General features: G+C 66.6%; 106 protein-coding genes, 6 tRNA genes and 3 pseudogenes (1 of these 115 only partly in view). 35 read left to right on the top strand and 80 right to left on the bottom strand.

The features are described from left to right. A protein-coding gene (gspD, locus tag ASE75_RS11475) for a type II secretion system secretin GspD (protein WP_055933624.1) crosses the window boundary here: on the bottom strand, positions 1–1,958 show its 5' portion. It extends 256 nt beyond the left edge of the window; only the first 1,958 of its 2,214 coding nucleotides appear in the window; the start codon lies at positions 1,956–1,958; its stop codon lies off the left edge, out of view. Next, entirely contained in the window at positions 1,955–2,737 is a 783-nt protein-coding gene (locus ASE75_RS11470; RefSeq protein ID WP_327196316.1) for a type II secretion system protein N, read from the bottom strand. The genes gspD and ASE75_RS11470 overlap by 4 nt, the downstream gene beginning before the upstream one ends. Positions 2,738–2,875: 138 nt before the next feature. Between ASE75_RS11470 and ASE75_RS11465 the strand changes: the two genes are divergently transcribed. Beyond that, positions 2,876–3,550: a prolyl hydroxylase family protein gene (locus ASE75_RS11465; protein WP_082463940.1), complete on the top strand. Its 675-nt coding sequence runs from the start codon at positions 2,876–2,878 to the stop codon at positions 3,548–3,550. Between the two features lie 160 nt (positions 3,551–3,710). Here the strand turns inward: ASE75_RS11465 and ASE75_RS11460 are convergent, their stop codons facing one another. From ASE75_RS11460 to lon, 6 genes are all read right to left on the bottom strand, one after another. Then, positions 3,711–6,407, bottom strand: coding sequence for a TonB-dependent receptor domain-containing protein (locus ASE75_RS11460; protein ID WP_055933619.1), 2,697 nt, complete (start codon positions 6,405–6,407; stop codon positions 3,711–3,713). Positions 6,408–6,493: 86 nt separating this feature from the next. Beyond that, positions 6,494–8,098 carry a hypothetical protein gene (locus ASE75_RS11455; RefSeq protein ID WP_055933616.1) on the bottom strand — a complete coding sequence of 535 codons (1,605 nt, stop codon included), beginning with the start codon at positions 8,096–8,098 and terminating at the stop codon, positions 6,494–6,496. Positions 8,099–8,642: 544 nt separating this feature from the next. Further along, positions 8,643–9,056, bottom strand: coding sequence for a hypothetical protein (locus ASE75_RS11450; RefSeq protein WP_162233729.1), 414 nt, complete (start codon positions 9,054–9,056; stop codon positions 8,643–8,645). Positions 9,057–9,246: 190 nt separating this feature from the next. Then, positions 9,247–9,321, bottom strand: a tRNA-Val gene (locus ASE75_RS11445). 67 nt (positions 9,322–9,388) lie between these two features. Further along, positions 9,389–9,661 (bottom strand): HU family DNA-binding protein, encoded by a 273-nt coding sequence (locus ASE75_RS11440; RefSeq protein ID WP_055933610.1) that lies wholly within the window; start codon positions 9,659–9,661, stop codon positions 9,389–9,391. Positions 9,662–9,806: 145 nt separating this feature from the next. Beyond that, complete coding sequence (gene lon, locus ASE75_RS11435) at positions 9,807–12,203, bottom strand: endopeptidase La (protein ID WP_055933608.1); 2,397 nt, start codon at positions 12,201–12,203, stop codon at positions 9,807–9,809. A gap of 163 nt (positions 12,204–12,366) precedes the next feature. Between lon and ASE75_RS11430 the strand changes: the two genes are divergently transcribed. The 3 genes from ASE75_RS11430 (at position 12,367) to ASE75_RS15515 (ending at position 14,661) form a co-directional block, all read left to right on the top strand. Beyond that, complete coding sequence (locus ASE75_RS11430; RefSeq protein WP_055933605.1) at positions 12,367–14,088, top strand: M1 family metallopeptidase; 1,722 nt, start codon at positions 12,367–12,369, stop codon at positions 14,086–14,088. Next, positions 14,085–14,354: a hypothetical protein gene (locus ASE75_RS11425; RefSeq protein ID WP_055933602.1), complete on the top strand. Its 270-nt coding sequence runs from the start codon at positions 14,085–14,087 to the stop codon at positions 14,352–14,354. Before ASE75_RS11430 ends, ASE75_RS11425 begins: the two co-directional genes overlap by 4 nt. Before the next feature lie 160 nt (positions 14,355–14,514). Then, positions 14,515–14,661, top strand: coding sequence for a hypothetical protein (locus ASE75_RS15515; RefSeq protein ID WP_156340417.1), 147 nt, complete (start codon positions 14,515–14,517; stop codon positions 14,659–14,661). 547 nt (positions 14,662–15,208) lie between these two features. Here ASE75_RS15515 and trxB read toward each other — a convergent pair. Continuing rightward, positions 15,209–16,177, bottom strand: coding sequence for a thioredoxin-disulfide reductase (trxB, locus tag ASE75_RS11420; protein WP_055933600.1), 969 nt, complete (start codon positions 16,175–16,177; stop codon positions 15,209–15,211). A 240-nt stretch (positions 16,178–16,417) separates the two neighbouring features. Here trxB and mobA point away from each other — a divergent pair, with 240 nt between their 5' ends. Both mobA and fdhD read left to right on the top strand, forming a co-directional pair. Next, positions 16,418–16,963 carry a molybdenum cofactor guanylyltransferase gene (gene mobA, locus ASE75_RS11415; protein WP_055933597.1) on the top strand — a complete coding sequence of 182 codons (546 nt, stop codon included), beginning with the start codon at positions 16,418–16,420 and terminating at the stop codon, positions 16,961–16,963. Next, positions 16,960–17,772, top strand: a complete 813-nt coding sequence (fdhD, locus tag ASE75_RS11410; protein ID WP_235512688.1) for a formate dehydrogenase accessory sulfurtransferase FdhD — start codon at positions 16,960–16,962, stop codon at positions 17,770–17,772. The genes mobA and fdhD overlap by 4 nt, the downstream gene beginning before the upstream one ends. Before the next feature lie 51 nt (positions 17,773–17,823). On the opposite strand, the gene ASE75_RS11405 is transcribed toward fdhD, so the two are convergent. From ASE75_RS11405 to ASE75_RS11385, 5 genes are all read right to left on the bottom strand, one after another. Continuing rightward, positions 17,824–21,312: an autotransporter domain-containing protein gene (locus tag ASE75_RS11405; protein WP_082463939.1), complete on the bottom strand. Its 3,489-nt coding sequence runs from the start codon at positions 21,310–21,312 to the stop codon at positions 17,824–17,826. 224 nt (positions 21,313–21,536) lie between these two features. Then, positions 21,537–21,613 (bottom strand) — tRNA-Met (locus ASE75_RS11400). 55 nt (positions 21,614–21,668) lie between these two features. Then, positions 21,669–22,205: a 2'-5' RNA ligase family protein gene (locus ASE75_RS11395; RefSeq protein ID WP_055933595.1), complete on the bottom strand. Its 537-nt coding sequence runs from the start codon at positions 22,203–22,205 to the stop codon at positions 21,669–21,671. A gap of 4 nt (positions 22,206–22,209) precedes the next feature. After that, positions 22,210–24,129: a potassium transporter Kup gene (locus ASE75_RS11390; RefSeq protein ID WP_235512705.1), complete on the bottom strand. Its 1,920-nt coding sequence runs from the start codon at positions 24,127–24,129 to the stop codon at positions 22,210–22,212. A gap of 152 nt (positions 24,130–24,281) precedes the next feature. After that, on the bottom strand, positions 24,282–24,725 hold the full coding sequence (locus tag ASE75_RS11385) for an Lrp/AsnC family transcriptional regulator (RefSeq protein ID WP_055933591.1): 444 nt from the start codon (positions 24,723–24,725) through the stop codon (positions 24,282–24,284). A gap of 127 nt (positions 24,726–24,852) precedes the next feature. Here ASE75_RS11385 and ald point away from each other — a divergent pair, with 127 nt between their 5' ends. Together ald and ASE75_RS11375 are read left to right on the top strand one after the other, a co-directional pair. Next, positions 24,853–25,959: an alanine dehydrogenase gene (gene ald / locus ASE75_RS11380; RefSeq protein WP_055933888.1), complete on the top strand. Its 1,107-nt coding sequence runs from the start codon at positions 24,853–24,855 to the stop codon at positions 25,957–25,959. Positions 25,960–26,014: 55 nt separating this feature from the next. Further along, on the top strand, positions 26,015–26,233 hold the full coding sequence (locus ASE75_RS11375; RefSeq protein WP_055933588.1) for a DUF3072 domain-containing protein: 219 nt from the start codon (positions 26,015–26,017) through the stop codon (positions 26,231–26,233). A gap of 84 nt (positions 26,234–26,317) precedes the next feature. Here ASE75_RS11375 and ASE75_RS11370 read toward each other — a convergent pair whose 3' ends face one another. The 6 genes from ASE75_RS11370 to ccmC form a co-directional block, all read right to left on the bottom strand. Beyond that, complete coding sequence (locus tag ASE75_RS11370; RefSeq protein WP_055933886.1) at positions 26,318–26,947, bottom strand: tetratricopeptide repeat protein; 630 nt, start codon at positions 26,945–26,947, stop codon at positions 26,318–26,320. Beyond that, positions 26,947–27,363 carry a cytochrome c-type biogenesis protein gene (locus ASE75_RS11365; protein ID WP_055933884.1) on the bottom strand — a complete coding sequence of 139 codons (417 nt, stop codon included), beginning with the start codon at positions 27,361–27,363 and terminating at the stop codon, positions 26,947–26,949. The genes ASE75_RS11370 and ASE75_RS11365 overlap by 1 nt, the downstream gene beginning before the upstream one ends. Then, positions 27,360–27,887, bottom strand: a complete 528-nt coding sequence (locus ASE75_RS11360; RefSeq protein ID WP_055933585.1) for a redoxin family protein — start codon at positions 27,885–27,887, stop codon at positions 27,360–27,362. The genes ASE75_RS11365 and ASE75_RS11360 overlap by 4 nt, the downstream gene beginning before the upstream one ends. After that, entirely contained in the window at positions 27,884–29,797 is a 1,914-nt protein-coding gene (locus tag ASE75_RS11355; protein WP_055933583.1) for a heme lyase CcmF/NrfE family subunit, read from the bottom strand. The genes ASE75_RS11360 and ASE75_RS11355 overlap by 4 nt, the downstream gene beginning before the upstream one ends. A gap of 147 nt (positions 29,798–29,944) precedes the next feature. Next, on the bottom strand, positions 29,945–30,379 hold the full coding sequence (gene ccmE / locus ASE75_RS11350; protein ID WP_055933580.1) for a cytochrome c maturation protein CcmE: 435 nt from the start codon (positions 30,377–30,379) through the stop codon (positions 29,945–29,947). A 111-nt stretch (positions 30,380–30,490) separates the two neighbouring features. Continuing rightward, on the bottom strand, positions 30,491–31,216 hold the full coding sequence (gene ccmC, locus ASE75_RS11345; protein WP_055933577.1) for a heme ABC transporter permease CcmC: 726 nt from the start codon (positions 31,214–31,216) through the stop codon (positions 30,491–30,493). Positions 31,217–31,473: 257 nt separating this feature from the next. Here ccmC and ASE75_RS11340 point away from each other — a divergent pair, with 257 nt between their 5' ends. From ASE75_RS11340 to ASE75_RS11335, 3 genes and pseudogenes are all read left to right on the top strand, one after another. After that, the gene (locus tag ASE75_RS11340) at positions 31,474–31,938 is read left to right on the top strand and encodes a nuclear transport factor 2 family protein (protein ID WP_055933575.1); all 465 of its coding nucleotides are present in this window, start codon (positions 31,474–31,476) and stop codon (positions 31,936–31,938) included. Beyond that, positions 31,935–32,102, top strand: a pseudogene (locus tag ASE75_RS16050) (TetR/AcrR family transcriptional regulator); the annotation flags it as partial. The gene ASE75_RS11340 and the pseudogene ASE75_RS16050, both read left to right, overlap by 4 nt. Further along, positions 32,103–32,519: an LmrA/YxaF family transcription factor gene (locus ASE75_RS11335; RefSeq protein WP_235512681.1), complete on the top strand. Its 417-nt coding sequence runs from the start codon at positions 32,103–32,105 to the stop codon at positions 32,517–32,519. It abuts the pseudogene before it with no gap. 85 nt (positions 32,520–32,604) lie between these two features. On the opposite strand, the gene ASE75_RS15185 is transcribed toward ASE75_RS11335, so the two are convergent. From ASE75_RS15185 to ASE75_RS11300, 8 genes are all read right to left on the bottom strand, one after another. Next, entirely contained in the window at positions 32,605–32,991 is a 387-nt protein-coding gene (locus tag ASE75_RS15185; protein ID WP_082463938.1) for an Imm39 family immunity protein, read from the bottom strand. A gap of 355 nt (positions 32,992–33,346) precedes the next feature. Further along, positions 33,347–34,396 carry a Leu/Phe/Val dehydrogenase gene (locus ASE75_RS11330; RefSeq protein ID WP_055933569.1) on the bottom strand — a complete coding sequence of 350 codons (1,050 nt, stop codon included), beginning with the start codon at positions 34,394–34,396 and terminating at the stop codon, positions 33,347–33,349. Between the two features lie 108 nt (positions 34,397–34,504). Then, a tRNA-His gene (locus tag ASE75_RS11325) sits at positions 34,505–34,581 on the bottom strand. Between the two features lie 264 nt (positions 34,582–34,845). Then, complete coding sequence (gene clpX, locus ASE75_RS11320) at positions 34,846–36,111, bottom strand: ATP-dependent Clp protease ATP-binding subunit ClpX (protein WP_055933566.1); 1,266 nt, start codon at positions 36,109–36,111, stop codon at positions 34,846–34,848. 109 nt (positions 36,112–36,220) lie between these two features. After that, on the bottom strand, positions 36,221–36,910 hold the full coding sequence (gene clpP / locus ASE75_RS11315; protein WP_055933563.1) for an ATP-dependent Clp endopeptidase proteolytic subunit ClpP: 690 nt from the start codon (positions 36,908–36,910) through the stop codon (positions 36,221–36,223). 55 nt (positions 36,911–36,965) lie between these two features. Next, entirely contained in the window at positions 36,966–37,898 is a 933-nt protein-coding gene (locus ASE75_RS11310; RefSeq protein ID WP_055933560.1) for a glycosyltransferase family 2 protein, read from the bottom strand. A 114-nt stretch (positions 37,899–38,012) separates the two neighbouring features. Continuing rightward, a complete protein-coding gene (gene tig / locus ASE75_RS11305; protein WP_055933557.1) occupies positions 38,013–39,821 on the bottom strand; it encodes a trigger factor in 1,809 nt (602 codons plus the stop codon). A 73-nt stretch (positions 39,822–39,894) separates the two neighbouring features. Next, positions 39,895–39,979: transfer RNA gene (locus ASE75_RS11300), tRNA-Leu, on the bottom strand. Positions 39,980–40,091: 112 nt separating this feature from the next. On the opposite strand from ASE75_RS11300, the gene ASE75_RS15770 reads away from it, so the two are divergent. Together ASE75_RS15770 and ASE75_RS11295 are read left to right on the top strand one after the other, a co-directional pair. Beyond that, positions 40,092–40,250, top strand: coding sequence for a hypothetical protein (locus tag ASE75_RS15770; protein WP_200922355.1), 159 nt, complete (start codon positions 40,092–40,094; stop codon positions 40,248–40,250). 10 nt (positions 40,251–40,260) lie between these two features. Continuing rightward, complete coding sequence (locus tag ASE75_RS11295; RefSeq protein ID WP_235512679.1) at positions 40,261–40,509, top strand: hypothetical protein; 249 nt, start codon at positions 40,261–40,263, stop codon at positions 40,507–40,509. 67 nt (positions 40,510–40,576) lie between these two features. On the opposite strand, the gene gatB is transcribed toward ASE75_RS11295, so the two are convergent. The 5 genes from gatB to gatC all read right to left on the bottom strand — a co-directional run bounded on the left by gatB (position 40,577) and on the right by gatC (position 44,845). Beyond that, the gene (gatB, locus tag ASE75_RS11290) at positions 40,577–42,043 is read right to left on the bottom strand and encodes an Asp-tRNA(Asn)/Glu-tRNA(Gln) amidotransferase subunit GatB (protein ID WP_055933552.1); all 1,467 of its coding nucleotides are present in this window, start codon (positions 42,041–42,043) and stop codon (positions 40,577–40,579) included. Continuing rightward, positions 42,036–42,452 carry a hypothetical protein gene (locus ASE75_RS15510; protein ID WP_162233728.1) on the bottom strand — a complete coding sequence of 139 codons (417 nt, stop codon included), beginning with the start codon at positions 42,450–42,452 and terminating at the stop codon, positions 42,036–42,038. The genes gatB and ASE75_RS15510 overlap by 8 nt, the downstream gene beginning before the upstream one ends. Before the next feature lie 127 nt (positions 42,453–42,579). Further along, a complete protein-coding gene (locus ASE75_RS11285) occupies positions 42,580–42,804 on the bottom strand; it encodes an AbrB family transcriptional regulator (RefSeq protein ID WP_235512677.1) in 225 nt (74 codons plus the stop codon). A 272-nt stretch (positions 42,805–43,076) separates the two neighbouring features. Further along, entirely contained in the window at positions 43,077–44,561 is a 1,485-nt protein-coding gene (gene gatA / locus ASE75_RS11280) for an Asp-tRNA(Asn)/Glu-tRNA(Gln) amidotransferase subunit GatA (RefSeq protein WP_055933548.1), read from the bottom strand. Next, complete coding sequence (gatC, locus tag ASE75_RS11275) at positions 44,558–44,845, bottom strand: Asp-tRNA(Asn)/Glu-tRNA(Gln) amidotransferase subunit GatC (protein WP_055933546.1); 288 nt, start codon at positions 44,843–44,845, stop codon at positions 44,558–44,560. Before gatC ends, gatA begins: the two co-directional genes overlap by 4 nt. 112 nt (positions 44,846–44,957) lie before the next feature. On the opposite strand from gatC, the gene ASE75_RS11270 reads away from it, so the two are divergent. The 4 genes from ASE75_RS11270 to ASE75_RS11255 all read left to right on the top strand — a co-directional run bounded on the left by ASE75_RS11270 (position 44,958) and on the right by ASE75_RS11255 (position 49,101). Beyond that, positions 44,958–46,067 carry a DUF3089 domain-containing protein gene (locus tag ASE75_RS11270; protein ID WP_055933543.1) on the top strand — a complete coding sequence of 370 codons (1,110 nt, stop codon included), beginning with the start codon at positions 44,958–44,960 and terminating at the stop codon, positions 46,065–46,067. Then, on the top strand, positions 46,064–46,525 hold the full coding sequence (gene ruvX, locus ASE75_RS11265) for a Holliday junction resolvase RuvX (protein WP_055933541.1): 462 nt from the start codon (positions 46,064–46,066) through the stop codon (positions 46,523–46,525). The genes ASE75_RS11270 and ruvX overlap by 4 nt, the downstream gene beginning before the upstream one ends. A 372-nt stretch (positions 46,526–46,897) precedes the next feature. Beyond that, positions 46,898–47,884 (top strand): aspartate carbamoyltransferase catalytic subunit, encoded by a 987-nt coding sequence (locus tag ASE75_RS11260; RefSeq protein WP_055933538.1) that lies wholly within the window; start codon positions 46,898–46,900, stop codon positions 47,882–47,884. After that, positions 47,881–49,101 carry a dihydroorotase gene (locus tag ASE75_RS11255; RefSeq protein WP_055933535.1) on the top strand — a complete coding sequence of 407 codons (1,221 nt, stop codon included), beginning with the start codon at positions 47,881–47,883 and terminating at the stop codon, positions 49,099–49,101. Before ASE75_RS11260 ends, ASE75_RS11255 begins: the two co-directional genes overlap by 4 nt. A gap of 3 nt (positions 49,102–49,104) precedes the next feature. On the opposite strand, the gene ASE75_RS11250 is transcribed toward ASE75_RS11255, so the two are convergent. After that, the gene (locus ASE75_RS11250) at positions 49,105–50,391 is read right to left on the bottom strand and encodes an SPOR domain-containing protein (RefSeq protein ID WP_055933532.1); all 1,287 of its coding nucleotides are present in this window, start codon (positions 50,389–50,391) and stop codon (positions 49,105–49,107) included. 257 nt (positions 50,392–50,648) lie between these two features. Between ASE75_RS11250 and ASE75_RS11245 the strand changes: the two genes are divergently transcribed. Beyond that, positions 50,649–51,689 (top strand): SPOR domain-containing protein, encoded by a 1,041-nt coding sequence (locus tag ASE75_RS11245; RefSeq protein ID WP_055933530.1) that lies wholly within the window; start codon positions 50,649–50,651, stop codon positions 51,687–51,689. A gap of 25 nt (positions 51,690–51,714) precedes the next feature. Here ASE75_RS11245 and serB read toward each other — a convergent pair whose 3' ends face one another. Next, on the bottom strand, positions 51,715–52,596 hold the full coding sequence (gene serB, locus ASE75_RS11240) for a phosphoserine phosphatase SerB (protein WP_055933527.1): 882 nt from the start codon (positions 52,594–52,596) through the stop codon (positions 51,715–51,717). Here serB and miaA point away from each other — a divergent pair. The 5 genes from miaA (at position 52,589) to ASE75_RS11215 (ending at position 57,931) form a co-directional block, all read left to right on the top strand. Further along, positions 52,589–53,515 (top strand): tRNA (adenosine(37)-N6)-dimethylallyltransferase MiaA, encoded by a 927-nt coding sequence (gene miaA / locus ASE75_RS11235; RefSeq protein WP_055933525.1) that lies wholly within the window; start codon positions 52,589–52,591, stop codon positions 53,513–53,515. The two genes, serB and miaA, sit on opposite strands and share 8 nt — an antisense overlap. 88 nt (positions 53,516–53,603) lie before the next feature. Beyond that, positions 53,604–55,349 carry a biosynthetic-type acetolactate synthase large subunit gene (gene ilvB, locus ASE75_RS11230; RefSeq protein WP_055933522.1) on the top strand — a complete coding sequence of 582 codons (1,746 nt, stop codon included), beginning with the start codon at positions 53,604–53,606 and terminating at the stop codon, positions 55,347–55,349. 118 nt (positions 55,350–55,467) lie between these two features. Beyond that, positions 55,468–55,983, top strand: a complete 516-nt coding sequence (gene ilvN, locus ASE75_RS11225; RefSeq protein ID WP_055933518.1) for an acetolactate synthase small subunit — start codon at positions 55,468–55,470, stop codon at positions 55,981–55,983. Between the two features lie 49 nt (positions 55,984–56,032). Further along, positions 56,033–57,052, top strand: a complete 1,020-nt coding sequence (gene ilvC / locus ASE75_RS11220; protein ID WP_055933515.1) for a ketol-acid reductoisomerase — start codon at positions 56,033–56,035, stop codon at positions 57,050–57,052. Positions 57,053–57,310: 258 nt separating this feature from the next. Then, complete coding sequence (locus ASE75_RS11215; protein WP_055933511.1) at positions 57,311–57,931, top strand: YceI family protein; 621 nt, start codon at positions 57,311–57,313, stop codon at positions 57,929–57,931. 18 nt (positions 57,932–57,949) lie between these two features. Here the strand turns inward: ASE75_RS11215 and ASE75_RS11210 are convergent, their stop codons facing one another. Beyond that, positions 57,950–58,354, bottom strand: a complete 405-nt coding sequence (locus tag ASE75_RS11210) for a BLUF domain-containing protein (protein WP_055933508.1) — start codon at positions 58,352–58,354, stop codon at positions 57,950–57,952. A 283-nt stretch (positions 58,355–58,637) separates the two neighbouring features. Between ASE75_RS11210 and leuA the strand changes: the two genes are divergently transcribed. Beyond that, on the top strand, positions 58,638–60,296 hold the full coding sequence (gene leuA, locus ASE75_RS11205) for a 2-isopropylmalate synthase (RefSeq protein WP_055933505.1): 1,659 nt from the start codon (positions 58,638–58,640) through the stop codon (positions 60,294–60,296). 111 nt (positions 60,297–60,407) lie between these two features. On the opposite strand, the gene ASE75_RS11200 is transcribed toward leuA, so the two are convergent. The 3 genes from ASE75_RS11200 to folE are packed head-to-tail and all read right to left on the bottom strand — an operon-like array spanning position 60,408 to position 62,105. Then, positions 60,408–60,758 carry a dihydroneopterin aldolase gene (locus ASE75_RS11200; RefSeq protein WP_156340413.1) on the bottom strand — a complete coding sequence of 117 codons (351 nt, stop codon included), beginning with the start codon at positions 60,756–60,758 and terminating at the stop codon, positions 60,408–60,410. After that, positions 60,751–61,503: an SDR family oxidoreductase gene (locus ASE75_RS11195; RefSeq protein WP_055933502.1), complete on the bottom strand. Its 753-nt coding sequence runs from the start codon at positions 61,501–61,503 to the stop codon at positions 60,751–60,753. The genes ASE75_RS11200 and ASE75_RS11195 overlap by 8 nt, the downstream gene beginning before the upstream one ends. After that, positions 61,500–62,105 carry a GTP cyclohydrolase I FolE gene (gene folE, locus ASE75_RS11190; protein WP_443025342.1) on the bottom strand — a complete coding sequence of 202 codons (606 nt, stop codon included), beginning with the start codon at positions 62,103–62,105 and terminating at the stop codon, positions 61,500–61,502. Before folE ends, ASE75_RS11195 begins: the two co-directional genes overlap by 4 nt. Before the next feature lie 304 nt (positions 62,106–62,409). On the opposite strand from folE, the gene ASE75_RS15765 reads away from it, so the two are divergent. Continuing rightward, a complete protein-coding gene (locus ASE75_RS15765; RefSeq protein WP_055933878.1) occupies positions 62,410–62,613 on the top strand; it encodes a DUF2945 domain-containing protein in 204 nt (67 codons plus the stop codon). Between the two features lie 42 nt (positions 62,614–62,655). Next, positions 62,656–62,916 carry an SWIB/MDM2 domain-containing protein gene (locus ASE75_RS15760; protein ID WP_055933499.1) on the top strand — a complete coding sequence of 87 codons (261 nt, stop codon included), beginning with the start codon at positions 62,656–62,658 and terminating at the stop codon, positions 62,914–62,916. A gap of 137 nt (positions 62,917–63,053) precedes the next feature. Here the strand turns inward: ASE75_RS15760 and ASE75_RS11175 are convergent. From ASE75_RS11175 to ASE75_RS11155, 5 genes are all read right to left on the bottom strand, one after another. Then, positions 63,054–63,130, bottom strand: a tRNA-Arg gene (locus ASE75_RS11175). Positions 63,131–63,213: 83 nt separating this feature from the next. After that, positions 63,214–63,645 carry a DUF1178 family protein gene (locus ASE75_RS11170; RefSeq protein ID WP_055933496.1) on the bottom strand — a complete coding sequence of 144 codons (432 nt, stop codon included), beginning with the start codon at positions 63,643–63,645 and terminating at the stop codon, positions 63,214–63,216. Further along, positions 63,642–64,469 (bottom strand): carbon-nitrogen hydrolase family protein, encoded by an 828-nt coding sequence (locus ASE75_RS11165; protein ID WP_082463937.1) that lies wholly within the window; start codon positions 64,467–64,469, stop codon positions 63,642–63,644. The genes ASE75_RS11170 and ASE75_RS11165 overlap by 4 nt, the downstream gene beginning before the upstream one ends. After that, positions 64,466–64,720 carry a glutaredoxin 3 gene (gene grxC, locus ASE75_RS11160; protein WP_055933493.1) on the bottom strand — a complete coding sequence of 85 codons (255 nt, stop codon included), beginning with the start codon at positions 64,718–64,720 and terminating at the stop codon, positions 64,466–64,468. Before grxC ends, ASE75_RS11165 begins: the two co-directional genes overlap by 4 nt. A 31-nt stretch (positions 64,721–64,751) precedes the next feature. Further along, positions 64,752–65,453, bottom strand: a complete 702-nt coding sequence (locus ASE75_RS11155; RefSeq protein WP_443025341.1) for a ComF family protein — start codon at positions 65,451–65,453, stop codon at positions 64,752–64,754. 76 nt (positions 65,454–65,529) lie between these two features. On the opposite strand from ASE75_RS11155, the gene ASE75_RS11150 reads away from it, so the two are divergent. After that, positions 65,530–66,369 carry a methyltransferase domain-containing protein gene (locus tag ASE75_RS11150; protein WP_156340411.1) on the top strand — a complete coding sequence of 280 codons (840 nt, stop codon included), beginning with the start codon at positions 65,530–65,532 and terminating at the stop codon, positions 66,367–66,369. 18 nt (positions 66,370–66,387) lie between these two features. Here the strand turns inward: ASE75_RS11150 and ASE75_RS11145 are convergent, their stop codons facing one another. The 14 genes and pseudogenes from ASE75_RS11145 to ASE75_RS11085 all read right to left on the bottom strand — a co-directional run bounded on the left by ASE75_RS11145 (position 66,388) and on the right by ASE75_RS11085 (position 86,436). Beyond that, a complete protein-coding gene (locus ASE75_RS11145) occupies positions 66,388–66,780 on the bottom strand; it encodes a response regulator (protein ID WP_055933484.1) in 393 nt (130 codons plus the stop codon). Positions 66,781–66,845: 65 nt separating this feature from the next. Beyond that, positions 66,846–68,288, bottom strand: a complete 1,443-nt coding sequence (locus ASE75_RS15935; protein ID WP_235512703.1) for a sensor histidine kinase — start codon at positions 68,286–68,288, stop codon at positions 66,846–66,848. Between the two features lie 240 nt (positions 68,289–68,528). Next, positions 68,529–69,032, bottom strand: a pseudogene (locus ASE75_RS16115) (tetratricopeptide repeat protein); the annotation flags it as partial. Between the two features lie 276 nt (positions 69,033–69,308). Next, positions 69,309–70,649, bottom strand: a complete 1,341-nt coding sequence (locus tag ASE75_RS15175; RefSeq protein ID WP_082463936.1) for an EAL domain-containing protein — start codon at positions 70,647–70,649, stop codon at positions 69,309–69,311. Between the two features lie 308 nt (positions 70,650–70,957). Further along, positions 70,958–72,118 carry an acetylornithine deacetylase gene (argE, locus tag ASE75_RS11130; protein ID WP_055933478.1) on the bottom strand — a complete coding sequence of 387 codons (1,161 nt, stop codon included), beginning with the start codon at positions 72,116–72,118 and terminating at the stop codon, positions 70,958–70,960. Positions 72,119–72,170: 52 nt separating this feature from the next. Then, positions 72,171–73,661, bottom strand: a complete 1,491-nt coding sequence (locus ASE75_RS11125) for an efflux transporter outer membrane subunit (protein WP_235512674.1) — start codon at positions 73,659–73,661, stop codon at positions 72,171–72,173. After that, positions 73,661–75,289, bottom strand: coding sequence for a DHA2 family efflux MFS transporter permease subunit (locus ASE75_RS11120; RefSeq protein WP_055933475.1), 1,629 nt, complete (start codon positions 75,287–75,289; stop codon positions 73,661–73,663). Before ASE75_RS11120 ends, ASE75_RS11125 begins: the two co-directional genes overlap by 1 nt. Position 75,290: 1 nt before the next feature. Then, the gene (locus tag ASE75_RS11115) at positions 75,291–76,412 is read right to left on the bottom strand and encodes an HlyD family secretion protein (protein ID WP_082463935.1); all 1,122 of its coding nucleotides are present in this window, start codon (positions 76,410–76,412) and stop codon (positions 75,291–75,293) included. Further along, positions 76,409–77,047: a CerR family C-terminal domain-containing protein gene (locus ASE75_RS11110; RefSeq protein WP_055933472.1), complete on the bottom strand. Its 639-nt coding sequence runs from the start codon at positions 77,045–77,047 to the stop codon at positions 76,409–76,411. The genes ASE75_RS11115 and ASE75_RS11110 overlap by 4 nt, the downstream gene beginning before the upstream one ends. 77 nt (positions 77,048–77,124) lie before the next feature. Then, complete coding sequence (locus ASE75_RS11105; RefSeq protein ID WP_200922354.1) at positions 77,125–78,603, bottom strand: flavin-containing monooxygenase; 1,479 nt, start codon at positions 78,601–78,603, stop codon at positions 77,125–77,127. 63 nt (positions 78,604–78,666) lie between these two features. Continuing rightward, on the bottom strand, positions 78,667–82,908 hold the full coding sequence (locus ASE75_RS11100) for a translocation/assembly module TamB domain-containing protein (protein WP_055933468.1): 4,242 nt from the start codon (positions 82,906–82,908) through the stop codon (positions 78,667–78,669). Then, complete coding sequence (locus ASE75_RS11095; protein ID WP_443025337.1) at positions 82,908–85,067, bottom strand: BamA/TamA family outer membrane protein; 2,160 nt, start codon at positions 85,065–85,067, stop codon at positions 82,908–82,910. Before ASE75_RS11095 ends, ASE75_RS11100 begins: the two co-directional genes overlap by 1 nt. Before the next feature lie 176 nt (positions 85,068–85,243). Next, complete coding sequence (locus tag ASE75_RS11090; protein WP_055933462.1) at positions 85,244–85,672, bottom strand: hypothetical protein; 429 nt, start codon at positions 85,670–85,672, stop codon at positions 85,244–85,246. Beyond that, positions 85,669–86,436: a prepilin peptidase gene (locus ASE75_RS11085; protein WP_055933459.1), complete on the bottom strand. Its 768-nt coding sequence runs from the start codon at positions 86,434–86,436 to the stop codon at positions 85,669–85,671. The genes ASE75_RS11090 and ASE75_RS11085 overlap by 4 nt, the downstream gene beginning before the upstream one ends. Before the next feature lie 143 nt (positions 86,437–86,579). Between ASE75_RS11085 and ASE75_RS11080 the strand changes: the two genes are divergently transcribed. Then, positions 86,580–87,767, top strand: a complete 1,188-nt coding sequence (locus ASE75_RS11080) for a thiolase family protein (RefSeq protein WP_055933456.1) — start codon at positions 86,580–86,582, stop codon at positions 87,765–87,767. A gap of 96 nt (positions 87,768–87,863) precedes the next feature. On the opposite strand, the gene ASE75_RS11075 is transcribed toward ASE75_RS11080, so the two are convergent. Continuing rightward, complete coding sequence (locus ASE75_RS11075; RefSeq protein ID WP_055933453.1) at positions 87,864–88,355, bottom strand: SH3 domain-containing protein; 492 nt, start codon at positions 88,353–88,355, stop codon at positions 87,864–87,866. 117 nt (positions 88,356–88,472) lie between these two features. Between ASE75_RS11075 and ASE75_RS11070 the strand changes: the two genes are divergently transcribed. Further along, the gene (locus tag ASE75_RS11070; protein WP_055933451.1) at positions 88,473–89,486 is read left to right on the top strand and encodes a 2-hydroxyacid dehydrogenase; all 1,014 of its coding nucleotides are present in this window, start codon (positions 88,473–88,475) and stop codon (positions 89,484–89,486) included. Then, positions 89,477–89,755 (top strand): hypothetical protein, encoded by a 279-nt coding sequence (locus tag ASE75_RS11065; RefSeq protein ID WP_235512672.1) that lies wholly within the window; start codon positions 89,477–89,479, stop codon positions 89,753–89,755. Before ASE75_RS11070 ends, ASE75_RS11065 begins: the two co-directional genes overlap by 10 nt. 105 nt (positions 89,756–89,860) lie before the next feature. Here the strand turns inward: ASE75_RS11065 and ASE75_RS11060 are convergent, their stop codons facing one another. From ASE75_RS11060 to ASE75_RS11035, 6 genes are all read right to left on the bottom strand, one after another. Further along, positions 89,861–91,264, bottom strand: a complete 1,404-nt coding sequence (locus ASE75_RS11060) for an NAD(P)H-dependent flavin oxidoreductase (RefSeq protein ID WP_055933866.1) — start codon at positions 91,262–91,264, stop codon at positions 89,861–89,863. A gap of 86 nt (positions 91,265–91,350) precedes the next feature. Then, a complete protein-coding gene (locus ASE75_RS11055; RefSeq protein ID WP_055933449.1) occupies positions 91,351–92,487 on the bottom strand; it encodes a glycosyltransferase in 1,137 nt (378 codons plus the stop codon). Positions 92,488–92,520: 33 nt separating this feature from the next. After that, positions 92,521–95,862, bottom strand: a complete 3,342-nt coding sequence (locus tag ASE75_RS11050) for a glycosyltransferase (protein WP_055933445.1) — start codon at positions 95,860–95,862, stop codon at positions 92,521–92,523. 105 nt (positions 95,863–95,967) lie between these two features. Beyond that, positions 95,968–98,772 carry a DUF3857 domain-containing protein gene (locus ASE75_RS11045; RefSeq protein WP_055933443.1) on the bottom strand — a complete coding sequence of 935 codons (2,805 nt, stop codon included), beginning with the start codon at positions 98,770–98,772 and terminating at the stop codon, positions 95,968–95,970. A gap of 140 nt (positions 98,773–98,912) precedes the next feature. After that, a tRNA-Gln gene (locus ASE75_RS11040) sits at positions 98,913–98,987 on the bottom strand. A gap of 69 nt (positions 98,988–99,056) precedes the next feature. Further along, a complete protein-coding gene (locus tag ASE75_RS11035; protein WP_055933440.1) occupies positions 99,057–100,163 on the bottom strand; it encodes a branched-chain amino acid aminotransferase in 1,107 nt (368 codons plus the stop codon). A 60-nt stretch (positions 100,164–100,223) separates the two neighbouring features. Here ASE75_RS11035 and ASE75_RS11030 point away from each other — a divergent pair, with 60 nt between their 5' ends. Beyond that, a complete protein-coding gene (locus ASE75_RS11030) occupies positions 100,224–100,730 on the top strand; it encodes a MarR family transcriptional regulator (RefSeq protein ID WP_162233727.1) in 507 nt (168 codons plus the stop codon). Positions 100,731–100,769: 39 nt separating this feature from the next. Here the strand turns inward: ASE75_RS11030 and ASE75_RS15505 are convergent, their stop codons facing one another. The 8 genes from ASE75_RS15505 to dnaK all read right to left on the bottom strand — a co-directional run bounded on the left by ASE75_RS15505 (position 100,770) and on the right by dnaK (position 107,861). Then, positions 100,770–101,411, bottom strand: coding sequence for a hypothetical protein (locus ASE75_RS15505; protein WP_156340407.1), 642 nt, complete (start codon positions 101,409–101,411; stop codon positions 100,770–100,772). A 97-nt stretch (positions 101,412–101,508) separates the two neighbouring features. Beyond that, positions 101,509–102,312 (bottom strand): pyrroline-5-carboxylate reductase, encoded by an 804-nt coding sequence (proC, locus tag ASE75_RS11025; RefSeq protein ID WP_082463932.1) that lies wholly within the window; start codon positions 102,310–102,312, stop codon positions 101,509–101,511. 5 nt (positions 102,313–102,317) lie between these two features. After that, complete coding sequence (locus tag ASE75_RS11020) at positions 102,318–102,824, bottom strand: YbjN domain-containing protein (RefSeq protein ID WP_055933435.1); 507 nt, start codon at positions 102,822–102,824, stop codon at positions 102,318–102,320. A 105-nt stretch (positions 102,825–102,929) separates the two neighbouring features. Then, positions 102,930–103,250 (bottom strand): accessory factor UbiK family protein, encoded by a 321-nt coding sequence (locus ASE75_RS11015; RefSeq protein ID WP_082463931.1) that lies wholly within the window; start codon positions 103,248–103,250, stop codon positions 102,930–102,932. Positions 103,251–103,280: 30 nt separating this feature from the next. Beyond that, on the bottom strand, positions 103,281–103,835 hold the full coding sequence (locus ASE75_RS11010; RefSeq protein WP_235512671.1) for a TspO/MBR family protein: 555 nt from the start codon (positions 103,833–103,835) through the stop codon (positions 103,281–103,283). 150 nt (positions 103,836–103,985) lie between these two features. Further along, on the bottom strand, positions 103,986–104,726 hold the full coding sequence (locus tag ASE75_RS11005) for a TlyA family RNA methyltransferase (RefSeq protein WP_200922361.1): 741 nt from the start codon (positions 104,724–104,726) through the stop codon (positions 103,986–103,988). 15 nt (positions 104,727–104,741) lie between these two features. Next, positions 104,742–105,872, bottom strand: a complete 1,131-nt coding sequence (dnaJ, locus tag ASE75_RS11000) for a molecular chaperone DnaJ (RefSeq protein WP_055933429.1) — start codon at positions 105,870–105,872, stop codon at positions 104,742–104,744. Positions 105,873–105,956: 84 nt separating this feature from the next. After that, positions 105,957–107,861: a molecular chaperone DnaK gene (gene dnaK / locus ASE75_RS10995; RefSeq protein WP_055933426.1), complete on the bottom strand. Its 1,905-nt coding sequence runs from the start codon at positions 107,859–107,861 to the stop codon at positions 105,957–105,959. Positions 107,862–108,018: 157 nt separating this feature from the next. Between dnaK and ASE75_RS10990 the strand changes: the two genes are divergently transcribed. Next, a complete protein-coding gene (locus tag ASE75_RS10990; protein WP_235512669.1) occupies positions 108,019–108,462 on the top strand; it encodes a copper chaperone PCu(A)C in 444 nt (147 codons plus the stop codon). Further along, positions 108,459–108,929, top strand: coding sequence for a hypothetical protein (locus ASE75_RS10985; RefSeq protein ID WP_055933424.1), 471 nt, complete (start codon positions 108,459–108,461; stop codon positions 108,927–108,929). Before ASE75_RS10990 ends, ASE75_RS10985 begins: the two co-directional genes overlap by 4 nt. Positions 108,930–108,957: 28 nt before the next feature. On the opposite strand, the gene ASE75_RS10980 is transcribed toward ASE75_RS10985, so the two are convergent. The 6 genes from ASE75_RS10980 to ASE75_RS10960 all read right to left on the bottom strand — a co-directional run bounded on the left by ASE75_RS10980 (position 108,958) and on the right by ASE75_RS10960 (position 113,340). Further along, positions 108,958–109,410, bottom strand: a complete 453-nt coding sequence (locus ASE75_RS10980) for a hypothetical protein (protein WP_055933421.1) — start codon at positions 109,408–109,410, stop codon at positions 108,958–108,960. Positions 109,411–109,466: 56 nt separating this feature from the next. Next, entirely contained in the window at positions 109,467–109,604 is a 138-nt protein-coding gene (locus tag ASE75_RS15500; RefSeq protein WP_156340405.1) for a hypothetical protein, read from the bottom strand. Between the two features lie 168 nt (positions 109,605–109,772). Then, a complete protein-coding gene (locus tag ASE75_RS10975) occupies positions 109,773–110,996 on the bottom strand; it encodes a threonine synthase (RefSeq protein ID WP_055933418.1) in 1,224 nt (407 codons plus the stop codon). 182 nt (positions 110,997–111,178) lie between these two features. Continuing rightward, complete coding sequence (locus tag ASE75_RS10970; protein ID WP_055933415.1) at positions 111,179–111,739, bottom strand: nucleotide exchange factor GrpE; 561 nt, start codon at positions 111,737–111,739, stop codon at positions 111,179–111,181. Between the two features lie 16 nt (positions 111,740–111,755). Beyond that, positions 111,756–112,799 carry a heat-inducible transcriptional repressor HrcA gene (gene hrcA / locus ASE75_RS10965; RefSeq protein WP_055933412.1) on the bottom strand — a complete coding sequence of 348 codons (1,044 nt, stop codon included), beginning with the start codon at positions 112,797–112,799 and terminating at the stop codon, positions 111,756–111,758. A 31-nt stretch (positions 112,800–112,830) separates the two neighbouring features. Next, a complete protein-coding gene (locus ASE75_RS10960; RefSeq protein WP_156340403.1) occupies positions 112,831–113,340 on the bottom strand; it encodes a DUF6438 domain-containing protein in 510 nt (169 codons plus the stop codon). 89 nt (positions 113,341–113,429) lie between these two features. Between ASE75_RS10960 and rph the strand changes: the two genes are divergently transcribed. Continuing rightward, positions 113,430–114,146 carry a ribonuclease PH gene (gene rph, locus ASE75_RS10955; RefSeq protein ID WP_055933406.1) on the top strand — a complete coding sequence of 239 codons (717 nt, stop codon included), beginning with the start codon at positions 113,430–113,432 and terminating at the stop codon, positions 114,144–114,146. Further along, the gene (gene rdgB / locus ASE75_RS10950; protein ID WP_055933404.1) at positions 114,143–114,772 is read left to right on the top strand and encodes an RdgB/HAM1 family non-canonical purine NTP pyrophosphatase; all 630 of its coding nucleotides are present in this window, start codon (positions 114,143–114,145) and stop codon (positions 114,770–114,772) included. The genes rph and rdgB overlap by 4 nt, the downstream gene beginning before the upstream one ends. Positions 114,773–114,951: 179 nt before the next feature. Here the strand turns inward: rdgB and ASE75_RS15495 are convergent. Then, a pseudogene (locus ASE75_RS15495) lies at positions 114,952–115,041 on the bottom strand (IS5 family transposase); the annotation flags it as partial.

Raw genomic sequence — 115,041 nt, 5'->3', positions numbered from 1 at the left:
ATCAGGTTGGTCTTGGTCCGCGACTTCGCCTTGGAGCGGAACAGCGCGCCGATCCCGGGCAGGTCGCCGAGCAACGGGATCTTCTCGATCGTCCGCCGTTCGTTATCGTCGAGCAATCCGGCGATGACCGCGATCTGACCGTCGTCGACGATCGTCGTCGTCTCCGCCTCCCGCTTGTTCAGGATCAGGTCGCTGTTGTCGCTCGACACCGGCCCGGCGATCGAGCTGACCTGCTGGTGGACGAACAGTTTGACCGAGCCGGACGAATTGATCTGCGGCGTCACGTCCAGCTGGATGCCGACATTCTCGCGCTGCACGGTGCGGAATGCGTTGTCGAAGTTCTGGCTGAGCGTCTGACCCGTAGTGATCGGAATCTCCTGACCGACCAGGATATGTGCTTCCTTGTTGTCCAGCGTGGTGATCGACGGCACCTGCAACAGGTTGGACGTCGTGTCGCTTTTCACCGCGTTGATGATCGACCCGAAGATCGCCTGGCTGCCGATCGTCGTCGCCATGCCGCCGAAACCGCCGCCCGCCGACAGGATCGACTGGATCGCCGATTGCGCCAGCGAGTCCCCGGCGGCGCTGTTGGTCGCGGTGACCGTCGTCGTGCCGTTGGTCGTGACCGTCGTCTGCCCCAGCTGGCGCGCGCCGATCGCGCCGGCGATGGTCAGCAGGTTGGGCGCGGAGTTCTGGAACGACGTGCTCAGGAACGGAATACCGCTGCCCGGCAACCCTGCGAGCAGGAACTGCACGCCCAGCCGGCTGGCAGTGGTGTCGGACACTTCGGCGACGATCGCCTCGACCCGCACCTGCGCGCGGCGGGTGTCGAGCTGGCGGATCACGTCGGACAATTGCCGCTGCACTTCGGCGGGTGCCGCAATGACGATCGCGTTGGCACCGGCAAAGCGCGTGATGACCGCCGCCGTCCGTCCGCCCTGCGTCGTGATCGCGGCCTCGCCACTGCCCGACCCGCCGGACGTCGCGGGCTGCGGCGACTGGATCTGCTGCTGCGGCAACGGCACCGACCCGGTGCTCGTGCCGCTGGAATTGTTGCGGCTCTGGCCAAAGGTCGAATTGCGCTGGGTCGGCTGGGTCGGGGTCTGGCCGACCAGTTCCTGCAATACCGGCAGCAATTCCTCGGCGTCGGCATTCTCCAGGAACACGACCTTGATCTCGGTGCCGCTGCGCGCCTTCTGGTCCAGGTCGATCGCGACCTGCGCCAGCCGCGCGACGGCCGACGCCTCCCCGCGCAGTGCAACCGAGTTGGAGCTTTCGACCGCGACCACCGACACGCCGCCACCGGACGAGGCCGTCGCGCCCGCCTGCCCGGCCGGAGCAGCGCCGCCGCCCGACAGGCTTTGCAGCGCGGTCGCGATCTCGCGCGCGCCGGCGTTTTTCAGCGCGACGACCCGCGTGGTCGCACGATCGGTATCGAACTGGCGCACGACTTCGCGGATACGGCGGACGTTATCGGCGAAATCGACGACGACCAGGCTGTTGCCGCCGCGATTGGCCGTCACCGACCCCTGCGCACTGACCAGCGGCCGCACCGTCTCCACCGCCGATGTCGCGTCGACCGATCGCAGGCGGATGATCTCTGTCACATAAGCGTTGCGGTTGGCCCCGGCCGACCCGATCCGGCTCGGTTGGGAGGCCGCATTGTCGACCGGCTGGACCCGGAACGCGCCGCCGGCGGTCGGCACCGCGACCAGCCCGTTGGCGCGCAGGGTCGACAGGAACACCTCGAAATATTCCGAGCGGCTAAGCGGGCGGTCGGTCACCACCGTCACCTTGCCGTTCACCCGCGCGTCGATGATGAACGTCCGGCCCGTCACCTTGGCCGCGTCCGCGATGAACGCACGGATATCGGCGTCGCGGACGTTCAGCGTCGTCTGCGCAGAAACCGGTGTGGCGAGCGCGACAAGGGCGGCCGGGACTAGATACAAAGACTTCATGGTGCAGCGATCGTGATGGCGAGGGGCAGCGTCTGGCCGCCACGCTCGACGGTGATGGGAATATTGCCGCCGCCGGCAAAATCGGCGGAAACGCGTTCGAGATCGTTCGGACCAGTGACAGGGCGGCCGCCGATCGCGGTCACCACATCGCCGTCCTGAAGCCCGGCCTGGCGAAAGGCCGCGCCGGTGCCCGCCGACCGGACGACCAGCCCGCTCAGGCGACCATTGTCGATCCGGGGTATGAAGCCGATCTCGCTTTTCAGCTGGCCGATCGGAATGCCCGCGCCGGCTGCGCCACCGGCGGGTAAACCGCCCGTAACGACCGGTGCCGCGCCAGTGCCGCCCGACTGATCGAGGAACAGATCCTCGTCCACCCCGCCACGGTCGATGACGACATGGTCGAACGCCACGGCCTTCAACCGGACGCCGGGCAGGATTTCATCACCGACCGACCAGCTGTTCTGCACCTTGTCCGGCCCGGCGATGATCGCGGAACCACGCCCCATCGCCTCGTCGATGCGGATGCCGAACAATTGCAGTTGCAGGGTGGTGACGACCGAAGGACCCGCCTGTCCGGCCAGCCGGAAGAACGGATCGAACCCCGACAGGATCTCGACCGGCGTACCCGACAGCGCCGGCGCGGCCGGCCGCCAGTCGCCCAGCGGACCAACCGGTGTGGCGATCGCCCAGAGCAGCCGCGCGGCCTGCGTCGCCAACCCGGCCAGCAGCACGAGTTCGGCGAACGAATAGATATTGATGACGGGCAGCCGCCGTACCATCCGGCGTGCTCGCGCGTCGACTTTCAAGCGCATCAAACTGGACCCCGACCCGGCATTCGCCCTACGCATCGCAGGTTACAGTTGTGCGTCAATGGTGTGCAACAGGCCTGTCATCTTCGGGTCATAGCGATTGGGGCCATGCCGATGTCGAATCCTCCGCCTTCCGCCCCCTTTCTGGCCGGCGGCCTTGATGCCGCGGCGGTCGAAACGCGCATCCTCGGCTATCGCGCGGTACAGCGCGTGCCGAGTCCCAAACTGACGCTGTTCGTCCGCCGTGACTTCCTGTCGCCGGGGCTGTGCACCGCGCTGATCGAACGGATAGACCGGGTGCGGCGGCCATCGACCATCGCCGATTCGAACGGCGACCCGACCTATCGCACCAGCGAGACCGGCGATCTGAACGCCGCCGACCCGGTGGTCATCGACACCGAAACGCTCCTCGCCGCGCTGACCGGGCTGGACCCGGCGTACGGCGAACCGCTTCAGGGCCAGCGTTATGCGGTCGGTCAGGAATTCAAAGGCCACACCGATTATTTCGAGCCGAAGGGTCTGGATTACTGGGATCACTGCAAGATTCCCGGCAATCGCACCTGGACCGTCATGGTCTATCTGAACCAGCCCGAGGCCGGCGGCGCGACCCGGTTCAAGGCGATCGACAAGATCATCCAGCCGGAGGTTGGAAAAGTCGTTGCCTGGAACAACCGACGGCCCGACGGATCGCTGAACCCGGCGACGATCCACCACGGCATGAAAGTCCGCGCGGGCGTGAAATACGTGATTACAAAATGGTATCGCGAACGGCCGTGGAGTTAGGCGGACGAGGTTGTTGTCCGCACGGTTCCGCCTACCGACCTGATCAGATCACGCCCGCATCCAAAAAACTTCCGTCATTGCGAGCGTAGCGACGCAATCCAGGGCCACAGGCAAGACGTCCTGGATTGCTTCGCTACGCTCGCAACGACGGATTGTATCGTCAGAACTGAACGCTCGCCCCCAGCGTGAACACCCGGCCCAGCTTGTACCGGTTGATATCCACCTGCGCGCCGTTGTCGAACGTCTGGAACTCGCGGTAGCCGGTGCCGGTCAGGTTGCGCGCCTCGAACTTCACCTCGATCGTCTTGTCGAGGACGTAGATCCCCTGCCGCGCCACCACGTCGAAACGGATGCCGGGATGCTCGATCAGGTCGGGCAGGCGGACGCCGCCCGATGCCGCCACCGGTCCACGCGTCGTCACGCGGTCGCTGGCATAGTTGAACAGCAAGGTCAGCTGCGACAGCGACTTCTTGTCCTCGATCCCCAACTGGAGATTGACCAGATGGTCCGACTGCCCGGTCAGCGGGGCACCGTCGCGGAACAGCACGTTGGCCGGGCGCAGCGTGACCGCCGTTCCCGACTGGAACGGGCTGGCGATCAGCTCGTCGGCCGCGCTGATCTTCGACTTGGTGTAGGTATAGTTCGCCACCAGCACGAGGCGACGGCTGTCGAAGAACGGGCTGCCGATCCAGTCGAGCGGCACATACTTCTGGCTCTCGAACTCGCCACCGTACAACGTCGCCTTCGGCGCATTGGCGAAACCGGTCTGCAACGTGTCGGTGCCGGCCGGGAAGAAGCCGACCGCCTCGATCGGGTTGTCGATCCGCTTGTAGAAGCCGGCGAAGCTCAGCCGCTGCTCCTTGCCGAAATACCATTCATACCGCGCCTCGGCATTGTACAACTGCGAATCCTGCAGCGCCGCGTTGCCGAAGAACAGGCGATCGCTCTCGAAATCCTGGTACAGCTGGGGCGCAAGCTCGCGGAACTGCGGGCGGGCGATCGTCTTGGACAGGTGGAACCGCGCCTGCATGTCGGCCGCAAAATTGTACGTCACCGTCACGGCGGGCAGGAAATAGTCGCGCGACAGGTTGGTGGCCAGCGCGTTGCCCGATGGCTGCACCCGCTCGTCGGCCGTCTCGTACCGGACGCCGACCGTCGCGCGCAGCCCGTCGGCGATCTCGCCCTCGACCTGGCCGTATGCGCCATGCACCTTCAGGCTGGCGTCATAGGCGGCCGCGCCCTGCCCCGTCGACGTGTTGCGCAGGTAAATACCGTTGGTCAGCACCGTGAAGTCCGACGTCAGGTAATCCGGCCGCTGCTGCGCGTAGATATCCGGCACCGGGCCGTTGTTCGCGTTCTGATACTGGAAGGTATAGCGGCTCGATGTACGGCTGGTGTCGGTATAGGCATAGCCGACCGACAGCGCGAAGGGCCGGTCGAACGGCACGTTCCACGTCAGGTTCGCCTGCCCCGACCAGAGATTTTCCTCCAGCTCGCTGAACGCGATCGACGCACCCTGCAACCCGCTGAGGTTGTTGGTATAATCCTTGAACGTGTCGTTGTACTGATAGGTGAAGCTGCGCTCGTACGGCGAATCGCGGCGCGTGTTGGCATAGGATCCGCGCGCGTCGAACGCGAAGTCGCCGATCTTGAATTCACCGGTCAGCTGGCTGTCGATCAGCTGGCGCTCAAAGAATGACGTGTTCTGGATGATGAACGGCTGGATGCCGCCCGGCAGCACGCCGATGTTCGCGGTAGACCCTGCGGCCAGACGCCCCTGCTTCACCGTGTCGTGGACATACAGGTTGGTGAAGCGGATCTTGTTCTCGCCGAACTCCGCGCCGAAGCCGAGCAGGCCGTTCACGATCGCCCGGTTGTCGGTCAGCACGGTGCGGAAGTCGCGCGTCAGGATGCCGCCGACGTCGTCGCTGACCTGCTGCGTCGCGTCGCGCGTGCGCCAGGTGTTGCTGAGGCCCGCCGACGCGATCACGCCAAGCCGGGTCGAGCCGACATCGACCGATGTGCCGAAGCTGCCGTCATAGGAGAAATTGGCCGGCAGCTGGTTGTTGCGCTGGAGCAGCGTCGTCGGCGCGTTCGACAGGCCGGTGATCTGCGCCGATGTCGGCGACGTTCCATTGATGCCGGCATCCTTGATGAAGCCGGGCACGGTCCGCTCGCCATCGTCGAACCCGGTCCAGTCGCTGCGGCTGCCATAATAGGTATAGCCAAGCTCGCTGGTCGTCACCGTGTCCGCGCCGACCGAGCCGCCGATTTGCAGGAACGTCTTTTCCGGCACCGCCTTGGTCGTCAGGTTGATGACGCCGCCGCCGAACTCGCCGGGATAATTGACCGAATAGCTCTTCTGCACCAGCGCCGACGCGACGACGTTGGTCGGGAAGATGTCGAGCGGCACGACGCGACGCAGCGGTTCGGGCGACGGCAGCGGCGACCCGTTCAGAAGCGACGAGGAATAGCGATCGCCAAGACCCCGGACATAGACGAAGCCGTTGCCGACCACCGACAGGCCGGTGACGCGGCTGAGCGCGCCGGCGATGTCGCCCTCACCCGTCCGTGCGATATCGGCCGACGACAGGACGCTGATGACCTCCGGCGTCGAGCGGACGACGCTGGGAATATTGCGGCCGACGACGACGATCTCCTCGGTATCCGCGCCGCCCGGCGTGGAGACGTCGACCTGCTCCTGCGCCTGTTCGGCCTGCGCCTGCGGGGCGGCGGGCGTGCCGGCGGCGGGGGCCGCCACCGATCCGGCCGGAGCGGACGTGCTCTGGGCCAGCGCATGGGCGGGCACCAGGGTCGTCGTCGCAAGAAGGACGGTGACGAGAACGGATTTTTTCATGGAGGCCCCCGGGCAGCGCGAACAGATATCTGGAAAAACGACGCGCAGGGGTGGCCGGCGACCGGCCACCCCTGCGCCGCCGGTCGTTACGAGGTGACGGTCGTGCAGGCGCGGCTGGTGGTGCCGAAGGTCGCGCGGTTGGAATTGCAGGTCCAACCCTGGAACGACGTGTCGCTGGCCCCGCTGATCGCACCGACGAACCCGGTCTGGACCAGGAAGGCGGTGCCCGACGGGTTCAGCGTCGCGGCGTTGAACGGCGTCGTCGTGGTGGCGACACCGGCGGGGTAGAAGGTGTTGCTGAGCAAACCGGTCGCGCTTTCGACATTGTTCGTGCCGGCGGTGAAGACCGCGCGCTGCTCGGCGCTGGTCACGGTGATGCCGTTGACCGTCGTTTCAGAATAGGGCGTCGCGCAGCCGAACAGAACCGAATTGAACAGCGGCGGCCCCTGATCGTCCAGCGCCGAATTGGCGGCGCGGATCGTGGTCTTGCCGCTGGCATCGGCACCCGCGACGATGTTCAGGCAGGCGGTCGGGCCAGTGACGATGCCGTTGACCATGCGGACGTCCGCACCACCGCGGATGCGGATTGCGGCGTTCGTTGCCGCCGTCGTCGAGACGAAGGTGAAGTTGGCGAGCGTATAGCGCTGGCGCGGTAGCGCATCCTCGTTGCCGTTCGAGTCGATCTCGGTCGAGTAATTGTCGGTCTGGGTGTTGGTCGGCTTCTGGATCGCCAGCACGAACTGTGCGAAGCCCTGCCAGCCCACATCGGTATCCAGGCCGTCATCGTCCGCACCGGTGAACGCCAGGTAGCGCAGGTTGGTGCGACCGCCGAAAATCTCGATGCCGTCGTCCGAACTGTTGTGGATCTGGATGTGGTCGACCGTCGTACCCGACCCGGTGCCGCCCATGGTCAGGCCCTGCAGTTCGTTGTTCGGGCTGATGACCGTGCCCGAATAGCGGATCTGGACGTAGCGGATGGTGCCGCTGTTGTCGGTCGGCGTCGCGCCGCCGTACAGCGCGTTCGACGTGCCCTCGACCACGTTCTCGCAGGTGGCCGATCCGCCGGCGACCGTCGTGTTGCAGTTGCTGACCGGCGCGCGCCCGGCCAGGATGATGCCGCCCCACAGGCCCTGGGATTCGTCCGTCAATGGTGCGCCCGCTGACGTACGCCCCGTTATGTTGGCGTCTGCGGTGAACACGATCGGCAGCGTCTCGGTACCCTCGGCAACCAGACGCGATCCGCGGTTCACGACCAGGAAGTCGTTGTCGCTGTTGGTGGTGTTGGCATAGACCAGCACGCCCGGCGCGACGGTCAGCGTGGCCGACACGCCGCCGGGTGCGGTTCCGGCCCCGCCGACATCGACGCCGACGTCGACACGGCCGTTGATTTCGTAAGCGACGCCGGTCGCGCGCGGCAGCGTCAGCGCCGACGTGATGAGCGACGGGATGCGGCACGAACGGAACGCGCCGATGACGCCAACGTCGGTGGTGCCGGTCGGGCACGACGCGGCGGGCGTTCCGGCGGTCGGCGTGGGGGTGCCGGTCGGCGTCGGCGTCGGGGCTGGTGTCGTCGGCACGACGATCACGCCATCACCGGGCGATGCGACGCTGTCTGCGCCGCCGCAGCCGGCCAGGCTCAGGGCGGCGGTGCTGGTCAGCAGAACAAGGCTGATGCGCTTGAAACTCGGCATGCGGAAAACTCCCGGTCGAATCGAACTGTCGCGGACGATCGACCCAAGGCTTCCCCCCTTGCCGATCCCATGCCGGCCCTAGGTGACGCAGATGACGGTTGGATGCCGTTTCGATGACGGAACGACGACGGCGAGATGACGATTTTGTGACGCCGGCGCCGGATGTCGCGCAGCATCCCGACGCCCCTGTCCTGTGCCCCCCCCCCCCCGTGCCCCCGTGACCGCGCTGACGATGGATCAGCCAGGCAGGCGGTCAGTGGTACGGTTTTCGACGAATGGAATGAGACCAATTATGGGCCAGAGGCGCTACTGCGTTACTATATTGTCAACCGTTATCGGTTAAAGTATACCAACCTTACTTATTCTGTACTCTGTGCAAACGATTGGATTCTGATGGAGCGTGATCGGCAGGTCCTGCAGCTGTTGAACGAGGCAAGTGATATTCTGGAATCGCAGGGCGATTTCCTGGTCGTAGCGCAATTGTCCCAGCCGATCGCGACGCTTGAGGCGCGCCTTGAAACCGCCTCGGCTCACACCCCCGCGATCAATGGAGATCCTGCGCGTGCAGAACGCGCTGTGAATCGATAACCGCCTGCAACGCCGATCGCATCATCGCCCTGCCCTCCCTGGCAAGGCGGATGTCGCCACCGCGATCGGCCGGTATTTCCATCAGACCATGCCCCAGCCCGACGTCGATCCAGCGGTCCGCCACCGTGCCGGACACGGTGGTCGCAGCGCAAAGCTGTGCGCGCGACAGCCGAAACCCCGTCGCCATGAACAGCGCCAGCATCATGTCCAGCACGGGATCGTGGACCAGGTCGATCGGTATCGCCGGCGACAGCGCACGACGCGCGACGATCATGCACCGGGCGGCGTGTCGCAAATCCTGGTCATCGTCAGGACACCCATCGCGTGACACCGGTTTCGTCCAGAGTTCCAGCCGCTCCGTACGCTTCATGACGTTCCCCCGTCCGCACCCGTGACATGCTATTCACTTGACATGGCAACGCTATGCCCGGTCGAGACCAAAAGCAACCGGCCTCCGGTGGTTGTTACAGCATCGCAACGAGATCAGGCGGTCGTTGTCCACCGGGACAACAAAAACAAAACCCTCCCGCGACACGACGCCGCGGGAGGGTTCTGAAACATGGTGGGCGCGGCTGGGATTGAACCAGCGACCCCACCCGTGTGAAGGGTGTGCTCTACCACTGAGCTACGCGCCCGAAACTCGGGAAGGCGGCCTTTAGGCGCAGGGTGGACGCTTGTCCAGCCCCCAACCGGCCGCTGCCATCAGTTGACCGAATCCTTCAGGCCCTTGCCGGCCTTGAACTTCGGCTGGGTCGACGCCTTGATCGTCATCGGCTCACCGGTGCGCGGGTTGCGACCGGTCGACGCCTTGCGCTTCGACACCGAAAACGTGCCGAACCCCACCAGGCGCACTTCGTCGCCCTTCTTCAACGCGGCGGAGATGGCGTCGAACACGGCCTCGACCGCCTTGACCGCATCCCCCTTGCCAAGGCCCGACGTGTCGGCGACCGTCGAGATCAGCTCCTGCTTGTTCATTCGCGTATTCCCCACTGAAATTCAGATGCGTCGCGGTTCCGGAAACCGCGGACGCGCATGTGCCGATAATGCGGCGGGAGGGCGCAGTGTCAAACGAAACCGCGCCCGTCCAGTCCTTCCCGGCGTACCGACCGGCTTTATACGATCAATGGTGCCGTTCGACGCCCGCCGGTGCGATCGGGGCCGGCGGCAGGGCCGCCAGTTCGTCGGCATCGGTCCAGTCGATCGCCTCCAGCGGCTCGGTCAGCGCCAGCCGCAGCACTTCATCGACATGCGCGACCGGGATGATCGTCAGCCCGGCCTTGATGTTGGCCGGAATCTCGGCCAGATCCTTTTCATTGTCCTTCGGGATCAGCACCGTCTCGATCCCGCCGCGCAGCGCCGCCAGCAGCTTTTCCTTCAGACCGCCGATCGGCAGCACGCGACCGCGCAGCGTCACCTCGCCGGTCATCGCCACCTCGCGCCGCACCGGAATACCGGTCATCGTCGACACGATCGACGTGACGATCCCGACACCCGCCGACGGCCCGTCCTTGGGCACCGCGCCCTCGGGCAGATGGATGTGGATGTCCTTGCGCGCGAACAGGCTCGGCTTGATGCCATAGGACGGCGCGCGCGCCTTCACGAAGCTGAACGCGGTTTCGATCGACTCCTTCATCACGTCGCCCAGCTGGCCGGTCAGTTTGGCCGCGCCCTTGCCCGACACGGTCACGCTCTCGATCGTCAGCAACTCGCCGCCGACCTCGGTCCAGGCGAGGCCCGTCACCGCGCCGATCTGATGCTCGGTTTCCGACAGGCCGTGGCGGTATTTCTGCACGCCCGCGAACTCGGACAGGTTCTCCGGCGTGATCTCGACGCTGGCCGCCTTGCCCTCCAGGATCCGGCGCAGCGCCTTGCGGCACAATTTGGCGATCTCGCGCTCCAGCGTCCGCACACCCGCCTCGCGCGTGTACATCTGGATCAGCGCGCGCAGACCCGGCTGGGTGAGCACGAACTCGCCCTTCTTCAGGCCATGCGCGTCGATCTGCTTTTCGATCAGATGCCGCTCGGCGATCTCGACCTTCTCGTCCTCGGTATAGCCCTCAAGCCGGATGATCTCCATCCGGTCGAGCAAAGCCTGCGGCAGGTTCAGCGTGTTCGCGGTGCACACGAACATGATGTCCGACAGGTCGATGTCGATTTCCAGATAATGGTCCTGGAACTTGCCGTTCTGTTCGGGGTCGAGCACCTCCAGCAGCGCCGATGCCGGATCGCCGCGGAAATCCTGGCCCAGCTTGTCGATCTCGTCGAGCAGGAACAATGGGTTCGACGTACCAGCCTTCTTCAGGTTCGTGACGATCTTGCCCGGCAGCGAGCCGATATAGGTCCGCCGATGCCCGCGAATCTCCGCCTCGTCGCGCACGCCGCCCAGCGACTGGCGAATGAATTCGCGTCCGCATGCCTTGGCGATCGACTTGCCAAGACTCGTCTTGCCGACGCCCGGTGGTCCGACGAGGCACAGGATCGGCCCTTTGAGCTTGTTGGTGCGCGCCTGCACGCCGAGATATTCGACGATCCGGTCCTTCACCTTTTCCAGCGCGTAATGATCCTCGTCGAGCACCGCCTGTGCCGCCGCGATATCCTTCTTCAGCTTGGACTTCTTGCCCCAGGGCAGCCCCAGCAGCACATCGAGGTAATTGCGCACGACGGTCGCCTCGGCGCTCATCGGCGCCATGGTCTTCATCTTCTTGAGTTCGGCGGTCGCCTTGGTCCGGGCTTCCTTCGACAGCTTCATCGTCGCGATTTTCTGGGTCAGCTCGGCGATCTCGTCGCCCTCGCCTTCCTCGCCCTCGTTGCCGAGTTCGCGCTGGATCGCCTTCAGCTGCTCGTTCAGATAATATTCGCGCTGGGTCTTCTCCATCTGGCGCTTGACCCGGCTCTTGATCTTCTTCTCGACCTGAAGAACGCCGAGTTCGCCCTCCATCAGCGCGAACGCCATTTCCAGCCGCTTGACCGGATTGGCCTGCATCAGCAGCGACTGCTTTTCGGCGACCTTGACCTGTACGTTCGCCATCACCGCGTCGGACAGCTTGGCCGCCTCGACGATCTCGGATAGCTGCACCGCCGTCTCGCTTGGCAGCTTGCGGTTCAGCTTCGCATAATTCTCGAACTGGTCGACGACGCTGCGCATCAGCGCCTGCACCTCCGGCCCCTCGACGACCTCGTCCTCGACCGGGGCGATCGTCGCGGTCAGATACTCGCCCTCCTCGGTCAGCACCTCCAGCGTGGCGCGCGCCTTGCCCTCGACCAGCACGCGCACGGTGCCGTCGGGCAGCTTCAGCAATTGCAGGACGGTCGCGGTGACGCCCATCGAATACAGGTCGTCGCGCGCGGGGTCGTCCTCCGCCGGGTCAAGCTGGGCGACGAGGAAAATCTCCTTGTCGGCCGCCATCGCCGCTTCCAGCGCGGCCACGGAACGGTCGCGTCCGACGAACAGCGGCACGATCATGTGCGGGAACACGACGATGTCGCGCAGCGGAAGGACAGGGTAGGTCTGGGTCATGCAAGCTCCGACTGGGTGCATACGGCGCACCCGTTCGCAGACTATATGGGAAGGTATGACCGATCCATCAATCGCCCGCGCGGTTCGATCCGCGTCGCTTGCAAAGACCGCGCCCGACGGCAAAGGTCCGCCCGGTATTCGCCCGACCGGAGACCGCAGCCCCATGTCCCCCCGTTTTCTCCTGCTGGCATCCGCCGCGCTGTTCGCCGCGACCGCCACCGCGGCGCCGCTCCCGAAGAAGGGCGAACCGCCACTGACCGAGCAGACGATGCGGTCGGGCGGCGTCATCGACGCGGAGCAGGCCAAGCTGACCTTCGTCTCCGCCGATCTCGCCTTCGAGGTTCTGCCCGTTACCCAGCGGCTGGAGGGGGTCGCCACGCTCGTCTTCACGACCAAAGCACCGGTGTCAGTCCTGAAGATCGACCTCGACCGCAACCTGCCCGTCCGCGCCCTGTCGATCGACGGCGTCGCGCTGACGCCAGCCGCGTGGACCAACCCCGAGGGTCGGCTGGTCGTCACCCTGCCCCGCACCGTCCCGACCGGCGGGAAAATCACCGCAAGGATCACCTATGGCGGCACGCCGCACGTCGCGGTCCGCGCGCCGTGGGACGACGGCGTCGTCTGGTCGAAGACGCTGGACGGGCGGACATGGTTCGCGACCACCGCCGAGGGCTATGGCTGCGACCTGTTCTGGCCCTGCCTCGATTTCCCGACCGGCGAGCCGGGCGTCGTCACGCTGCACATCACCGTGCCGAAGGGACTGAAGGCCCCCTCCAACGGGCGGCTGCTCGGCGTCGACACGCTGCCCGATGGCCGCACGACGTGGAACTGGCGGACGAAGAACCCCAACACCTATGCCATCGCGCTGAACGTCGGCCCGTATGAGGAGATCAGCGGCACGTACAAGAGCCGGTTCGGCAACAGCATCCCGATGTTCTACTGGTACCTGCCCGGCGAGGAGGCCAAGGCGAAGACGCTGTTCGCCGAATTCGCCCCGACGCTCGATTTCTTCGAATCCACCGTCGGCCCCTACCCGTTCGGGGACGAGAAGGTCGGCGTGGTCGAAACCCCGCACAAGGGCATGGAGCACCAGACGATCAACGCCTACGGCAACGACTATGCCAAGGCTCCCGAAGGCTTCGACTGGCTGTTCCAGCACGAATTCGCGCATGAATGGTTCGGCAACCAGCTGACCGCCGCCAACTGGGACGATTACTGGCTGCACGAGGGCTATGGCAGCTACATGCAGCCCGCCTATGGCCGCTGGCGCGAGGGCGAGGCGCGCTATGCGACGATGATGGACGCGCAGCGCAGCCAGATCGCGAACCTCAAGCCCATCACCACCGGCCGCATCCGTACCGAGGAGGAGGTGTACGAGGCGAGCAAGGGCGGTGCCGGCCTCGACATCTACATGAAGGGGTCGTGGATGCTCCACACCCTGCGTGGGCTGATCGGCGACGCGGCGTTCCGGGACGTCACCCGCCGCGCGGTCTATGGCCGACCCGACCCGAAACCGGGCAATTTCAAACCCCGCTTCGGCTCGACCGCCGAATATCAGGCGATCGTCGCCCAAGTGACGGGCAAGGACTATCGCTGGTTCTTCGACGTCTATCTACGTCAGGCGGCCCTGCCCGAACTGGTCCAGACCCGGGTCGGCGACACACTGACGCTCAGTTGGAAAGTCCCCGGCAACGGCCGCTTCCCGATGCCGGTCGAGGTCCAGATCGGCGACCGCATCGAGCGCGTCGCGATGACCGACGGCACCGCCACCCTTTCCGTCCCCGCTGGCGCGCACGTCATCATCGACCCCTTCGCCCGCGCCCTGCGCTACAGCCAGCAGATCGAGGACTACCGCAACTGGCGCGCCGGAAAGGGAGCGAAATGACCGACACTCCACCCGTCGTCGCCCCGCCCGCCAGCACGCCACCGGTTGCCGCCCGCATCACCGAGATGGCCGCGATCTTCATGGTCGGCGACGGCCTGATCGGCCTGCTCCAACCCCGCCGCCACGTCACGCTCTGGCAGGAGCGGGCGCTCGGGACGGAGAAATTGGTCCAGCCCTTCGTCGGGAAACCCGGCCGTCGCCGTCTTTACGCATTGGCGCAGATCGCGGCAGGCCTTGCCTTGGCGGCCCGACAGCGGGCCAAGTAAAACTCGCAGTTATACAGCACGGCAGCCATCACGTAGCGGCACGCTTCAAACCCCACACCCAAACAACCTCCCCGGCGAAGGCCGGGGTCCAGTTGGGTTGAAGTTCGTATGGACTTACCACCGCCGACCCAACTGGGTCCCGGCCTTCGCCGGGGAAGTTATGGCAGGCAATTTGCGAACCGTCGGCGAGCAAAAATGGTGGATTGCGGTCATTGCCGCCGCTGTTCCCATCGATGCAAGTTTGCCACCGCGCGATCATATATTCGTTCCACTGATGGCATCTGCTTATCGTGAAGATGAATTGTGATGACGAGGTCGTTCAGCGGCAAGTTAGCGGTGCATAGCCCCGGAAGGACACCGCCGCCCATCTCAAAGCAACTCGCCAAGACCATAGGCTTCTCGTGATCGGTCGTAGCAGGCAAAGTGTACGTCCAGAATACCCCATCCTGTATCCTACGGAGTCGAATGCCGTGCCATGCCATTGGCCGCGTGGCGCAAATAGTCCTGTTAATCTGCGCCTGCGTTCCGGCCGCCCGGGCGCACATCCGTTCCCGGCTCTCAACACGTATCAGATTTTGGTCCTGCAAACGCGCACTTGGGTTTAGGACGAAGGATATGCCGTCACTTGGGTCGGGCGCTGGCAGAAAGAACAGCGTCTCATCCGATTGATCAATTGGCTTCGGAATTGCGAAGACGTGCCCTTCCAATTTTCGCTCGTTGTAAGGCGAACAGCCGCTAGCAAGCAGCACGACAGGCAGGACAGCCGGAGCGACGCGGGTCAACATCCCGGATACGTTACTGCTCTAACCCTATGTCCGCTAGCTGAAATAGGCGGTCAGAAAACCACCCCACCCCTATTCCGCCGCCTCGGCCATCTCCGCGAACTCTGCCGCCGCCAGGAACCGCTCGGCGTCCAGCGCGGCCATGCAGCCCGTCCCCGCCGCGGTCACCGCCTGGCGGTACACCTTGTCCATCACGTCGCCGCACGCGAACACGCCCTCGACGCTGGTGCGGGTCGATCCCGTCTCGACCGCGATATAGCCGTCGGTGTCCAGCTCCAGATGCCCGCGGAACAGCTCGGTCGCCGGGTGATGGCCGATCGCGACGAAGCCGCCATCGACGTCCAGCCTGCTCGTCTCGCCCGTCACCGTGTCGGTCAGCGCGATTCCGACCAGGCCGGCATTGCCGCCGCCGTCGATGAACTCCGCCACCTCCTTGTTCCACAGCACGGTGATGTTGGGATGGGCGAACAGCCGCTGCTGCAGGATCTTTTCGGCGCGCAGCGAATCGCGGCGGTGGATCAGCGTCACGTCCTGCGAATGGTTGGTCAGGTACAGCGCCTCCTCGACCGCGGTGTTGCCGCCGCCGATCACCGCGACCTTCTTGCCGCGATAGAAGAATCCGTCGCACGTCGCACACGCGCTGACGCCCTTGCCCTTCATCGGCTCCTCGCTGTCGATGCCCAGCCACTTGGCCTGCGCGCCGGTCGCGATGACCAGCACGTCGCCCTCATACACGTCGCCGCCGTCGCCGATCAGCCGGAACGGCCGCCGCGTCAGGTCGACCTGCGTGATGGTGTCCCACATCAGCCGCGTACCGACATGTTCGGCCTGCGCCTGCATTTCCTCCATCAGCCACGGCCCCTGGATGACCTCGCGGAAACCGGGGTAATTCTCGACGTCGGTCGTGGTGGTCAGCTGCCCGCCCGGCTGGATCCCCTGCACGACGATCGGCTCCATCCCCGCGCGCGCGCCATAGATCGCGGCGGACAGGCCGGCGGGACCGGAACCGAGGATGAGCATGCGCGTGGTGTGGGTGGTCATGGGTGCGTCCTGAAAATATCCGACCCCATCTAGGCATTGTCGGCGACATTTTGAACCGGTCTTGGGCGGGGTGCCGATGGCGATGGACGGATTACGCCGCTTTCCATACGCGTCGCCGGATCAGACGTGTAAGTCGTGGTGTTCGCTCTCTGGTCATGCGGCCTGAATGACGATCCCTCGTTCACACGGTCATTGCCGGGATAGCGAAGCAATGACGGACAAAAGAAAAAGGCGCGCCAGATGTCGATTCCCCCAACCGATGACGGCCCCACGCCCCGTATCCTTGGCGCGGTCCTCGCCGGTGGGCGGTCGTCGCGGTTCGGGTCGGACAAGGCCGCCGCGCTGTTCGCCGGTCGGCCGCTGATCGACCATGCCGCCGATGCGCTGCGCCCGTGGGTCGATGCCGTGGTCGTCATGGGCGGCAACCGGCCGGGAGCAGTCCCCGACCGGCCACGTCCCGACCTTGGCCCGCTTGGTGGTCTTGCCGGCGCGCTCGCCCATGCCCGCGACACCGGTTTCGATACCGTCCTGACGCTGGCGTGCGATACGCCGCACCTGCCCGACGGGCTGCTCGCCGAACTGACCCGCAGCGCACCATCGGTCTGCGTCGATTCGCCGACGATCGGCTATTGGCCGGCATCGCTCGCCGACACGCTCATCGCTTATCTGGCGGATGCCCAAGACCGGTCGGTGCGCGGCTGGGCGCGGCGCTGTGACGCGCGACCCGTTGTCGCCTCGGGCCGGATCGCCAACGTCAACACCCCCGCCGACCTGGACCGCCTGTGACGCTGGATAGCGTGGGCACCCGAACCGAGGCTGTCACGGTCCTGCGCCCCGACGGCGCGATCACCGGCGAGCGCGTCGTCGCGGTCGAGGCCCCCGTCGCGATCGAGGTCGACGGCCTTGGCTATGCGGTAATGATGATGACGCCGGATTCGCTCCACGCCTTTACGACCGGCTTCCTGCTGACCGAACGGCTGGTCGACCGCGCCGCAGACATTGTCGATCTCGACGCATTCGAGTCCCCCGCCGGGTGGATCGTCCGTGCAACGCTGGCCCCGCATTGTCGCGGCCGCGTCCATGACCGCGTCCGCCACCGCAGCAGCGACACGAGTTGCGGCCTGTGCGGCATCGCCGGACTGGAACAGGTGCACCGCCCCGTTGCAGCACCCGCGCCGCGCGCCTCCACCTCACCCACCGCGCTGTTCGCCGCGCTGGCGTCTTTACGCGATCATCAGCCGCTGGGCGCCGCGACCGGCGCGACCCACGCCGCCGCCGCCTGCGCGATCGACGGCACGATCGCGGCGGCGTGCGAGGATGTCGGCCGCCACAATGCGCTCGACAAGCTGGTCGGCACGCTGGCGATGGGCGCGCGCGCCATCGAAGGCTTTATCCTCGTCTCGTCGCGGATCAGCTTCGAGATGGTCGACAAGGCGCTGGTCGCCCGCGCGCCGATGCTGGTCGGCATATCCGCGCCGACCACGCTGGCGGTCGACCATGCCCGCGCCCACGGGCTGACGCTGGCCGCGCTGGCCCGCCGTGATTCGATGCTGATCCTGAACGATCCGTGGGGGCTGTTTTCGCCGATCGCGTGACCAGCGACGGCGGGGCTGCCGTTCCAGGAACGATAGCCCCGCCGCCGTCGATCAGAAGCGGACCTTCACGGTGCCGCGATACGACTGGTTGCGCACGTCGCTGCGCTCGAACGTCGTATCCGCACCGACCGACAGTTCGACCTTCTCGCTGCCAAACGCGACGCCGCCGGCGACCTCGCCCCAGTTCTTGTCCTGGCCCGCCAGCGCGAACAGCGCGTTCGGGCCGATGCCGCCTGCAAAATTGGCGCTGACGACGCCCGGCTGGTCGATGAAGTCATGGACGTAATAGGCCGACAGATACGGCCGGAATCGCATGCCGCCGGACAGGGCCAGACCCGCACGCCCCTGAAGGCTGTCGTAATTGTCGCGCGCGAACACCAGCGCCGGTGCGCCACCCGTTTCGGCGGTCGGCGTGAATTCGATCCGTGCCGCCCGGCCCGCAATACGCGGCCCGACCTTCAACGTGCCGAGGTCGAACATCTTGCCGACGCCGATCTCGCCCACCAGCGTCAGCGCACGGTCCGAACTACGCAGGCGATAGCTGTTGGTCGCCAGCGCGACGGTGCGATCGGTGCGGGCATGATAGGCACCCGCGCTGAACTGACCATCGACGATGAAGCCCGCCGTCTGCGCCTTGCCATAGACGGTGCCCTGGAACAGCTCGCCCTTCGCCTGCTGCACGACACCGTCGGTCGTGCCCTCGACATTGGTGTAGGAGACACCGAAGCCGAACACGACGTTCGCGTTCACTTCCTTCTCGACGCCAACCGCGCCGTAGTAACCGTCGAACTGGTCGCGATTGCCTTGTGGCGTCACGCCCCGCATCGACCGGCTGCTGCCGTCCAGATAGCCGCCGGCGATGAACGCGCTCATATCTTCGGGCAGGCGGCCTTCCTGCACCGTCATGCCGCCGGTATCGCTCATCGTCTGCTGCGCGCCCGGGATCGTCGATGCCGCGAGCGACGCGACCTGACCCGGCTTGCCGAAGATGGCCAGCGTCCCGCCGAGACCGCTGACCGAATCCATCGTCGACAGGCGCTCGCGATAGAAACGCGACATGTTGTCGAGCGCGACCGTGCCGATCGCCCGCTTCAGCGTCTCGGTCCGCGGCGCCAGGCCCTCCAGGTTCGAGCGGATCGTCGCCGCGTTCTGCAGGTCGAGTACGCCGTACAGGTCGGTCAGCGCGCTGTAGTTCGAGCGATTCCGGTCGAGCAGGCCGGCGAATGCCGTCTGCACCGGCGTGTTCGCCACGACGCTGGCATAGGTGCCGGCGGTGATCCGCGCCTGCACCGAATTGGCGTTGTAGATGAACGTCGGCGTCAGGATCGCGCTGAGTGCCGTCGGCGCGCCGAACGCACCCTGATACCCCCCTTGCGCGGTCAGGATCGTGTAGACGTCATTGGCGCGGATCGTGTGCCCGGCGACCGGCGCGAAGCCGACCGTTCCGCCGATCGACGCGATGCCGTTGGTCGGGCGCGTCCCGTTGAACGTGGTTGCGACGACCGCCAGCGTATCCGACGTGTTGTTCGGCCCGACATCGACCAGCAGGCGGTTACCCGATGCCAGCACCGCGTTGCCACCGATCGTCAGCGTGCCGATCGTGCCGGTGGTGCCCGGCGCGATCATGCCCGAAATGCTGGTGAAGTACGGCGCATTGATCCGCCCCGACCCGGTCAGCAGGCCGCTGAACAGCAGGTAATCGCCGACCGAATTGATCGTGCCGTCGACCTGCACCGTGCCGGCCAGCTGGGTCACGTCCATCAGGCTGCGCAGCGAGCCTGCGCTGGTCACGTTCAGCTTGGCGGCGGAGGCGGCGATGGTGAACCGGTCGATGGTGACCGACGTGTTCAGCGTCGTCGTGCCGGCCGATCCCAGCGTCACGTCGTAATAGCGTGCGGTGCGCCCGGTGGTCCGGTCCGGATCGACATTGTTGGGCACAAAGCCGGTCGCGCCCGGCAGGCCGTTGGTAACGGTCGCCGGCGGCAGCGCGGCGGTGACGGCCCCGACAGCCCCGGTCACCTGCGCGACGTCCTGACCCTGCAACAGGTCTAGGTCGACCTTTGCGTTGTGCGCCACATCCTCGACCGCGAAGCCCTCGGGCACAGCCCTGGTCGTCACGCCACCGGCCACGGCGGCACTGCCGACCCCGCTGTCGGTCGCATCGACCGGACGCCCGTCGATCGTCTCGACCCCGGTCTTCACGTCATAGCAGTTCGTCCGGAAACAGACCTGGCCGAACTTGGTCGAATCCACGCCCAGCCCGACACCGGGCGAGGTGGGTACGCCGTTGGCCAGCTTGCCGTCGACGATGATCTGATAGGCCGGGTCCAGCGCGGTCACCCAGTGCGCGGCATCGCTCCACAGCCCGTCACCCGCCGCCGCGCGCGCATAGCGATACGGGTTGTTGGCGACGATATAGTCCCAGTACAGGTACAGCGGCTGATAGAAGGACGACGTGCCGTAGGTCGAAAATGGCTGTGCGCCAAAAAAGCGGCTGCCGCCCGACAGGACACCGATGACCGTCGGCTTGGCGAACGCCTTGTCGAGGATCAGCGGGCCGCCCGAATCGCCGCCGGCGGTCGTGCCCTCGTTCGGCAGCGGGTTGTCCTTGAACAGGTTGAAGTCGAACGGGCTGGCCGACGCCGTGCCGCGCCGGGGATCGTCGAAGTCGATCTGGTACAGGTTCTGCGGCAGGTCGCTGGCCGATCCGAACAGGAAGGCGTCGCGGTCGTCGAACGACCCGAGCAGGCCGATATAGTTTTCGGCGACCCGGCGACGGTAATCAATGCCGCCGGTATCCCCCAGCGTCCCCACGCCGTTGCGGCCATAGCCGGTCAGCGTGACGTGATAGCCGGTGCCGGCCGTATCACTGATCGACGCGGGCGCGGGCAGCGCGGACAACAGGATCGTCCAGGTCGGCACATTGGCCGCCGGCGTGTCCAGCGTCGCGATCGCGATGTCGGCCTGAATGAAGTTGCGGGCCGTGCCCAGCGCCAGCGAGCTGGGATTATAGACGACCTGGTTCACGTTGTAGAGGAAGTTCGCGGTATTCGTCTTGAACAGGTTCGGGTTGGCCGCACCATTGGCCAGCGTCGGCAGGAACCAGTCGCGCACCGCCTGAAGATTGTTCTGCTTGAACCCGAACGCGATCGGGATGCCGCCGCCCTGCGCGCCATATTGCGCGGGGTTCTGCGCGCCGCCCGACCCGTTGGTGTTGACGCAGTGCGCGGCAAAAATCACGGTACGCGGATTGATGAGCGTACCCGTGCAAAGCCCCAGGCCACCGGCGGGCGACGCGATCGTCATCTGCCCGACGCCGTTGACGTCGGCGGGGTCCTGCGCGGTGGTCGGCGTACCCGGCTGGGAAATGACTATCTGCGATTCATCATCGTGCGGCGTGTTGACCACACCGACCGGACGGCCCGGATCCTCACCCACCGCCGCATGGGCAAGGCCCGGCATCGCCACCAGCGCGGTGGTCGCCAGCAGGCACGCACGGACGTTGGCCGCAGTAAAGGCCGCCGAAATCAGTCTGGTCATCGAAAAGGTCCCCTGGTCCGCATGTCTGTTCTCACGCGCAAATCATGCAATGGGGACAGGCTATGGAACGGTCGGGGCGGCGGCAACGGCTTTCGCGCGGCCCGGACAGGGGACGTTCATAAACGTCGATATCGTGACATTCTTGTCACAAACATATCGGATGGGGAAACCCCGGCGCCGTCGCACGCAATCACCGGGAAAGGTCATCAGAAAAAGGTCGCGAGTGGTAGCGGAGGAGGGACTTGAACCCCCGACCCCAGGATTATGATTCCCGTGCTCTAACCAACTGAGCTACTCCGCCCCGAAAGGCACTCTCACTCGCGAGGGGCGGCCTATAAGAGTCGCTTTCCGACCCGTCAAGCGAACATGTGACGCGACAGCGGTTCCCACGGGCCGCCGCGATACCACCACGCGCCAAGTCCCGCGATTTCGACCTCGCGCGGCACGAAATCGCGCTGCAACGACGCCAGCAGCACCTTGGCGGCGGCTGGCGTCACCTTGTTCTGGATCGTGACATGCGGCCGCCAGCCACCGGCATCCTGCGGCGTCAGCATCCCGCCGAACGCATCGGCCAGCCGCGCGCGAATCGCGACCAGTTCGGGCGATTCGATCCGGAACGCGACCCCGCGCCCCAGCGACATCAGCCCGCCCGCGCGCGCCCATGGTGCCCGCACCTGCCGCGTCTCGTCGGTCAGCCGCCGCTTCAGTTCACTCTCCAGCGATGGCGGCAGATGATGGAACATGGTCAAATGCGCCGCCAGCTGATTGCGTTCAGGCGGAAAATACTCACGGCGCAGGCCGTCGAACCAGGCCGCATCCGCCCGGCCGAACAGCGCGGTGACGATGATCGGCGCGACCGTTCCGATGCCGGTGTCGCCAATTGCGCTGTTCATGGCCTCAGATCTCGACCTGGCTGCCCAGTTCGACCACCCGGTTGGTCGGCAGGCGGAAGAACTCCATCGCGCTTTCCGCGTTGCGCAGCATCCACGCGAACAGCTTTTCGCGCCAGATCGCCATGCCCGGCCGGTCCGACGCCAGCAGCGTCTGGCGCGACAGGAAGAAGCTGGTGTCCATCATCTTGAACTCCGCGCCGCATTCGTGATTCTGTTTGAGCGCCGCCGGCACGTCCGGTTCCTCCATGAAGCCGAACCGCAGAATCAGCCGGTGGAACCCCTCGCCCAGCGTCTCGCGCTTGGCCCGGTTGCTTTCGGGCCAATAGGGTTGATCGACGATCTTGACCGTCAGCAGGATGACCCGCTCGTGCAGCACCTTGTTGTGCTTCAGGTTGTGCAGCAACGCGTGCGGCACGCCCTCGCTGGCCGATGTCATGAACACCGCGGTCCCCGGCACCCGCGTCGCCGAGCTGGCGGCCGAATCGATGAAGATCTTCAGCGGCATCGCCGCCTCGCGCATCCGCTCGATCATCAGCTTGCGCCCCTGCGACCACGTCGTCAGCAGCGTGAAGATGACGAACCCGACCAGCAGCGGGAACCAGCCGCCGGCCGGCACCTTCGTCAGGTTCGCCGCCAGATAGGCTCCGTCGACCAGGAAGAAGATCGCCAGCAACGGGACCGACAGATATTTCGGCCATTTCCACAGGTGGAAAAGCACGACCGCCAGCAGGCAGGTGTCGATGAACATCGCCCCCGTCACCGCGATCCCGTAGGCGCTGGTCAGGTTCGACGAGGTGCGGAACGACAGCACCAGCAGGATGACCATGATCATCAGCGCCCAGTTGATGAGCGGGATGTAGATCTGACCCGCGGTCGCCGCGCTGGTATGTTCGATCCGCAGGCGCGGCATGAAGCCCAGCTGGATCGCCTGCTGCGTGACCGAGAACGCGCCCGAAATCACCGCCTGGCTGGCGATCACCGCCGCCATCGTCGCCAGCACCACCAAAGGCAGCTGCAACGATTCCGGGGCCAGCATGTAGAACGGACTTTCCAGCGCGGCCCGCCCCTCGCGGAACAGAAGGCCGCCCTGCCCCATGTAATTCAGGATCAGCGCGGGCAGCACGAACCACAGCCACGACAGGCCGATCGGCTTGCGCCCGAAATGGCCCATGTCGGCATACAGCGCCTCGGCCCCCGTCACCGCCAGCACGACCGACCCCAGCGCCAGGAACGCGCGCAGCGGATCAAGGTAGAAGAACTCGACCGCATAATGCGGCGACAGCGCCCACAGCACGCCCGGCGTCTTGATGATGCTCAATACGCCCAGCACCGCGATGACACCGAAGTACAGCAGCATGATCGGCCCGAAGAACAGGCCGACCCGCGACGTGCCGCTGCTCTGGATCGAGAACAGGAACACCAGGATCGCCACCGCGATCGGCAGGACCAGTCCGCTGAACCCTGGTGCCGCGACCGCCAGTCCCTCGACCGCCGACAGCACCGACACCGCCGGGGTAATCATGCTGTCGCCATAGAACAGCGCGGTCGCGAACACGCCCAGCAGGATGATCCCGCGCGACCATCGCTTCATCTGCGTCTGGCCCGACACCAGCGCCAGCAGCGCCAGGCTGCCGCCCTCGCCCTTGTTGTCCGCGCGCATGATGATCGTCACATATTTGATCGTCACCACGATCATCATCGACCAGAACATCAGGCTGATGACGCCCATGATGTGCGTCGCGTCGACCGCCAGCGGGTGATGCCCGGCAAAGGTCTCGCGAAACGCATAGAGCGGGCTGGTGCCGATATCGCCGAACACGATGCCGATCGCGCCGATCGCCAGCTTCAGCATGCCGTCGGTATGGGCGTGACCGTGGCCGCCGGACTCGGGGTCGGCGACGGTGGCCGCACCGGTGGGTGTGATGCTCACGAGAAGAAATACCGGTCCGCGAACCGAAAACCATATGTCATGTCGAAAAACCCGCCTGTGGCCCCAGCCGTATCATCTAGTCACATCGTGCAGTCGCACTTTGTTCCGAATTAGCATGGTGCCGATGGGCGGGCAACCGATGGGCGTCAGGCCCGGCCGATGACCTGCCGGATGACGAAATGCGACGCCAGCCGCGCAACGCCCGGCAATCGCGACAGGATCTCGCGGTGGACCCGCTCGAAACTGTCCTCACGCCGGATCTCGACATACAGCATGTAATCCGCGTCGCCGGTCATCAGCAGGCATTCGCGTACCTCCTCGCAATCGACGATCGCGCGCTCGAACGCGCTCATGGTTTCCTCCCGCTGGTCGCGCAGGGTGACGTTGACCACCACGACGAACGGATGCCCGCGCGCCGCGTCGGACAGGATCGCGCGATAGCCCGCGATCAGCCCGCGTTCGCGCAAGGACGCCACCCGCCGGTGAACGGCGCTCGCGGACAGGCCGACCGCCTCGCCCAGCGCCGCGCTGGTCAGGTCGGAATCCGCCGCCAGCCGGGCCAGAATCCGCCGCTCGATCGCGTCGATCATGAATCGTGCACTCCATCGTCGATCCGCGCACGCATATTGCACAGGGCCGCCGCCGACACGACGACTTTGCAAGCACCTGTCGATCATCCGGCTGTATGGTCGGGCAAAGACATAAGGAGAAGAGATGATGCGCGTCGGTGTCCCGAAGGAAATCAAGAACCACGAATACCGGGTCGGGCTGACCCCGCCGTCCGTCGCCGAGCTGGTCGCTGCCGGCCATACGGTGCTGGTCGAAACCGGTGCGGGGCTTGGCATCGACTTCGACGACGCGGATTATGTCGCCGCCGGCGCGACGATCCTCGCCGACGCGCCTGCCGTCTTCGCCGGCTCCGACATGATCGTAAAGGTCAAGGAACCGCAGGCACAGGAGGTCGCGATGCTGGAGCCGCGCCATCTGCTGTTCACCTATCTCCACCTTGCCGCCGACAAGCCGCAGGCGGAGGGGCTGATGGCCTCGGGCGCGACCTGCATCGCCTACGAAACCGTCACCGACAACCGCCGCGGCCTGCCCCTGCTGAAACCGATGTCGGAGGTTGCCGGCCGCATGTCGGTGCAGGTCGGCGCACATTATCTGGAGAAGGAACAGGGCGGTCGCGGTGTCCTGCTCGGCGGCGTGCCCGGTGTCGCACCGGCCAAGGTCGCGATTCTGGGCGGTGGCGTCTCGGGCATCAACGCCGCGCAGATGGCGGTCGGCATGCGCGCCGACGTCACCATCTACGATATCTCCAACGACCGGCTGGCCGAACTGGACATGTTCTTCTCCAGCCAGATCAAGACCGCCTATGCGTCCAAGGCGGCGATCGCGGCGGCGGTGAAGAACGCCCACCTCGTCATCGGCGCGGTGCTGGTGCCGGGAGCGGCCGCGCCGAAGCTCGTCACGCGCGACATGCTCAAGACCATGAAGCGCGGGTCGGTGCTGGTCGACATCGCCATCGACCAGGGCGGCTGCTTCGAAACCAGCCATGCGACGACGCATGAGGATCCAGTGTTCGAGGTCGACGGCGTGATCCATTATTGCGTTGCCAACATGCCCGGCGCGGTCGCCCGCACTTCGGCCTTTGCGCTCAACAACGCGACCCTGCCCTTCGTGCTGAAGCTGGCCAATCTGGGTGCCGACGCGGCGATGACCGCCGACCCCCATCTCGCCAACGGCCTGAACGTGTCGGGCGGCCAGATCCGCCACCGCGCCGTCGCCGACGCGCTCGACCTGCCGTTCGCGGCCTGGAACGCCTGAACCCGGGGAACGAAGACGGAACATGTTGGTTGGGATGATCTGAAAGGATCATCCCATGACCGACACTGCAAACCCCAAGTCCGAGCCGTTTTCCAACGCCGAAAAGGATCCGGACGACTGGACCACCGGCGATGAAAAGATGACCGGCGCACAGGCCAGCTACCTCAAGACGCTGAGCGAGGAAGCCGGCGAGCCGTTCGACGATACGCTGACCAAGGCCGATGCCTCCAAGCGGATCGATGCGTTGCAGGAAAAGACCGGCCGCGGCGCATAACGTCGCCTGTTTCCGTTATTCCCTTCCGTCATTCCCCTCCGTCATCTTTGCCCAGGCGAGGATGATGGAAGGGGATACGGGTCTTCAGCGCCCTCTTTCCGCCGCCAGAATCTGGTTCAGCGCAACCAGCCGGATCACCAGACCACGATAATAATCCGCCGGCGGCGGTGCCAGCCTAACGGCTCGCGCCCAAAACGGTTGTGCCTTCGCAAATTCTCCGGCCTGAACATAGGCCAGACCCAGGAAGAACGGCGGGGCCGGATGCGCCGGTGCCAGCCGCATCGCCTGGCGGAACGCGAACAGCGACGCTGGCGACACCTGCATCCCGTCCTTCGCCGCCAAGGTCGTGCCCAGTCCCATCCACAGCACGAAACTCTGCGGATATTTACGGACCCCGCCCAGTACGACCTGCGCCGCCGACCCTGCGTTGCCGCTGCGCAGCATCGCATCGCCGGCGATCAGATAGGCCCCGTCCATCGAGATCCGCCCGGTCATCTGCTCGCGCAGGTCGATGATCGCCGGATCGACGGTGATCGCCGCCGTCGTTGTCGACGCCGGATGCGCGGGCACCATCGGCCGTCCCTGCAACGCATAGCCCGCCGCGCCCAGCATCAGCGCCGCGCCGACGAACGACGAGAGCAGGCGCGGCAATCCGAGCAATGCCATCGCCGCCATCGCGAGGCCGCCAAGCGCGACCAGTCCGACCCAACCCATCAGCGCCGCCTTTTCCGAAAACTGCCGCGCGCCAGCCACCCGCCGATCGCCAGCAGCACCAGCGGCGTCAGCCACAGGGGCGCGGTGCCGACCGATAGCGGCGGATCATAGGACACATAGGCACCATAGCGCGCGATCAGCCAGTCGCGCACCGCGTCGGGCGTCTGCCCGGCGGCGATCCGCTGCCGCACCAGCGCGCGCATGTCGCCGGCCATGTCGGCATCGCTGTCGATGATCGACTGTCCCTGACACACCAGGCAGCGCAGCGTCGCCATCAGCGTGCGCGCCTGCGCCTCCTTCACGGGATCGCCAAGCTGGGTATGGGCCAGCGACGCCGGCGGCACGCGCGTCTGCGCCGACGCCATGCCCGACACGGACAGCGCCACGATGCCGACCAGCAAGGCCAACCGCCTCATCGCGCGGCCTTCCACGCGGCGTACAGCGCATCGACATCGTCGCTGCGGATATCGCCGACATGCTGGCGCAGGATCACGCCCTTGCCATCGACCAGAAACGTCTCGGGCACGCCCGACGAGCCGAGCGCCAGTTGCACCGCGCTGCGCGGATCATCGCCGACGCCGGCATAGGGATTGCCGCCCCGCGCCAGGAACGCCGCAACATCCGCCCGGGTATCGCGGATCGCGATCCCGTCGATCGGCACGCCCATCGCCTTCAGCCGCAGCAGTTGCGGAGCCTCGGCGATGCAGGGCACGCACCAGCTCGCAAAGACGTTCAGCAGCCGCGGCGTGCCGGTGCGGAAAGCCGCCGCCGATACGCCGGGCTGCCCCTCGACCATGGCCGGCAGATCGAACCCGGGCAGCGGCTTGCCGACCATCGCCGACCGCACCGTGCGATCCGCCGGCCGGTACAGCCCGCTCGCCACCACCACAAACAGCAGCGCAAACCCGCCAAGCGGCAGCCAGAGCAACAGCTTTCTCATGCCGCCCGCGCCTTGCGCCGCAATCGCCCGACCAGTGACAGGGCACCGCCCAGCGCGATCAGCCCGCCACCAAGCCAGATCAGCGTCACGAACGGCTTCCACCACAACCGCAACTGCCACCGCCCATCGTCATCGGCCGCGCCCAGCACGGTATAGAGCTGACCGTCCCACAGCGTCGCGATCGCACTTTCGCTGGTCGTCGTCGGCGGATCGGTGAAGAACCGCGATTGCGGACGCAGGCGGAAGACGTCGTCGCCGCGCCGCACCGTCAACTGCGCCTGCAACGCCGACCAATTGTCGCCGATCACCGGCGAGATTCCGTCCAGCGTGACCGTGAACGGCCCGACCCGCGCCGGTTCCCCGGTCCGCGTCGCCACTAGGGTCTCGACGGTAAAGGCGCTGTCCGACGCCATCCCCGCCAGGCTGACCGCGATCCCCAGATGCGCGACCACCATGCCATAGGTGAACAGCGGCGTGCGGCGCAGGTTGCGCTTCCACAACGGCGCGACGCTCGCCACCGCCAGCCCGGCCGCAAACGACAGGCCCAGCAGCGGGAGCAGGCCGATCCCTTCCGCGAACACCACCAGCGCGCCGGCCGCCAGCGCGCTCGCGACGATCGGCGCGATCGTGCGCTCGGCCACGGCCTGCGGATCGTCGCGTCGCCAGCGCAGCAGCGGCCCAACCGCCATCGCGACGACCAGCGCCAGCGCGACCGGCCCCGCCGCCTTGTCGAAGAACGGCGGGCCGACCGACAATTGCACGCCGAACCCCGCCGCGACGATCGGGTACAGCGTGCCGATCAGCACGATCCCCAGAATCACCGACAGCAGCAGGTTGTTGACCACCAGCGCGCCCTCGCGGCTGACCGGATCGAACGTCGCCCCCTCACGCACCGTGCCGACCCGCGCGGCGAACAGCGTCAGCGCCCCCCCGACATACAGGCCCAGCAGGACCAGGATGAAAGTCCCGCGCGACGGATCGACCGCGAACGCGTGGACGCTGGTCAGGATGCCCGAGCGCACCAGAAAGGTGCCCACCATCGACATCGAGAACGCGACGACCGCCAGCATGACCGTCCACGCGCGCAATCCGTCGCGCGTCGCCAGCACCGTCACCGAATGCAGCAACGCCGTCGCCGCCAGCCATGGCATCAGCGACGCATTCTCGACCGGATCCCAGAACCACCAGCCGCCCCAGCCAAGCTCGTAATAGGCCCAGTACGACCCCGCCGTGATCCCCAGCGTCAGGAAGATCCACGCCCCCAGCACCCAGGGCCGCATCGCCAGCGCAAAACTTCGCCCGACATCGCGCGTCACCAGCGCACCCACCGCGAACGAAAACGCCACCGACAGGCCGACATAGCCGATGTAGAGCGTCGGCGGATGGAACGCCAAACCGGGATCCTGCAACAGCGGGTTCAGCCCCAGCCCGTCGGGCGGTGCCGGCACGACCCGCGCAAACGGATTGGAGGCGAACAGCAGGAACGCATAGAAGCCCAGCGCGATCACCGCCTGCGCGCCCAGCGTCGCGGTCAGCGTGGGCACCGCCAGCCGCTTTTCCAGCAGCGCGACCGCGCCGCCGGCCAGCGCCAGCACGGTCACCCACAACAGCATCGACCCTTCGTGATTGCCCCACGCACCGGCGAACTTGTACAGCCACGGCTTGGCCGAATGGCTGTTGCGCGCGACCAGCTCGACCGACATGTCCGACGCCAGGAACACCGAAATCAGCGCGGCCATCGCGATCGCCGCCAGCGCCCCTTGCACCACCGTCACCGGCCGCACCGCCGCCGTCATCGCGTCCGCCATCGCCGTCTCCGGCCGCCACAGCGCGAGGCCCGCCAGCACCAGTTGCAGCACCGCCAACGCCGCCGCGAGCCACAGCGCCGCCAGACCAACCTCAGCGGTCATGGCAGAACCCCGCCGTTAAAGCGCCCCCATCACCCGTTCCCCCGCGCAGGCGGGGGTCCAAGGGCCACAGATACGGCAGGTGCTTGTCCTGCCTGACGCTGGATCCCCGGCTGCGCGAGGAACCGGCATGATATCGAAGACCGCGCATCATTGCGCCAACGTCTTCGTCTCGTGCATCTTGCCCGCCAGTTCCGGCGGCATGTATTTCTCGTCATGCTTGGCCAGCAGGTTGCTGGCGACGAACGCGCCATCGGGCTGGAACCGCCCCTCCGCCACCACGCCGGACTTTTCGCGGAACAGGTCGGGGACGATCCCGGCATAAGTCACCGGCGTCGTGGCGCGGCCATCGGTGACGACGAACCGCACCGTCACCCCGTCGTCCGCGCGTCGCACGGACCCGCTCTCGACCATCCCGCCAAGCCGTACCGCGCGCCCCAGCGGCAGCCCGTCTTTGCGCACGTCGGACGGCGCATAGAAAAACGCCGCCTGATCCTGCAACGCCGACAGCGCGAGCAGCCCCGCCGCGACGATCGCCGCCAGCGCCAGCAGCGCCAGCGTCAGCCGCTGATGCTTGGCCTTCACTTCTCGGCCCGCCGCATCGCAATATAGCTCACGACCGCCAGCAGCCCGGCCCCGCCCAGCGTAACCGCATAGGCTGCAACGATGAATGGCCAGGGGTTCATGCGCCCACCCTCACGACCGGGCCATCCGCCGCATCCGCGCCTCGGCCTTGGTCACCGCCAGCAAGGTCCGCATCCGCATCAGCACGATGCCGCCCAACAGGCAGGAAAACCCCGCAATCATGAACGGCAGCGGCCACAGGATCGACCCGTCGATCGTCGACTTGGTCAGCCCGATGCTCGGCCCCTGGTGCAGCGTGTTCCACCACACCACCGAATAGCGGATGATCGGCAGCAGCACGGAACCCGCGATCCCGAACAGCGCCGGCACCCGACCGTCGCCACCGCGATCGGCATCCGCCCGCGCCAGCGCGATATAGCCCAGATACACGAAGAACAGCAGCAGCATCGACGTCAGCCGCCCGTCCCACTGCCACCACGTCCCCCAGGTCGGCCGCCCCCAGATCGACCCCGTCACCAGACAGATCGCGGCAAACACCGCGCCGGGCACCGCGATCGACCGCGCCGCGACATGCGCCAGCGGATGCCGCCACACCAGAAACGCGATGCTCGACACCGCGATTCCCGTCCACCCGCCCATGCCCAGCCACGCGGCGGGCACATGGATGTACAGGATCCGCACCGTCTCCCCCTGCAGATAGTCCGGCGGTGTCCGCGTCAGGCCCGCCCAGCACCCGACCGCGATCAACGCCACGCCCAACCCCACCAGCCACGGCGTCAGCGGCTTGGCGATCGACAGGAACCGGGCAGGATTGGCAAGGGCATGAAGAGCGGGCACGATGGCTGGAGTCTATGCGAAGTTGGGAGGCAAATCCACCTGTTGCGGAAGGTTCCGTCGATACCGGGTCGGAAGGGTGCCCGCCGCATCGGGCGGCAGGAACCGATCGTCGCGGACATGCACTGACTCGCCAGCCCGGATCACGATACATGCAAGCCGAACCATAGGCTTTCCCGCAAAGGATGCTGTTTCAGGAATGTTGACCTAGCATCAACTGACTTGTACTTAACGGTACAACTTAGTGTACAGGTACAATCATGTCCCGCCCCCCACTGCCACCTTTCACCTCGGAAACAGCGGCGCAGAAAGCCCGCATGGCGGAGGACGCATGGAACAGCCGCAATCCGGAAAAAGTATCGCTGGCCTACACGCCCGACAGTGTTTGGCGGAACCGAAGCGAGTTTCTGGCGGGTCGGGAGGCAATCATCACCTTCCTCACACGTAAATGGGCGAAGGAGTTGGACTATCGCCTCGTCAAAGAAGTCTGGGCGTACGAAGGAAACCGGATCGCAGTACGGTTCGCGTACGAATGGCGCGACGACAATGGTAGCTGGTTTCGGTCCTACGGCAATGAGAATTGGGAGTTCGATGACGCCGGCCTGATGACTCGCCGCATCGCCTCGATCAACGACCGCCCGATCGCGGAAGGCGAGCGCAAGTTTCACTGGCCGCTCGGCCGTCGCCCGGACGATTATCCATCGCTTAGCGACCTCGACCTCTGAACGCGAAACGCGCCCTCACCGATCGGGCCAGTGCCGTTCCGGCACTGGCGGAGGCATTCCGCGAACACGGCTTCGAGGGGGCCAGCCTGGCGATCCTTTCGCAGGCTACCGGGTTGGGCAAAGGAAGCCTGTACAACTTCTTTCCCGGCGGTAAGGAGGAGATGATGGGCGCGGTTCTAGCCGACATAGACGACTGGTTCTGCGCGACGATCTTTGCTCCTCTTGAGCGGCCCCGCGATCCGGAAGCCGCGATCCGGTCCATGATCGGGGAGGTAACGGCCTACTTCCGATCCGGCGGGCGAGTGTGTCTCGTCGGTTGGGTCGGTCTGGGTTCTTCCGGGAACGCCTTCGTGAACAGGGTCAGAGGCTACTTCGCCCACTGGATATCGTCGCTGGCCAGCTGTCTCGAAGCCGGCAACGTTCCGCCTTCGCAGGCTCAGCCGCTCGCGGAGGAGACGGTTTGCGGTATCCAGGGCGCGATCATCCTATCGCGAGCTCTAGGTGAGGAGGCAGCGTTCGCGAGGATTGTAGGCCGCCACGAGGCAATGCTGCTCGATGCCCTGGTCCGTCATAGCCGCTAGCCGATATCCATTCCTGCAAACGATCGGAAAATGAAAATTCGGGTCGCGAGCAATGTATGTGAGATCCGGCGGATAGACTTCGCAGCTAGCGAAGCAGGCTCTCGAATCGATTGGCATCAAGTTCAAATCGCGCGGCAATATGTATCAAACTCACGAGGGCAGCCTTTCGGTAGACAACCTCGATTCTGTCCTGCGATGCACCTATCAGAGTATGCGTGTTGATTTCGATCGCAGCCGGTAATTCACCGTCTTTTTCATCGATTTCCCGAAGGTGAGGTTTGATTTCGTCAACGAGTCCTTCGCGTATAATGAGTCCAATCCATGTGAATGGTGAACCAGCGAGATAACCGGATTCGATAATTTCGCGTTCGAGGTCATCTCGAATTTTATTTAATGCAGCAGCATGCGCTTTGGCTGGAAGCCGCGCTTTCGTTAACGCCACGCTACCCAAAACAAGCTTCCGATTGTGCATCACATCATTCCACCCTGCTGATTTGAAAACATCGCACGGAGAGATTTGATGAACCGCTATTCAGCGAGCCATTTTTCCCTAAAATGAACGGCTAACAGGAAACCACGCCCGCACAACACCTCATGCGTATTCACCAACCATGCGTTCCCGAAATCTGTTCCCGATTGCGGTTTCCCGAAACGACCGTTCGATCATGGAAAATCGGGAATGTCGGGGGCCGACCTGGATGGCCGATTTCGGCAGCCCTGCTGATGGACCGAACGACAGGATGTGAGCGACCACTGTAACACGAACCGTTTCCAAGAGAGGGGCGGGCAGAAGTCAAAACCATCCGCCCTGCCCCACCCCCAAAACCCTACCGCCCGATCAACCCCTGCGCGATCCGGTCCGCCACGTCGGACGCCGGTTCGCCGGTGCGGGCGCTGTCGTCCCAGACCTGGTCCAGCCGTTCGGGGATGCGGGCGATTCGCGCCTTCACCTCGGCCTCGTCGCCGTGGCCCAGATATTCCAGCCCGACATTGATGATGCCGCCCGCGTTGATGACGTAGTCCGGTGCGTACAGGATGCCGCGCTCGTGGATGCGCGCGCCGTCCGCGCGGGTCGCGAGCTGGTTGTTCGCGCCGCCCGCCACGACCTTGGCCTTCAGCGCCGGGATGCTCGTCTCGGTCAGGATCGCGCCCAGCGCGTTCGGGCTGAAGATATCGGCGTCATGGGTCAGGATCGCGTCCGCCGCCACATGGTCTGCGCCCAGTTCGGCCGCCAGCGCGGCCGCCTTGTCCGCGTTCACATCGGCCAGCGTCAGCACCGCGCCGTCCGCCGCCAGCAACCGCGCCAGCCCGCCGCCGACAGACCCCACGCCCTGGATCGCCACCCGCACGCCGCGCATGTCGTCCGCGCCCAGGCCCCGCTTCGCCGCCGCCTTCACGCCCAGATAGATGCCAAGCGCGGTGTACGGCCCCGGATCGCCGCCGGCCGCCCCGCTCGCCACCGGCAGGCCGGAGACATAGCGCGTCTTGCCCGCGATCACCTTCATCCGCGCCTCGGACATGCCGACGTCCTCGGCCGTCACATACGCGCCGCCCAGCGATTCGACCGCGCGGCCGAACGCTTCGAGCTGTTCGGTGGTGATCGTGTCGCCGGGCTTGGCCGCCAGGATCACGCCCTTGCCGCCGCCAAGCTCCAGCCCCGCCATCGCGTTCTTGAAACTCATGCCGCGCGACAGGCGCAGCGCGTCGGTCACGGCGAGGCCGGTATCGGCATAATGCCAGAAGCGCGCGCCGCCCGCCGCCGGCCCGAGCTTTGTCGAATGCACCGCAATGACCGCGCGCAGACCCGATTCGGGATCGGTGAAGGCATGCACGCCCTCATGCTGGTCGAAATCGGGAAGGTCCCAAACCGCTGTCATCGCCGGCTCCGTATCGGAGGAATATAATTACGCGGGAGTGAAATATTATTTTCAACGCCATTTGACCAGCCCAAAGCGCGGGGGTCCGAAAAAGAGGCGGAAAAAAAATGGGGCGACCGACGGGACTTGAACCCGCAACATCCGGCATCACAAGCCGACGCTCTAACCAATTGAACTACGATCGCCGCGAAGGCTGGCCCGATAGCGGGGGTTGGCGCGGTTCGTCAAGCGCTGATGCGGTTCGGGATGCGATGAATACCGCCCGTCATCCTCACGCTTGCGAAACACCCGAGTTTTCCCGGGGCTGGACGATGCGGTTCGCGCGGATTCGCAGACACCCTGCCGCCCGATGACTCCCCACCGCGTCCCCCCGACGCATGCCGATATCCCCTAAACGAAAACGAGCGCCGGTCACCCGACGCTCGCCTCCGTAACGCAAAATCGAGAAATCAGGCGGCCGCGCCGTCCTTCTTCTTTTCGGCATAGACGCGGATCGGTTCCTTGCGGCCCTCGATCACGTCCTTGTCGATCATCACCTCGTCGACGCCGTCCATGCCGGGCAGGTCGAACATCGTGTCGAGCAGGATGCTCTCCAGAATCGACCGCAGCCCGCGCGCACCGGTCTTGCGCTCAATGCCCTTCTTGGCGACCGCGACCAGCGCGTCGTCGGTGAAGCCCAGATCGACCTGCTCCATCTCGAACAGCTTCTGGTACTGCTTCACCAGCGCGTTCTTCGGCTCCTTCAGGATCTTGACCAGCGCGTCGACGTCCAGATCTTCCAGCGTCGCGATGACCGGCAGACGACCGACAAACTCGGGGATCAGGCCGAACTTCAACAGATCCTCCGGCTCGACCGACTTCAGAGTCTCGCCGGTGCGCCGCTCCTCGGGCGCCGCGACATAGGCACCAAAGCCTATCGACTTGCCCTGCAACCGGTCGCCGATGATCTTCTCAAGGCCCGAGAACGCACCACCGCAGATGAACAGGATGTTCGTCGTGTCGACCTGCAGGAACTCCTGCTGCGGGTGCTTGCGGCCACCCTGCGGCGGGACGCTGGCGGTGGTGCCTTCCATCAGCTTCAGCAGCGCTTGCTGCACGCCCTCGCCCGACACGTCGCGGGTGATCGACGGGTTCTCGGCCTTGCGGCTGATCTTGTCGATCTCGTCGATATAGACGATCCCGCGCTGCGCCCGCTCGACGTTATAGTCCGACGCCTGGAGCAACTTGAGGATGATGTTCTCGACATCCTCGCCGACATAGCCCGCCTCGGTCAGCGTCGTCGCGTCGGCCATGGTGAACGGCACGTCGAGAATACGGGCCAGCGTCTGCGCGAGCAGCGTCTTGCCGCACCCGGTCGGTCCGACCAGCAGGATGTTCGACTTGCTGAGTTCGACATCGGCACCCTTGGCCCCGTGGTTCAGCCGCTTGTAATGGTTGTGGACCGCCACCGACAGCACGCGCTTGGCGCGCTTCTGGCCGATGACGTAATCGTCGAGGACGTCGCAGATTTCCTGCGGGGTCGGCACGCCGCCGTCCTTCTTCGCGACCAGTGCCGACTTCGTCTCCTCGCGGATGATGTCGTTGCACAGTTCCACACACTCGTCGCAGATGAAGACCGTCGGCCCGGCGATCAGCTTGCGTACCTCGTGCTGCGACTTGCCGCAGAACGAGCAATAGAGGGTGCTCTTGGAGTCGCCACCGCTCAGCTTCGTCATCAAATCACCTCTCGCGCATGACCGGGCGCGTACCGTTACCGGGAGCGCAGTCTAGCGCGCCCCCGGCATCCTACAATGGAAATCACCAATCCACGGTAAACGTGTCGCCTTACGCGGCGGGCGTCGCGTCGTCGGCGGCGGCCGGCCGCTTGTCGAACACCTGGTCGATGATCCCGAACTCCTTGGTTTCCTCGGCCGACATGAACTTGTCGCGGTCCATGGCGCGCTCGATCTCCTCGATCGGCTTGCCGGTGTACTTGGCATACAGCTCGTTCATCCGGTGCCGGATGCGCAGGATTTCGCGTGCCTGGATCTCGATGTCCGAGGCCATGCCCTGCGCGCCGCCCGACGGCTGGTGGATCATGATCCGCGCATTGGTCATCGCGACGCGCATCCCCGGCTCGCCGGCGGCCAGCAGGAAGCTGCCCATCGACGCCGCCTGCCCGATGCACACCGTGCCGACGCGCGGCCGGATATACTGCATCGTGTCATGGATCGCCATGCCCGCCGTGACGACACCGCCCGGCGAGTTGATGTACATGAAGATGTCCTTCTTCGGATTCTCCGACTCAAGGAACAGCAGCTGCGCGGTGATGAGCGAGGCCATGCCGTCCTCGACCCCGCCGGTCACGAAGATGATGCGCTCGCGCAGCAGGCGGCTGAAGATGTCGAACGAGCGTTCGCCCCGGTTCGACTGCTCGATGACTATCGGCACGAGGCCACCTTGCGGAGCCTGCGGCGCAAGGCCCGCATTCATCAGCGGTGCCATGAAATTGCCGGTCTCGAACGGATTATGCATGAAAATCTCTCTTATGCCCTCGGAAGGCCCAACATCGTCGCTTGAACGATCGAGTTCAAGTGGGAGAACCCGGTGCCGCATGTCCCAGATACGCCAGCCGCCGCACCTCGCGCCGCCCGCGCACGACCGTGTCGAGGATCAGCCCGGCGAACAGGTTGAGCGCGGCCAGGATCATCAGCCCCGTCACCAGCACCGCCGTCGGCACGCGCGGGACCAGGTGCGTCTGCATATAGGTCAGCACCAGCGGCACCGCGAGCAGCACCGCGAGCAGTGCCAGGACACCGCCGACCGCGCCAAAGAACCACAGGGGCCGCTCGATCCGGTACAGGGTCAGGATCGTGCGCAGGATCCGCCAGCCGTCGCCATAGGTCGACAGCTTGGATTCCGACCCCTCGGGCCGCGCGAAATAGGGCGTCTCGACCTCGGCGGTCGGCATCTTCAGTTCCAGCGCATGGACGCTGATCTCGGTTTCGATCTCGAACCCGGCCGACAGCACCGGGAAGCTCTTGACGAACCGACGCGAAAACACCCGGTAGCCCGACAGGATATCGGTGAAGCTGCGCCCGAACAGCCGCGCCAGCATGCCGGTCAGCAACGCGTTGCCGAACCGGTGCCCCCGTCTGTAGGCCAGCGTCGCATCGCTCACCCGGCTGCCCACGACCATGTCGATCTGTTCGTCGAGCATCCGCGCGACCATCGCCGGCGCGGACGCGGCGTCATAGGTCGCGTCGCCGTCCGCCATCACATAGATATCGGCGTCGACATCGGCGAACATCCGCCGCACGACCGCGCCCTTGCCCTGGATCCGCTCGCGCCGGACCACCGCGCCGGCTGACGCCGCGACCTCCCGCGTCCGGTCCCGACTGTTGTTGTCATAGACATAGACGACCGCACCCGGCAGCGCGGCCCGAAAGCCGGCGACCGTCTGCGCGATCGCGGCCTCCTCGTTATAGCAGGGCAGCAGAACGGCGATGCGTGGCTCGGTCACCGGCCCCTGCCCCCTTCAATGATGCCCGTTCCGGGGCACGCGGTCAGTATGGAGCAAACGCAAACCGCCACCCCGAGGCTGACCCGGGATGGCGGTTGACGGCTCACGACGTCGTCAAGCCTCGGCGGGCTTGGCCTTCTTCGCGCGCGGCTTCTTCACCGGCGCATCGGCGGCTTCGGTGCCCTTGGCCTCCTCGGCCGCAACCGGCGAGGATTCGGTCACTGCGGTTTCGGCCTCGACTGGTGCAGCGGCCTGCGCGTCCGCAGCCTTCTTGGCGGCACGCTTGGCTTCGCGCTTGGCCTCCAGGCGCGCTTCCTCCTCTGCCGACACGGCGGCCGGTGCTGCCGGCGCGGCTTCCGCTTCGGCGGCGGCGGCGTCTTCCGCAGCCTTCTTGGCGGCGCGCTTGGCTTCGCGCTTGGCCTCCAGGCGCGCTTCCTCGGCCGCAGCAGCCTCGGCATCAGCCGTGGTATCCGCGGCATCGGCCTGTTCTGCCTTGGCGGCCGGCGCGGCCTTCTTGGCAGCCGCCTTCTTTACCGGCTTCGCATCGGCCGCATGGTCGTGGTCATGCCCGCAATCGGGACCGTGAACGTGACCGTCCTCGCTCTCAATCGCAGCTTCCAGCTCCTCGCGGGTCGCTTCGCGGTCAGTGATCGTCGCCTTCTCGAACAGGAAGTCGACGACCTTGTCCTCGTACAGCGGCGCGCGCAGCTGGGCGGCCGCCATCGGCTCCTGCTGGACGTACTGGATGAAGCGCTGGCGCTCCTCCGGGCCATATTGCTGCGCGGCCTGCGCGATCAGGCGGTTCATTTCCTGCTGCGAAACCTCGACGCCGTTGGTTTGGCCGATCTCGGACAGCAACAGCCCCAGACGCACACGGCGCTCGGCGATCTTGCGATAATCGCCGCGCTCCGATTCCATTTCGGCGCGCGCGGCTTCGGGATCGGCCTCGTGGGTCGCTTCATGCTCAAGCTGCGACCAGATCTGGCTGAACTCGGCATCGACCATCGACGGCGGCACTTCAAAATCGTGCCCATCGGCCAGCTGGTCGAGCAGCTTGCGCTTCATGTGGGTGCGGGTCAGGCCGTTATGCTCCTGCTCGATCTGCCCCTTGAGCAGTCCGCGCAGCTGCTCCAGGCTTTCCAGACCCAGCGACTTGGCCAGTTCGTCGTCGATCACGCTCTCGCCCGAAACCTTCACCGACTTGACCGTCAGGTCGAACGTCGCGGCCTTGCCGGCGAGTTCCTTGGCCTGATAATCCTCGGGGAAGGTCACGTTGATCTGACGCTCGTCGCCCGCGCTGACGCCGACGATCTGGTCCTCGAAGCCCGGGATCAGGCGGCCCGCGCCGATCTCGACGGCCATGTCCTCGCCGGTCCCGCCATCGAACGCGACGCCGTCGACCTTGCCGACGAAGTCGACGGTGACCAGGTCACCCGTCTTCGCGGTATAGTCGTCGCCGGTCTCGTCCCACTTCTTCTGCTGGTCGGCAAACTTCTGCAGCTGCTCGTCCACCGCCGACTCATCGACCGGAATCGTCAGCCGCTCCAGCGTCAGCGCGTCGATCGCCGGGGTCGGCACCTGCGGCAGCACTTCCAGCGCGATCTTGATCTCGGCGTCCTTGCCGGCCTCATAGCCCTCGGTCAGCTCGACCGACGGCTGCATCGCGGGGCGCAACTGTTTCTCGGCGACGAGCGCCTGAACGCCCTCCTGGATGGCGCTGTTCAGCGCATCCTGCTGGATCGCCGGACCGTGCATCTTGCGCACGAGGTTCGCGGGCACCTTGCCGGGACGGAAGCCGGGCATCTTCATCTGGGGTGCGACGCGCTTGATCTCGGCGTCGACCTTGGACTCGATGTCCTTGGCGGTGATGGTGAGCGTGTAGGCGCGCTTCAGCCCCTCGTTCAACGTCTCGACAGTCTGCATTTCGGGCCTTTGTCTAAAAAAGGAATCGCATCAATCTCGTGCAGCATACCCACGCCCGCGAAAGACGAAGGACTGGTGCGGGCGAAGGGACTCGAACCCCCACATCTTTCGATGGCAGGACCTAAACCTGCTGCGTCTACCAGTTCCGCCACGCCCGCTCGGAGGTTGCCGTAGCGGGCGCGTCTATACCAGCGCAAGGGTCCTCGGCAAGACATGACACGCAACCGGTGCACGATCGGCGCGTTGACCCTTGAGAAAAGGAGAGTTCAGATGGCGACCCAGCCCCCAGCCGAAACCCCGATGCCCACGCCCCCGGCACAGCCCGACGCCCCCCCGCCAGAAGTGACGCCGCCCGCGCCCGACGTCGACATCCCCTCGCCCGGCACGCCGATGGGCGATCCCGCCACGACCCAGCCGCCACAGATCTGAAAGGCCGACCATGCCTGATACCAGTCCTGCCGATACCCAACCTGACGAATTCCCCGCCATGCTGTCCGACGCGGAAGCCAAGGCCGCGCGTGACGCGCGTCACGATGGCGACGGCCGCAGCGACATCGAACGCGCGATCGACGGCGGTCCCGCCGACGACCATGGCGACGAAACCGCAACCATGACCGACCCCGGCATGCCCGACGGCGTCGGTGGCACCGGCGGCGTCACCAAGAACCAGGATGACGACGCGCAGTAAGCCGCCCGGCTTCTCCATGCAAAACCAGGCACCGCGCCGACCAACGGTCGACGCGGTGTTTGCCTGTTCAGCCCAGCGCCTTTTTCAGCAGGTCGTTGACGACACCCGGATTGGCCTTGCCGCCCATCGCCTTCATCGTCTGGCCGACGAAGAACCCGAACAGCTTGTCCTTGCCGCCGCGATAGTCCGCGACCTTGTCTTCATTGGCCGCCATGATCTGCGCGATCACCGCGTCGATCGCACCGGTATCACTGGTCTGCTTCAGGCCCCGCTCCTCGACGATCGTCGACGGCGCGTCACCGGTTTCCAGCATCACCTCGAACACCTGCTTGGCCAGACTGCCCGACAGCGTGCCGTCGGCGACCAAGGCCAGCAGTTCCGCCGCCTGCGTCGGCGACACCGGCGATTCGGTGATGTCCTTGCCCAGCCGGTTCAGCGCACCGAACAGCTCGGACGTCGTCCAGTTCGCCGCCGCCGGCCCCTTGGCCCCGGCATCCAGCAGCGTGTCGAACCAGCGCGCCGCCTCGACCTCGGCGGTCAGCACCGCCGCATTATAGGGCGTGATGCCCAGATCCTCGTACCGCTTGCGCTTGGCATCGGGCAGTTCGGGCAGGCTGGCCAGACAATCGTCCAGAAACGCCTGCTCCAGTTCCAGCGGCAACAGGTCGGGATCGGGGAAATAGCGATAGTCGTGCGCGTCCTCCTTCGACCGCATCGAGCGCGTTTCGTTGCGGTCGGGATCGTACAGCCGTGTTTCCTGCGCGATCGTACCGCCAGCCTCGATCACCTCGACCTGACGCCGCGCCTCCTGCTCGACCACCGCCATCACGAAGCGGACCGAATTGACGTTCTTCGTCTCGGTCCGCATACCCAGTTCGTCGCCGGGTTTGCGCACGCTGACGTTCACGTCGGCGCGCATCGACCCTTCTTCCATATTGCCGTCGCAGCTGCCGACATAGCGCAGGATTGCCCGCAGCTTCCGCAGATACGCCCCCGCCTCGGCCGGCGACGCCATGTCCGGCCGGCTGACGATTTCCATCAGCGCGACGCCCGACCGGTTCAGGTCGACATAGGACCGGGTCGGATGCTGGTCGTGCATCAGCTTGCCGGCATCCTGCTCGACATGGATCCGCTCGACACCGATCCGCTTGGTCGCGGCGTCCGGATCCTTCTCGTCCAAGCTGATGTCGATCGCGCCCTCGCCCACCAACGGATGGTAGAGCTGGCTGATCTGATAGCCCTGCGGCAGATCGGCGTAGAAATAATTCTTGCGGTCGAACCGCGACCAGCGGTTGATCTGCGCGCCGATCGCCAGCCCCGTTCGCACCGCCTGACGGATACATTCCATGTTCGGCACCGGCAGCATCCCCGGCATCGCCGCGTCGACAAGGCTCACCTGCGTATTCGGCTCCGCCCCGAACGTCGTCGCTGCGCCCGAAAACAGCTTGGCCTGCGACGTCACCTGCGCATGCACCTCAAGGCCGACCACGACCTCCCACTCGCCGGTGTCGCCCTGAATACGAAATTCAGTCATGCTGCCGCTCCTTTTGGACACGATCAATTATGAATGTCATAGAAACTAGCTCCGATACCATGATCGCAAACCATACAGCTAGAATTGTGAGTAGTATTTTCGGCTCAACGGCGGATGACAATGAATAGTAATATACCGCGATTGCAAGAAACATAGAAATTATTAGATATATCAAACCTAATTTCGTTGCGCCTCGATAAATCCGTTCGATGCTGCCATTTAAGAAATAACAAAACTGTACTAAAAAGAATAACAACCAGAATAGGTTTAAATACCCTCCAGCCGCTCCTTTTTGCGATATTAGCAACCCTAAATATGCACCAAGAAGTCCGCCTAATACGAGATTGGCGGCATCCATAGTTTGGGAAAATCGCTCCCTATGGCTAAATACGTCAAATATCATCACCACGTCCCCCGCCCCGCCAAGGCCCTGGCGGACTGCTCAAGCGTCAGACCAGCGTTCGACGAACTCTGCCCGTCGAACGGACAGTCGATGATCTTTAACTCCAGCAATCGCCAATGATTATTGATTATTTTCAGGCCTGAAATATGTCGTCCCCGCGAATTTCCCGCATAATCGCATTGGTGCCTTGCCCAGTGCGGAGATGCGCAAATCGCTCCGACGCCTCTAGGATCTGCGCATACATAGCCGTTCGCTCGGTGCTGTCGTAGCGCAGGGGCTTGCGGATCACCGCCTCGTCGTCGCCTTTTCGGTCAATTTCGGCCATTTCACCGACCTTCCGCCCCAGCGCCTCACTCACATTCTTCGGAATTGCAACCTGCCCCCTTCTGCGTCAGATTTGTCAGTCGGCCCGTACCGAGGATATTACCATGCACCGTTAATAGCGTCCACAGACGTGCAGCGCCTTACGTACAGTCATCGTTTAGCGCGGCCGGCGACATAAAATCTGCCACGATTTCGTCATGATCATCGTCATGATCATCGTCATGATCATCGTCATTAGATCGTCCGAGCAGCCAGTCGACAACGGCTCCGACCGTCTCGAAGCCGACTTCGACAGCCGGTCCCATCCTACCACCACACCCCGGGCCGGGCCACGAAGCCCGCGCGCTGCTCGATCGCCAGCCCGGCGTTCAGCACGCCCTGCTCGTCCAGCGGCCGGCCGATGATCTGCAACCCCAGCGGCAGGCCGTCCTTGTCCAGACCGCCCGGCACGCTCATCGCCGGCAGGCCCGCCAGTGACGACGGCACGGTGAAGACGTCGTTCAGGTACATCGCGATCGGATCGGCCTGCTTCTCGCCCAGCGCGAAGGCGGCGCTCGGCGCGGTCGGCGTCAGCAGGACGTCGCAACGCTCGAAAGCCTGCTCGAAATCGCGCGCGATCAGCGCCCGGACCTTCTGCGCCTGCGTATAATAGGCGTCGTAGAACCCCGCCGACAGCACATAGGTGCCGATCAGGATCCGCCGCTTCACCTCGTCGCCAAAGCCCTCGGCCCGCGTCGCGGCATACATGTCCTGCAACCCCGCCCCCTCGGGCAGGTCGCGCAGGCCGTACCGCACGCCGTCATAGCGCGCGAGGTTGGACGACGCCTCCGCCGGCGCGATGATGTAATAGGCCGGCAGCGCGTATTTGGTGTGCGGCAGGGAAATCTCGACGATCTCCGCGCCGGCATCCTTCATCCAGTCGATCCCCTGCTGCCACAGCGCCTCGATTTCGGCCGGCATCCCGTCGACGCGGTACTCCTTCGGGATCCCCACGCGCTTGCCGCTGAGATCACCCGACAAACCCGCCTCCCACTGCGGCACGTCGAGCTTCAGCGACGTCGCATCACGCGCATCGAACCCGGCCATCGCCTCCAGCAGGATCGCGCAGTCGCGCACGTCGCGCGCCATCGGCCCGGCCTGGTCGAGCGACGACGCGAACGCGATCGTCCCCCAGCGCGAGCAGCGGCCATAGGTCGGCTTGATGCCGGTGATGCCGGTGAACGCGGCGGGCTGGCGGATCGAACCACCGGTATCGGTGCCGGTCGCCGCCGGGCACAGCCGCGCCGCCACCGCCGACGAACTGCCGCCCGACGATCCACCGGGGGCGAGCGGGGCTGTATCGCCGTTCGCGCGCCGCCACGGCGAGATGACGTTGCCGAACGCGCTGGTTTCGTTCGACGATCCCATCGCGAACTGGTCCATGTTCAGCTTGCCGAGCATGCCTGCGCCCGCATCCCACAGATTCTGCGACACCCGCGATTCATAGGGCGGCACGAAGCCTTCGAGGATCCTGCTCGCCGCGGTCGTCACGACGCCGTTGGTGCAGAACAGGTCCTTCATGCCGATCGGCACGCCGGCCAGGGCTTTCAGCGTCTCGCCCGCCGCCCGCGCGGTATCGGCGGCGGTCGCGGCGGCGATGGCGTGCTCGGGCGTCTCGACCAGAAACGCGTTCAGCGCCTTGGCCTTGCTGACGTTGACGATGAACGCATCGGCAACGTCACACGCGGAGAAACTGCCGGCGCGCACGCCGTCGCGGATGGCGGCGACGCCAAGATCGGTCAGGTCGCTCATTCGATCACTTTCGGTACGGTAAAGAAGCCATGCTCGCCCTGCGGCGCGTTCTGCATCAGCGCGTCGCGGATGCCGCCCTCGGTCACCACGTCGTCGCGCAGGCGCAGGTGATTGGGGATCACCGCGGTCATCGGCTCGACGCCGGTCGTGTCGACCTCCTCCAGCATCTCGATCCAGTGGATGATGTTGTCGAGTTCGGGCGCGACGCGGCCGGCCTGCTCGTCGGTGATCGCGATACGGGCAAGCCCGGCGATCTTCTTCACGGTTTTGGTGTCTACGGACATGGGTCAGCGGCTACATCCGGCGTCGTCACGATGCAACCGGCTACGTTTCGACATTTGCAACGCTGGCAAGGCTGGGGCACGGAACAGGCCACGATCCTCCCGGAGCGCATCCTTGGCCCGCAAGTTTCTCTACGTCATCACCGCGCTCATCGTCCTGACGATCGCCGGCGCGTTCGCCTATCGCCTGTTCGGCACCGACATCCTGCGCCTCGCGCTGGTGCCGGGCGAGACGTTCCGCGCGCAGGCCCCGGCCGCGCCCAACGCCTATGACGACAAGGCGATGTGGCTCGCCCGCCCCGACCTGCCCGGCAACCCGGCGCTGTGGACCCCGACCAGCTACACGCCAGCGACAGCTCCGCGTGCCGCGGTCTTCTACATCCACCCGACCTCCTACCTCGTGCGCACCCACTGGAACGCGCCGCTCGACGATGCGGAGGCCAATGCCCGCGCCGCACTGTTCCTGCGAGGGCAAGCCAGCGCCTTCAACGGCAGCGCCGAGATCTGGGCGCCGCGCTACCGCCAGGCGACGTTCGGCGCGTTCCTGACCAGCGAAGCGGACGCCAACCGCGCACTCGACCTTGCCTATGGGGACGTCCGCGCCGCGTTCGCCGCCTTCCTGCGTCAGGTCGGGCCGGACCGGCCGATCATCCTCGCCGGCCACAGTCAGGGCGCGCTCCACCTCGAACGGCTGCTGCGCGACGAGATCGCCGGCAAGCCGGTCGCCGCCCGCATCGTCGCCGCCTATGTCGTCGGCTGGCCCGTCTCGCGCACCACCGACCTGCCGCGCCTCGGCCTGCCCGAATGTACGGCACCGGCGCAGAGCGGTTGCATCGCCTCGTGGCTGAGTTTCGCCACGCCAGCGGATCCTTCACAGTTTACCGATATCTACGACGCCAGCACCGGCTTTACCGGTCAGCCGCGCAAGGGCACGCCGATGGTCTGCACCAACCCGCTGACCGGCACCGCCGACGCCGCCGCGCCCGCCTCCGCCAATCTCGGCACATTGTTCCCCAGGGACGACCTGTCCGCCGCCGGAATTGCACCCGGCCGCGTCCCCGCCGCCTGCGCCCCGACCGGCTTCCTGATGATCGGCGATCCGCCCGACGTCGGCCCCTATGTGCTGCCGGGCAATAACTACCACGTCTACGACTACAGCCTGTTCTGGGCGAACGTCCGCGTGGACGCCGCGCGCCGGCTGGCGTCATTCGAGGCGAAGCGATGATTACCACCGACCGCGGACCGTTTCGCGATGCCCTGCCCAATGGCGGCCGTCTCCTCGGCCTCGACCTCGGCAGCAAGACGATCGGCACCGCTTTGTGCGACGCCGGCTGGAGCTTCGCCAGCCCCGCCATCCTGATCCGCCGCACCAAGTTCCAGAAGGACAAGACCGCGCTGATCAAGCTTGCTCGCGCGCAAGGGGTCACCGGCCTCGTCATCGGCCTGCCGCTCCATCTTGACGGCAGCGAAAGCCCGCGCAGCCAGTCGACCCGCGCGTTTGCCCGCAACTGCGAGGATATCGGCCTGCCGATCCTGTTGTGGGACGAACGCTGGTCGACGGTCGCCGTCGAACGGGTGATGATCGAACAGGACTTGAGCCGCGCCAAACGCGCCGAACTGGTCGACAAGATGGCGGCGGCGCACATCCTGCAAGCCGCGATCGACGCGCTGGTGATGGTGTAGGGGGCTGTCGCTACGCCTCACGCCCTAACCACCGTCACTTCCCCGGCGAAGGCCGGGGCCCAGTTGCCACGAAAACAGTAGCGACGGGCCTCCCTCTGCCCACGTAAACCTGTGCAACTGGGCCCCGGCCTCCGCCGGGGAAGTACGCGGTGGGGTGTAGGACAGCAAAAACCGCTGTCCTACACCCCGCCCAAATGCCAGACCCATCCCCATGACCCGCGCCGTCACCCTCTGCACAACCCCTGAAACGCCCCACTTCGCGCCAATCCGAAACGCCACCCCCACGAACCACAACTTCCCTAACTTCGCCCCCGCACACGCCCCCACGACTCGCTTGCCGCGCCGCCCCCGCGTCGCTACCCGGCACGCTTGATGCAGACTTCAGATCACCGCCCCGCCGCCCTCATCCCGGGCGGTGCCGTCTTCCCGCACCGGCACCTGACCGGGATCGACGGTCTCCAGCCGCACGAGATCATGTTCCTGCTGGACGAGGCGGAAACCTGGGCCGCCGCCAACAGCGCGCACGCGACACCCGACAAGCGGCTCGACGGCCTGACCCAGATCAACGCCTTTTTCGAGAACAGCACCCGCACCCTGTTGTCGTTCGAGATCGCGGGAAAGCGCCTGGGCGCGGACGTCGTCAACATGCACGCCGCGCAGTCCAGCGTGAAGAAGGGCGAGACGCTGATCGACACCGCGATGACGCTGAACGCGATGCGCGCCGACGTCATCGTCATCCGTCACATGGCATCCGGCGCGGTGCGGCTGATCGCCGACATGGTCGACTGCCCGGTGCTGAACGCGGGCGACGGCCGGCACGAACACCCGACTCAGGCGCTGCTCGACGCGCTGACCATCCGCCGGCGGCGCGGCAGCATCGCCGGCCAGCGCGTCGTCATCTGCGGCGACCTGCTGCACAGCCGGGTCGCGCGGTCGAACATTCTCGCGCTCACCGCCCTGGCCGCCGAAGTCCGCGTCTGTGCGCCGACCACGCTGATGCCACCCGCGATCGAGCGGATGGGCGTTACCGCCTTTACCGATTTCGACCAGGCGCTGGAGGGGGCCGACGTCGTGATGATGCTGCGGCTCCAGACCGAGCGGATGGCCGGCGGCTACGTCCCCTCCCCGCGCGAATACCGGATGCGCTACGGCCTGACGCTCGACCGTCTTGCGAGGGCAACGCCCGGCGCGCTGGTCATGCACCCGGGGCCGATGAACCGCGGGATCGAGATCGATTCGGACGTCGCCGATCACGCCCAGTCCGCGATCACCGAACAGGTGGCGATGGGCGTCGCGGTCCGCATGGCCTGCCTCGACGTGCTCACGCGCCGATCGCGCGGCGTGGAGGGCTGGGCATGACCACTATCTTCACCAACGCCCGCCTGATCTGCCCGGTCGCGGGCGAGCGCGCCGGCAGCCTGATCGTTCGCGACGGCGCGATCGTCGCCAGCGGCACGGTAGACGTGCCCGCCGACGCGACCGTCGTCGATTGCGGCGGCAAGTATCTCAGCCCCGGCATCGTCGATCTGGGCGTGGCCAAGGTCGACCGCGCCGCCTTCCGCGCCGGCGGCATCGTCCGCGTAGGGCTGATGCCCGACCAGTCGCCCGTCCTCGACGACCCCGGCATCGTCCAGCGCGCGGCGCTGGTCGGCAAGCCGGACCTGTGGATCCACCCGATCGCCGCCGCCACGCGCGGCCTTGCCGGCACCGACCTTGCCGAAATGGCGATCTGCGCGTCGGCGGGCGCCAAGGCGGTCGGCACCGGGCGGCACTGGATCGCCGATTCAGGGGTCATGCACCGCGTCCTCGCCTATGCCCGCGACCTGAACCTGACCGTCGTCACCCATGCCGAGGATGGCGCGCTGACCGCCGGCGCGGTCGCGACCGAGGGTGAAACGGCGACCCGGCTCGGCCTGCCCGCCGCGCCCGCCATCGCCGAGGCGCTGGCCATCGCCCGCGATCTGATGCTGGCGGAGGAGACGGCTGCGCGGCTGCATGTGCGTCAGGTCACCACCGCCGCCGGCCTGGACCTGATCCGCGCGGCCAAGCGGCGCGGCGTCGCCGTCACTTGCGGCATCACGCCAGCGCACCTGAACCTGTCGGACAACACCGTCAGCGACTTTCGCACTCACGCACATCTGTCGCCGCCCCTGCGCGCCGAATCAGACCGTCAGGCCTGTCTGGCGGCGGTGGCGGACGGCACGATCGACGTCATCGGATCGGGCCACGACCCGCACGGGCCGGAGGAAAAGCGCCTGCCCTTCACCGATTCGCGCGCCGGCATGGCGGGCGCGGAAACGCTGCTGACGCTGGCGCTGATGCTGGTTCGCGACGAACGGGTGTCGATGAGCCGGCTGTTCGCACTGCTCGCCGCCAATCCGGCGCGGGTGCTCGGCCTCGACACCGGCACGCTGGAGGCCGGCAAACCCGCCGACCTGCTGCTGTTCGATGCGCGGGTGCCGTGGCAGGTCGACGGCACGGCGTTCAGGGCGTCGGCCGGCAACACGCCGTTCAACGGCCTGCCGGTGCAGGGCCGTGCCCTGCGGCTGTGGAAGGGGGGGCGCGAGATCCTGTAAGGATCAGCGCGCGGCAACCTCCACGCCGCCGCGCCGGACCCACGCCGCCGTCCGGTCGCCCGCCTCCTTGCGGATAAAGCACGCACCGCCCTTTGCACGGTACATCCGGCAGGCCCCGGCCGCCGCGTCGCGGGTGAACCCGCCGACCGACAGGCGATAGACCGACCCGGCCCGCGACGCGAAGGTCATGCCGCGCGGCGACTGCTCGGCAAAGGCGGCGAACCGCTTCGTCGCCCGACCCCAGGCATCCCGCGCCACGCCGGCATTTTCATACGCGCCAAGCTGGACATACCAGTCCCCGGCGGCCGGGGTCCATTTGGCCGGGGCCTTGGCGGCAACCGGGGCCGCCGGCTTGGCCAGCGCGACCCGCATCGCCCCCGATGGCGCGCGGATCAGGCGCACCGTCGGCGCCGGCGCCGGATCGGCAGCCGCCTTGACGAAGCCCGGTTCGCTGACCGGAACGGGGTCGGGCGTCGCGGCGGCCAGTTCGACCGGCGGCGACGGCATCGGATCAACCGCGGCGACCGCGACCGGATCGGCGGTCGGTGCGACGGGGTTCAGCGCCAGCGCAGCCGGCTGGCCCGCATCCTCGACCGGCTGGACACCCAGCAGGCTGGCGACCTGATCGGCCGCTGATGTCGGCTGTGCGAAGGCGGCCCATTCGACCAGCCGCTTGTCGACCTCCGCCGGCGAAATATCGGCCGCGGCGACCATCTTCGCCGCCTGCCACTGCCCGGCCAGCGCCAGTGCCAGCGCCAGGTTCTGCCGGGTCTTGACGGTGGCCCCCGGCGACCGTGCCGCCTGCGTCAGGATCGTCACGGCTCCTTGCGGATTGCCCGACAACGCCATCGCCAGCCCCAGATCGCCCGCCGGGATGACCTGCGCATAGCCATCCAGCGTCCGCCGTGCCGCGCCCCAGTCGCCGGTCGCGGTTTCGGCCAGCGCCAGGTTGAGCGCCGCCTGCCCATTGTCGGGATTACCCTGCAACGACTCGCCCAGCGCCTGTCGCGCCGACACGAAGCGCCCGCCCCGCAGATAGGCCTGCCCCAGCAGCGCGCGGTAGGCCGCGTTCTGCGGCGATGCCGCGACCGCCGACTCGGCCAGCGCGACCGCGCCGACCGCATCGCCGCGATCCAGCGCCTTGCCCGCTTTCGCCGCCAGCTTCGCGGCATTCCCCCGCGCCGCCGGCGCATTCGCCGCGACATCGCCCTTGGCCGCCGTGCAGCCGCCCAGCGTTCCGGCCAGCATCAGGGCGGACAGGCCGATCGAGCAGAGGGTCCGGGTCTTCATGGGCATCGTCCTCGTATCGTCATGGGGCACGACCCCCGCCGCCTGCGCGCCGGATGCCGTCGAGGATCCGCGCCGACGGCATGCCGGATCTGCGCGCTCCTCCCGTATCTCAGCGACCGGATGCCATGCCGACTGATAAAGACCGGTTAATGCGGCTTCACACTGACGGCCCGGCCCGACCGAATCCCAATACGGGCTTTGCCTTGACCGACGATCGGCGGCATGGTTGGCGAAGCGACGAACGAACGGGGTGGGCGATGAGTGTACGGGCGGTGATGAGTGCGGCGGCGATCGCCACGATGGCGATGGCGGCACCGGCGATGGCCGATGTGAAGGCCGGCGTCGATGCATGGGCCAAGGGCGATTACTTCGCGGCCGTGAAGGAATGGCGCCCGCTCGCGATCGCCGGTGATGCCGACGCGCAGTTCAATCTGGGTCAGGCCTACAAGCTGGGTCGCGGCGTCCCGCTCGACCCCGCACTCGCCGAAAGCTGGTTCCGCAAGGCCGCCGTGCAGGGCCATGCCCAGGCGATCGACAATTACGGGCTGGCGCTGTTCCAGGCGAACAAGAAGGCGGAGGCGCTGCCGTGGCTGGAGAAGTCGGTGTCACGCGGCGAACCGCGAACGCAGCTCGTCCTTGGCACGATGCTGTTCAACGGGGACGGCGTGCCGAAGGACTGGATCCGCGCCTATGCGCTGATGACGCGGGCGTCGGCCTCGGGCCTGCCCGCCGCGCAGCAGACCCTGTCGCAGATGGACCAGTATATCTCGCCCGACGAACGCCAGAAGGGCACCGTGCTGGCCCAGCAATATCAGGCGCAGGCCGCGACCCGGCCGATGACGCCGCCGCCGGTGTCGACCGTCCGCAACACCGACGCGCCCCCGGCACGGCCAGCACCGCCGCCTGTCCGCACCGCGCAGGCCACGCCGGCGCCCGCGCCGAAACCGTCGGCCACGCCAGCCATGCGGCCGAAGCCGGCCCCGACCGCCACCGCGTCACGCGACAAGACGCCACCGCCGGCCAAGGTCGCGGCAAAGCCAGTGCCGAAACCCACTCCCACCGTCACCGTAACGGCCCCTGCAACCGGCAAATGGCGCGTCCAGCTTGGCGCGTTCAGCGGTCAGGGCAATGCGCAGGCGCAGTGGGCCAAGGTGCGCGGGCGGATGAACGGCGCGCAAGCCAGCTATGTCCGCGCGGGCACCATCACCCGGTTGCAGGCCGGCCCCTATCCGTCGAAGGCCGCCGCCGCCAAGGCCTGCGCCGCATCGGGCATTCCTTGCGTGGTCGTCGCTCCCTGAGGTCCGGGGATCAGGGGGCGACGGTTCAGGCGTCGACCCACTGGCTGCGCGCGATTCCCTGCACATAGAGCAGCGCGGTCAGGTCGTTGTGGTCGATGCGGACGCCCGCCGCCTCGGCCACGATCGGCTTGGCGCGATAGGCGACGCCCAGCCCGGCGCGGCGGATCATCGCCAGATCGTTCGCCCCGTCGCCGACCGCAAGACTGGCCGAGTCGTCGATGCCAAGCTGCGCGATCGTCGCCAGCAGGGTCTCGACCTTGGTATCCGATCCGACGATCGGTCTGGCGACCGTCCCCGTCAGTTTTCCGTCGATGATCTCCAGCCGGTTGGCAACCGCGCGATCGAAGCCGATCTCGGCCGCCACCGGCTCGGCAAACCGGGTAAAACCACCCGACACCAGCACCGCATGACCGCCGCGCGCGCGCATCGTCCGCACCAGCGGCTTGGCACCGGGCATGATCGTCACCCGCTCGGCCAGGCACCGCGCGATGACGCCCTCGTCCAGCCCCTTCAGCAGCGCGACGCGCGCATCCAGCGCCGCGCCGAAGTCCAGTTCGCCGCGCATCGCCGCCTCGGTCACCGCCGCGACCTCGGCCTTGATGCCGGCATAGTCCGCCAGTTCGTCGATGCATTCGACGGTAATCATCGTCGAATCCATGTCGGCGACCAGCAGCGTGCGGGTCCGCGCGGCCGACGACTGCACGACGATGTCGGTTGCCGGGAAGGCCCCCTCCAGCGCGGCCCGCGCGGCATCGGGGGCCATGCCGAACAGGATATCGGCCGCCACGCCCGTATCGATCCAGCCGGACGCGCCCGGCGCGCAGCCGGCGTCGCGCAGCCGGTCGCAGGCCGATGAAATATCGCCTGCGCCCAGGCCCTGTGCTGCTATCAGCGTCGCTGTGAACATACCGTCCTCCAAACCAAGGGTCGCGCTCATCGCAGGGCCGACCGCCAGCGGCAAGTCCGCGCTCGCCATCGCGGTGGCGCTCGCCCATCGCGGCACCGTCATCAACGCGGATTCGGCGCAGGTCTATGCCGACCTGTCGGTGCTGACCGCACGCCCCTCCCCCGCCGACGAAGCCGGGGTGCCGCACCGGCTGTTCGGTCATGTCGACGCCGCCGACACCGGCTATTCCGCCGCGCGCTGGGCCGGAGACGCGCGCGCGGCGATCAAGGAGACGCTGGCGCAAGGGCGGTTGCCGGTGCTGGTCGGCGGCACCGGCCTGTACCTGCGCACGCTGCTCGACGGAATCGCGCCGGTGCCGACGACCCCCCCCCAAATCCGCGACGCCGTCCGCGCCCTGCCGGTGGCGCAGGCCCATGCCGACCTCGCCCGATCGGATCCGGAGGCGGCGGCCCGGCTGAACCCCGCCGATACGACGCGAGTCGCCCGCGCGCTGGAGGTGATCCGCGCAACCGGCCGGCCACTGTCCGACTGGCAGGCACGGAAGACCGGCGGCATCGGCGAAACGATCACGCTGGCCCCGGTCATTCTGCTGCCCGATCGCGACTGGCTGTTCGCGCGGATCGACACCCGCACCGAAATGATGATGCAGGGCGGTGCCGTGGAGGAGGTCGCCGCCCTTCTCGCGCGCGACAACCTGCCCGCCGATGCGCCGATCCGCCGGGCCATCGGCGTTGCGCCGATCGCCACCCATCTGGCGGGCGCGCTATCACAGACGGAGACGACCGCCGCGATCGCGCTGGCCACCCGGCAATATGCCAAGCGGCAATATACCTGGTTCCGCCGCCAGCCACCCGAAAGCTGGCTTCGCGCCACGGACCATCAGACCGCGATGCAGCAATTTGGAATATTGTTGCGCTGATATTGGTTGACGCGCACTTTTAAGACCTGTAGCCGACGCCCTCCAAAGCGCCTACAGGCATTGCGCGTCAAGCAACCGGAGTAAGACGATGTCCGAGAAGAGTGGAGCCGATATCCTGGTCGAGGCGCTGTGCGATCTCGGCGTGGAGGTCGTCTTCGGCTATCCCGGTGGTGCGGTGTTGCCGATCTACGACGCACTGTTCCGCTCGGGCCGCATCAAGCACATCCTCGTCCGCCACGAACAGGCGGCAACGCACGCGGCGGAGGGCTATGCCCGCTCGACCGGCAAGTGCGGCGTCGTGCTGGTGACGTCCGGCCCGGGCGCGACCAACGCGGTCACCGGCATCACCGACGCGCTGATGGATTCGATCCCGATGGTGGTCATCACCGGTCAGGTGCCGACCGCGCTGATCGGCACCGACGCGTTTCAGGAGGCCGATACCGTCGGCATCACGCGCCACTGCTCCAAGCATAACTATCTGGTGAAGGATCCCGCGCGCTTGGGCGACGTGATCCATGAGGCGTTCCACATCGCCACCGCCGGCCGCCCCGGCCCGGTCGTCGTCGACATCCCCAAGGACGTGCAGGTCGCCACTGCCAGGTACAGCAAGCCCGGCCCGATCCAGCACAAGACCTATCGCCCGCAGGTGAAGGCCGACCGTGCGTCGATCGACGCGGTGGTCGACATGCTGGCGGCGGCCGAGCGTCCGGTGCTCTACACCGGCGGCGGCATCATCAATTCGGGTCCGCAGGCCAGCCTGCTGCTGCACGAACTCGCGCGCATTTCCGGTGCGCCGGTGACGTCGACGCTGATGGGCCTTGGCTGCTTCCCGGCCTCGTCCGACCAGTTTCTCGGCATGCTCGGGATGCACGGCACCTACGAAGCCAACATGGCGATGAACCAGGCCGATCTGGTGATCGCGATCGGCAGCCGCTTTGACGACCGCGTGACCGGCCGCCTCGACGCGTTCAGCCCGAACAGCCGGAAGGTGCATATCGACATCGACCGGTCGTCGGTGAACAAGACGGTGCGCGTCGATCTGGCGATCATCGCCGATGCCGGCCGCGCGATGGAGGACATGGTCCGCGTCTGGAAATCGCGCCAGCACCCCAAGCCCGACCTGACCGAATGGTATGGCCGGATTGCCGAGTGGCGCGCGAAAAAGTCGCTGTCCTATCCGGCGCATGCGACCGAGATCATGCCGCAGCGTGCGATCCGCGCGCTGTGGGAGGCGACACATGCCCGCAGCCCGATCATCACGACCGAGGTCGGTCAGCACCAGATGTGGGCCGCGCAGCATTTCGATTTCGAACTGCCGAACAAGTGGCTGACCAGCGGTGGCCTAGGCACGATGGGCTACGGCCTGCCCGCCGCGATCGGCGCGCAGCTCGGCAATCCCAACGCGCTGGTCATCGACATCGCCGGCGAAGCCTCAATCCAGATGAACATCCAGGAACTGGCGACCGCGACGCAGTATCGCCTGCCGGTCAAGATCTTCATCCTGAACAACGAGTATATGGGCATGGTCCGCCAGTGGCAGGAACTGACCTATGAAAGCCGCTATTCGGAAAGCTATTCGGACTCGCTGCCCGACTTCGTGAAACTGGGCGAGGCGTATGGCTGGAAGGGCATCCGCATCGAGGCTCCCGGCGATCTGGAGGACGGCATCCAGGCGATGCTGGCGCATGACGGCCCGGTGATCGTCGACTGCCGTGTATCGAAACTGGTCAACTGCTTCCCGATGATCCCGTCAGGCGCGGCGCATACCGACATGATCCTGCAGGCCAACGAAGTCTCAGGCACCATGGACGACGAGGCCAAGGCGCTGGTGTAGAAAATCCCCCTCCCGCTTGCGGGAGGGGTTAGGGGAGGGCCTGATCGCCATCCTCGTTTTCCGTTATACTCACCCCCTCCCCCGACCCCTCCCGCAAGCGGGAGGGGGGAGAAACGAAATGCACATCACCACCGAAAAGGCCGAGCGGCACACGCTGGCCGTCATCGTCGACAACGAACCCGGCATCCTCGCCCGGATCGCCGGCCTGTTCACCGCGCGCGGCTATAATATCGAAAGCCTGACCGTGTCGGAGATCACCGAGGACAAGGCGGTCAGCCGGATCACCATTGTTACGTCCGCCAGCGCCGCGACGATGGAGCAGATCCTCGCCCAGCTCGACCGGCTCGTCCCCGTCCACAAGGTCACCGACCTGACCGCGCAGGGCGCGCATGTCGAACGCGAGCTGGCACTGGTCAAGGTCGCGGGCACCGGCGAACGCCGGATCGAGGCGCTGCGCCTCGCCGAAGTCTATCGCGCCCGCGTCGTCGATGCGACCACGTCGAGCTTCGTGTTCGAGGTGACGGGGGGAATCGAAAAGATCGACAAGTTCACCGAATTGATGCGCGAGGTCGGCCTGGTCGAGGTCGCCCGTACCGGCATCGTCGCCATCAGCCGCGGCAAGGACGCGGCGTAAATCAAGCCCCTCTCCCAATGGGAGAAACAGAGAAGTAAAAGGGAATATCATGAAGGTCTATTACGATCGCGACGCCGATCTGAATCTCATCACCGACAAGAAGATCGCCATCGTCGGCTACGGGTCACAGGGTCACGCCCATGCGCAGAACCTGCGTGACAGCGGCATCAAGGACGTCGCCATCGCGCTGCGCGAGGGTTCTGCGACCGCCAAGAAGGTGATCGAGGCCGGCTTTGCGGTAAAATCGAACGAGGATGCGGCCAAATGGGCCGACATCGTCATGTTCCTCGCCCCCGACGAGCATCAGGCCGCGATCTACGCCGCCGATTATCACGAGCATATGAAGCAGGGCGCGACCATCGCCTTCGCCCACGGCCTGAACGTGCATTTCGGCCTGATCGAGCCGCGCGCCGACCTCGACGTCATCATGATCGCGCCCAAGGGTCCGGGGCACACCGTACGCAGCGAATACAAGCGCGGCGGCGGCGTCCCCTGCCTGATCGCGGTCGACCAGGACAAGAGCGGCAACGCGCACGATATCGCGCTGGCCTATGCGTCGGGCGTCGGCGGTGGCCGGTCGGGCATCATCGAGACGAATTTCAAGGAAGAGTGCGAAACCGACCTGTTCGGCGAACAGGCCGTGCTGTGCGGCGGCATCACTCACCTGATCCAGGCGGGGTTCGAGACGCTGGTGGAGGCGGGCTACGCCCCCGAAATGGCCTATTTCGAGTGCCTCCACGAAACCAAGCTGATCGTCGACCTGCTGTATGAGGGCGGGATCGCCAACATGCGCTATTCGATCAGCAACACCGCCGAATATGGCGACATCGTCACCGGCCCGCGGATCATCACCGACGAGACGAAGGCCGAGATGAAGCGTGTTCTGGCCGACATCCAGTCGGGCCGCTTCGTCCAGAAGTTCGTCCTCGACAACCGCGCCGGCCAGCCCGAATTGAAGGCCAGCCGCAAGCAGGCCGCCGCCCACCCGATCGAAAAAGTCGGGGCCGAACTGCGCGCGATGATGCCGTGGATCGGCGCGAACAAGCTGGTCGACAAGGACAAGAACTGAGCGTCGGGCGGGGCGGGTTCTTCGGAACACGCCCCGCCACGACTCTCCGTCATTGCGAGCGCGAGCGAAGCAATCCAGAGCGTAACGGGCGACCCTTGATGACTTCGCTTCCGCTCGCCGTGACGGTCAGACGTCGGCAAAGCGTCGTTCCACCACTGATTTCCTCCCCGCATCGGAAACGCATCGTCTCCAAAAGCGTCGTACCCTGCATCCACGCAAGCGCGTAGGACAGCGTCGTCGTCACACAGGAGATACCCCATGCGTAATCGCTTCACCATCGCCCTTCCCGCGCTGATGGCACTGGCCGCCGTCCCCGCCATCGCCCAGATGGCCCCCGGCCTGCCCGGTGCGCCGGTCAAGGCCCGCGTCACCGCCGGCACCTATCCGGTCGACACCGCACACACCCAGGTGACGTGGCAGGTCAACCACATGGGCTTCAGCATGTTGCAGGGCCAGTTCGGCGCATCCGACGGCAGCCTGACGATCGACCCGGCCAAGCCGAACGCGACGACCGTCGACGTGAGCTTCGCCACCGATCAGCTGTCGGTGACATCGCCCGCCTTCGCCAATCACCTGAAGTCGAAGGACTTCTTCGACGTCGCCGCCAACCCGACCGCGCGGTTCGTGTCCACGAAGGTCGTTGCAAACGGCAACACCGCCGTCGTCACCGGCAACCTGACGATCAAGGGCATCACCAAGCCCGTCACGCTGCAGGCGACGTTCGTCGGGGCCGGCGTCAACCCGATGAACAAGAAGACCAACATCGGCTTCCGCGCGACGGGTACGATCAACCGCAGCGACTTCGGTCTCGGCATGGCTGTGCCCGTCGTGTCGGACAAGGTCGACCTGACGATCAACGCCGCCTTCGCCGCCAAGTAAGGCGGACGGCTTCCCGGGTCAGGCCGCGCGCTTGACCCGGGTAAAGCTCTCAAAGGTCGCCCGCACCGATGGCGTCGCGCCGGCAACCAGCGCCGCGATGCGTGTTTCCGCGGCCTTCTGGTCGGACCCGCTCGACGATGCCATCGCCCAGTCGCCGAACTCCCGCGTCTCCACCACGCGCTCCGACAGGGTCACGACCGCGAAATGCCGGGGGTCGGCCTTGATCCGGTCATAGGCGCGGGCGACGACGTCGGGTTGGCCCTCCAGAGCCTGCAAAAACCGCTTTCCGTTGAAGAACAGCACCCCCGTCACCGCGTCGCGCGCGTTGTTGCGCCGGGACACCGCCAGGATCTGCGCCTCGCTCGCCGCGCCGGCCTCGGCAACTTCGGGGCGCGCGGTACTGATGTAGACGATCTGGCGCATTGGCGGCCCTTTCTGCTCGAAACTTTGCAAGCCATTCTGATGGCTTTATTAATCCGTGGCGCATCGCCCGTTAACATCCGGTTGCGCGTTTGGCGGTGGACAACGGGTTTCCGCAGGGCCAATATCGCATTCATGACGTTCCGCGCGCTGCTTGCTGGTCTGCGACTTATCCGCCCTTAGGGTGGTATCGCTTCGACACGCCGCCTTAAGGGCTGACTTTCAAACCCCGACGCGCAAATCAGCGCCAGCGCCAGTCGCCGGCCATCATCACGAGACCGCCTCCATGCTTCGCGATCCCTCGACCAAATACCGCCCTTTCCCGCCGGTCGACCTGCCCAACCGGCAATGGCCGTCGCGCACCATCACGACCGCGCCGCGCTGGCTGTCGACCGACCTTCGCGATGGCAACCAGGCGCTGATCGACCCGATGGATGCGGAGAAGAAGACCCGCTTCTTCGATCTGCTGGTCAAGGTCGGCCTGAAGGAGATCGAGGTCGGTTTCCCGTCCGCCGGTGCCACCGAATTCGACTTCATCTCCGGCCTCGTACAGTCTGGCCGCATTCCCGACGACGTCGTCATCCAGGTCCTGACCCAGTCGCGCCGCGACCTGATCGAAACCAGCTTCGCCAGCCTGAAAGGGGCAAGGCAGGCCATCGTCCACCTGTACAACGCGGTCAGCCCGGCGTGGCGCCAGATCGTGTTCGGCATGGACCGCGCGCAGGTGAAGGCGATCGCGATCGAGGGTGCAAAGGTCGTCCGCGACGAGGCCGCCAAACAGCCGGACGTGGCGTGGCAGTTCGAATACAGCCCCGAAACCTTCTCCACCGCCGAACTCGATTTCAGCCTCGAAGTCTGCGCGGCGGTCATGGACGTGCTGCGTCCGACGCCGGCCAACCCGATCATCTTCAACCTGCCCGCCACCGTCGAATGCGCGACGCCGAACATCTATGCCGACCAGATCGAATGGTTCGGCCGCAACATCCCCAACCGCGACAGCGTTGTCATCAGCCTGCACACGCACAATGATCGCGGCACCGGCGTCGCGGCCGCCGAACTGGGCATGATGGCCGGGGCCGACCGGGTCGAGGGGTGCCTGCTCGGCAATGGCGAGCGGACCGGCAATTGCGATCTCGTGACCGTCGCGCTGAACATGTACACGCAAGGCGTCGACCCGAGGCTCGACCTGTCGGACATCGACGGCGTGGTGAACACGGTCAATTACTGCACCAACATCCCCGTCCACCCGCGCACGCCGTATGCCGGCGATCTGGTCTTCACCGCCTTTTCGGGCAGCCATCAGGACGCGATCAAGAAGGGCTTCGCCGCGCAGGGGCAGCGGAACGACGACCTCTGGCAGGTGCCGTACCTGCCGATCGACCCGGCTGACCTCGGCCGCAGCTACGAAGCGGTGATCCGCGTCAATTCGCAGTCGGGCAAGGGCGGCGTCGCCTGGGTGATCGAACAGGACAAGGGCCTGAAGCTGCCAAAGCGGCTCCAGGCCGATTTCAGCCGTCATGTGCAGGCGATGGCCGACGAGACCAGCCGCGAACTGAACGCCGCCGATATCTGGTCGCGGTTCGAGGCGACGTATCTGCCAGGCGACGCCGACCGCTTCGTGCTGCGCGATTATGAGGAAAGCGGCTCGTCGGGCCAGCGCCTGTTTGTAGGGCGGGTCGCGATCGACGGCGAGGACCGCTCGATCAGCGGACGCGGCAACGGCATCATCTCCAGCGTGATCGCGGCCCTTGGCGAGACGACCGGCCCGCTGCTCGACGTCGTCGATTACAGCGAACATGCGATCGGCCACGGTGCCGATGCGCAGGCCGCCGCCTATGTAGAATGCCGCGCGCCGGACGGCCGTACGGTGTTCGGCGTCGGCCTCGACACCGACATCGCCACCGCCTCGGTCCGCGCGGTTCTCAGCGCCGCCAACCGGGTCTGAGGCCCGGCGTTTACTTCGTCCCTCCCTCCATCCCGACGCAAGTCCGGGATGGAGGGAGCGGACAGGCGGGACGACCAGGCACCATCCTGCACCGCCGCCCGGCGGGCGCGGTCAGCGGCTGCGGACGATCTCGCACCCGACCCGTGCGTCGGGATAGACGTCGAGCTTCATCGACTGCACCGTCACGGTGCGGACGCGATCGTCGCGAAAACACAACTCGGCGACCGCGTCGCACAGGCTTTCCTGCAAGTCGAACCCCGGCCCTTGCGCCAGCGCCAGGATGCCCGTGCGCAGGAAGTCGTAATCGACCACCGCGCTGATCGCGTCCTCGGCCGGCGGCGTCGCGTAGACCGCCGTCATCCGGATCGACAGTTGCACCCGCTGCGGCACCTGTTCGTGCGCATGGATGCCCAGCCGCATGGCGACCTGCATCGCCTCCAGGATCGTCGTGTACTCAACCACCGGCACGCCCCTCGAACATCACATCGCCGTCACGCGGCAGGAACCGCTGCCCACAATCGACGAAAAGATTCTGACCCGTCACGCCGCGCGCGCCAAGCAGATAGGCTACCGCATCGGCCACCCGGTCCGCGCCGACCGGCCGTTGCAGCAGGTTGCGGCACGATGCCTGCGCGAACTCCGCCTCGGTCTGATCGCCGCTCGGCAGGGTGATGCCGGGCGACACGGCATTGACCCGCACACGCGGACCCAAGGCCTGCGCCAGCATCGTCGTCGCCCCCGCCAGCGCAACCTTCGCGCAACTGTAGGAGAAGAAATCGGGGTTCAGATTGACGACCTTCTGGTCGATCAGGTTGACGACGGCCCCCTCGGCCACATCATCCTGTGCCGCCAATGCACTGGCCAGCAGTACCGGCGCGGACAGGTTGATCGCCAGCATCCGCGCCAGATGATCGGGGCGGATCACCGGCGGCCGGTCGAAATCGAACGCCGATGCGCTGTTGACCAATGCCTCAACCGGACCGCCAATCGCCCGGCGCGCCCGGTAGATCAGTCCCGCCGCGGCAACACCGTCGTTCAGGTCGGCCTCGACCGCGACCCCGCCAAGATCAGCCGCCAGTTGATCCGCGTCGTCACCGGACGTGTTGTAGTGGATGACGACACGGTATCCACCTGCCGCCAGCGTCCGGGCGATCGTCGCGCCCAGACGCCTGGCACCGCCGGTAATCAGGACAGTGCGGCCCTTCACCCCCCGCGGCCGATCAGCGCCAGCACTTCCTTGCGGCTGCGTTCGTCGTCGCGGAACACGCCCATCATCCGGCTGGTCGCCATCGTCACGCCCGGCGTCCGCACGCCGCGCGCGGTCATGCAGGCATGGGTCGCCTCGATCACCACCGCAACGCCCAGCGGCTTCAGGTTAGTCCAGATGCAGTCGGCGACCTCGGCAGTCAGGCGCTCCTGCACCTGCAACCGGCGGGCGAAACCGTGCAGCACGCGCGCCAGTTTTGATATGCCGACGACGTGATTGCGCGGCAGATAGGCGATATGCGCCTTGCCGATGATCGGCGCCATGTGGTGCTCGCAGTGGGACTGGAACGGAATGTCACGCAGCAGGACGATCTCGTCATAGCCGCCGACTTCCTCGAACACCCGGTCCAGATGGCGGGCGGGATCGTCGGCATAGCCGGCGCAGTATTCTTTCCAGGCCTTCGCAACCCGGCGCGGCGTATCGACCAGCCCTTCGCGCATGGGATCGTCGCCGGTCCAGCGGATCAGCGTACGGATCGCCTCCGCGACGTCGTCGGGAACCGAATGTCCGGTTTCGACCGATACGGGGGGCGATACGGGGATCGCGTCGTTCACGGTGGTCGTCACGCGATTGGCCCCGGCCCGTCTGCCCGGCCCGTCTGACTGTTCGGCACTCGGTTCATCCACCCACATCCTTTTACGGCCTCGCACCCCGGGCCACCCGCCGACCGGCACCGTGCGATACCTGCCATCCTGTCGCCCGGCCTGCAGCGCGGTTTCTTGCGGCCGGATCGGTACGATCGGCAAATCGGTCTTCACGCGGTCATCTTCAAGGGCGCGATCCCGCACATCGTTACGCAACCAACGCCGGACATGTCGGTTGGCCCCTGACGAAAGGATGATCGACATGGCAGACTTCAAGAAGGGCGACACGGTTACCTGGAACGCACCCGGCGGCACCGCCCATGGCACCGTGGAGAAAAAGCAAACGAGCGACACCACGATCAAGGGCCATCAGGTGCGTGCGTCCGAGGACGACCCGCAATACATCGTAAAGAGTGACAATGGCGGCAAGGCGGCGCACAAGGCCGAAGCGCTGTCGAAGGCGTAACAGTAACCGCGGACGCCCGTGGCGCGAACAGGAAGGAAGAATATGGCAGAGACACCCAAAACCGGCGGCATCCACGCCCCCGTCCAGCCCTCCGAGGAACTCGGCGCGATTGTCGGCAACGACAAGCTGCCGCGCAGCGAGGTCATCAGCAAGGTCTGGGAATACATCAAGAAGCACGATCTTCAGAACCCGGAAAACAAGCGCGAGATTCTCGCCGACGAGAAGCTGAAGAAGGTGTTCGGTCGCGACAAGTGCACGATGTTCGAAATGAACAAGTACATCGCCCAGCACGTCAAGGCCTGATCGGACCATCGCATCGGGGGCGGCATCTTGCGATCCCGATCGCATGCCACCCCCGACATGGCCTGCCTGATACTGAACCGGTCAGGTCGCCGCGTTCGACCTGTGGTCCGCGTTCGACCTGCGGGATGCCGTAAAACTGGTGCCCCCGGCGAGATTTGAACACGCGGCCTACGGTTTAGGAAACCGTCGCTCTATCCGGCTGAGCTACGGGGGCAATGCGCACCGCGATACCCGTGCCCTCGCCGATAATCAATCATACTCGAAACCATGGCTCTCGAAACCATAGCGCCCGAAACGTCAGTTGATTGCTTTCGGCGGAACGACCGGGACCAGCAACGGCATGACCGGTACACCATCGGCCACCAGCGCCCTTGCCTGTGCGACGGTCGCCTGACCATGGATGCCGCGCGTCGGTTCCTCGCCGTCATGCATCGCGCGCGCGCGATCGGAAAAGTCCGTCCCCACCCAATGCGATTCCTTCAGGGCGACGGCCTGCGCCCTGGCAATCGCGGTCAGCATCTGCTTCCGGCGACCATCCTCTGTGTCGGTCGACCGCCCCTGCCCCTTCGCCGCGATGTTCGGGGCCATCATCGCCTTGGCAATGGCGGTATCGCCACACACCGGACAATGGATCGCCCCGGACGCCTGCTGGTCGGCAAAGGCCGCGCTGGAGGCAAACCAGGCCTCGAACACGTGCGCCGCGCCGCATTTCAGGTCGAACACGATCACGCCGTCACCAGCACCGGCGGAATCGGCCTTCGGTGCGTGAGGACCGGGATCCGCGACCGCGTATCGGCCAGCGCCGCCTCGTCCAGATTGACGATCGCCAGTCCCGGCTCCTCGCCCATGTCGCACAGGACGGTGCCCCACGGATCGACCACCAGCGAGTGGCCGTAGGTGGTACGACCATCGGCATGGATGCCGGTCTGCGCCGCCGCCACGACGAACGCGCCGGCCTCGATCGCCCGCGCGCGCAGCAGGACATGCCAGTGGGCAGCGCCAGTCGGTCGGGTGAACGCCGCCGGCACCGCCAGGATCGTCGCCCCGGCATCGCTCAGCCGCGCGTACAGATCCGCAAAGCGCAGGTCGTAGCAGATCGACAGCCCGACCAGCCCGGCCGGCGTCGTGGCCACCACCGCCGTATCACCAGCGACGTAGCTGGCCGATTCGCGCCACCGCTCACCCGTCGGCAGGTCGACATCGAACAGGTGCAGCTTGTCGTACCGCGCGCGGATCGCACCCATCCCGTCGATCACAAAGCCCCGGTTGCCAAGGCGACCATCGGCACGCCGGACCGCCAGCGACCCGATGTGAACCCATATCGCCGCCCTTGCCGCCGCCGCGCGCACGGCGGCAAGAACCGGATCGGCCTCCTCAATGGTGATGCTGTGCGCCGCGCGGTCACGGTCGCGATCGAGCAGACCCGACATTTCCGGCGTGAACATCACGGTCGCTCCGGCATCCGCCGCGTCGCCCACCGCTGTCACGATCGTTGCGGCATTGGCGAGCGGGTCGATCCCGCTCGTCATCTGCAGGACCGCGATCCGGCTCAAGCGAGCAGCGAATCCAGTTCGCCGGCACGATCCATCGCCGCCAAGTCGTCCGACCCGCCGATGTGCCGGCCGTCGATGAATATTTGCGGCACGGTCGTCTTGCCGTTCGACCGACCCAGCATCTCGGCTCGCTTCGGCCCGCCCATGCTGATGTCATGTTCCTCAGGGGTTACACCCTTCGACGCGAGGAGTTTCATCGCCCGAGAACAATAGGGGCAGAACGCTTTGGTATAGATTTCGACTTTGGCCATGCAGGGGAAATGTGGTGCGCGACCCCGCTTGTCAATCGTCGGCCGCCGCATCCAGCACCCGCGCCCAGCACAGGATCGTCACCGATCGCGCCCCCGCCGCCAGCAGCACCCGGGTCGCCGCGTCCGTCGTCGCCCCGCTGCTGTACACGTCGTCGACCAGTCCGACCGCCTTGCCTCGCACGGCCATGCCGTGTTCGGGCGCGACCGCGAAGACCCCGGCAACCGCCCGCGCCCGCGCCTTGCGCCCCAGTCCTTTCAGCGACGGCGTCGCCCGCGTGCGGACCAGCGCATGGCGATCGACCGGCACCCCGGTCCTGCGCGCGATCGCCAGAGCCATCACCAGCGCCTGATTGAATCCGCGCGACCACAGCCGCCAGCGGTGCAAGGGCACCGGCACAAGCAGGTCCACGCCCGCGGGCATCGTCCGCACGATATGCCGCGCCATCGTCTCCCCCAGCCCCGTCCGCCGCCCGTATTTCAGCCTTAACGCCAGCCCGCGCGACACGTCGTCATAGGCCACCGCTGCGCAGATACCGGCATGACGCGGCGGATCGGCGATGCAGGCGGCACACCGCGCGCCGGGGCCGCGATCATACGCGAACGGCCGGTTGCAGGCAGCACAGCCCGGTGGCCCGAGAAAGGTCATCGCGCTCCAGCAGCCGGAACAGAACTGGTGATCGTCGCCGACGACCACGCCACAGACCGGACAGCGTGGCGGCAGCGACAGGCCCATCAGCAGGCGGAGCGTACGGTCGAACAGGGCCACCTGCCCCTTGTCGACAAACCCGCCGCCGGGCACAAGCGGCGACGTGGACAGTCAGGACATCTTCGATCGCCGCGCCCGGCGTATCCGGCGCAACCGGATCGCGCCGGATTACCCCGCGCACGACTTTCTTCGGGCGGTAATGCTCGACGGCATTGCCGAACGGCTCGACGCGGTGACCCGCGACTTTACCGAGATTCTGGACGTCGGAAGTTTCACCGGCGACCTGACGGTTCCGGGCGCGCGGATCGCCCGCTGCGATGCAGGACGGGCCTTCGCCCGCGCGGCCCACGGCGTTCAGGCCGACGAGGATGGACTGCCCTTCGCCGACGCCGCCTTCGATGCCGCGATCAGCGCCGGCGTGCTTGACCAGGTCAACGACCTGCCCGGCGCGCTGTCGCTCATCCGTCGCACCCTGCGCCCCGACGGGCTGTTCCTTGGTGCCTTTCTTGGCGGTGGCAGCCTGTCGACGTTGCGCGCGGTGCTGCGCGAGGCGGAGGAAGACCGCCCTGTTGCCCGGCTCCATCCCCAGGTTGACGTCCGCGCGGCCGGCGACCTGATGGTCCGCGCCGGCTTTGCACTGCCGGTCGCCGATGTCGAAACCGTGACGGTGCGCTATGCCGATCTCGGCAAGCTGCTGACCGATCTGCGCGGTATGGGGGCCGCCAATCTGCTGCGCGGCCGCAGCGCGATGTCGCGCGCGACGCTGGCGCGTGCCTTTGCCGCCTTCGCGGCGCGGGCCGACACGGACGGCCGGACGTCGGAGCGATTCGATATCGTGTTCCTGACCGGCTGGGCGCCCGCCGCCAGTCAACCGAAGCCGGCACGGCGCGGCAGCGGCACGACCTCGCTGGCCGACGTGCTGAAACGCTTCCCCGCCCCCTGACCCCTCTGACGGAAATCGTCAGGCGATCATGCCGCCATCCTCGGCATCGCGCGCCAGCAGGCGGCCCATCGTGTCGAACAGCGCATCCATCGCCACCGGCTTGAACAGCACGTCGTCCGCCCCCGCCGCCAGGCACCGGTCGCGCAAGTCGACGGCGGTGTCGGCCGTCACGACGATTAGCGGCAACCGGGCCTTGGCATCGTTCCGGGCGCGGATGTGCCGGATCGCGGTGATCCCGTCCATGCCGGGCATCCGCAGGTCGACCAGCACCATGTCGAAATCCTGCGCGTCGATCAGGCGCAGGCCCCGTTCGGCATCTTCCGCCTCGACCATCGTCACACCGGCAACGTCGAGCATATCGCGAACCACCCGGCGGTTCATTCGATCATCCTCGATGAAAAGCACGTTCATGACCGATTTCGCAAAATGACCCCGATGGCAACGGACGGAGGAACAGGATGCTTATGCATAGCAGATCATGCCGCCTGCGTCACAAGCGAAACCTGATGTGCATCAGGTCCATCCACCGCAAACAGGGCGGCGACCAGCGCCGTGGACGCGACCGGTTTCGCAATGATCCTGGTGACACCGGTAGCATATAGCCGGTCGAACGCCGCTGATCCGGCGGATGGCCACAACAGCGTCGTCGTCGCGCCATTCGCCCGCGCCACGGCGGCGATCGCCTGCAATCCGGCATCGACATCGTCCGCCGCGCGAATCGTCGCGTCGTCGATCAGCACGGTCCCGATCGTGCCGGATGCGATCTGGCAAGTGGCATCCTCGACCGAGTCGGCAAAGACGATGCACGGGGCATGGGGCGACAGGAGCGATCGGAACATGCTGCGCGTGATCGGGTTGCGGTCCACCACCAGCAGGGCCGGCTCGCCGCCGGCATCCGCGGTCGCCTGACACGCCGTTTCCGCGATGCCGAGCGGCAGCCGCAGGGTGAAGGTCGATCCCTGTCCGACAACGCTGTCGACGGTTACATCGCCACCCATCGCACGCGCCAGACTGCGGCAGATCGACAGGCCAAGGCCGGTGCCGCCGAACCGACGCGTCGTGCTGGTGTCGGCCTGGCGGAAGGATTCGAAGATCGTGTCCTGCTTGTCCGCCGGAATACCGATGCCGCTGTCGGTCACGGCGATGCGGATGTCCGAATCGTCGGCGCTGCGCCACGCCCGCAACCGGATCGTTCCACGATCGGTGAACTTCAGCGCGTTGGACAACAGGTTCGACAGGACCTGGCGCGTGCGTGCGGCGTCGCCAGTGACCATTTCGTCGGACAAGATCATATCCAGCGTGAACGACAGGCCGCGTACCTGCGCCTGCGCCTCCCACATGCGACAGGTATCGGCCAGCAGCGCGCGCAGATCGAACGGCGCGGCCTCGATCGTCAGGTTGCCGGTTTCGATCTTGGCCACGTCGAGAATGTCGTCGACCAGCCCGCGCATCGTCGTACCCGCGTCGTGCAGCAACCGCACACGGTCGCGGGTCGCCGGGTCCAGGCGCCGGTCCGCCAGCATCACCTGGGCCATGCCGAGGATACCGTTCAGCGGCGTGCGGATTTCATGGCTGGTCGTCGCCAGGAACTCGGTCTTCGCCGCCAGCGCCTTGCCCAGCGCAATGTTCGTCGTGGCCAGATCGGTGTTCGCCGACCGGACGGCATTGCGACTGCGCCGCAACGTGACGATCCCGAACGCCAGCAACGCAATGACGACCAGCGTCGCACCGCCGGCACCCAGGAACATGATCCGTTCGGTCCGCGCCTCCTCCCGTTCAAAGGCGATGCTGCGTCGCAGGTCATCAGCCTTCAGCTTGGCGATTCGCAGTTCCTGATTGGCGAAATCGAACCGCGCGCCCATCAGCGCGGTGCTGGCACTCGTCGCCAGCTTGGTCGACTCGTCATCGAGCCGCTTCAACGCAATCAGATGTGTCAGAGCAAGAGTCGGCCTGCCTATGGCACGGTAGATTTCATAGGCTGTCTTGTGCGCCTCACGATTCGACAAAATGGGATCGTGTACATTGACGCCGTGGAACACTTCGTCTGCAAGGCGACCGGCCCGCGACAGGTCTCCGTGTTGCAGCGCGGCCTGTGCTGCGATGGCCTGCAACTGCGGCCGCCATCCCGCAGCCTCTCCATCCGCCGTGAGTGCTAACCCTTCGCGGATCGTTCGCTCTGCTTTGTCGACCCGCCCGCTAAGAAGATAATTACGCGCCAGATTGCCCAGAATACGTGCGCGCAACAGCGGACTGGACAGCGATCGCTCGATCCTCAACGATCGCCGGAACTCGGCCTCAGCGGCATTATAGCGGCCCATGTCCTGAAGTATAGCGCCCCGATTGTTGTAGATTGATACCGATAAACCGGGATCCCCGCTATATACTTCCAACGCCTGGCCAAAATAGCGCAGCGCTGACTCGTTGTCGTTCCCGTCGCTGTATAAGGTGGCCATGGACAATAGCGCCCGCGACTGGCTCCTGGCATCACCGACTGTACGGAAAATGACGAAAGCAGACTGATAATCTGCCAGCGCCTCGGCCACTTTTGTTTGCACGGCATGCAAACCACCACGCGATAGCAGAATGTCACCCAACAACTTCGATCGAGGCGACTGCCGCCTCGCCAGCGTCCACGCGGCGTTGATCGGCCCACGCGCAAGCATCGGCTCGTTCAGCCTCAGATACGCTTCGCCTTCCAGCCACTTGGCGGTGGCGATTGCGACGTCCCGCTGGGCGGTAGCCGTGAAACGCTGGCCAATCGCACCGGCCATTTTGGCTTTGGCGGCGGCAGTTTCGGGGTCGATCAACATTGCCGCCTTGGCGTCGTCAATCGCTTCCTCGAAGCTTGTGGCAGACGACATTTGGGCGGACCGCACACCGCCGGGCATCGCCAGCATAAGCGCGAAAACCGCCGCGCCGCGCCACCAGCGCATTACCGGTCAGCCATGTTTGCGAACCGCCCGGAAACGATCGAAGCTCGCATGCGTGTCGCGCGTGACCGCCAGATGCGCGCGGTCGGACAGGAACGGGATCAGCGCCTCGATCGCGATCGGTCGGCTGATGAGGTATCCCTGAACCATGTCACAGCCCATGACCGACAGCAGGGCCAGCGCCGATTGCGTCTCCACCCCTTCCGCCACCACGTCCATTTCCAGCGCATGGGCCAGATCGATCGTCGACCGCACGATCAACGGATCGCGGTTGGAACTGGTCAGCTGGGTCACGAACAGCTTGTCGATCTTCAGCTCGCGGGCCGGCAACTGCTTCAGGTACGCGAGCGACGACAACCCTGCGCCATAATCGTCGATGGAAATGACGATGCCGAGCGCGGCGAAGGAATGGAGGTTGGCGATCGCGGTTTCAGGGTCGTCGATCACCGATGTCTCGGTAATCTCGAATCCGAACGGAACTCCGCTCGCCGTCACCAACGCGCCGGCTTCGGACACGAAGCGGGGATCGGCCAGCAATCCCCCGGCGACGTTGATGAACACCCGCAGGTCGTGGCCGTGCGACGCCATCACGCGCTGATCGGCGATCACGCGCCGGATCGTCCACAATGTGACGCCGGCCATGATGTCCATTTCCTCGGCCAGCGGAATGAAATCACTTGGCGCAATCAGACCGCGCTCGGGATGATTCCAGCGGATCAGCGCCTCGACACTGACGATTGCCTGCCGCCGGACATGCATCTTGGGCTGATAATGCAGGAACAGTTCATCGCCGGCGATCGCGGCATCCAGTTCGCGGGCGAACGCGATCGTGTCGATCTTGGGGGTGGCGTCGCCCACCTCGCGAATCACCGGACCACGGCCGACCCGGGCCGCGTCGCGCGCGCGCTCGGCCTCCTCGATCATCGGGACGTCGCCGCAGTCCGGCCCGAAGGCGGCGGCGGCACCGATCACGAAATCGATGTCGAGATATTCGCCGACCAGCCCGACCGGATGACGAAACGCCAGCTCAAGGCGCAGGACGGCCGCGTCGACCTCCGCGCGCCGCAAGCCTTCGAACCGGATCTCGAACGCATTGGCGGCCTCCTGCCGCACGAACGCCGACGGGATCAGTTCACCAAGCAAGGCACCAATGCCGTCGATTGCGGACTGAACACGCTCGCGTCCCAGGTGCCGCCGCAGCAGCGCGAAATTGGCGACTTCGCCCAACAGGGTAAATCGCCACCAGACCGGCGCCAGACCCGGTCCATCGTTGGTGTTCGCGGCCTGATCCGCCGGGTCGAATCCCGGCACGGCAGCGCACGCGTACACAGGCTGATGGCTCTCGGACATGATGCCGGGCCTACGCCCCGGCCCTGAAGATACTCTTAAGATTGTACGGAAAACGCGCCGATCCGGGATATTTTAGTTAATTTCCATTAACCACGATTGCGACTGCATCCGGTTCAAGCTACAAAGATATCGCACCCCAACGGGTGCCAATGAGGGAGAACTCTTATGCTGAAGTTCATTCTGTCGCTGATCCACGGTGATCATATTCGCCCCTGGTAAATCGTTGGTCGATCCGGATCCGGACTTGGCCCGGTATATACTGGCCATGTTGGGTCCGGATCGATTTTCGTTATTGCGGCGTGCCGCCATCAATCCTGAATTGACGCGGCGATCAGACGCTGCATGAAAGCACTGCCCCGGGCCATCTGTGCGGTTTCTATATATTCATCGGCCTGATGCGCCTGCTCGATCGAACCCGGACCGCAGATGACGGTCGAAAATCCCGCTCCCTGAAATTGCCCGGCCTCCGCCGCATAGGCAACGACACGCGCCGGGCCATTATCCCCCGCCAGACCGCGCGCAATCCGCTCCGCCATGCCATCCGGTTCCGGTGCGAACGATGGCGTCCGGGACCGGCGGCGGACGACCACCCCGGCGTGTGGGAACCGCGCCTTTGCTGCGGCATCCGCCTCGGCGCAGGCGGCCAGGAACGGCGCGACGATCGTGTCCGGATCCTGACCCGGCGGCGTCCGCACATCGAAGATGAAGGTACATTCCCGCGCCAGGATGTTGACCGCGGTGCCGCCCGACACCTGCCCGATGGTCAGCGTGGCATGGCGCGGGCAGAACAGCGAGTGCGGGTCTGCCTCCGCCTCCAGTCGCGCGGCCAGCGCGACCAGCCGGTGCATCAGGTCGGCCGCCACCATGTTCGCCGACAGCCCCAGATGCGTCAGGCTGGAATGGGCCTCATGGCCCGTGACCGTCACGGTCCAGGTCGAGATCCCCTTGTGCCCGCTGACCACGACCATATCGGTCGGCTCGCCGACGATGACGGCGGCCGGCGGCGGCAGCACGCGGACCAGTTCGGCGATCATCGACGGCGCACCAAGGCACCCGACCTCCTCGTCATAGGAGAAGGCGAGATGGATCGGCCGGACCAGCGGCGCATCGGTTTCGACCGCCGCCAGCGCCAGCGCGAGGAACCCCTTCATGTCACAGGTCCCGCGCCCGTACAGGCGATCGCCGCGCCGGGTCAGCGTAAACGGATCGCTGCGCCACGCCTGCCCATCGACCGGCACGACGTCGGTATGGCCCGACAGGACGATGCCGCCCGCCGCCATCGGCCCGGCGCTCGCATACAGATTGGCCTTGCTGCCATCGTCATTGGCCACCCGACGCGATGCGATCCCCCGCCGCGCCAGCAGCGCCTCGACATAGCCGATCAGCGCAAGGTTCGACCCGCGTGAGGTCGTGTCGAACGCGATCAGGTCGGCAAGGATGGCGGTCGCCCGCGCGGTCAGGTCGGTCATCGCCCTACCCTACGCGCACGCGCGGCACCGGCAAGCCCCCGGCGTGTGCCCGTCAGCGAACCGGACGCGTCGGCACCGCCATGTTCTCGGACCAGCCGCCACCGATCGCCTTGAACAGCGCAACGGTCATCTGCCGCAACTGCGCGTCGCTGGCCGCGATCTGCTCGCGCGCGGTCAGGACGTCGGTCTGCGCGATCAGCAGGCTGTCCTGCGCGACGAAGCCGGTCCGGTACTGCGCCTCGGTCGCTTTCGCGCTCGACACCGCATCGGCCAGCGCACGCTCCAGCGCGGCCCGCCGCCGACGCTCGGCATCAATCTGTGCCAACGGATCCTCGACATCGCGCAGGGCACCCAGCACGGTCGACTGATAGGTCAGATAGGCCTGCTCCGCCGCCTCCTTGCGGCCCTCGACCGTGACCTTGCGCCGGCCCCAGTCGAGCAGCGGGAACGATACCGCGCCCGAACCGGTCAGTTGCAGGCTGTCCCACGCGAACAGGCTGGCCAGCGAAGTGGAGATCAGCTGGGCAATGCCGGTCAGCGAAAATTTCGGGTACAGATCGGCGACCGCGATCCCGATGTCCGCGCTCGATGCCGCCAGCCGCCGTTCGGCCGCGCGGATATCCGGTCGCCGGCGCAACAGGTCCGACGGCAGACCGGCCGGTATCGCCGGAGCCACCGGGAACACCGCCGGCGGCGTGGACAGCGTGCCGGTCAGCGCGTCCGGCGCGCTGCCGACCAGAATGGCCAGCGCATGCATCCGTACCCGTGCGTCCGCCCGGATCGGTTCCAGTCGCGCCTCGGTCGTCGTGATCCGTCCGCGCTGCCGCGTCACGTCGATCTGCGGCACCAGACCGACCTTGGCGATATTGCCGGCGATGGCCTGCGCCCGGCGCTGGTTGGCCAGTTCGGCCTCGACGATCGCCACCTGCGCCTGATCGAAGCGCAGCGCGAAATAGGCCTGTGCGACTTCGGCCGCCAGCGTCACCGCCGCATCGCGCCGGCTCCATTCCGCAGCCTCGGTCCGCGCCCGCGCCGCCTCGACCTGACGTCGGCCACCGCCGAACAGGTCCAGTTCCCAGCTCGCATCGAACCCGGCGGCAAAGGTCGTGATGCCTGATCCGGGCAGGGCAATGCCCGTCGTGCTCCCCGAACCGCCGGTGTCGCCGCCGCCCGAGAACGCGCGCGCAAGCTGGGAAAATCCGGCATTCTTGCTGAATTCGATATGGCTCGCATTGGCGGAGGCATTGACCACAGGCTTGCCGATCGCACCCGCCGCGATTTCCTCGACCCGCGCCTGCCGCACCCGCGACGCGGCGATTCCCATGTCGGGATTGTCCGCCAGCGCGCGTCGAACCAGCGTGTCGAGCGTCGGATCACCGAACGCCCGCCACCACGTCGCCGGATCGACCGAGGCACCCGCGGGCGCCCGCGGTTCGGCAAACGCAGACGGCACGCCGGCTTCGGGCGGACGATAGGTCGGGCCGACCGTGCAGGCGGCCAGCGCCAGCGTAGCCGCGCCCGTCAGAACCATGCGCGAAATCATCAGTGCATTCCTCCAGCGGGCGCGCCGCCGCCCGGATTCCTGACCCTCAGGAACAGCGCGAGCGGGGCCAGCACCAGCACCACGATCATGAACGTCCGGTACACGTCCAGAAACGCCAGCATCGTCGCCTGCCGCTGCATCTGCTGATACAGCACCGCCGTTGCCGTTCGGGTTGCGTCGCCGACGCTGCTGAACGCACCCGTCGCCTGCGCCATCCAGTCGTTGTAGTTCGGGTTGAGCGGGTTCAGACCATTGACCAGCACCGCCTGCTCGCTCTGCCGGTGTGACGCCAGTTGCGTCTGCGCGAACGAGATGCCGACCGTACCGCCCAGATTGCGGAACACGTTGAGCAGGCTCGATGCCTGCGCCGTCTGGTTCTGCCGCAAGCCGACATAGGCAATGGCGTTGATCGGCACGAAAAGGAACGGCAGCGCCGCCGCCTGCAACAGCCGCCCGAACGCGGCATCGCCGAACGCAATATCGGCGGTCCAGTGCGACATGTTCCACAGCGCGACCGCCTGCATCATCAGCGCCGGGAACAGCAGGAACCGGACATCGACCTTGCCCGCCAGCTTGCCCGCGAACGGCACCGCGATCAGCGTCGCGAATCCGCCCGCGGTCAGTGCCAGCCCGGCATCGAGCGCGCTGTAGCCCAGCACCTGTTGCAGCATCTGCGGGATCAGCTGCGTGGTGCCGAACAGGATCATACCCGTCAGCCCCATCAGCGACACCGTGATCGCGAAGTTGCGATTCTTCAGCAGCTTCAGGTCGACCACCGGATCGTCGATCGTCAGTTCGCGGATGACCAGCGCGATCAGCGCGGTCGCCGAGATGATCGCGGTGGTGATGATGAAAGGGCTGGAGAACCAGTCTTCGCGCTCGCCGCGATCAAAGGTCAGTTCGAGGAACCCGAGACCCAGCACGACGAAGATCACGCCCCAGTAATCAATCTTCAGCCCGCCCTTCAGCTTCTCCGCCCGGTCCTGTTTCACCGCATCGGGTTCATCGACGAAGATGTCGGCCAGGAAGAACGCGGCGATGCCGACCGGCACGTTGATGAGGAACACCCAGTGCCAGCTGGAATGTTCGGTGATGAACCCGCCCAGCGTCGGCCCGAGCACCGGTCCCACCACCACCACGATGGCAAAGGCGGCAAACGCCATCCCCCGCTGCTTGGGCGGAAACGTATCGGCCAGGATCGACTGTTCGACCGGGGCAAGACCACCGCCGCCGATTCCCTGCAACACGCGGGCAATAACCAGGGTGGTCAGGTTCGGCGCGATCCCACACAGCAGCGATGCCAGCGTGAACAGCGCGATCGAGAACAGGAAATACCGCTTCCGCCCGATCGCGTCGGACAGCCAGCCGGAAATCGGAATGATGATCGCGTTGGCGACCAGATAGCTGGTCAGCACCCAGGTCGCCTGATCCGTCGTGATCGCCAGCCCGCCGGCAATGTGATCGAGCGACACGTTCGCGATCGAGGTGTCGAGCACCTCCATGAACGTCGGGATGCTGATGATCGACACGATCAGCCACGGGCTGTAGCGCCCGGCCGCCGACCGCGCCGGGGTCCATTCATGCGATGCCCCCGCCCCCTGCTTGGCTACCGGAGCCGCACCGGCCATGTCAGCGCACCTTGACGGTGGGGACGACCGACATGCCGGGACCGATCGCGTAGCGGCGCGGATCGGGACCGTTCTTCACGTCGAACTCGATCCGCACCGGCACGCGCTGCACGACCTTCACATAATTGCCGGTCGCGTTCTGCGGCGGCAGCAGCGCGAACGCCTGCCCCGCGCCACGCTGGATCGAATCGACATGGCCGTGAAACTCGACGCCGGGAAACGCATCGACCTCGATGTTCACCGGCTGGCCCGGGCGCATCCGCTGAAGCTGGGTTTCCTTGAAATTGGCGGTGATCCACATCCGGTCGGGGACGATCGCCATCAGCTGCGTGCCCGGTCCGACATAGGAGCCGAGGTTGACCGATCGGTTGACCACCTGCCCCGACACCGGGGCCGCGAGGCGCAGATTGCCCAGCGTGACATTGGCCTGCTTGACCTGCGCACGCTTGGCATCGACCACCGCCTGCTGCGCGCCGATCTGACGCCGCGCGACCGTCACCTGGGCCAGCGCGCTCGTCACCTGACGCTGCGCGGCGGCGGCATCGGCGGCGGTCGATCGCGCCTGCGCACGGGCCGCGTCCAGCTGCTGCCCTGCGACCGCGGTCGGATCGAGCCGCAGCAAGGCCTGATAGCGCGCCAGATCCTGCTGCGCCTTGTCGGCGGCGGCCAGCGGAACGCGCGCCGCGGCGGCGGCCTGCGCGGCGTTGGCTTGGGCGGAGGCGACCTGCGCGCGCGCCTGCTCGACCTGCGCGGCGGCCTGCGCCACGCCGGCCTTCGCCTCGGACAACTGCGCCTCCGGCCCCGACGGTTCGATCACCGCGAGCAGCCGGCCCGCCTCGACATGCCGGTTGTCGACATCGGCCACCTGCACCAGCGTGCCGGCCACCTGCGGCGCGATCCGCACGATATGCGCGTCGACAAAGGCGTCGTCGGTCGATTCGAACTGGCGCGCGTGCAGCCAGTACAGCACCGATCCGACGACGATCGCCGCCACGACCGCGACCAGGATGATCCAGAACAGCGGCTTGCTGGTGACCGGCCGCTTTTTGGGGGCGCTGTCCTCGCGATCATCATCGCGATCATCGTGCGGCTGGTCCTGATCGCCCTCGGTTACGTCGCTCATGAAAGCCCCTGTTGCTCGGCCCGAAGCCGATCGAGAATTGCATCGATGTTTGCCGCGATCCGGGCCTTGAGCAGGACGAGGTCGTCGTCGCCGATCTCGTCGCGTTCCAGCAACCGCAGGCAGGTCGCCCGCTGCGCGCGCAGCGTCACCACCTGTCCGATCAGGGTGATCGTCACGATCCGCGCCATGCGCCGGTCCGCCACGCCCGCCGTCACGCAGATCAGGTCGGCCAGCATGTCCAGCATCTGGCCCATGACCCCGCCATAGATCCGGTCGAACGCCTGCGTCGGGCGCATCTGTTCGCGGATCAGGAACAAGCTCCAGTCCGAATTGCGGTCGCTGGCCATCTTGTCGACGAATCGTGACAGCGCCGCGTGGATGTGCGCCCGGGCCACGACCGGATCGCCGGTGACCGGCGATGTGCGCGTGTCCAGCACCGGCCCCATTTCCTCGGCCATCCGCGCTGCGATATGATCCGCGACGGCCAGATACAGCCCGTCCTTGCCACCGTAATGATAGGTGATCGACGACATCGCCGTGCCCGCCGCCCTCGCAATCTCCCGCGTGCTAGCGCCTTCCGGCCCCTTCAGGCCGAACTCGCGCAGCGCAATGTCGAGAAGACGGGTCTGGATCACCCGCCGTCGTTAGTTCGATCGAACGAATTGCTCAAATGACAAACACGTCATGTCTGTCCCGCTCTACAGTAGAGCGCTCAGGCCGACGCGCGCGACCGGGTCGGCTCGGGGTTGGAGAACACCATCGCGTCGTCGACCGACCCGTATTTCAGCGCCATCAGGTCCAGCGCATAATTCTGGTTCATCCGCCACGGTTTCCTGCTGCCCTGTCGCGGCATCCGGTCGATGGCGCGCTGCACATAGCCGGAGGTGAACGACAGGAACGGCTCCTCGCGCACGGACGGATCGTCGTTGCGCGGCGTCGCCTGCCGCATCCCGCGCTTGCGCATCACGTTCAACAGGCGGCAGACGTACAGCGCCGTCAGATCCGCCTTTAACGTCCACGATGCGTTGGCATAGCCGAAGGTCGATGCCATGTTCGGCACGTCGGAGAACATCATCCCCTTGTAGTTCAGCGACCGCGCCAGGTCGCGCTCCACCCCGTCGATCCGAAACACGATCCCGCTCAGCAATTGCAGGTCCAGCCCCGTGGCGGTCACGATGATGTCGGCGGCAATGTCCGTCCCCGTCCCGGTCCGGATCCCGCCCGGTGTGAACCGGTCGACGGTATCGGTCACGACCGTTGCCGCGCCGGACCGGATCGCCACGAACAGATCGGAATCGGGAACCAGGCAGATACGCTGATCCCACGGGTCGTATCGCGGGTTGAAGTGCGTCGCCACGTCATAGTCCGGCCCAAGCTGCGCGCGCACCGCCTTGGTGATCCTTGCCCGTACGTCGACCGGTCGCGCCCTTGCCAGCTTGTAGAGCGCCATGCCGATCAGCACGTTGCGCCACCGGGTAAGGCCATACGCCGTTTTTGCCGGCAGTTTCGCGCGCAGCCAGTCGGCGAACCGATCCCGCGATGGCCGCGATACGACATAGCTTGGTGACCGCTGCAGCATCGTCACATGCGCCGCGGTCTTCGCCAGCGCCGGAACCAGCGTCACCGCGGTCGCGCCGCTGCCGATCACGACGATACGCTTGCCGGCGTGATCCATATCCTCGGGCCAGAACTGCGGATGGACGATCCGCCCCGCAAAGTTCTTCTGCCCGGGAAAGACCGGCGCATGGCCCCTGGCGTAATCATAATAGCCCGAACACATGCACAGGAAGTTGCAGCTATATGCCACCGGATCGCCGCCCGGCCCCGTGCCCTCGACCGTCCAGCGCGCGTCCTCGGTCGACCAGTCGGCGCGCAGCACGCGCGTGTTGTACCGGATATGCCGGTCGATCCCGTATGCCGCCGCCGTCTCGTTCACATAGTCGCGGATCGCCGGCCCGTCCGCGATCGCCTTCGCCGCGGTCCACGGACGAAACGAAAAGCCCAGCGTGTGCATGTCCGAATCCGACCGGATGCCGGGATAGCGGAACAGGTCCCACGTTCCTCCCATCGCCGCCCGGGCCTCCAGGATCACATAGCTGCGATCCGGGCAGCGGTCCTGCAGGTGATAGCCGGTGCTGATACCCGATAGTCCGGCACCCACCACCACCACGTCGAAATGCTCAGCCGTCATGCCGTCTCCGCCCGCATACCGATCGTTCCAGTCGGTATGCGGCGCAAGATGTCCACCCACGCATCAGAAGTCGCGCGAATATTTCAGGCTGACGTTCGATCCGCCGAACGATCCCGTCGACGACAACACGCTCAACGTGCGTGACAACGCGATCTCCAGCTGCGTGGCGGTGAACCCGCGCGCGTCGGTGATGATCTCGATATAGATGTTGTCAGTCAGGTACTTGCCCGCCGCCAGCGACGTACCCCGGCCGGTCGTGTCATCCCCGCCCAGCACCCGCAGCCGGTCGATGCCGGTCGCCGAGCGCAGCTTGCCCAGCGGATTGAGGCCACCCCCGCCCGACCCGCGCAGCGAGTTGAGCGCGGAGGCCAGTTGGATCGCCTCGGTCGCCGACAGGTTCTCCGGGCTGGTGCCGAACAGCAGACGGCTGAGCACCTCGTCCTGCGGCAGCGTCGGATTGGAGGTGAAGCTCAACTGCGGGTTCTGCCCCGTGCCCGTCACCAGGATGGTCGCGGTGATGCCGTTGGTCGTGGTCGACGCGGCGATGTTGATGTCCGGATCGGTCAATGCCGCCCCGCGGAACCGCACCTGTCCCCGGTCGACGTTGAACCGCTTGCCCGAGAAGCTGTAGGTACCACGGATCAGGTCCAGCCCGCCGGCCACGGTCGGCGCGGCCGACGTGCCGCCGACCCGCAGGTCCATCGACCATTCCGACTCCAGCCCCATGCCCGACACGAACAGCTGGTTCGGCGCACGCACCCGCAGGTCCAGCTTGAACAGGCCGGTCGGCGCCGGTTTCGGCCGATCGGTCGGGCGCGCGACGACCGCGTCCGACTCGCGCCGCACACCGGTCAGTTCGGGCACCTCGGCCTGTCCCTGACGGATGATCTGGTAGCGTGCCTCGGGGATGGTCAGGTCGCCACGGATCAGCCCGCCGTCGGGACCGTTGGTGATCGCCAGCGTCCCGGACGCCGTCGCGCCCAGCGCATCGCTCTTGGCGAGTTGCGCATTGTCCAGCTTGGCCTGGATGTTAATCGGATAGCCGGTATCGGCCGCCAGACCGATCGAGCCTTGCGCCTGCACCGTGCCCTTGCCGGCCCGCGCCTGCAATTGCGTGATCTCCAGCCGGTCGTTGTTGAACCGCCCCGCCAGCCGCATGCTGCTCAGACGGGTGCCATACACCTCATTGTCATAGGTCAGGTTGTCGGCGCGGATCAGCCCGTTGACCCGTGGAGCGTTGACCGTCCCCGAAAAGTCCGCCGCCACCGCGATCGGTCCGGTCAGCTGCTGGTTCGGCAACGCGGCAAAGCTGAACAGCACCGCCGATGGCCCATTGTACCGCAAGCCACCCGACAGCGGTGCCGCCATCAGTCGCGTCGACCATGATCCCGCCCCCGCCGGCACCGGGCGTAGGGCAGCGAGCATCCGCCCGACCACCATCGGCCCCCGCTTGATAAGCGCGCGCATGTCCGCACCCGACGGCGAAACCTTGCCCGCCATCACGATATCGACCGGGCTGGACACGGCGGCAAGACCGGTCCGCTGGAAGTTGGTTACCGTCATCCGCACATCGGCATCCGGGAATGCCGTGCTGCTGCCCTGCGTGAAATCGAGGCTGCCGGTGGCCTGTCCCGCAACCCCCAGATTGGGGATCAGCGCGTTCAGTACCGACACGTCGAGCCGATCGAGCCGTGCCTTGGCGCTCAGCCCCTGACCATAGGTTCCGGCCAGCCGCATCGACCCGCCGGTCGTCCCGCGCCCGAAATCGATCCGGGTCGGGGCCAGCGTGTACACACCGCCCGCCGCCCGGATCCGCGCCGGGGTGCCGGTACGGAAATCAATGCCGTTGGCAGCACCCTTCAGCGCCACCAGATAATCGTTGGGCGACAGCCGCGCATTGACCGCCAGATTGAACGGCACGCCGTTCGATCCGGTCAGCACCGCCTGCGCCGTGCCGCGACCGCCGGTGTAGTTTACCTTGGCCCGACCCGTCGACAGCACGACCGCGCCATAGCGCATGTCGGCGATCTGGACGTCGGCCACCACCTGCGGCGCATTCGGGTACACCACGACATTGGCGTCGATGATCGCGCGACCGATCGTGAAGTCGACCGCTCCCGGAATCCGGGCATTGTTCGCCCGCGCCGAGATGGCAGCGGCCTGATACCCGCCCTGCACGCCCAGCCGCGCGGTGCCGCTCAGCCCCGATCCGGCGAACTGCACCTGTCCGGTGAACGGGCCGGCAGCGGTCTGCACCACCCTCCCGGTGAAGTTCACGCCGGCAAAGGTCACACGACGCAGGTCGACCGCAAGCTGCGTACCCGGCGTCACGATCACATCGGCGGTGAACGGACCATAATCGGTCCCGCCGCTCGCGACGACGGCATAGGATCCGCCGCGCCCGACAATCCGCGCCTGCAAGCCGTTCAGCCCGACACCCAGGCCCGGTCGCGCCAGACGCAGGACGATGACGGGGTTCAGTACCGTCCCCGTCACCCGCGCGGTCACCGGCCCGTATTGCGTCGAATACCCATCCGCCTGGAACAGGATGCCGCCCGCCGGATCATACCGACCCGAGCCGGCCGTGATACGGAATTGCGGCGCGTTCAGCCGCACACGCGAGAAGGTGATGATCCCCTGCGGATCATAGCCCACGTCCGCGCGGACGATCGCGTTGCCGCCAAGAAACGTCTTGGCGCCATCGTTGAAGATCCGCGACGTCTGCGCGACGACCCGGCCGGTGATGCCGAACCCGCCGCCTGGCGCGGTCACCAGCTTCGCGTCGGTTGTCAGGTTGATGATGCCGATGCTGTCGATGCGGTAGTCGTTGATCCGACCTTTCAGCGCACCGGTGTAGCGCCCGGTCGAAAGGTTCGCGACGACGATCGCGGTCGCGTCGATCTTGTCGGACCGGATCCGCAGATTGTCCGACAGGATATTGACGCCCGAAATCGCCAGATCACCCGCGACCGACACGTTGGTCAGCAGGCCACCGGCGGCCGCGTTCAGCCCTGTCACCCTGCGTGCCCGCGCCCGCAGGGGCACGAGGATGCGGTCGGCGTTCACCGTCGCGCGCCCCTCGGCATACAGATCCTGCACGCCCATGTCGCCAAAGCCGACAGCGGCCGCGCGCACCTTGTAGTCGACCGTCGGTGTCGCGAACGCGCCGTCCAGCACGACGCGGCCCGCGACATCGCGCCCGTTCAGGTTCTCGGCGATCGCACCGGGCGTCAGCAGCCGCGCATCGACCGCGAAATTGCCGAACCGGCTCGTGCCGAAATCCAGCGCGCCACTGGCATCGACCGCCAGCGCGGTCGATCGCAGCCTGGCCACGGTATCAGCACGGCGCTGGTTCAGCGTCGTGTCGATCGCGACGTCAAGGCCGCCGGCGGTCAGCCGCTCGACCGGCCCCTCCATGTACAACCCCGGCCGGGTCATCCCACGCACCGCGATCTTCCCCGACCGCGACGTCACGGCGAGATTCGCCAGCTCGCCGCCGCCAAGCGTCGCCAGCGCGCGCCCCTTCCAGTCGGCCCAAGTCCCGCGCCCATCGACGCTGACCGTCAGCGGAGCCTTCAGCCCACCCATAGACGCCACGACGCCGCCGACCGGCGCGGTCAGCTTCACGTTCAGGTCCAGCCGGTTCTTCTCCGGCACCGCATCCAGCACCAGCTTCAGCCGGTCGCCGCCGGCCACGCCCGGCGCGCGCAGTGCGGTCGCGTCAGCCGTCACCTGTGCGCGGCGGTCGGCAATATGCGCCTGCCCCGCGATCTTCAGGACATGCGTCTGCCCCGTGACCGGCTTGCCGATGACGAACCGGTCGATGACCAGCCGGTTGATATCGATGTCCAGGTCGGGCAGCAACGGCGCGTTGGGATCGCTCGGCGTCGCCAGCAATTGCGGTTGCCGCGCCAGCGTCACGAGCGGCGTGGTCAGCGACCGTACGTCGATATGATTGTTGGTATATTCAAACGGCCGCCAGTCGACCGCCATCTTCGGGCTGGTCAGGAATACGCCCTTTGGGTCCGACACGCGCACGTCGCTGAGTGTCATCGCGCCGTACAGCGACCCGTCGATCCGCCCGACCTTGATGTTCAGCCCCGACGCGGTCGTATAGCCGCCCAGCTGATCGGCGACGAACCGCCGCCCCGGATCGGTGTTGATCCCGAACACGATGATCGCCAGCAGCGCGGCGATGGTCAGCAGGACGATGCCGATCCACTTGACCACCCGCTGCCATAACGGGCGCTTTGCCGCTGCGGTGTCCGTCGCTTCGCTGTTCGCGGGCAAGGTGTCTTCGGCCATCAGAATGCCTGCCCGATCGAGATGTAGAGCGCGACCTTGCCGTCGCCCGGTCGCGGGTTCAGCGGCGTCGCGACATCGACGCGCATCGGCCCGAAATTGGTGTAAAAGCGCCCGCCGATGCCAGCGCCATATTGCAGGTCCGACCCCTTGGGCGTGCTGCTGTCATAGGCCTGCCCCGCGTCGATGAACGGCACGATGCCGAAATCGCCAAAGCGATAGCGGGCCTCCAGCGCGAACTCGTTCAGCGACCGTCCGCCGACCGGATTGCCCTGCGGATCGAGCGGCCCGAGCCGCTGATAGCCGTAACCGCGCACCGACCCGCCGCCGCCGCCATAATAGCGCCGCGACGGGGCCAGATCGTCCCGCTCGATCCCGCCGATCATGCCGACGCGCGCACGCCCGGCAATGACCAGGCTCTCGCCGACCGGATAATAGCCCGTCGCCTCGACCATGCCGCGGACATAGGGTCGCACCGCGCCGCGCACCGATGTTTCCGGGCTGAGGTTGATTTTCAGACGATATCCCTTGGTCGGGTTCAGCAGGCTGTCCGACCGGTCGAACATCGCCTGCCCCGGCAGGGCCGCGATGAAGTACGTCCCGCGACGCCGGTCGCCTAAGCCGAAGTCGAACACGCTTTCGTTCGTGCCGACCAGTTCGAACCCATAGGCGTAGGTGAACTTCTTTTGCCAGATCGGCGTCGAATCATAGCTGACCTTGCCCGCGATCGTCGCGGTCAGCGCGTCATAAGCGTCGTAATCCTGCCGCAGCGCCGACGCGATCAGCGACACGGTGCGATCGCGCTTGCCCGCGTTGGACCGGCGGAACGTCGCCGACAGCCCCTGTTGCTGCGTGCCCGCCACCGCGCCTGCGATCAGCGCGCCTTCGGGCGGAAACAGGTTCCGGTGGGTGAAATTGCCCTCAACCGTAAAGCCCTGCCCCGTCGAATAGCCTGCAAGCCCCGACAGCGAGCGATATTTGCCCTTGCTCTGCGTCACCAGCAGGTCGACCTGCTCGGTCCCGTCAGGCCCCGGTCGCCCGGTCCGCTGCGGCACGACCGTCACGGTCGAAAACAGACTAGTGGCGACCAACGCATCACGCAGGTCGTCCGCGCGGCGATTGTCGTACAGCTCGCCTGTCCTGAACCGGGGGAACACGTTCAGATGGTCGAGGTCGAACACCGCGTCACCCGCCGTCGTGATCTGCCCGAATGACGATCGCGGCCCGGTCTCGACCGGCAGCGTATAGGCCCCGGTCGGCGTGACGTCGTCGAGCAGGATGTCGCGCTCGCCGACCTTGCCGAACGGATAGCCCTGCCGCGGCAGCGCCAGCGCGACATTGGCCTCGGCCCCCTGGATCCGTGCGGCGGCGATCGGATCACCCACCTTCAACGGCAGGCTGCTGCGGATCAGGTCGGCCGGCACCGTTGCCGGCGCGTTGATCGTCACCGACGACAGCGAATACAGCCGCCCCGGCGTCGCGCTGACGATCGCGCGCAGCTTGCCCGGCGTCTCCGGGATCTGCTCGATCGTCGAGATCGCCGAGCCGTCATAATAACCGATCGACTTCATCAGCCGCACCGCCAGCGCCTCGTCCTCGCGCGCGCGGGCCGCGACCTGCGTTGCGTTCGCCGCCTCGCCCTTGCCCTCGCGCAGCGCCGAAAGCCCCTTGAACGCATCGGTCAGCTCAAGTTCGTCGAGGCCTTTCACGACCGTCTCGTACTTGATCTCGGGCGCGTCGCGATCCTTGATGTCCGCGGCGGTTTCCAGCGGCGCGGTGTCAAAAGCGGCGATCGGGGCCAGCGGCCGTGCCAGCTCCGGATCCTCGGGCGCGATGGCGGATGCCGACTGGCCGACCTGCAATCCGGCCGCAGGCGACGCTGGCGTGGCTGGCGACGGGGTCGGCGCGGGCGTGGTGGTCGCCGGCTGGAGCGGCGGCAACGGCGCCATCGTTTCCAGCGGCGCATTCAGGTCGCTGCTCAGCGGGGGCAGCGCCGCGTCGAACTCGGCCTCGGGGACAATCGGTGCGTCAGGACCGGTCGCGGGAACCGTTGCCGGATCGGACGGTTTGGACCGGGGCGCATCCGGCCCCTTGGCCGGAGCCGTGCCGGGGCTGGCGATCTGCGCCACGGCGGGCACGGTCGGAGCCACCGCGACCGTCAAGGCTACGGCCAGCCAATACAGCCGTCGATTCGACAATCCCACGCCAGTAACGCCCCTTCTGGATACCCGTACAGGAGCGCCGTACATCTGACTTACCCCTTCAACGCAACCGTTCTGCGGTCAAAAGGTTGCAAACGGGTGATGATTCTTGTCCGCCCCCCGTCGCCGCGTCGCCGTCACACGCAGCCGATCAGGCCCGCGACCGGCACCACGACACCGTCCTTGCCGGGACGGTCGATCCGTAACGTTCCCTCGGGCACCGCCGCGCCGTTCGACAGGCCGGCACGCGGCGCGATCGCCATGTCCAGCGTCGCGGTCACGTCGCCGCCGCGATATTCGGTGACGCCGGCAAACCCGAATCCGCCGCCGCCGCTCTGGGACGTCCGCGCGTAATCGGCAACCGTTCCGTCGATCGCTAGGCGAAGCTGCGCCGGATCGGCGACCGCCATCGCCACCAGCGCATTCTCCGCCCCTGCGCTCCACAGATAGGCGGCACAGCCCCTGGCCGGCAGCGCCTGCTTGCCGATCGCGCCCAGCGGCAGGCCCGTAATGGCCGGGGCGGCGGTCGCCTGAATCAGGAACGGGAGGATGAGTGCTGCGATCATGACGCGACGACTATCATGGCAACCCACGCCGGGTAAGCCGCAACCGCCATCAGCGTCCCCAGCGGCAGGGCGGTATCCGCCGCGACCGCCCGCCCCGTGATCCGCATCGCCAGCACGACGCCCAGCCCGATCAGGCAGGCAAGCAGCAGCACCGCCGGCAGCATCCGCCATCCCAGCCACAGACCGATCGCGCCGAGCAGCTTGGGGTCGCCCCCGCCCATGCCCTCGCGCCCGCGCACCCGGCGATAGGCCAAGGCGATCAGCCACAGCGCGCCGAACCCCGCCACACCACCGATCAGCCGATCGGACAGGTCGGGCGCAAGCCCCGCCACGCCGCCGACCAGTCCGGCCACGGCCAGCATCCCGGTCAACCGGTCGGGCAACCAGAACGTGATGAGGTCCAGTCCGCCCAGCGCCAGCAACAGCCAGCCGAACACCGCACCCGCCACCCCGACGCCGCCCGGCGCGACCCACCCCGCGACCGCACCGATGACCAGCGCCAGCACCTCGACCCGCCAGTGCAGCGGCGCGATTTCCGTCCCGCACCCACGACACCGCCCGCGCAGCGCGATCGCACTGACGATCGGGACCAGATCGAGCGCCGACAACGTCCGCCCGCATGAATCGCAGGCCGACCGACCGCCCATCGTCCGCCCGTCCGGCCACCGCACGAGCAGGGCCGCGATGAAGCTGCCGAAGATCGCGCCAAGCACGCCAATCGCCGTCGCCCAGACCAGTGGCCCGACCAGCGTACTATCCGTCATCAACCGCACCTCCCCGCGCCCGAAACTCCGTTGCGGTGGTCAAGCTGTCCATCGGTCGGCCCTACTCCGCCGCCGGCCCGTTTGTCATCGGCGCGCGGCGGTTCTACAGACGCGCTCAACCAGAAAAACTACCGGAGAGACCCATGGCCGCCGACCCGATCGTCATCCTGTCCTATGCCCGCACGCCGATGGGATCGTTTCAGGGAAGCCTGTCCGGCGTGACCGCGACGGCGCTTGGGGCCGCCGCCGTGCGCGGCGCGGTCGACCGCGCCGGCGTCGATCCGGCGCTGGTCGAACGGATCTACATGGGCTGCGTGCTGCCCGCCGGGCTGGGTCAGGCGCCCGCGCGCCAGGCGGCGATCAATGCCGGGCTTGGCGATCACGTCTCCGCCACCACCGTCAACAAGATGTGCGGATCGGGAATGCAGGCGGTCATCATGGCGGCCGAGACGCTCGGGAGCGGGTCGGCCGACCTGATGGTGGCGGGCGGCATGGAGAGCATGACCAACGCGCCCTATCTCTCCAAACGCCACCGCGCCGGCGCGCGGATCGGTCACGACACGCTGCACGACCACATGTTCCTCGACGGGCTGGAGGATGCGTATCAGCCCGGCAAGCTGATGGGCAATTTCGCCGAGGACACCGCCGCCGATTATCAGTTCACGCGTGGCCAGATGGACGATTTCGCGATCCGCTCACTCCAGCGGGCGCAGGCCGCGCAAGGCTCAGGCGCGTTCGACCGGGAGATCGTCGCGGTCGACGTGACCTCGCGCAAGGGCACCGAATCGATCACGCTGGACGAACAGCCGGCCAGGGGCGACGTCGCCAAGATCCCGACGCTGAAGCCCGCCTTCTCGAAGGACGGCACGATCACCGCCGCCAACGCCTCGTCGATCTCGGACGGTGCCGCCGCGCTGATCCTGACCCGCGCCAGCGTCGCCGACCGACTTGGCCTGACGCCTGTCGCCCGCATCGTCGCGCACGCCGCCCACGCCCACGCCCCGGCGCTGTTCACCACCGCGCCCGTCTTCGCGATGCGCAAGGCGATGGAGCGCGCGGGTTGGGCTGCAAGCGACATCGACCTGTTCGAGGTGAATGAGGCCTTTGCCGCCGTCGCCATGATCGCGATCCGCGACCTTGGCCTGTCCGACGACACCGTCAACATCCATGGCGGTGCCTGCGCGCTGGGCCACCCGATCGGCGCATCCGGTGCGCGCATCCTGGCGACCCTGCTGTCCGCACTGGCAACCACCGGCCAGCGCCGCGGCCTCGCCTCGCTGTGCATCGGTGGCGGCGAAGCCACGGCGGTCGCGGTCGAACTGATGCACTAAGCGACCTCGTCACCCACGATCGTAGCGAAGCGATCCAGTACGTAGCGGGCTACCCTAGATTGCCTTGCTACGCTCGTGGGTGAAGGAACGGCCCCCTTACGGCAGCGCCTCGCCCGCCTCGACACCCCACAGCCGGTCGATCCGCACGAACCCCGCCTGCCCCTTCACGTCGAACCGGCACCAGCCGCCGCCACACTGCGACAGCCGGCCGACGACACCGGGTGCGGCCCGCCACAACAGGGTGGAACCGTCCGACGCGGCCTGATGCATTTCGGCCGGCGCGCCGTCCGTCACCATCGCGGTCCGCGTGCCCGACAGCAGGTTGGCGAGCATCCAGCCCTCCTCCCCCGCCGGGTCGCGCACACGCCGCCAGTCCTTGAACACCGCCACCACCTTCACCGGCAGGTCGGCGCGCTGGTACAGCCAGCTGGCCGGATAGGTGCGCGCCGGCCCGGTCCGCATCCGCGCCCGCCCGGCCGCGATCGACGCATAATAGGGCGGCTTCTTCGCCGGGTCGGCCGCCACGCCCGGATCCACCACCAGCGTGAGCGCGGCCAGCCCCGCCAGCGCCATTGCAACGATACGCATGTTACTCAATTCCCTGTTGCCCGCCCCGCTTCTATCGACCCGGGGCTTCTACCAACAGCGACGGCGGTGCTTCAACCACCGTTGACGCAAACCCCGCCCCGCGCCAAGCCTGTCGTCATGCCAGATCCGCGCCGCACCGCGAACCCCACGGTTCCCAACCCCGTCGTCGTCGTCACGCGCGAGCTGGCCGATCCGATCATGGACCGGATGGAGGCGCTGTTCGCCACCACCAACAATCGCGGCGACGTGGCCATGACCCGCGATCAGCTGACCGCCGCGATGCAGGATTGCGACGTGCTGGTCCCGACCGTCACCGACGATATCGACGCCGCGCTGATCGCCAGCGCCGGCCCGCGCCTGAAACTGATCGCCAATTACGGCGCGGGCGTGAACCACATCGACCTGAAGGCGGCGCGCGCACGCGGGATCATCGTCACCAACACGCCGGGCGTCCTGACCGAGGATACCGCCGACATGACGATGGCGCTGATCCTGTCGGTGCCGCGCCGGCTGGCCGAGGGCGAAAAGCTTGTCCGCTCGGGCCAGTGGAGCGGCTGGAGCCCGGGCGGGATGCTGGGCCACCGCATCGGCGGCAAGGCGCTGGGCATCGTCGGCATGGGCCGCATCGGTCAGGCCGTGGCGTTGCGCGCCCGCGCCTTCGGCCTGTCGATCCATTACCACAACCGCCATCGCCTGCCCGCCGTGCCGGAGGCGCAGCTGGCTGCGACCTGGCACGCCGATCTCGATTCGATGCTGGGCGCAATCGACATCCTGACCATCCACACGCCGCGCAATGCCGATAGCGAGAATATGATCGATGCGCGCCGGATCGGCCTGATGCGGCCCCATGTCTATCTCATCAATGCCGCGCGCGGCGGCATCGTCGACGAGGACGCGATGATCGACGCGCTGGAGGGCGGATGCCTCGCCGGTGCCGGGCTGGACGTCTGGAAACACGAACCGACGATCGACCCGCGCCTGCTCGCGCTGCCCAATGTGGTCATGACCCCGCACATGGGATCCGCCACCGTCGAGGGGCGGATGGCGACCGGTGAAAAGGTCATCGCCAACATCCGCATGTGGGCCGACGGCCACCGCCCGCCCGATCAGGTACTGGACGGATGGGCCTGATTGCCACCGGCAACGGAACCTGCGCGCGCGTTCTGCATTTCCCCGATGACTATCAACGACATCGGGAGTGTCACGCCATGAAGAAGATCGCAGTCTCCGCCCTTATCCTGGCCTCGGCCGTGTCGCTGTCGGCCTGCTCGACCCTGCGCGGCGCGGCGATCGGTGGCGCGGGCGGTGCCGGTGTCGCGGCCGCAACGGGCGGCAGCATCGAAAAAGGCGCAGCGGTCGGCGGCACGGCCGGCGCGGTCGTGGGCACCGTCGCCGACTGATCCAACCCGCTCTTTCGGGCAAGGAAAAACCCCGGGGCATCCAACGATGCCCCGGGGTTTTTCCCATGACGACGGCCGCGAGGCCTTCACGCCCCCCGCGCCGGATCAATCCCCGGTCAGGATCCGGTCGACCAGTTGCTTCACATTTGGCACGAACCCGTTGGAATAGAACGGATCGCGCTTGAAGTTATACGCCGAATGGCCGGCGAACATCAGGTTGCGGTCGGTGTCGCCACCATGCGCGATATCCTGCAACGTCTTCTGGATGCAGAAGCTGCGCGGATCGGCCAGCCGCCCGGTCGAGTTCGTTTCGCTGTCCGCCCAGCTCGAAAACGAACATTGGCTCAGGCAACCCATGCAGTCGCTCTGGTCCTTGCGGATCTCGCCCTTCTCGCCCGGCGTCACGAACACCAGCGTATTGTCAGGCGTCTTCAGCGCGTCGGTGAAGCCCTCGCCGAACCACTGCCGCGCGCGCAGCAGATCGCCCCGCGTGACCCAGAAGTTCTTGCCCTTCACGCCGACGTCCAGCTGGAACACATGGTCGCCGGCTTCTTGCGTCGAAAACGCGATCTGCCGCTCCGATCGTGCCTCCAGCATCCGCAGGAACGGGTTGCGTACCGCGCTGGAATAGAAACCGGTGGGCGAGAACCGGTGCAGCAGCACATCGCCCTCCTCAATCTCCATCAGTTTCGATTTCCACCCCTGCGGAATCGGACTTTCCTGCGTCAGCAGCGGGCGGGTGCCGAACTGGAACATGATCGCGCCAAGCTCGGGATTGTCGATCCAGTCGTTCCAGTCGCGCAGGTACCAGACGCCGCCGGCCATCACGATCGGCACGGTGTCGGCGATCCCGCCCTCGCGCATCGCCTCGCGCAGCGCCTTCACGCGGGGATAGGGATCCTGCGGCGCCAGCGGATCCTCGGCGTTGGACAGGCCGTTATGCCCGCCGGCCAGCCACGGATCCTCATATACCACCGCCGCCAGCCACTGCGCCGCCTTGGAATAGGCGCGCTTCCACAATGCCCGGAACGCCCGCCCCGAACTCACGATCGGCAGGTAGTTCACGTCATAGGACGCCGCGATTTCCGACAGCTTGTACGGCATCCCCGCGCCACAGGTGACACCGGCGACCTTGCCGCGCGTGCGCTCCAGCACGCCGTGCAGGATACGCTGCGCGCCACCCATTTCCCACAGCACGTTGATGTTGATCGCGCCCTTGCCGTCGGCAATTTCATAGGCGCGCTCGACCTGCTGGACCGCACCCTCGATCGCGTAATCGATCAGTTCCTCGTGCCGCTCGCGCCGGGTCAGCGCCGAATAGACCTGCGGGATGATCTTGCCGTCGGGATCATAGCTGTCGGCGTTCACCGCCGACACCGTGCCGATACCCCCGGCCGCGGCCCAGGCCCCCGCCGACTGGTGGTTGGTCGCCGCGACTCCCTTGCCGCCCTCGACGATCGGCCAGACTTCGCGACCGTTATACACGATAGGATTCAGGCCCTTGAACACCGCTGCGAACACCTTTCAGACAAGATCGTCGGTTAAAGAACGGCCCATATAGCCATTGGACGCAATCACGCGAGCGTTTTGACCAATCACCCCAGTACGCCGGGCCGCCGCATGGCGCACTCGTACAGCGCCTTGTAGCGTGCGATCATCACCCCTTCGTCGTAATACGCCACCGCCTTCGCCCGGTTGGCGGCCCCGACCTGAGCACGCAGGTCGGCATCCAGTACCAGCGGCTGCATCGCGTCGCGCAACCGCACCTCCCCATGATAGGGCGCGATGAACGGTGCATTCTCCGGCGCGACCATCACGCCGATATCGCCGACCGGGGGGGCCACGATCGGCAGGCCGGCGGCCATGCCCTCGACCACGCTGATCGGAAACTGCTCGCTGCGCGACGACAGCGCCAGAATGTCAAACAGCCCGACATAGCGATACGGCCGGTCGAGAAAGCCGGGCAGCACGACCCGGTCTGCAATCCCCATCGCCGCCGCCGTCTGGCGGATCGCGTCGCGGTCCGGCCCCTCGCCGACGATCACCAGCCGGAACCTGCCCGACAGACCACCGCACGCGCGCACCAGCGCCGTCAGATCCTTGACCGGGCGCAGCCCCGCGAGCGCACCGATCACTACCTCCCGGGCATTCGGCACGAAGCCCGGAATAGCCTTCGGATCGGGCTTCTTCGCGTACAGCGCGGTGGCGATGCCGTTTTCGATCCGGTGAACCCGCTCGCGCGGTTGCTTCCACGTCTCCAGCGCGATTCGTTCCAGCACCTGCGAGGGCACCACCAGCGCCTTAGCCGCGCCCAGCGCCATCCGCCGGTACAGGTTGCGTTCGCGCTTCAGCCCGCCGGCCTCGTCCTCGTTGAACCCGTCTTCATGATGGATGACGGGCGGCATCCCCTTGCCGAACACCCGCGCCGCCATCACGCCGTCGATCGCGCCCCAGTTATAGGTCAGCACCAGATCGAACCGGCGCATGTAGCGCGCCAGCGCCTCGTAGCGCGCTACCCCCGGCCGGCCGGTCAGCGACGGCGCGTCCTGCGCGATCTCGTACGCCACCCCCCTGGCGATCGAATCGCGCGCACCCAGCGCGTCGGGAATGCCCGACACAATCGTGTGCCGCGCGGCGCCGCCGAACGCGTTCATCAGCCGGACCGCGCGCGCCTCCTTGCCGCCCAGCGAAAAGGACGAATGCAGATGCAGGATGTGGACGGGTGCAGCCATGCCACCGGGCCTAGCCGCATGGTCCCCTGCCGATCAAGCCGTGACGCGTCCCGTCCGCTGCAACTTGCCCCACCCGACCATCGGCCCGCGCAGCGCCTGGGCGATCGCCTTGAGCACGACATAGTACATCACCTGGCGATAGCCGATCCGCTGCGGCACCAGCAGCCACAACAACCGCCACCGCTCGCGCCGCTCCAGCGCGAACGCGACCGTCGCCGCCAGCAGGTCGATCGCGGTGAACACCAGCCAGTAGACGAGCATCGTCTCGACATCGTGGCTCGTCTGCGCCCAGCCATGCGCCTGCACCGCGACATACGTCCCGACGAAACTGACCAGCAGCGCCAGGTCGATGATCGGCGATATGGCGGCGAACAGGATCTGAAACAGGATCGCCTGCGGCAACCCGACGATGGCCAGCCCGCGCGGTTTGCCCCGGCCGATCAACGCCCGGTGCTTCCACAGGCATTGCAGCGTGCCGAACGCCCAGCGGAACCGCTGCTTGGCCAGCGCGCGCATCGTCTCCGGCGCCTCGGTCCACGCCACCGCATACTGGTCGTACGTCACGCGCCAGCCCGCGCGCTGGATCGCGATCGTAAGATCCTGATCCTCGGCGAGCGTGTCGTGCGGATAGCCGCCGACTTCGGCGATCGCGGACCGCCGCCACGCGCCGACCGCGCCCGGCACCACCGTCATCGCGTTCAGACGGGCGAGTGCGCGGCGTTCCAGATTCTGCGCGGTGATATATTCCAGCGCCTGCCACCGGGTAACCAGATTCACCCGGTTGCCGACCTTCGCATTGCCCGCCACCGCCCCCAGTGCGGGATCGTCGAACCAGCGCGCCAGCCGCGCGATCGTCGTCGGCTCGAACTGCGTATCGGCGTCCAGCGCGATGACGATCTCGCCGGTCGCCATCTCCAGCCCACGGTTCAGCGCCCGCGCCTTGCCGCCATTCTCCAGCGTCAGCAGGCGAACACGCGGGTCGTCGGCGAACGCCTTGGCGACGACCGCGCTGGTCGCATCCTTCGACCCGTCGTCGATCACCAGCACCTCGATCCGCACCTGCGTCGAGGCCAGTACGCCGCGCACGGCGCGCTCGATCACCCGTTCCTCGTTATAGGCGGGGATCATCACGGTCACGAACCGGTCGGGGTCGATCGCGGGAAATACCTGCCGCGCCTCGCGCCGCGCCTGGACCAGCGCCAGCGCCGACAGCGTCAGCGCGCGCAGGATGCCGATGGTGATCGCGATCCCGAACAGCCAGCGCAAGGCAATGACGATCCCGCCCATCACGCTGAACAGCGTCAGGTCGGCCATCGCCGCCAGCCGGTCCCCGGCAGAAATCGGCGGCATCGCCGTGTCGCGCGACAGGCCCGCCAGCGTCGACACCGGCACGAAACTGTACCCACGCGCCCGCAACCGCGCGATGATGACCGGCAGGGCCGCGACCGTCTGCGCGCGGTTGCCGCCCGCGTCGTGCAGCAAAATGATGTTCTGACTATCGGCAGGCGTGCCAGATTCGACCGCAGCGATCGTGCGGTCGATGATCGACTGCACCCCCGGCCGCTTCCAGTCACCCGGATCGACATGCAGCCCGACCGAGATGTAGCCGCGCTGCTGCGCCTCCAGCGCGGGCACGATTTCATCCGCCGTCGTCGGCTCGGCATCGCCGAAATAGGGCGCGCGGAACAGCCGCAGCGATCGCCCGGTAAATGCCTGGAACAGCCGTTGCGTCGTGTTCAGCTCCAGCTTGACCTGACGCTGCGAGACATTGGCCAGATTGGGGTGGGTGTAGGTGTGACTGCCGACCTCGTCCCCCTCGGCGACCATCCGCTCCAGCAACGGCCGCTGCGTCAGCGCATTCTCGCCGACGATGAAGAACGTCGCCGGCACATGCTCGCGCCTCAGGATGTCCAGTACCTGCGGCGTCCAGGTCGGGTCCGGCCCATCGTCGAACGTCAGCGCCAGTTGTTTCGGACGATAACCGGTGCGCGCCACGACATAGGGCGACGGCAACCGGTCGAACGTCACCGATGCCAGCATCCCGTCCGGCCCGACGGTCGCGGTGCGATGCCCCGCCACCGGTTCGGCGGCAATCTTCAGGATCTCGCCCGATCCCTCGATATCGACATTCGTACCCGCTGGAATCGCGTCGATGACGGATGGCGCGGGCAAGGCCCGATGGTCGCGCCCGAACAGCGACCAGAAGCCCGGATCCTCCGACCCCAGCCGCCACAACGCGACCTGGGCCAGCCCCGCCCGCTTCAGGAACGCCAGTTCGTCATGGGCCGATGCCGCGTCCAGCATCCACACCGTATGCCGCGTTGCCCCGTCCTGATAGGCAAAGCCGGTATTACCGCTGACGGCGTCGAACACCGGCGTCGTCCGCGAATCGCGCGCGGCCTGCCACGCCTCCTCGACGTCCAATGAATCCCCGCCCCGATCGTGCCAGTCATAGGCATAGGATCCGATCGCCACGACGATCTTTGCCGCCGGAATCCCGCGCACCGCATCCGCGACGCTGCGCGCGAACCACCGCTTCGACGCGATCGGTCCGGCCGCGCCACTCGTCTCGTGCTCGTCATACGCCATCAGGAAGATCTTGTCGGTCACCGCCCCATAGGCGCGCAGGTTCCAGTCCGGGTTCGCCACCGGCGCGGCGATCGCCACCACCCAGCCACGCGAGGCAAAGCGCGCCTTGGCCTCGGCCAGGAATCGCCGGTAATTTCCTTGCGCGCTCGCCGGCAGGTTCTCGAAATCAAAGAACGCGCCGCCCGCGTGGTTCGCCGCGAGGAACGGCGTCAGCCGGTCGAGAAACGCGGCCCGCGCATTGCGATCGGCCAGCAGCGCCGCCGTGCCCGGCCCGTCCCAGTCGCCATCCAGCACGTTCTGCACCATCGGCACGATCAGCGGCCGATGCACCGCCCGGTTCAGGATCGCGCGCCCGGCCGTGTCACGGAACGTCGTGATCCGGTGGTCCGGCCCCGTCACCGAGATCCAGCCCGGAATCACCCAGTCGAGCTGCTCGACATGCCGCGCCAGCGACGCCGCGCTCGACGGATCCCACGGCACATGAAAGCCTATCGCCAGCGGCGCAGTGCCGCCCTGCATGGTCTTCGGCGCGCCAAACACGCGGCGCGCGTAATAATCAAGGCTGCGCCGGGTCCGGTGGATCAGCCCGCCATGCGGCGCCGGCAACGGTTTCAGCGCGGCACGCTCGGCGACGACAGGCAACAGCGGGGCGGCCGGCACCGCGCCGACCGACACCGCCAGGATCGCTACCGCGATGACCAGCAGCGCGATGAACGCGGCGACCGCGGCGGCGAACCGGCGGCGACGGCGGCCACTCGCATCGTAGAAAACGGCATTGCTCGGCATGACAGCGACACTCCCGCGCCGCTCATGCCGCATGGCAAATGGCCGGGACCGCTCAACGCGATGACAAATGCGTCATCGGTCGTCCCGGGCGTCAGGCGTCAGGCGTCAGGCGGTGATGCCATAACGCGCGTAAACCCGGTCGACCTGCGGGTTGATGATCCGCGCCGCCATCAGGTCGGCCGCCGATCCGGCCGCATCGCCCGTCCGCTTGCGCACGACACCGCGCAGGAACAGGCTGGCGGCGGTATTCGGATCATTCTCCAGCACCGCGTCCAGATCGCTCAACGCATCCGCCATCCGGTTCATCCGGAAATACACCATCGCCCGGCTGTCGAGCGCAGCCGTGGTCGAATCGCTCAGTTCGATTGCCTTCGTGCAATCCTTCAGCGCGGTGTCGAGCGCGACGTTGCGCGTCCCCTTGATCCAGCAGCGTCCGTTCAGCAGGCCGGGCATGCCGGGCCGCTCGGCGATGGCGGCGTCGATCGTCGCAAGCGCGCCCGGCACATCCCCGGCCGCCGCCTGCACATCGGCCTTCAGTTGCAGGTAATCGGCCTTCGTCTTGCCGCCCGCGTCGATCCGTTCCTGCGCCAGCGCCAGCGCACCGGCGGCATCGCCCCGGTCGGATTTCAGATTGGCCAGCACGGCGACGGCCCATTGCGACGACGGATCAAGCGCCACCGCCGCCTGTGCATCCGCCAGCGCCCCGGCGCCGTTGCCAAGCATGTCCCGGTAACGTGCCCGGTTCATATACGCCGTGATGTCGGGCTGGATCGCGATGACCTGATCCATGTCCGCCGCCGCGCCGCGATAGTCGTAGATCCCCGCATGGAAGCTGGCGCGCGACGCATAGCCTGTCACCTCCTTGGGATCGTCGGCGATCGCCCTGGCAAACATCGCGTCGATCGCCTTGACGCCGCCGCTCGTCTGCGCGGCCTGCGCCACCCGCCAGCGCGGCGGATAGGTCACGGGGGCCACCACGCGCAGGATCCGCGCCTGCGCCTGCGCAAACGCCGCGCGCGCCGCCGCCACGTCGGCGGGCCTGATCTCCGCGCCCACCGAGTCGATCCGGTCCTCCGCCGTCGCCACCGCCCCGGTCAGGTCGGCCTTGCGGGTCAGCAGCGCACCCGCCAGCGTCGGCGGCAGCGTCCGGTCCCCCTCCAGCACGAAGCCCTTGCCGCCATCGGGCAGGGTCAGGCGCGTCGCATACACGATTGACCCCGGCCCTTCGGTCGCGACCGGAATATCCGCCCAGGCGGGCCGCGCCCGGTCCGGCGCGAACGTCGTCTTGGACACCGCCATGTCGATCGTCTGGCGATACCGCTTGTCCTCGCGCTCCCACCGCGTCGTCATGATCCCCGCCACGGTAACGGTGGCAATGCCGGTCACGGGGTCATAGGCGAACCCGGTATCGCCGATCTGCCCCTCGCCGATCATCTGGGTCGCCATCGCACTGGCCATCTCGCGCCGGGTCTTGGCGTCGGCCTGCGCTACGCCGGCATTGACCTGATCGGCCCAGGCCCCGCGCATCGCGAACCGCGCCTTGTACAGCGTCGGCAGGCCGATCCCGGCGCTGTCGTCATACTCGACCGCCACCGTCATCATCGGCCGCGCGTCCGCATGGATCGGCAACGGCATCAGATCCGCGCCCGCCACCCGCAGCGGCAGGACATGGCGAAAGCCCGGCGTGTCACCGATATCGGCTGCCCGCGCGCCCGTTCCCGTCCCGTCCAGCCACAGGGTCCGCCCGGCAACCGTCGCGCGCACGATGACATGGTCGAACACGCCGGGTGCCGGCAGGCGCTTGGGCAGGCTGTCGCCACCCTGCGCGCTGACCAGCACCGCCTCACCCTCGATCCCCAGCCGGTCGAGGATCGCCAGCAGCAGCAGCGTCTTGGCCTTGCAGTCGCCGTAGCGCAGCGTCCAGGTGCTGGCCGGCGTCTGGGGCACGTAATTGCCACCGTTCATGCCCAGCGCCAGATAGCGGATCTTCGACTGCACCAGTTGCAGCGCGCCTTGCGTCCGCATCAGCGGATCGGCGCTCGCCTTCGCGATAGCCGCCACCTCCGCCGCCAGCGGACTGCCATCGGCGATCAGGCCCTTCGCCGCGAACAGCGGAGCCATGGTCCGCGATACGTCGGCCCAGTCGGCAAAGGTCGACGCCTCCAGCATCGGGAACTGCCGGTACCGAAGCGGCGCGTCGCCCGGCAGATCCTTCGCCTTCTCCAGCGGCAGGGTCAGCGTGACCTCGCGCTCCGCCTCCCTGGCGACGGGGGCCGGCTTCGTCCCGTCCATCAGGTTCTGCACATGCACCGGTGTCGCCGCCGGCCACAGGATCCGCGACCGGCCGAACCCGACGGCCAGCGGCTGCGTCATCAGCGGCACATAGCTCTGCGCCCGCCCCTTCAGCGCCGCATCCGCCTGATTGGTCGAGAACGACAGCCGCAGCACGTCGCCGACGCGCAAGCCCTCGACCGCCATCGTCGCGGTCAGCACGCCGTCCAGGCTGCGCTGCTCCAGCCCCTGCTCGCGCCGCAGCACGGTGAACCGCCCGCCGGTCTTCAACAGGTCGATACGCTCCGCCCCGCGCACGATCTCCGCGCGGTGAATCATCAGGTCGCCCTTGTCGGGCTGCCACGGCAGGGCCAGCGTGCCCATCTGCTCCAGCATCTGCTGCGTGCTCACGCGCCGGGCGCTGTCGACATATTGCCAGACGTGATCGCCCTCGATCCGCTGCTGGCTGTCGAAGATCAGGAACGGCGGCGCATCGGGTGCCTCCGCCTTCGCCGGGTCGATCGCCGGTGCCGGTTTCACCCAAGCCGGCACCGCCTGATACAGCGGCATGTCACCGGCATTGGCGGCACCCGCGATTGCCACCATGGCCACGCCAAGCGCCAGACGATACGACTTCATGAACGACCCCCGTTATGCCCCGGGGACAGGTCATGGCCGGGATCGCAATCCGGTGCAATGGATCTGCCGATGATCGCCGGAAATCGGAAAAGTCCTACCCGGACAATGCGTTCCGGCACCCTCGACAACGGCTGGCTGGCTGGCTGGGGCGGCAGGGTTCGAACCTGCGAATGGCGGCATCAAAAGCCGCTGCCTTACCACTTGGCGACGCCCCACCGTGGCAGAGCCGGCCTTATAACGGCGAGAACGCCGCTGGGAAGCCCCTACCGACCCGTCTGGTCCGCTCAGTCGAGCCGCTTCACCCAGCCATGCGGATCCGGCGCCTGCCCGCGCTGGATCGCCACCAGTTGCGTGCGGATCGCCTGCGTCCGCGCGCCCGGTCCGCCATCGCCGATCGTGAAGCGCCCCTCGGGCGACACCACCTGGCCGATCGGCGTCACCACCGCCGCCGTGCCGCAGGCGAACGCCTCGACCAGCCGCCCGCTCTGTGCATCGCTGCGCCACTGGTCGATCGCATACGGCTCCTCTCGCACCATCAGTCCTTCCGCGCGCGCCAGCGTCAGGATCGAATCGCGCGTGATGCCGGGCAGGATCGTACCGTTCAGCGGCGGCGTCGCCATGCTGCCGTCGTCGAACACGAAGAACACGTTCATGCCGCCCAGTTCCTCGACCCAGCGCCGCTCGGCCGCATCCAGGAACACGACCTGATCGCAGCCCTGACGGATCGCCTCCGACTGCGCGAGCAGGCTGGCGGCATAATTGCCGCCGCACTTGGCCTCACCCGTGCCGCCGGGGGCTGCGCGCGTGAAATGCTGGCTGACCCAGATCGAGACTGCCGGCGACCCGCCCTTGAAATAGGCTCCGACCGACGACGCGATGACCATGAACAGATATTCGGACGACGGCTTCACGCCCAGGAACACCTCGGACGCGAACATGAACGGGCGCAGGTACAGTGCGCCGCCATCGCTCTCGGGGATCCAGTCGCGATCGGTCGCCACCAGCCGCTCGACCGATTCCAGGAACAGCGCTTCCGGCAGGTCCGGCATCGCCATTCGCTGCGCCGACCGGTTGAACCGCCGCGCATTCGCCTCCGGCCGGAACAGCGCGGTGCCGCCATCGGCCAGCCGATACGCCTTCATGCCCTCGAAGATTTCCTGCGCGTAATGCAGCACGGACGACGCAGGGTCGAGCGTCAGCGGCGCCCGCGCGGTAATCCGCGCGTTATGCCAGCCCTCGGCGTCGCTGTAGCGGATCATCGCCATATGGTCGGTGAACACGCGGCCAAAGCCCGGATCGACCAGACGCTGCGCCCGCTCGTTCGCGGCGACCGGCGCTGCATGCGGTTCGAAACGGAAAGTGGCTGGCGTCTGCTGAGGGTCGGAAGACATTGTACTCTCTCACGCGTTTGGGGTTGCCGTGGCGTAGGACCGATGGCTAAACCGGTCAACATGGCTGCCGCTTCCCCGACCGCGTCGAACGCCGCGTCCCCGCTGTTCCTGCGCGAACCGGAACTGCGTCGCGGCCTCGAACTGCTGTACTTCGGCAACAGCCACATCACCCGCTCGATCGACAAGGGGCTGGCCGAACAGGGCCTTGGCCGCGCGCACCACCGCGCGCTGTATTTCATCGCCCGCCGCCCCGACATGACGGTCAGCGAACTCCTGTCGCTGCTGGCCATCACCAAGCAATCGCTTGGCCGCGTCCTCAACGAACTGGCGGAACGCAATCTCGTCGAAACCCGCCCCGGCGACCGCGACCGCCGCCAGCGCCTCCTGCGCCTGACGCCGGCCGGCACCGCGCTGGAAAACGAACTGTTCAACGCCCTACGCGAAAAACTCTCCGCCGCCTACGCGCGGGCGGGGCAAGCGGCGGTGGGTGGCTTCTGGGCCGTGCTGGAGGGGCTGATCCCGGAGGATGAACGCGCGCGGCTGCGAGGGTTGCAGGATAATGATTGAGGGCGGCGTGGAAAGGTCCGAGTTCGGTGGGAAGCGGACCTAGGCTGTGCCCCGAATCAAGATTGTCGAGAGCTGTTGAAGCCCAGAGGGTGCATAGTCCCAGAACGATGACAATTCCCTTGGATAGCGCCTTTGCATGTCGGCTAGCACCGGCGCTGCGGCTGGTGCAGACAACCGTATCAGCCAATGGTCCAACGCCATTCCTGCTCGCGCGGCACCGCACAGCACGCTTTCCGCTTTTTCGCCCACCCAACCCTCATCTGCGTCAGCCAAATCACTTGCGAGTGCTTGCTCGAACCAGGCATCAACAAACTGTTCGATGACCCGCTGCTCTTGTGGCAACCACGATCGCCAGCCTGCGAGAGAGAGCTTGCCTAAAGCGATTTCGGGATTGTTGGCATTCTCGGGATCAAATGCCGACACCTCAAGAATTCTTGGAAGCAGGTATCGAAAGTCTTTTTCGTCACCAATTGTGAGGAAAACGCCGGAAACATAACGCCAGAGAGCTTGGCCGGTAATTTCACGCAACGGGGTGGTCAGCAGGACATCCGTGTTGCGTGTCGAGATGCAACACGGGCATCCTTCTATGATCGAGGGAGCCGGAACATTGAAGGTGTGGTAAACAGTCGTGAGCGCCTCGCGAACCCTCCTACTCACCTGACTTGATGCAGCGTCGGTCATCTTCGATAGAAACTCGGTTAGTAAGGGTGGCTGCACCGCTGTAGAAACAAAATGTCCCAAAATGGCCTGAACCGCTAATCATTCACACAGCCCCCCCCTACCGCGCCGCCGCCGCCATCTCCGCATTCCGCCGCGCCGCCGCCGCCAGCGTCTCCGTCAGCAACGCCACCAGCGCCCCGTCGGCGTCCAGCACATTCAGCCCCTGCCGCGTCGATCCGCCGGGACTGGCCACCCGGTCGGCCAGCACCGCCGGGCTTTCGGGTGAGGCGGCGGCCATGATCCCCGCCCCCTCCAGCGTCGCGACCGCCAGCCGCGCCGCCTGATCCGCCGGCAACCCCAAAGCCGCCCCCGCCGCCGCCAGCGCATCGGCAAAGCGGAACACGAAGCCCGGCCCGCATCCGGCCAGCGCGGTCACCGCGTCGAACGCCGTTTCCTCGACCCATTCGACCAGCCCCAGCGGCGTCGCCAGCGCCTCGGCCAGCGCGCGCGCCGCCGGACCGGCACTCGCGCTCGACAACGCGGTCACGCCGCGCCCGATCGCGACCGGCAGGTTCGGCATCGCCCGCACCACCGCATCCGCCGGGATCCGCGCCGCCAGCGTCGCCTCCTCCACCCCGGCCAGAATCGACAGCAGCACGCCCGGCCGCACGTCCGCGAGCAGCGGCGCGATATCGCCCAGTTGCTGCGGCTTCACCCCCAGCACCAGCACCGCCGGCCGCGACGCTTGCGGCACCGAATGAACCAGCCGCACGCCATCCGGCATCGGCCGCGCGCTGCGGTTGATGACGGTCACGCTCGCCGGATCAAGCCCGGCGGCGATCCACCGCCCGAGCATCGCCCCTGCCATCGTCCCGCATCCGATGATCCACAGCGGCCCGCCGATATCCAGACGGCCGCTCACGACACTCAGGCCTCGCCTTGCGTGTCAATCAACGCGGCGGCCAGCGCATCGGCGGGCGTCTTGCCGCCCCACAGCACGAACTGGAACACCGGATAGAAACGCTCGCATTCGTCGATCGCCGATTCCACCAGCGATTCTGCCGCTGCCAGCGACATCGTCCCCTCATCATCGCCATCGACCAATGCGGCATTGCGATAGAGCAGGATCCCGCTCGACGACCACAGTTCGAAATGGCCGATCCAGAGTTGCTCGTTGACCAGCCCCAGCGTCTCGTAGATCGCCGCGCGCCGCTCGTCGGGCACCTTGATGTCGGGAAAGGCGAGGAATTGCAGGACGCTGTCGTCGTCACGCCACAGCGCGCGCAGCTCATATTCAGCCCAGCTGCCCTTCACCGTCGCGACGATCTCGTCGTCGTGCCGCTCATGCGTCCAGCCATGCGCGGCGTAATAGCTTTCCAGCATATCGATGGGCGCGGCATCGTCGCGGTCGTAATCGGCGTCTTCTAACATCATATGGTCCTGCCGATCCCTATCGCACGAACGCGCACACGGATGCAAAGCTGCAACCGCGCGTCGTTCGTGAAAAAGGACCGAAGTCCACCGATTTCTGTGGAAAAGTCAGGCGTCGTCAAACCCGGTCATCGGCACCGGCTTGGCAAGATCGGGCCTGGGCGCTGGCGGCGACACCGGGGCGGCGGCGGATTTCGCCTCCAGCGCATCCAGCCGTACCTTCAGCGCGTCGGCCTCGTCCCGCGCGGCGGCCGCCATCGCCTTGACCGCGTCGAACTCGTCGCGGCTGACGAAGTCCAGCCCGCCGATCCACTCGCGCGCGCGCGCCCGCGCACTGGATTCGGCCTCGCGCCCCATGCCCGCGATCGTGCCGGCCGCGCCGTTCATGATCTTCGCCAGATCATCGAGAATGCGGTTTTCGGTCTGCATAAAAAGAAAATCCCGTTGCGTCGGTCTGTGTCAGTTCAGGATTTGGGTGGTCGTGTGGCCGGGCGCAAGAGTGGCCGCATTCGGGTTCAGCTGCCCGATCCGCCACGTCAGCACGCCGGCAAAGCTGATCCACACCATGTACGGCACCAGCAGCCACGCGGCCAGCGGCCGGATCCGCCCGAACGCGAAGGCGGTGGCGATCGTAGCCGCCAGCATCGCGACGATGACGATCAGCGCCAGCCCGACCTGATGCGCGCCGAAGAACACCGGCGTCCACACCAGATTCAACGCAAGCTGCACCACGAACAGCCCGATCGCGACCGGACGCCCGCGCGCCCCCCGCGCATGCAGGATCATCGCCAGCGCCAGCCCCATAAGAATATACAGCGTCGTCCACGCGACCGGGAACACCCAGCCCGGCGGCGTCACCGATGGCTTGACCAACGCGGTATACCACGCGCTGTCGCTGCCCACCGGCACCGACCGGCCGGACAGGAAACCCAGCAGGACGACCAGCGGCACGGTCACCACCGCCCATCGTACGAACGACATCCGCAACTGGCCCCGTGAGGCGATTCCGCTCAAGTCCGTTCCCTTCGACCTAGATCCTGGCCTCCTGCCGCGTCGCAGGCCCCGCGTAAAGCGCGCCGAACCGGGCATCGTTCCACAAGCGACCCGTTTATGGACGGGTGCGTCCGCACGCCACGCCCTTCGCCGCGGCCGGATCGCGTCCACTCACCCCGTCACCCGCACCGCCGCGACCAGAAACTCGATGTTTCCCTCAGGCCCGGTGATCGGACTTTCGACCACGCCATCCACATGCCAGCCGTCGCCGGTCAGCCAGTCGACGACCTCTTTGCAGACCCGCGCATGGATCGCTGGATCGCGCACCACCCCGCCCTTGCCGACCTCGCCGCGTCCCGCCTCGAACTGCGGCTTGATGAGCGCCATCAGCCGCGCGCCGTCACGCGCAAACGTAATCGGCCTTTCCAGCACCTTGGCCAGCCCGATGAAGCTGGCATCGCAAACGATGAGGTCGACGGGTTCGGGGATATGCGTTGCCGTTAGGATGCGCGCGCTGGTCTGCTCCAGCACGACGACCCGCGCATCCTGTCGCAGCTTCCACGCCAGCTGATTGGTCCCGCTGTCGACCGCATAGACGCGCGCCGCGCCGCCGGTCAGGAGAACGTCGGTGAACCCGCCGGTCGACGACCCGACGTCGATCGCCACCGCAGCCTCCACGCCCCAGCCGAAATGCGCCAGCCCATGCGCCAGCTTGATCCCGCCACGCGACACCCACGGGTGGTCCCGGCCGCGCACGTCCAGCACCACGTCGTCCGCCAGCGTCTGGCCCGGCTTGTCGACCTTGCGAGTGCCCGCGAACACCAGCCCGGCCATGATGAGCGCCTGCGCCCGCGTCCGCGATTCGACCAGTCCCCGATCGACGAGCATCTGGTCGGCGCGCAGCTTGGCCATGGTCGCGGCCACGGGCTATTCGCCCGCGAACACACCCTTCAGCTTGGCGAAAAAGCCCTGGCTGTCCGGACATTCGTCGCCCGTTTCCGTCTCGCGAAACGCCTCCAGCAATTCGCGCTGACGGGCCGACAGCTTCGTCGGCGTCTCCACCTCGACCTGGATCACCATGTCGCCGTGTCCGCGCCCCTGCAGCACCGGCATGCCGCCGCCGCGTTGACGCAGTTGCTTGCCCGACTGGATCCCAACCGGAATCTTGATCTCGTGCGCCCGGCCGTCCAGCCCCGGAATCGACAGCGTGCCGCCCAATGCGGCGGTCGTGAACGTGATCGGCGCGCGAGCGAACAATGTCGTGCCCTCCCGCTCGAACAGCGAATGCCGCGCGACGTGCAGGAAGATGTACAGGTCGCCCGCCGGCGCACCGCGCGCACCCGCCTCGCCCTCGCCGGTCAGGCGAATCCGCGTTCCTTCATCGACACCCGGCGGCACGTTGACGCTCAGCGTCTTGGTGCGGTCGACCCGCCCCTCGCCGCGACAATCGGGGCACGGATCGGCGATCACCTGGCCCGCGCCCTGGCAGACCGGGCACGCGCGCTCGACCACGAAAAACCCCTGTTGCGCGCGCACCTTGCCGTGACCGCCGCAATGCGCGCAGGTCTTGGCGCTGGTGCCGGGCCGTGCGCCCGACCCGTCGCAGGTGTCGCACTGCGCCGACACATCGACCGTGATTTCGGTCGACTTGCCGTGGAAGGCTTCCTCCAGGCTGATTTCCATGTCGTAGCGCAGGTCGGCGCCGCGCCGGTGCTGCTGGCGACCACCGCCGCCACGCTGCCCGCCCATGAACTCGCCGAACACGCTTTCGAAAATGTCGGAAAAGCCGCCGCCGAAATCCTGCGCGCCGCCACCCTGCCCGCCGCTCTGGCGGAACGCGGCATGGCCGTACCGGTCGTACGCCGCCCGCTTCTGCGGATCCTTCAGACAGTCATAGGCCTCGCTGACCGCCTTGAACTTCGCCTCGGAATCCTTGCAACCCGAATTCTTGTCCGGGTGATATTTCATCGCGAGCTTGCGATAGGACGACTTGATCGTCCCCGCATCCGCGGTCCGCTCGACTTCGAGCAGCTCGTAAAAATCGACTTCGGTGGTCATGCCGTCTCCGCGACCATGCCGTCATGCCGGTGATACACCGGCATGACGGTTATGGTTCAACTGGCCGTTTCCGGCCTCAGGGCTTCAGGCTTTATGGCCTTCGTCGACTTCCGAGAACTCGGCATCGACCACGTCGTCCTTGGGCGCATCGGCTGCATCAGCGGATGGCGAAGCCTCCGACTGCTGCTGCTTTTCATAGATCGCCTGACCCAGCTTCATCGCGACCTGCGCCAGCGCCTGGCTCTTCTCGCTCATCGCATCGGCATCACCGCCCTCGACCGCCGTCTTCGTCTCGGCGATCGCCGCCTCGATTTCCGACTTCAGCGCAGCGTCGATCTTGTCGCCATTGTCGGCCAGCTGACGCTCGGTCGTGTGGATCAGGCTCTCGGCGTTGTTCTTTGCCTCGGCACCCGCACGACGCTTCTTGTCGTCCTCGGCGAACTGCTCGGCATCGCGCACCATCTGCTCGATGTCCGAATCCGACAGGCCACCCGATGCCTGGATGCGGATCTGCTGCTCCTTGCCGGTGCCCTTGTCCTTGGCCGACACGTTGACGATGCCATTGGCGTCGATGTCGAACGTGACCTCGATCTGCGGCACGCCGCGCGGAGCCGACGGGATGCCGACCAGATCGAACTGGCCCAGCATCTTGTTGTCCGCCGCCATTTCGCGCTCGCCCTGGAACACGCGGATCGTCACCGCCTGCTGGTTGTCGTCGGCGGTCGAATAGGTCTGCGACTTCTTGGTCGGGATCGTCGTGTTGCGGTCGATCATCCGGGTGAACACGCCACCCAGCGTCTCGATGCCAAGGCTCAGCGGCGTGACGTCGAGCAGCAGCACGTCCTTGACGTCACCCTGCAACACACCGGCCTGGATCGCGGCGCCCATCGCCACGACCTCGTCCGGGTTCACGCCGGTATGACCTTCCTTGCCGAAGAACGACTTCACGACGTCGCGCACCTTGGGCATGCGGGTCATGCCGCCAACCATCACGACTTCCGAAATCTCCGACGCGGTGACACCGGCATCCTTCATCGCCTTGCGGCATGGCTCCAGCGTGCGCTGGATCAGGTCGTCGACCAGACGCTCCAGATCGGCGCGGGTGATCGCCTTCACCAAATGCTTCGGACCCGTTGCATCGGCGGTGATGAAGGGCAGGTTGACCTCGGTCGACGCTGCCGACGACAGCTCGATCTTCGCCTTCTCGGCCGCTTCCTTCAGACGCTGAAGCGCCAGCTTGTCCTTGGTCAGGTCGATGCCCTCGACCTTCTTGAACTCGTCGGCCAGGAACTGGACGATCTTGGAATCGAAATCCTCGCCGCCCAGGAACGTGTCGCCGTTGGTCGCCTTCACCTCGAACACGCCGTCACCGATCTCCAGGATCGAGATATCGAACGTGCCGCCGCCAAGGTCATAGACCGCGATCGTCTTGCCGTCCTGCTTCTCCATGCCGTACGCCAGCGCAGCCGCGGTCGGCTCGTTGATGATGCGCAGCACTTCCAGGCCGGCGATCTGGCCGGCATCCTTGGTCGCCTGACGCTGGGCGTCGTTGAAATACGCCGGCACGGTGATGACCGCCTGCGTAACCGTCTCGCCCAGATAGCTCTCGGCGGTTTCCTTCATCTTCTGCAGGATGAACGCGCTGATCTGCGACGGGCTGTAATCGGTGCCGCCCGCGTTGACCCACGCATCGCCATTCGGCCCGCGCGAAATCTTGTACGGGACCAGCTCGGTGTCCTTCTTGGTGATCGGATCGTCGAACCGGCGGCCGATCAGGCGCTTCACCGCGAAGATCGTGTTGTCGCCATTGGTCACCGCCTGGCGCTTGGCCGGCTGGCCGACCAGTCGCTCGCCATCCTTGGCGAAGGCGACGATCGACGGCGTGGTGCGCGCGCCCTCCGCATTCTCGATCACCTTGGGCTTGCCGCCCTCCATCACCGAAACGCAGCTGTTGGTGGTGCCGAGATCGATGCCGATTACTTTAGCCATGAGTCCTGATAGCCCCTCGCAAACGAAAACCCTTGGTCACGCTGCCGTTACGGCGGCGCAACCGACTTGATGGGGTGCGATATAGGTTAGCTTATTCTTGCCGCAAGATTGTGCGGCAGGTACGCCAACATCGAAAATCCCGAGGATGGACAGGAATATGCGTATTTTCGTGACGATGGCGGCAGTGGGCCTTGCGCTGGCCGGCTGCACCAAGCCGCGCGTGATCGAAATCGAGGATGCCTGGGTCCGCATGCCCGCCGTCCCCAGCCGGCCGGGTGCCGCCTATTTCACGATCGAGGGCGGCCCCGCCGATACCACTTTGGTCAACGTCAGCGCCGATTTCGCGATCCGTGCGGAAATGCACGAAAGTATGAAGGGTAGTGCCGGCATGGCCTCCATGCGGCCGATCACCAGCGTCGCCATCCCCGCCGCCACGAAGATCGCCTTCGCCCCCGGCGGCCGCCATGTCATGCTGTTCGACGTCGACCAGCGCGCGCGTCAGGTCGGCGCGATGCTGCTCACCTTCACCTTCGCCGACGGCAGCCACATGCAGCGCAAGGCCTATCTGGTGAACGCCGGCGACCCGGCACCCGACGCGTGAAGCGCCACCTGACCGAGGGCGAAAAGGCGCTGGCCCAAAGCGTCTTCGGTGACGCGATCGACTACACACAGGTGCGTCTCGCCCGCACGAAATGGGCATTCTTTCAGCCGAAGGATGTTGTCATGGCCCCGACCGGCTGCATCCATTTCCATCCCAAGGGTCACGGCTGGCGCGACGATTTCGGCCCCTGCGCCCTCACCGACCAGGGGCTGTTCATCCACGAGATGACCCACATCTGGCAACATCAGCGCGGCATCTTCCTGCCCCTCGCCCGCCATCCGTGGTGCCGCTACGACTATGCGTTCAAGCCCGGTCAGGCGTTCCACCGATACGGACTGGAACAACAGGCGGAAATAGTCCGCCACGCCTTCCTGCTGCGTCGCGGCGCCCGTGTGGCGGGGGCGCCCGCGCTCGCCCAATATGACACGCTGTTGCCGTTCACCCCCACCCCGGTCCGACGCGACTGAAGACGTCGCGGCGGACGGTTCGCGGCTGCTATTGCCGCTTGCAGATGAAATCGAGCATTTCACCACGCAGCGGCAAGCCCTCGACCGGCCGCAGCGGGCCGTCATAGGCAACGTTCGTCTCGACCCGCGCGCGTGTGTCGGCCACGCCAACGACGTGCAACAACCGCTGCTCGCAGTTCAGTTCGAGCCGCGCATAGGCGACGCGACCGTTCAGCTCCTGCCGGATGATCGCGATCGTCTGGCCGATCACGGTCGGGCGCTGGCGCAGCAGAAAATATTTCGACCGGGTGTCGGACGGCGTCGTCATTTCCACGCCCGGAATCTTCAGTTCGGGCGGTGCCGGACTGGAGATATTGGACGCCGCCAGATCACGCAGCACGACCGCCGCCTGCTGATTGTTTGCCGCCTCCTCGATCGCGCTACCGCCGCACGCGCTCAAGGACAGCGCCGCTGCGCCCAACGCAAAATACCACTTCACCATGCAATCTCCCGGTCACAAAAGTATCGTCCCCGAATGGCTGTCAGGCCGCGACGCGATTACTTCCTGAAACCAAGGACATACTGACCGATCAGGATCACCACGGCCACCAGAACCAGAACGACCGCGCCGGTTTCTTCCCATCCAACAGCGAGTACGCTCTCAAGCTGCTGCGGTTCCTTTTTCCAGATCTTCAATGGTCGCTCCCACGCATTGTCTTGGCGACCCGTATAGCCGATCCGCGACGCGCGGGTCGCGGCGGCAGGTCGCCCGGACGGCGCGGCCGGTCGCGTTTCCCGGTCCTGCCCGCCACAACCTGTGCCATTTCCTGCACATGGCCATGCTGCCGGCCGCCATGCGCCGACCTACAGCGCGTCGAAGTCGATCGGCTGCGTCCGGTCCAGCGCCTGCGGGGCCGCCGGCATCGGATATTTCAGGCCGGTCGCGCAGTTAAACAGCACCACGCGCTCGTCCTCGTCGACCTGGCCCATCTTCACCGCCTGCCGGTAGGCCGCCAGTGTCGCCCCACCCTCGGGGCACAGCAGCAATCCGTCCGCCCGCGCCGCCGCATCGACCGCCTTCAGGATCGCCGGATCGCCAACCGCCAGCGCCTGCCCGCCCGATTCCCGCACCGCGCGCAGGATCAGGAAATCGCCGACCGCTTTCGGCACGCGGATGCCGGCGGCGACCGTGCTTGCATCCTCCCAGCGTTCGGCATGGTCCTCGCCCGCCTCGAACGCGCGAACGATTGGCGCGCAGCCGCTGGCCTGCACCGCGAACATCTTCGGCCTTGCGGGGCCGATCCAGCCCAGCGCCTCCAGCTCGTCGAACGCCTTCCACATCCCGATCAGGCCGGTACCGCCACCGGTCGGGTAGAAGATCGCGTCGGGCAGCTCCCAGCCGAATTGCGCGGCCAGCTCCAGCCCCATCGTCTTCTTGCCCTCGATCCGGTACGGCTCCTTCAGCGTCGAAAAATCGAACCAGCGCCCCTGCTTCGCCCCTTCCGCGACAATCGCGCCGCAATCGTCGATCAGCCCGTTGACCCGCCACACCCGCGCGCCCTGCATTGCGATCTCGCGCACGTTGATTTCCGGCGTATCATCGGGACAGAACACGATCGTCTCGATCCCGCACCGCGTGGCATAGGCGGCCAGCGCCGCGCCCGCGTTGCCGTTGGTCGGCATCGCGATCCGGGTCACGCCCAGCGCCTTCGCCATCGCGACCGCCATCACCAGCCCGCGCGCCTTGAACGAGCCGGTCGGCAACCGCCCCTCGTCCTTCACCAGCACATTGCGACCGCCCGATCGCGGCAGCGGGATCAACGGCGTCTCGATCTCGCCCAGACTGACGATGTCGGCCGTATCGCGCACCGGCAGCAGCTCGCGCCATCGCCACAGATCCGTCTCGCGCCGCATCAGCGCATCACGGTCCAGCGACGCCTTCACGGCCGCCAGATCATAGCGCACCAGCAGCGGTCGCCCGACCCGCGACAGCCCCTGCAACGTGTCGGCCGCATACCGCTCGCCCGTCATCGAACATTCGAGATGCGTGACGAACGTCGGCCGATCGGTGATGAGATTGGTGTTCATTGTTAGACCCTTTGGACGGCCCGTATTGCGTCGCCGACAGAACGCCACTCAATGCATCAACCACCCCGGCGAAGGCCGGGGCCCAATTGGGCCGGCGATGGTGAGGATTTACAAACGCTTACCCGGTTGGGCCCCGGCCTTCGCCGGGGTGGTCCGCATTGGCGCAACGGCGCGCCTCCAAATCAATCCGGCGTCTTCGCCGTCGCCACCAGCGCCGGCCGCAACAACCGGTCGCGGATCATGTAGCCCGCCTGCATTTCCTGCACGACGGTTCCTGCCGGCTGGTCGCTCGGCATTTCCATCATCACCTGATGCTTGTTGGGATCGAGCATCTCGCCCATCGCCGGAATCTTGGTGATACCGTGCCGCTGGAACACCGTCTCCAGTTCGCGGCCCGTCGCCTCAAGGCCCGTGACCAGACCCTTCATCTTGTCGTCGCCGCGCAGGTCGGCCGGAATCGCCGACAGCCCGCGCGACAGGTTGTCCGCCACCGACAGGATGTCGCGCGCGAATGCGGTCGCGGCATAGGCGCGTGCGTCGGCCGATTCCTTTTCCGCCCGGCGGCGAATGTTCTGTACGTCGGCATGCGCGTACAGCACCGCCTGCTTCGCCTCGGCCAGTTCGTCTTCCAGCTTGGCGACCCGGTCGTGCTCGGCCACTTCGGGCGCGGCCTCGGCCGTCTCGTCACGCAGGGTCTCGGGGGTTTCGGTCGTCTCGTTCTCGGTCATGCCATTCCCTGTCATCTCTGTGGCGAGCGCCTCAGCCCATCAATCGGGCGAGCGTCGCCGCCGTGAAGTCCACTATCGGCACGACTCGCGCATAGTTCAACCGTGTCGGGCCGATCACGCCGACGACGCCGACCACCTGCCCGTCCAGCCCACGGAACGGCCGGGCGATCACCGACGATCCCGACAGTGCGAACAATTTGTTTTCCGCGCCGATGAAGATCCGGGTCGCATCCCCGGCGCGCGCGCTGTCGAGCAGCCCGGCGATCTCCTGCTTGCCCTCCAGGTCGTCGAGCAGGTCGCGCACCCGGTCCAGGTCCGCCGCCGCCGCCGCGTCGATCAGCCGCCCCTGCCCGCGCACGATCAGCACCGGCCGCCGCGCGCCGTCCTCGCTCCACACCGCAAGGCCGCGCTCGACCAGCACCCGCGCCGCGCCGTCGATCGCCGCCTGCCCCTCGGCCATTTCGCGCTCGACCCGCGCCCGCGCCTCGGCCAGCGTCAGCCCGGCCAGCGTCGCGGTCATGTAGTTCCCCGCCTCGACCAGTGCGGACGGCGTCATGCCCGCGCCCAGCGCCACGACCCGGTTCTCGACCGCGCCGTCCTCGCTGACCAGCACCGCCAGCGCCTGCGTCCCCGACAACGGCACGAACGCGATCTGCCGCAGCGTCACCTCGCGCTTGGGCACCATCACCAGCCCCGCGCACGCCGACAGGCCCGACAGCGCCGCCGTCGTCGCCGCCAGCGCCTCCTCGACCGGCCCGCCCCCCCCGGCGCGCGCCTCGATCGCCGCGCGCTCCTCGGCGGAGGGTTCCAGCGACTGCATCATCCCGTCGACGAACAGCCGCAGGCCCCGGTCGGTCGGCATCCGCCCGGCGCTGGTATGCGGGCTGGCCAGCAACCCCAGTTCCTCCAGCTCCTGCATCACCCCCCGGATCGAGGCAGGCGACAGGTTCAGCCGCGACATCTGGGCGATCGTCTTCGATCCCACCGGCACGCCGCTCGCCAGATAGCTGTCGACGACCGTGCGGAACACGTCGCGCGCCCGGTCGGTCAGTTCGGTGATGGGGGTGATCGCCATGACACGTATCTGGGGTGCCTGCCGTAAGACCTCAACGCGGACCGATGAACGCCGCGATCGGCAGGTCCGCCGGTGCTGCGCGCAACGCGTCGGCCATCGGCCGCAGCTTTTCAACGCCGCACCCGTAATAATAGCGCAGATGCGCGCCGCCGCCGCTGATGTCGCTCCAGCGCACGTCGACGCTCGGGCCATCGGTCGCGGCATTGGGGCAAAGGGCCGTCCCCTGCTCGTACAGCATGTCGCCCTGCGCCGGGCGATAGGGCTGCAACCGCGCGGCAAACCGCCGATAGGCGTCCGGCGTCGCCTTGAACGCCCGCTCGCCCGTCACGGCCGTATGCTGCACGCCGGTAAAGACGCCGCTGCCATCCGGCTGGACCGTCACCGAATAGACCGGGCACGTTCCGAAACACGGTTCGGTCGCATAGCGGATCGTCTCGCGCTCGATCGCGACCGGCGTGCCCACCGGCGTCATCGTCGACATCGTCGACATCGTGCAGCCGCCCGTCATCGCCGCCGCCATCATCACCGCAATCCGCTTCACCTGCATACTCCCGCAAAGTTGAGGCATCGTCTCTGGCGCGTTCCGCCCGCCCGGTCTAGGCAAGAATCCCGAACCTCAGGAGACTTGCCTTGCGTCCTTCCGGCCGTACCCCAGACCAGATGCGCGCCATCACCATCGAACCGCGCTTCACCCGCCATGCGGAAGGATCGGTGCTGATCGGCTTCGGCGACACCAAAGTGCTCGTCACCGCGTCGGTCGAGGACCGGGTGCCGCCGTTCATGCGCGGCAAGGGCGAGGGCTGGGTCACCGCCGAATACGGCATGCTCCCGCGCGCCACCCACACGCGCAGCAACCGCGAGGCCGCCAAGGGCAAGCAGTCGGGCCGCACCCAGGAAATCCAGCGCCTCATCGGCCGTTCGCTCCGCTCGGTCATGGACATGAAGCTGCTGGGTGAACGCCAGATCACGCTCGATTGCGACGTCATCCAGGCCGATGGCGGCACCCGCACCGCGTCGATCTCCGGCGCATGGGTCGCGATGCGCCTCGCGATCGACGGCCTGCTGCGCGACGGCAAGCTGACCGTCGACCCGATCAAACAGAAGGTCGCCGCCGTCTCCTGCGGCATCTATCAGGGCAACCCGGTCCTCGACCTCGACTATGACGAGGATTCGAACGCCGACGCCGACGCCAATTTCGTGCTGCTCGAAAACGGCCATATCGCCGAGGCACAGGCGACCGCCGAACACGCCACCTATGACGAGGAAGCGTTGCTCCGCCTGCTCCGCCTCGCCCGCATGGGCTGCACCGAGATCTTCGCCGCACAGGCCCGGGCGGTCGCGGCATGAGCGGCGAAGGCGACACGCCCCAGGCAATCCGCAAGCTGCACCCCGGCAAGCTGGTCATCGCCAGCCACAACGCCGGCAAGGTCATCGAGATCGAGGCGCTGCTCGGCGACTATGGTGTCGACCCCGTCTCGGCCGGCGCGCTCGACCTGCCCGAGCCGGAGGAGACCGGCACCACCTTCGTCGCCAACGCCGAGCTGAAAGCGTTGCAGGCCGCCGATCTCTCCGGCCTGCCGGCACTCGCCGACGACAGCGGTATGTGCGTTGACGCGCTGGGCGGCGACCCCGGCATCTTCTCCGCACGCTGGGCCGGCCCGTCGAAGGACTTCACCGCCGCCATGGCGCTGGTCAACGACCGCATCGAGGCATCGGGCGACAATCCGAGCCGAGCCGCCCACTTCGTCTGCGCCCTCGCCCTCGCCTGGCCCGACGGCCACGTCGAATGGTTCGAGGGCCGCGTCGACGGCACGCTGGTCTGGCCCCCACGCGGGACGAACGGCTTCGGCTACGACGCCATGTTCCTCCCCGACGGCTACACCCAGACCTTCGGCGAAATGGACCCGGTCGAAAAGCACGCGATGAGCCATAGGGCGGACGCGTTCCGGCAGTTGGTGGATGCGGTGTTCTGATCTTTCCGAAGTGACGGACGACCAGCGACCGGACCATTCGACGCCTCGGAAACATCCCCCCGTCATTGCGAGCGAAGCGAAGCAATCCAGAGCGTCCTGCCGATAATCCTTAATGACTGCGCTTCGCTCGCAATGACGAACAACCCCGCGGCCTCTGCGCTAGGGTCACGACTCATTGATCAGAGCCAGAAGATGACGGTGGCGGCGAGCGCGATAGCGGAAAAGAAGACGGTCGGGCATCGATCGTAGCGGGTAGCGACGCGGCGCCA

Origin of the sequence: Sphingomonas sp. Leaf17 (assembly GCF_001421505.1) — a bacterium.
Classification (GTDB): Bacteria; Pseudomonadota; Alphaproteobacteria; order Sphingomonadales; family Sphingomonadaceae; genus Sphingomonas.
Note: the sequence above shows the minus strand (reverse complement) of the source record. Positions and strands in the feature narration are given on the sequence as shown.

Coding starts and splice junctions, on each gene's coding strand:
- ASE75_RS11470 (WP_327196316.1), bottom strand. CDS start 2,737: ATGGTACGGCGGCTGCCCGTCATCAATATCTATTCGTTCGCCGAACTC.
- ASE75_RS11465 (WP_082463940.1), top strand. CDS start 2,876: ATGCCGATGTCGAATCCTCCGCCTTCCGCCCCCTTTCTGGCCGGCGGC.
- ASE75_RS11460 (WP_055933619.1), bottom strand. CDS start 6,407: ATGAAAAAATCCGTTCTCGTCACCGTCCTTCTTGCGACGACGACCCTG.
- ASE75_RS11455 (WP_055933616.1), bottom strand. CDS start 8,098: ATGCCGAGTTTCAAGCGCATCAGCCTTGTTCTGCTGACCAGCACCGCC.
- ASE75_RS11450 (WP_162233729.1), bottom strand. CDS start 9,056: ATGAAGCGTACGGAGCGGCTGGAACTCTGGACGAAACCGGTGTCACGC.
- ASE75_RS11440 (WP_055933610.1), bottom strand. CDS start 9,661: ATGAACAAGCAGGAGCTGATCTCGACGGTCGCCGACACGTCGGGCCTT.
- lon (WP_055933608.1), bottom strand. CDS start 12,203: ATGACCCAGACCTACCCTGTCCTTCCGCTGCGCGACATCGTCGTGTTC.
- ASE75_RS11430 (WP_055933605.1), top strand. CDS start 12,367: ATGTCCCCCCGTTTTCTCCTGCTGGCATCCGCCGCGCTGTTCGCCGCG.
- ASE75_RS11425 (WP_055933602.1), top strand. CDS start 14,085: ATGACCGACACTCCACCCGTCGTCGCCCCGCCCGCCAGCACGCCACCG.
- ASE75_RS15515 (WP_156340417.1), top strand. CDS start 14,515: ATGGCAGGCAATTTGCGAACCGTCGGCGAGCAAAAATGGTGGATTGCG.
- trxB (WP_055933600.1), bottom strand. CDS start 16,177: ATGACCACCCACACCACGCGCATGCTCATCCTCGGTTCCGGTCCCGCC.
- mobA (WP_055933597.1), top strand. CDS start 16,418: ATGTCGATTCCCCCAACCGATGACGGCCCCACGCCCCGTATCCTTGGC.
- ASE75_RS11405 (WP_082463939.1), bottom strand. CDS start 21,312: ATGACCAGACTGATTTCGGCGGCCTTTACTGCGGCCAACGTCCGTGCG.
- ASE75_RS11395 (WP_055933595.1), bottom strand. CDS start 22,205: ATGAACAGCGCAATTGGCGACACCGGCATCGGAACGGTCGCGCCGATC.
- ASE75_RS11385 (WP_055933591.1), bottom strand. CDS start 24,725: ATGATCGACGCGATCGAGCGGCGGATTCTGGCCCGGCTGGCGGCGGAT.
- ald (WP_055933888.1), top strand. CDS start 24,853: ATGCGCGTCGGTGTCCCGAAGGAAATCAAGAACCACGAATACCGGGTC.
- ASE75_RS11375 (WP_055933588.1), top strand. CDS start 26,015: ATGACCGACACTGCAAACCCCAAGTCCGAGCCGTTTTCCAACGCCGAA.
- ASE75_RS11370 (WP_055933886.1), bottom strand. CDS start 26,947: ATGGGTTGGGTCGGACTGGTCGCGCTTGGCGGCCTCGCGATGGCGGCG.
- ASE75_RS11365 (WP_055933884.1), bottom strand. CDS start 27,363: ATGAGGCGGTTGGCCTTGCTGGTCGGCATCGTGGCGCTGTCCGTGTCG.
- ASE75_RS11360 (WP_055933585.1), bottom strand. CDS start 27,887: ATGAGAAAGCTGTTGCTCTGGCTGCCGCTTGGCGGGTTTGCGCTGCTG.
- ASE75_RS11355 (WP_055933583.1), bottom strand. CDS start 29,797: ATGACCGCTGAGGTTGGTCTGGCGGCGCTGTGGCTCGCGGCGGCGTTG.
- ASE75_RS11340 (WP_055933575.1), top strand. CDS start 31,474: ATGTCCCGCCCCCCACTGCCACCTTTCACCTCGGAAACAGCGGCGCAG.
- ASE75_RS11335 (WP_235512681.1), top strand. CDS start 32,103: ATGGGCGCGGTTCTAGCCGACATAGACGACTGGTTCTGCGCGACGATC.
- ASE75_RS15185 (WP_082463938.1), bottom strand. CDS start 32,991: ATGCACAATCGGAAGCTTGTTTTGGGTAGCGTGGCGTTAACGAAAGCG.
- ASE75_RS11330 (WP_055933569.1), bottom strand. CDS start 34,396: ATGACAGCGGTTTGGGACCTTCCCGATTTCGACCAGCATGAGGGCGTG.
- clpX (WP_055933566.1), bottom strand. CDS start 36,111: ATGACGAAGCTGAGCGGTGGCGACTCCAAGAGCACCCTCTATTGCTCG.
- clpP (WP_055933563.1), bottom strand. CDS start 36,910: ATGCATAATCCGTTCGAGACCGGCAATTTCATGGCACCGCTGATGAAT.
- tig (WP_055933557.1), bottom strand. CDS start 39,821: ATGCAGACTGTCGAGACGTTGAACGAGGGGCTGAAGCGCGCCTACACG.
- ASE75_RS15770 (WP_200922355.1), top strand. CDS start 40,092: ATGGCGACCCAGCCCCCAGCCGAAACCCCGATGCCCACGCCCCCGGCA.
- ASE75_RS11295 (WP_235512679.1), top strand. CDS start 40,261: ATGCCTGATACCAGTCCTGCCGATACCCAACCTGACGAATTCCCCGCC.
- gatB (WP_055933552.1), bottom strand. CDS start 42,043: ATGACTGAATTTCGTATTCAGGGCGACACCGGCGAGTGGGAGGTCGTG.
- gatA (WP_055933548.1), bottom strand. CDS start 44,561: ATGAGCGACCTGACCGATCTTGGCGTCGCCGCCATCCGCGACGGCGTG.
- gatC (WP_055933546.1), bottom strand. CDS start 44,845: ATGTCCGTAGACACCAAAACCGTGAAGAAGATCGCCGGGCTTGCCCGT.
- ruvX (WP_055933541.1), top strand. CDS start 46,064: ATGATTACCACCGACCGCGGACCGTTTCGCGATGCCCTGCCCAATGGC.
- ASE75_RS11260 (WP_055933538.1), top strand. CDS start 46,898: ATGCAGACTTCAGATCACCGCCCCGCCGCCCTCATCCCGGGCGGTGCC.
- ASE75_RS11255 (WP_055933535.1), top strand. CDS start 47,881: ATGACCACTATCTTCACCAACGCCCGCCTGATCTGCCCGGTCGCGGGC.
- ASE75_RS11250 (WP_055933532.1), bottom strand. CDS start 50,391: ATGAAGACCCGGACCCTCTGCTCGATCGGCCTGTCCGCCCTGATGCTG.
- ASE75_RS11245 (WP_055933530.1), top strand. CDS start 50,649: ATGAGTGTACGGGCGGTGATGAGTGCGGCGGCGATCGCCACGATGGCG.
- serB (WP_055933527.1), bottom strand. CDS start 52,596: ATGTTCACAGCGACGCTGATAGCAGCACAGGGCCTGGGCGCAGGCGAT.
- ilvB (WP_055933522.1), top strand. CDS start 53,604: ATGTCCGAGAAGAGTGGAGCCGATATCCTGGTCGAGGCGCTGTGCGAT.
- ilvN (WP_055933518.1), top strand. CDS start 55,468: ATGCACATCACCACCGAAAAGGCCGAGCGGCACACGCTGGCCGTCATC.
- ilvC (WP_055933515.1), top strand. CDS start 56,033: ATGAAGGTCTATTACGATCGCGACGCCGATCTGAATCTCATCACCGAC.
- ASE75_RS11215 (WP_055933511.1), top strand. CDS start 57,311: ATGCGTAATCGCTTCACCATCGCCCTTCCCGCGCTGATGGCACTGGCC.
- ASE75_RS11210 (WP_055933508.1), bottom strand. CDS start 58,354: ATGCGCCAGATCGTCTACATCAGTACCGCGCGCCCCGAAGTTGCCGAG.
- leuA (WP_055933505.1), top strand. CDS start 58,638: ATGCTTCGCGATCCCTCGACCAAATACCGCCCTTTCCCGCCGGTCGAC.
- ASE75_RS15765 (WP_055933878.1), top strand. CDS start 62,410: ATGGCAGACTTCAAGAAGGGCGACACGGTTACCTGGAACGCACCCGGC.
- ASE75_RS15760 (WP_055933499.1), top strand. CDS start 62,656: ATGGCAGAGACACCCAAAACCGGCGGCATCCACGCCCCCGTCCAGCCC.
- grxC (WP_055933493.1), bottom strand. CDS start 64,720: ATGGCCAAAGTCGAAATCTATACCAAAGCGTTCTGCCCCTATTGTTCT.
- ASE75_RS11155 (WP_443025341.1), bottom strand. CDS start 65,453: ATGGGCCTGTCGCTGCCGCCACGCTGTCCGGTCTGTGGCGTGGTCGTC.
- ASE75_RS11145 (WP_055933484.1), bottom strand. CDS start 66,780: ATGAACGTGCTTTTCATCGAGGATGATCGAATGAACCGCCGGGTGGTT.
- ASE75_RS15175 (WP_082463936.1), bottom strand. CDS start 70,649: ATGTCCGAGAGCCATCAGCCTGTGTACGCGTGCGCTGCCGTGCCGGGA.
- argE (WP_055933478.1), bottom strand. CDS start 72,118: ATGACCGACCTGACCGCGCGGGCGACCGCCATCCTTGCCGACCTGATC.
- ASE75_RS11125 (WP_235512674.1), bottom strand. CDS start 73,661: ATGATTTCGCGCATGGTTCTGACGGGCGCGGCTACGCTGGCGCTGGCC.
- ASE75_RS11120 (WP_055933475.1), bottom strand. CDS start 75,289: ATGGCCGGTGCGGCTCCGGTAGCCAAGCAGGGGGCGGGGGCATCGCAT.
- ASE75_RS11115 (WP_082463935.1), bottom strand. CDS start 76,412: ATGAGCGACGTAACCGAGGGCGATCAGGACCAGCCGCACGATGATCGC.
- ASE75_RS11105 (WP_200922354.1), bottom strand. CDS start 78,603: ATGACGGCTGAGCATTTCGACGTGGTGGTGGTGGGTGCCGGACTATCG.
- ASE75_RS11100 (WP_055933468.1), bottom strand. CDS start 82,908: ATGGCCGAAGACACCTTGCCCGCGAACAGCGAAGCGACGGACACCGCA.
- ASE75_RS11090 (WP_055933462.1), bottom strand. CDS start 85,672: ATGATCGCAGCACTCATCCTCCCGTTCCTGATTCAGGCGACCGCCGCC.
- ASE75_RS11085 (WP_055933459.1), bottom strand. CDS start 86,436: ATGACGGATAGTACGCTGGTCGGGCCACTGGTCTGGGCGACGGCGATT.
- ASE75_RS11080 (WP_055933456.1), top strand. CDS start 86,580: ATGGCCGCCGACCCGATCGTCATCCTGTCCTATGCCCGCACGCCGATG.
- ASE75_RS11075 (WP_055933453.1), bottom strand. CDS start 88,355: ATGCGTATCGTTGCAATGGCGCTGGCGGGGCTGGCCGCGCTCACGCTG.
- ASE75_RS11070 (WP_055933451.1), top strand. CDS start 88,473: ATGCCAGATCCGCGCCGCACCGCGAACCCCACGGTTCCCAACCCCGTC.
- ASE75_RS11065 (WP_235512672.1), top strand. CDS start 89,477: ATGGGCCTGATTGCCACCGGCAACGGAACCTGCGCGCGCGTTCTGCAT.
- ASE75_RS11055 (WP_055933449.1), bottom strand. CDS start 92,487: ATGGCTGCACCCGTCCACATCCTGCATCTGCATTCGTCCTTTTCGCTG.
- ASE75_RS11050 (WP_055933445.1), bottom strand. CDS start 95,862: ATGCCGAGCAATGCCGTTTTCTACGATGCGAGTGGCCGCCGTCGCCGC.
- ASE75_RS11045 (WP_055933443.1), bottom strand. CDS start 98,772: ATGAAGTCGTATCGTCTGGCGCTTGGCGTGGCCATGGTGGCAATCGCG.
- ASE75_RS11035 (WP_055933440.1), bottom strand. CDS start 100,163: ATGTCTTCCGACCCTCAGCAGACGCCAGCCACTTTCCGTTTCGAACCG.
- ASE75_RS11030 (WP_162233727.1), top strand. CDS start 100,224: ATGGCTGCCGCTTCCCCGACCGCGTCGAACGCCGCGTCCCCGCTGTTC.
- ASE75_RS15505 (WP_156340407.1), bottom strand. CDS start 101,411: ATGACCGACGCTGCATCAAGTCAGGTGAGTAGGAGGGTTCGCGAGGCG.
- ASE75_RS11020 (WP_055933435.1), bottom strand. CDS start 102,824: ATGATGTTAGAAGACGCCGATTACGACCGCGACGATGCCGCGCCCATC.
- ASE75_RS11015 (WP_082463931.1), bottom strand. CDS start 103,250: ATGCAGACCGAAAACCGCATTCTCGATGATCTGGCGAAGATCATGAAC.
- ASE75_RS11005 (WP_200922361.1), bottom strand. CDS start 104,726: ATGGCCAAGCTGCGCGCCGACCAGATGCTCGTCGATCGGGGACTGGTC.
- dnaJ (WP_055933429.1), bottom strand. CDS start 105,872: ATGACCACCGAAGTCGATTTTTACGAGCTGCTCGAAGTCGAGCGGACC.
- dnaK (WP_055933426.1), bottom strand. CDS start 107,861: ATGGCTAAAGTAATCGGCATCGATCTCGGCACCACCAACAGCTGCGTT.
- ASE75_RS10990 (WP_235512669.1), top strand. CDS start 108,019: ATGCGTATTTTCGTGACGATGGCGGCAGTGGGCCTTGCGCTGGCCGGC.
- ASE75_RS10980 (WP_055933421.1), bottom strand. CDS start 109,410: ATGGTGAAGTGGTATTTTGCGTTGGGCGCAGCGGCGCTGTCCTTGAGC.
- ASE75_RS10975 (WP_055933418.1), bottom strand. CDS start 110,996: ATGAACACCAATCTCATCACCGATCGGCCGACGTTCGTCACGCATCTC.
- ASE75_RS10970 (WP_055933415.1), bottom strand. CDS start 111,739: ATGACAGGGAATGGCATGACCGAGAACGAGACGACCGAAACCCCCGAG.
- hrcA (WP_055933412.1), bottom strand. CDS start 112,799: ATGGCGATCACCCCCATCACCGAACTGACCGACCGGGCGCGCGACGTG.
- rdgB (WP_055933404.1), top strand. CDS start 114,143: ATGAGCGGCGAAGGCGACACGCCCCAGGCAATCCGCAAGCTGCACCCC.